The following is a 115,343-nucleotide window of genomic DNA, read 5'->3' on the forward strand; positions in this document are numbered from 1 at the left end:
GCGCTAAAGCAGTGGTAAAATAACGAAGTAGATAGCACAATTATAGGCTATTAAGCGTTCAATGCTACACTAATGACAAAATCGTTATTAAGTTAAGGCGATTATATTCAATAACAACTAAAAGTATAAGAGTATCCTTTATGAGTACTGTAGAAAATAAAATTTCAGCACCCGAACCTGTGCAAGGCACTCCAGAAGCGAGTGGGCAACTTGATGACCTGTTGGCACTGATGGCAAGATTGCGTACTGGCTGTCCGTGGGATAAAAAACAAAGCAATCATAGCCTCATTCCATATGCGATTGAAGAAGCTTATGAGCTGGGTGAAGCGGTACAAAGCGATGATGACGAAGATATCAAAGGTGAGCTTGGTGATGTGCTACTGCAAGTCATCTTTCATTGTCAGATGTACGCTGAACAAGGACGTTTTGACATGGGCGATGTCATTACCACTTTGCAAGAGAAGCTGATTCGCCGTCATCCGCACGTATTTGAGGCTGAAACCCTGAAGGATGAAGGGGCGGTTAAGGAGCGTTGGGATGAAATCAAAGCGGAGGAGCAGCAAGCGCGCGAGGCACGTGGTAAACCAAAGCGGCGTTTAGATAAGACCAAAGCGGGCAGTGCTTTGATGCAAGCGCAGGATGTACAAAAGCAGGCGTCAAAATTAGGCTTTGATTGGGAAGGCATAGCAGGAGCGTTTGAAAAACTTGAGGAAGAAATTAGTGAGTTAAAGGCTGAGCTGACAGAGAAGTCCAACACTGCTGCTAAATATGACATAAGCAAAGCCAATATTAGAGAGATTGAAAAAGAGCTGGGCGATTGTATGTTTGCGCTGGTCAACGTCGCGCGCAAATTGAACCTTGACGCTGAGACAGCGACCCTTACTTGTGTGCATAAATTTAAGTCACGTTTTGGTTATATTGAAGAACAATTAGCTGCTGCTGGCAAGCGTGTCGAGGACAGCGATATAACAGAGATGGATGCACTATGGGAAGCGGCGAAACGACATGAAAGATCGTCATGAGCGCTCATTATAAAGCCTCGTTCATCAACTTAATAACGAACGCTGCGTTCGGCTTCGCTTTGCTTATTATGATGCCAAGTAGTGGGAATGCGGCGCCTTGTTTTGATAATCCGCAAAGTGCGTATGAGTACCTCTTGGCACAAGAGAATGCCAAAACCGAAGCGCGCGATCAATCTACCATCAATATCAATCGCGCCAGCGAAGGTGAGCTGGTTTCACTAAACGGTATTGGTAGTAGTAAAGCCCAAGCGATAATTTTATATCGTGACATGTTTGGCGATTTTAAAACGGTTGATGAGTTAGCAAAGGTCAAAGGTATCGGCGCAAAAACCGTTGAGAAAAATCGAAGTCGTTTAAGGGTGCAACATTAATGGCATTATTTTGCTTTAATTAATCCTAATATTGACAAAATTGCACGTAACTAAATGTCATAACGCACCTACTGCGCGCAAAATTTGTTAAACTAGTGAATACATCCGCCTGATAAACGCTGTGTTGGTCAGGGGTGGTTAAAGAATACCGGCGAGGAGTAGATGCATGGCCGAGCGTGCCGCCAAGCAGTTAGAACTGAATAAATCTGAATTACCCAATTCCATTACTGAAGTGATTGCCACATTAACCCGAGCTGGGTTTGATGCCTATATCGTTGGTGGTGGTGTGCGCGATACCTTATTGGGTCTGCGCCCAAAAGACTTTGACGCTGTGACTGATGCCAAGCCGCATGAAATCAAAGACGTCTTTGGCAAGCGCTGCCGCATTATCGGTCGCCGCTTTCAATTGGCACATGTGTATTCAGGACGAGAGCTAATTGAAGTCGCTACTTTTCGTGGCCCGCCAACGAGTGATGCTAATACCAATCAAGACGGTATGATCTTGCGTGATAATGTTTGGGGCGATATTAAACAAGACTTTTCACGTCGGGATTTCTCTATCAATGCGCTTTATTATCAGCCACTTAAAGGTGTGGTTCATGATTTTTGCGGTGCGCTTGAAGATATTGATAATAAGATCATCCGCCTATTAGGTCATGCACCCGTACGTATCGAAGAAGATCCGGTAAGATTATTGCGGGCGTTACGTTTCAAAGCCAAATTAGGTTTTGAGTTTGATGAAGAGTTGTCTCAGCAGTTCCACGATGATAATTGGGCATTGCTTGAGCAAATATCACCGCATCGTCTTTATGATGAAACGCAAAAGATGTTTACTGGCGGCTATCTAGTGCCACTGTTGCCATTATTGTTTGAGTCGGGTGCGATTGATAGCTTAATCATTTATCCACCTTCTGAGCCAAGTGCCTTAGTGAAACAGGTGGCTATCAATACCGATAAACGTATTGCCGCAGGTAAAAGCATCAACCCAGCGTTTTTCTATGCAGCCCTGTTATGGGAAAACTATCTACATCAGTTAGAAAAAGCTAAAAAGCGCAATATGCCTTTTGCTGAAGCGCAAATGCATGCGGCTGGCAAGGTCATCGACCGTCAACGCATCAAGACTGCTATCCCTAAATTTGCTGAGCAATTTATCCGTGATATCTGGATATTGCAGCCAAAACTTGCAGCCCCGCGTAGCAAGCAAATCGTTCAGCTCTCTGAGCACCCACGCTTTCGTGCAGGCTTTGACTTCTTATTATTACGTGAGCAGTGCGGTGATGCTGAGCACCCGTTATCAGAGTCAACCAACGGTATGGGTGATTGGTGGCAGACTTATCAGACTTTGTCTGAACAAGGGCAGCAGCAAGCGATCGATGAGTTCGATGAAAATATTCGTCGCGGTGCTTATAAAAAAGGGCAGCGCGGACGCAATCGTCAAAAGCCAGATTCAAATACAGCGGATGAGTCGATGTCTAATCAGAACAATACTAAGCGTAGCAAAGCCAATGGCAGTAATGAAAAGCATGTTACCGAAAAGCATAGTACTGAGCAGGCAGTGGTGAACGATTCATCAAACATTCCATCACGCCGTCGCCGCGCCGCAAGTCAGTCAACAGCTGCCAAGCAATCTGATAGCAGTAAAAACAAGGGTTACAACACGCAACAGGTAAAGCAGGACAGTAATGAGCTTGCTCAGTTACAGCAGTTGTCTCTTGCTAGTAGTAGCAATAAAGCATCTAACAAAGGCCATAATGCTAAGCCTGCGCCATTGTTTATAATCGAGCATGAAAAAGTTGTGCCGCCATTACAAAAGCAGCTATCAGGTGCTGATAAGCCTAAGCATAGCCAAAAGCCTGTGCAGAACAAGGCAGCTACTAAGCATGCAACGGCTGAGAAAGAGCGAAATAATCAAGATACAAAATCTGATACTAAAGTTGATCGTTCAAGTGGTGCTCAACAATCTAAGGCAAAGCAGTCAGATTTCAAGCAGTCAGAAGATAAACCTTCTTCTGCTAATACATATCCTGCTCGTTCGGTGGCAAGATCACCGGCGCTAGTCAGTATGAATAACGAGCCGATACCGCATAAGCGTCGCCGCCGTGAGCCTACTGTAGAAAAACAGCCAGCTGATAATAACGACCAAACTGCTGCGAAGTATGCGAAAAAAGCGCCTAAACCAGCAACTCAGTCTAATGGGAAAGCTAATGCTAAAGCTGAGAAAACGGTAGAGCATGTAGAAGCTACGCCAAAAAACAAGGCAAGTACTAATAAAGCGACTACACCTGCGAAAGCGAGAAAATCAGCTAAAACGACAGAAGCAAAGTCTGCTAAAGCCAGCCAAGCTGCTAATAGCAAAGTTGGATCTAGTAATGTGACTGACAATAAAGGACCTGTACCATCGAAACGCCGTCGTCGTCAGCCTAGTACCGATAATGTCTAATATGGATAACCATACGGGTAACGCTCATTGGGTTACTTGCTATATAGGCTTGGGCAGCAACCTAGCTAATGAATTAGGTTCACCTGCAGAGCATTTGCAGCAAGCACTTGCAGTGATGCAAGAGCATGAGAAGATACGTGACGTTCGTGTTTCTTCATTTTATGCCTCAGTGCCTATGGGGCCGCAAGATCAGCCAGACTTTATCAATGCGGTCGCTGGTTTTGAGACGACGTTGTCACCTTTTGAGTTGCTCACATTTTGCCAGCAGCTAGAAGAGCAAGCTAAGCGTGCACGTATACGACGTTGGGGTGAACGCAGCTTGGATGTCGATATTTTGTTGTATGGTGAAACACAAATTGCAGAGCCGCAATTAACCATACCGCATCTTGGACTGCCTGAACGTAATTTTGTCTTAATACCGCTACAAGAGCTAGCACCAGAGCTAGTAATTGCTGGCAAATCGATAGATGATTATCCACAAAGTAAAGATTGGACAGGCTTAAAGCTACTATAGTTAATTTATTATTGAATTGAATCAACTATAAAGTAAATATAGCGCTATTGGGATAAATTTTGCGCAGCCTCTGTCTGCGTAGGCACAGCAAGCAAGGAAAAATTATCCCAATAGCGCATCACAATTTTTGTGCTTCTTTTGTTTAGAATGACTATATATCAAGCAATTGCTAAGTTTTTTGATCACAAACAGAATAACAGTTACTAATAAGTTAAAAGCATTGCAGATTAATTGAGGGTCATATGACGACGTTATCTACTTTAAATAATTTTAAAAAAGACGGCACCAAGTTTACTTGCTTGACGTGCTATGACTCGATGTTTGCACGAATGATGGACAAGGCGCAGATTGATACTATTTTGATCGGTGATAGTTTGGGCATGGTGGTACAAGGTCATGACTCAACTTTGCCTGTAACCGTTGACGATATGGCTTATCATACGGCTAATATTGCCCGTAGTAATAAGCATGCACTAATTTTAGCTGACCTGCCGTTTATGAGTTATGTGACTCTGCCAGAGGCTGTGGCCAATAGTCGTCAATTGATGCAAGCCGGCGCGCATGTCATAAAGATTGAAGGTGGCAGTGAGCTTTGTGATTTAGTCACGACCTTAGCACAAGCGGGTACACCAACTTGTGTCCATCTTGGCTTGACTCCGCAATCTGTCAATGTTTTCGGCGGCTATAAAATCCAAGGTCGCGGTGATGAAGCGGCTGATAAGCTGCTTGCTGATGCTAAAGCAGTCGTTGCTGCAGGGGCTGCATTACTTGTATTAGAATGTGTGCCAGCTGAGCTCGCTAAAGCAGTCACAGAAGCTGTTACAGCGCCAGTGATTGGTATTGGCGCTGGCGCAGATACTGATGGTCAAGTATTAGTGATGCATGACATGCTAGGTATGGTACATGGCCGCGTGCCGCGCTTTGTTCATGACTTTTTGACCGATGAACGCAATAGCGCCCATAGTATTGAAGGCGCCTTTGCGCTTTATCAGCAGTCAGTGCGCGAAGGTAGCTTTCCAACTGAGCAGCACCAATTTAGCTAATCTTATTGAATTTTTGGGTTTTTACGATTATCAGTAGAAGAATATTTAACGATGCCAATTATTTATCAGCAGATTTCAGCACTGCGTACCGCCTTGCAGCCTTATCGTGGTCAAAGAAATGACAATCAAAATAGCCCACAACGTATTGCGCTAGTACCAACGATGGGCAATCTACATGATGGTCATCTTGAGCTAGTAAGCATTGCTAAGCAGCATGCCGATATCGTAGTCGTTAGTATCTTTGTCAATCCGACTCAATTTGGAGTGGGAGAGGACTTCGATAGCTACCCTCGTACTTTAGATGAGGATGTCGCTAAGCTAGCAACGGTTGGTGCAGACTATGTTTTTGCGCCCAGTATTGACGAGATGTACCCAGTATTGCCGCCACCGACTGCCGTCCTCGCTGGTGCAATCACCACTCAATTATGTGGTCAATCTCGTCCTGGGCACTTTGATGGCGTTGGTATTGTGGTCTCGAAATTGTTTAACATTGTACAACCTGATGTGGCCGTATTTGGACAAAAAGATTACCAGCAACTAGCGATTATTAAACAGTTAGTACGCGATCTGAGTTATCCGATTGAAATAATAGGGGCGCCTATTGTCCGTGCTGCTGATGGCTTGGCGCTATCCTCGCGCAATCAATATTTAAATGAGGCTGAGCGACAAATAGCACCTGCACTACATCAAGAGCTGCAATATTTGGCAAAGCAGTTGTTAAATATTGAACACAGTCAGCAAGAGTTTGCAGCGTTATTAGCAGAAACACGTGCACGCATTACTGATGCTGGTTTTACTATTGATTATTTAGAAGTAAAAACTGACCAACTAGACTCTGTCCCTAATAATGCTGCAATCTTCAATGCAGAAAATCAAGACTTGGTTATTTTAGTCGCGGCTTGGTTGGGACGTGCGCGTTTATTGGATAATCAACTTGTTACCTTCAAATAGCAATTTTAATAATTGATTAATAAAGAGTCGTTATAATAAAAACATAAATTCTTTAGCATGCTCGTAGATAAGTTAAGTAGTAAGATAGATATTATGCATCAGTGATTTAATAAACTAGGATGGTGGATCATGGAAGCAGCAGACCCGAATCAAGGAAATAAAGTAGCGACAGAGCAGTCACTAACGAAGGAAGCTAAAGGCAGTAGTGTCAGTATCCTAGTGATTTCTGGGCGTTCGGGGTCGGGTAAGACCTCAGTATTAAATATTTTAGAGGACTTGGGTTATTATTCTATTGATAATTTACCACTCTCCTTGATACCGAACGCAGTTGATAAATTAGTCGGTGAAAGTGGTATTCGCCGTATTGCCCTTGGCGTTGATATTCGTACCCCACGCGCAGATTTGAGCAATTTTGCCTCTATTTATAAGACGCTCAGACAGACCTATGGTAAGCAGACAATTAAAGTTATCTATGTGACGGCGCAAGATACTATCTTGGTTGCACGCTTTAACGCCACTCGCCGCGTCCATCCGTTAATGGCTCAAGAAACTGAAAGCTCTACTTATCCTACGTACAATTTGCCAGCTGCTATTAAAAAAGAAGAAGAGTTACTAGAACCTATTGCCAGTTATGCTGATATAAAAATTGATACTAGCAAGTTGAATATTCACCAGTTAAAAGATCGTTTACGCGATCATATTGGTGTGGACAATAAGATTGTGATTAATCTACTGTCTTTCGGTTTTAAATATGGCAGTCCTATCGATGCCGACTTTGTATTCGATGTTAGGATTCTACCAAACCCACATTGGAACCCTGAGTTACGTACCGCGACGGGTCTTGATGCAAAGGTTGGTGAATTCTTTGCTGACTATCCAGAAGTGGCTGAGATGACCAACGATATCGCTAAATTTTTGGATCGTTGGTTGCCAGACTTTTTGCACAATAATCGTCATACAGTGACGGTGGCAATTGGTTGTACTGGTGGTAAACATCGCTCAGTTTTTATTACTGACAAGTTGCAAAGTTATCTTGCTAAGAGCTTGCCTAAAGGCCTAACAGTGGCGGCCAAGCACCGTGAAAAAAGCCGTTGGTAGCGCTGTTAGTAGTTAGTAGATAAGCAATATTGATAACGTATTACTGAAGATCTATGCTGATGCAAATGGTTGTCAGCACCCCCTAATTTTTACTTATTATTTTGGAAAGCTTGTATGATTGACTGGTCAGAACATGACATGCGCGTATCGCGCACTGAACTTAAAAAATCTCATGAGCGCTTACAAGAGTTATCGATACCGCTTGCCGGTTTATCGAAAAAGCAGCTCAAAAATCTACCTGCCAGTGACTATTTTATGGCAGAACTGATGGCGCTTGCTGATATCACCAGCGCTAATGCTCGCAATCGCCAAACTAAGCGGGTTGGTAAACTAATCAGTGAAGAAAACCGCCATGAGTTGGTAAAAGCATTGTTCGATGCTTTTTTTCCAAAAGAGCAAGTTGCTAAAATTGAAAGCTGGCGGGGCAGGCTTAATATCAATGACGAGGGTACGCTAAAGCAATTTGTAAAGCAGTACAAAGCCTCAGAACGCAACAGCTTATATCAGCTATTACTTTGGATTGAGTATGCTAAGCATACAAACGATGATGAGCTGATGATGGAGTCTGAAGAAGACTTGGCCAGTTATATTCGAGAAGTCGCAATTTTGACTCAGATAAAGTATTAAAGATATTTTATACCTATGCTATGAACAGCTGTTTTATAAAATGGCTGTCAAATGTCAAAATGAGTACAATAAAAAAGCCAATCATTGACGATTGGCTTTTTTATTGAAAACTTATACAGTGTCAGTTATTTTTTCTCGGCGCGAACTTTATCGACTAAATAATCAACGACTTTAGGAACGTTAGCACCTTCACCTGTTACGACATATTTGCCTTGTACTACCACTGCTGGTACACCAGAGAGTTGATAGCGCTTAGCACCAGCTTGTGAGCGACCAATTTTGGTACCTACGGCAAAAGAGTTATATAAGCTGTTAAACTTCTTCTGATCAACGCCCTTTGTAGCATACCATTTACTTAGTGATGCTTGGTCAAATAACTGTTTGCCATCTTTGTGAATAGCATCAAACAAGGCGTCATGGGTTTTATTTTCATAACCTAACAGCTGAGCGGCATAAAAACCGCGCGCGCTGGCTTCCCAAACTGGATTTAGCGCTGCTGGTGTTTTAAAGAAAGCCACGTCTTTATCTTTGGTCTTAGCCCATTTTTCCATATGTGGGTTAAGGACGTTACAATGCGGACAGCCGTACCAAAAGAACTCACGTACAATAATAGCATCACCGCTGATATTCTCTGGATTATCCAGCACGCGGTAGTCCTTTCCTGCAACATAATCGGCGGCTTGTGCGCCCATATTGGCAAGTCCAATGGCAACAGCCAGACCAGTCAGTGTGATGATACGTTTCATACTTCTTCCTTTGGGGATAAATGTTTGAAGTTTTAATGACGATATTTAATGATAATAAATAGTAAAGCGCAAGCCGCTTATAATAACGTAAAATGGCGCTGCTTGTGAACCAGATTCTTAACTAACCGTTGTAAAGCTGTTAGACATTATTTACGCCACCTTGCCCATGGCCAAGACAATCGATTATTTGTAGCCTATCAGTTGGTAATTTAAAGGCACTTATACAATCTATCCACTATAAAATAAATACAGCGCTACTGAGATAAATTTTGCGCAGCCTTTGTCTGCGTAGGCACAGCAAGCAAGGAAAAATTATCTCAATAGCACATTATAATTCTTGGATTTCTTTTATTTAGGACTGACTATAGCTTGTTATCAGTTAACAATACCACTCATAATCGGTCACGATGTCCTTACGACAAAGCGATGACTCTCATGCTAACATTAAGTCCATGTCAGCGCATAATAGATATAGATAATGACAATAAAGGAAAAATGCTATGAGCTCAGCTATACCTTCTTCATCTACTAACACTCATTCCGATACTATTGCAGATACTACTATCGTAAAAACTAACGATGCAAATATGAACACAGCCACCAACGTCGATCCAAGTGAAGTTGATAAGTTTAATAAGCTTGCCAGCGAATGGTGGGATAATACGGGTGCGTTTGCAACCTTGCACCATATCAATCCACTACGTCTTAATTGGATAGAAGAAAACGTCAAACGTGGCTATCAAGGTGGTGATGCTAACAAAACGGCTGAGATGGGTCTTACTGGTAAAAGGATATTAGATGTTGGTTGTGGTGGCGGCATATTAGCCGAATCGATGGCGCGTCGTGGTGCTGATGTCACTGGTATTGATTTGGGTACTGAAAATTTAAAAGCGGCCAGCTTACATGCAGAGCAGAGTAATCTAAATGACTCTTTACGCTATCAGCATATACCGGTCGAAAAATTAGCAGAAACTCATGCCGGTCAGTTCGATGTGGTGACTTGCATGGAAATGCTCGAACATGTGCCGGATCCAAGCTCTATCGTACAAGCTTGTTTCGATTTGCTTGCCCCAGGCGGAGTCTGTGTGCTCTCTACTATCAATCGTAGCCCAAAATCTTACTTGTTTGCGATTGTCGGAGCGGAGTATGTATTGCGTCTATTAGATCGTGGTACGCATGATTATGCAAAATTTATTACCCCAGCTGAGCTTGATGAAATGGCATTAAACTCAGGCTTTAGCCGCCAAGATATTATCGGCCTGCATTATAACCCGTTGACCAAACGCTACTGGCTGGCACAGAATGTCGATGTCAACTATATGCTAGCCGTCCAAAAACCACTGGTTTAATACAATTTTTAATAATAAGAGCATGCAATATGACGCAATTTGTAAAAGCTGTTTTGTTTGATCTAGATGGTACGCTAATTGATACCGCCGCTGATTTTGTACGCATCATTGGCAAAATGAGTGCGCAAAATAATTGGCAAGCCCCGCCCGAAGCGCATATTCGCGAGCAGGTCTCTGCTGGTGCGTCAGCGATGGTGCAGTTAATGCTGCGTCACAACGACCAGATCGACCTCAGTGATGAGGAGTTGTCACAGTATCGCCAGCAGTTTTTAGATGACTATGAAGCAGATATCTGTGTCGATAGCTGTGTATTTGGTGAGCTTGAAGCAGTGCTAACTGCTCTTGAAAATAAAGGCGTGCCATGGGGTATCGTAACCAATAAGCCGCGTTATTTATCTGAGCAACTGCTTAAAGTTATGCAACTAGATGGGCGCTGTTCGGTCTTGGTTTGTCCTGATGATGTCTCACGTACTAAGCCTGATCCAGAACCGATGTATATGGCGTTAGAGAAGCTTGCAATACCGCGTGGCGCTGCAGGTTGCGTACTTTACGTGGGCGATCATGTACGTGATATAGAAGCTGGAAAGGCTGCTGGTATGCCAACGATTTTGGCCGCTTATGGTTATATTCCACCCGAAGATCAGCAAAATCTAAAAAGCTGGGGCGCAGACTATATTATCGATACCCCTGAACAGTTAAGTAAATTGCTATTATCTCCGGGCAAGTTTGAATACTTATAGTTCAAATACTAATAGTTTGAACATATTTAATTTGAGTGCATCATACTTCTAGCTAGTACTAGATGACCTAAAAAATAAATTTTTATAGTAATCTTTATCATAAATCGATGAATAGCGGGTAAACCTATGAGCGACAACGTTAATCAACCTTCTAATAAAACTGCCACTCCAGAAGCTAATCAAAAAGCCAGTCAAAACTCTACGCAACCTTTAAGTCATGATGAGATTCGTCATTTTGTGCCGCAAGTTAACTGCTTAGAGGGCAAGACAATCTTAGTCACAGGTGCGGGAGACGGTATTGGGCGTATTGCTGCATTGACCTATGCTCGCTATGGTGCGACGGTATTATTATTAGGTCGTACTAGCAGCAAGCTCGAAGCTGTCTATGATGAGATTGAAAGCTTGGGTGGTAAGCAGCCAGCGATGCTACCGATGGATTTAGAAAAAGCCACTTATGCCGAAATGCAGCAGTTAGAAGGATTGATCGTCAAAGAAATCGGTCAACTTGATGGCGTCCTACACAATGCAGGATTATTAGGTGAGCTGACACCGCTTGAGATGTACGATGTCGATATCTTTGCCAAAGTGATGCAGGTCAACTTTACAGCGACCTTTATGCTGACCCAAGCATTATTACCGTTACTTAAAGACGCTGCTAATGGCTCTATTGTCTTTACTTCTAGTACCGTTGGAACCCATCCTCGTGCGTTTTGGGGTGCATATGCGCTCTCAAAACAAGCCGTGGAGGGCATGAGTGATATCTTCACTCAGGAGACGCAGAACACGACTAATCTGCGCTTTAATTGTATCAATCCAGGCGGTACGCGTACCAACATGCGCGCCCATGCTTTTCCGGGTGAAAACCCGATGAGCTTAAAAACACCTGAAGATATTATGGCAGGCTATGTCTGTCTAATGAGCGATGATAGTATCGGTGTACGCGGGCAGGTCGTGGCTTTGCAACCAAAAGACTAGAGCGTCTAAAGCGGCCAGCTATAGTTGTTTTTTGTACATTGAAAACAGTTTAATTTAGCCCCATCTATATGTTCTTAAAGCATTTTATATTAATAATAATGACTAAATATATCAAAAAGGATAGATTATGGCAGGTGGCTGGTCGAGAGATGGCGCAGAACATGAGCAAATGGATGCGACCGTCAATGATGCGTTAGATCGTGTACGAAGTGCTATACCTAAAGGTGATAGCGCTGAGTTTTGTGATGAGTGTGGCAATCCAATTCCAGAAGCACGGCGTAGTGCTTTACCTGGGGTACAGCACTGTGTAGGCTGCCAAACTGAGCTTGAGCAAGAAGCAAAAGCCGCTGAGCTGTTTAATCGCCGTGGTAGTAAAGACAGTCAATTGCGCTGATAGATTACGAAAATAAAAAAGCCAATGCTAAATCATAGCGTTGGCTTTTTTTATTTGGCGAGTAGTGCCATAAGCTCATGGTCGTAGACATCCCAATCTATAAGCGGTTGGCGCTCATTTTTGGACACTTTACTATTAATGTGACTATTATCCGTATTAGCAAGTAAGATAACTTCTATTCGGCTATCGATTTGCGCGCTCGTAGTTGTGATGGTTAAGCTATCAGGCGTAAAATTCAGTTGTTGCCAGCCATCAGAGGTATGTACCACACCTTTAATGCGTTGCCAGTTAGGGAGTTGCAATAGCCATTGCTGCAGTTCGTCAGCTGCAAACATCCAATGTGAAGGTAGTCGCCAGCCAGCTAATAACATACCTTGCTGCTCGTCATGATAGCGATAGGGCGGCTCATCATCCATCGTCATTGCTGCTGAATTACCTGCATTCGGCATGTTAGTCAGTAAGTGATTAGGTAGGGTCAAGCTAATGCGTGACTGACTGGACTGTGTTGCGCGTTGCTTAGAAATACTCGCACTGGGCTGATTAAGTTGCATGCTAAGCTGAGCGACTGTCAATTCTGAGGACGCATCATTAGGGGCCGCCCAAATGATGCTTGCTTGCGCATTGAGCGTTCCAATCCACGTGAGCAGATCCTGCTGGCAAGTAGCGTCTAATTGCTCATAGCGATTGATGATCACTACGTCAGCCGCCTGAACATGCGCTTGAAAGCCTTCATGTGAGCGATACTTTTCTTGTTGCCATTGCAAGCCACTTAGTACCGTAATGACGGATTGCATACTTAGAGATGTCTGCCAATGCGGTGCGCTTAACTGTTTGACTAGCTCGTGCGGATGAGCCAGACCTGTCGGCTCAATAATAAGACGCTGTGGACGATGCTCACTTAAGAGGCGAGTAAGTGCAATTTGTAGTGGCAATTGGCTGGTGCAACAAATACAGCCACCGCTGACCTCTCGAATAGCAATAGTGTTTGGCTTTTCGACGTCGTTTTGTCTACCTTTTAAGAGGGCGCCATCAATACCAATACGTCCAAACTCATTAATCAATAATGCCCAGCGCACATCAGCTGGTTTAGTAGCGAGCAGTTGATTAATAATGGTAGTTTTACCAGCACCCAAAAACCCTGTCACCAGTGTGCAGGGTATATTTTGAATAATTGCCGAAGAAGTCATATATAAGAATTTACTAAGTAGTTGTGCTTTAAAGTGAATACTCTAAAGCACAAAACGATGGGTTAAAACTAATCTGTCGTGGCAGTCGTTTGTTCTGGTTCTGCTTCGTCAGGAACGAAAACATAACCTACGCCCCAGACCGTTTGAATATAGCGAGCTTGTGAAGGGTTATCCTCAATCAGACGACGTAGGCGTGACACCTGTACATCGATTGAGCGCTCCATAGCACCCCACTCACGGCCACGCGCAAGATTCATAAGCTTATCACGAGTTAAAGGTTCGCGTGGATGCTGTACAAGTGCTTTTAGTACAGAAAATTCACCGGTAGTCAAAGTAACTACATTGCCATCGCGTTTAAGCGTACGCGTAGACAAATCAAGCGTCCATGGCCCAAATTCAACCACTTCTAACTGATAGCTTGGCGCACCAGGTAACTCACGGTTTTGACGACGTAGTACCGCTTTGATACGTGCTAGTAGCTCTTTTGGATTAAAGGGCTTGGGCAAATAATCATCTGCACCAGCTTCAAGTCCAGCAATGCGATCGGCATCACCACCTTTGGCCGTAAGCATGATGATCGGAATATCTCCATTGTCTTCACGCAGACGTCTACAAATACTGATACCGTCTTCTCCTGGTAGCATTAAGTCTAGCACTACTAAAGAAAACAGTTCACGCTGCATCAATTTGTCCATCTGACTGGCATCATGAGCAGTACGTACTACGAAGCCGTCATCTTCCAGAAAACGCTGCAACAAAGAACGTAAGCGAGCATCGTCATCAACGACCAAAATTCGCTGAGTCATAGTATCGGTGCTTTTATTATCAGTCATGCAGAGATCCTTTAATAAACATTATTATTGTCAAAGATTATGTAGTTATTAATAACCTACTAGTCAGGTAGCTACACTGTCAGAAGGCTATGAGTTGTAATCAGGGGTTATAAATCCACTCAACAGGTAATTTATTTTATATGCTATCCATTGCACAAAAATATATAAAGTATTTATAACATAAAACGTTAAATTTACGGTCAGAAGTTCTAGGCCTAGCTATAATTATTTAAATCAACCCTCGGTGCAAATTAGCCAATCTATCTTAATGAAAAAAGAAATCCTAAGCCAAATATAACCATTCATACCTCTATTGAAGGGTTTGAGGAAGATTAGCGTTTTTAAACCTATGCCTTTAGTGTATAAGATTGAACAGGTAATTGCATCACCCGTGGACATAAATGCTGTATGCGTTTGTTTAACGTAGTGATTAGCGCTAGATTATATGAAAATTCAAACCATAAAGACTATTATTTGAGCGATAAAGACTATGATAAGTAACGAAGATATAAAAAGGATTTTTATTCATGCAGCTTTTGCTATAATGCCAAACTACATTTCTCAACGATTGATACGGATATGAGTAGCACTGATACCTTAACGGCGTCTCAACCCTCGACAAATACACAGGGCCTGGATGCAACCACACACGCGAATATTCACGACAAACTTGCTCGCGCGCTTGGCATTAAGACTGCTCAAGTCAATGCGTTTGTCAAACTCTACGATGAAGGGGCGACTGTCCCTTTTATTGCGCGTTATCGCAAAGAGAAGACTCAAAATCTTGACGATGCGCAGCTGCGTGCTTTAGAGAAGTCGCTCAATTATGAGCGCGATATGGCAACACGTCGCCTCAAAATTACTGAGCTGCTTAGCACACAAGGCAATTTGACCGACGAGTTACAGACCCGTATTGATAATGCGACGTCTAAGCTTGAGCTTGAAGACATCTACTTGCCGTACCGTCCGCGTCGCCGTTCACCGGCTGCCAAAGCACGCGCCGCTGGTCTCGATGTTGCAGCGCAAGCGGTCTTGACGCAAGAAATTACCCCAACAGATGCACTGGCTGACTATCAAGCACCGTCTAGTATCTCTGATGATAGCGGTAATGAGATTGAAGTTGATTTCAGTGATATTGAAAAACAACTGGCTGGCGTACAAGCCATCATCGTCGATGAATGGACACAAGCATTAGATTTGCTTGATGGTCTGCGGAATGGCTTTGCTAAAACGGCTAGTATCGTATCGAGCGTGGCCAGTGACGAGAAGCGAGAAGTGGGCGAGAAATTCAAAGACTACTTTGAGCATAGCGAAAGCCTTGCGCGTCTGCCCAATCATCGCCTATTAGCGATGCTACGTGGTCGCCAAGAAAACGTCTTAGGTCTCAAAATTGAAGGCGAAGATGCACCATTTATCGAAAAAATTATTAGCCATTTCGATATCGATTCTAAAGCTCCAGCTGAGCGCCGTGAGTTTTTAGCAGAAGCTGCTAGCAGCTTATGGAAAGACAAATGGCGTCCGCATATCGAACATCGCTTATTGACTGAGAAGCGTCTGACTGCTGAGGCCGATGCGATTGATGTATTTGCTAATAATTTACAGCATCTACTGATGTCAGCACCTGCTGGTCGTAAAGTGATTTTAGGTGTCGATCCTGGTATTCGTCATGGCGTCAAAATGGCGATTGTTGATGCCCAAGGCCATGTCATGCTAGATAGCGAAGATAAGCCTGTAGTAGCGACCGTCTATCCATTTGCGCCTGATAACAAGATGATTGAGGCCAAAAAAGTCATTGATGAGCTGTTAAGTACTTATAACGTTGATCTAGTGGCTATCGGTAATGGTACTGCTAGCCGCGAAACAGATGCGATGGTTAAAGAGATTTTGGCTGCTAATGATGCTTTAAAAGCGAAAGCCGTTATCGTTAACGAGTCTGGCGCATCAGTCTATTCTGCGAGTGAGCTTGCTAGTGATGAGCTTGCCAACCTAGATGTGTCTGTACGCGGCGCGGTATCTATCGCTCGTCGCTTACAAGATCCACTCTCAGAATTGGTGAAGGTTGATCCAAAAGCGATTGGTGTTGGTCAATATCAGCATGATGTGAACCAAAGCCAGTTAGCAGATAGCCTTGATAAAGTTACGCAAGACAGCGTGAATGCGGTTGGTGTTGATGTAAATACAGCAAGCCCTGCCATCTTGGCTCATATCGCTGGTTTGAACCGCAATGTCGCTCAGCAAATCGTCACTTATCGTAAAGAGCATGGCGCATTTGATAGCCGTGAGGCGCTCAAAAACGTACCGCGCTTAGGTGCTAAGACCTTTGAGCAAGCAGCAGGCTTCTTACGTATCCATGACGGCAGCAATCCACTTGACGCCACTGGCGTGCATCCAGAAAGCTATGCGCTAGTCGATAGCTTACTTGCGCAGACGGGTAAAGCATTGCCAGAAGTGCTCGGTAACGATGGTGTATTAAATACTATCGATACTACTGCGCTTGCAGCAAATGATGACAATATCAGTGTCAAAGCTATCATCGAAGAGCTGGCCAAGCCGGCACGTGACCCACGTCCTGAGTTCAAAACCGCTAATTTCCGTGAAGATGTAAATAGTATCAAGGACTTAGAAGAAGGTATGCAGCTTGAAGGCGTCGTTACCAATGTCACAGCCTTTGGTTGTTTCGTTGACGTTGGTGTACATCAAGACGGTTTGGTACATATCTCTCAGATGGCAAATGACTTCGTCGCTGATCCGATGAATCGCGTCAAGCCAGGTGATATTATTTCGGTACGTGTCATCTCTATCGATGAAAAACGTGGCCGCATTGGTTTTAGTATGAAGCCTGAGTCTGAAAAACCTGCGCGTCCAGCCGCGAAGCCTACTGCAGCAAGTACTGGTAATGATGACAAAGCCAGTCGTCCACGCAGCCATGCAAATAGCAACCGTGCAAGCAGCAACCGCCCAGCCGCTGATAAGCGTCCAGCAAAACCGCGTAGCAACCGTCAGGACAAGGACAACGCTAATAACCGTAGCAAAGCCCCTAGAGCTGATAAAGCTGAGACACCTAGCAAGATGGGTACCCTCGGTGCGCTGCTGCAAGAAGCTGGCGTGACCAAAACTAAGAAGTAATTTATTTTGAGATAGATAGTAAAGAGAGAAAAGGCAGCCTAATGGCTGCCTTTTTTATTACACATAATATAGTTTGCTGAAAACAGCTAATTACTATCTATTAATAGTAATTAGTAGATATAAGCGCTTAGCGAGACACAGCAACACGGCGATTTTCGCTAAATTCAACTTCAGCTGGCTGAGTAGCTAGGAATTCACCACGTTTGTCTTTTTTCTTTTCTTGCAACGTAACTGGAGCGTTTGTGCTGCTCGGGTCACCGTTAAGCACTTCGCCTGCAATCAATGGCTGATATTCAGTATTGCTATGCTGCTGATTTAAAGTTTGTGGTGCAGCTTGTTCAGATCCACGGCTGTTCATTGCTTCAGGGTTGTTCATTGCTTCAGAATTACCCATCATTTCAGGATCATTCATTTCTTCAGAATTGCTCATCATTTCAGGATCATTCATTTCTTCGGAATTGCTCATCATTTCAGGATGATTCATTTCTTCAGGATTGCCCATCATTTCAGAATGATTCATTTCTTCAGGATTGCCCATCATTTCAGGATCGTTCATTTCTTCAGGATTGCTCATCATTCCAGGATCGTTCATCTCTTCAGAGTTTGTTTCGACGACAGTTGCATCGCTCTCGACTTCACCTGGTTGAGTGGCAAGTAGCTCGCCATTTGGACCATCGATTTCAGCTTGTAAAGTACTAGCAGCAGGAGCGTTGCGCATATCCGCTGGTGTAATACTGCTGTTATCAATAGGAGCGGCCATTGCTAGGCTCGGCATAACTAAAGCTGTGCCTATAATTAGTGATAAAGTACGATTTTGCATCAGTTGATTCCTTGAGTCACAAGTTTTATTAATCAGTCTAAAGCGTTCTTAAACTTGATCGTTACTTAGCGTTGTTCCGTAGGGTATCTATTTAACGTTTTAAATATATATGTTTACTATATTTAAAATGTCAATTGTAGACAAAATAAAATCATGACAACTATTTTAAAGGCTGTCATGATTGCTATAGGTAAAGAGCATTATAAAGTCGCTATATAAAGCTGATATCTTATCTATAATCTCTACACGCAAAGTACCAGCTCTATGGCTGGTATTTCAGTAGTAAACTCATTAAAGGTCTAACAGCTTGATGTATTCGTGTGACGTTATGCAAGTGCTGTGTCTGTGAAATTGTACAAAATTCAACCAACTTCTTGATGTTTTAAAACATCAATAAACTAAGACACAGTACAGCACAATGACCACATTTTTGCAGTTATCCACTTATTCTACAATGACATATTTACCAATGTTTGGGTTCACAAGGCGTTACTGCGTATCGTTATTAGGGACACGAGTAACTGGAAATGTTTGATTGATTTCTATGTTATCAATGATTTCAGCATCTGCTTCTTGGCCAACAATGACGGCACGCTCCCTACCATCTTCGATGGCTATAGCAGTCCCTGTTGCCGTATTGACACGTTTAATCTGATCTTCTGGCGCATAAATGACTTGTTTTACGCTATAAATAGTTGGGCGAATAACACGCTTGGTCTCAATAACAACCAGCTCTACGGTACGTTCTTCTGCAATAGCAACTTGCGCTTCCGGAGCTGTAACTTCACTTACCACAGGCGTTGGGAACTTATCACTGAAATGATTGTCACACTGCTGCATACTTAGGCGCACAGGATTGCCTTCTTTGTCCATATAGACATTGACTGGCATGTCAGGAGCGATAGGCACATATTTACCGACCAATGCGCCTGATACCCCATAACGACCATCTGATTGACCGACACCTAAATCACAAGCCCCCGCTGCATAGTTTGCTGTATTTAGGTTATTGCTGCTAACCACAGCCTGAGGAATCATGACTTCAGAAAGCCGCATTTTTTTGACTGATGCTTCACCAGCGTGGCGTTTTGGTTTTTGATAAGTGTAAGGAGTGTAGAACTTAGCAGAGCCGTCTTTTACCGCTGTGACGCATTCATCATAGCTGTCATAGCCACCGTTACCATGCTTATCCGTTACTACAGCTGCGTTAGCAGAACTGGCAAACATAGCAAAACCTGAGGTTAGTATAGCCGTAGTCAATACATTCAATTTCATAATAGCTTCCTTTTAATTAGGGATGTTTTATCGTTATTCTCTAAGAGTAGTTCTTTAGAAATTCAGATGTCTGCCTGAATCTAAGTGTCTGTTATTTAAGTGATAATTAATTAAAGCATAATGCTTTTTGTAAAAATAAACGAATACAGATTTCTAAAATTAAAGACAAAGATTCATCATGCTTATTTTTACTATATAAATTAGTATTATGACTTGCATATAAGTCATTTTTATAGACACAATCTTCACAGGCCAATAACTTTATTAAGGGTAAGGGATATAATTGACTGTCACTGTGTCATTAAATTAACGAAGTGTATCTTTGTGTGCTAAATAACTAAAAATTGGCAATAATATTTACCCAATCGCGACGTTATTATTATTTATTAACATTGGATGTTTTATGGCATATGCTAAATAGTATTAATAAAGTCAGGCTTATTACTTGGGAAGCTATGCAGGTTTAGAAACTATTTAAAAAAGGTTATTTGAAAAATTTAGATAATAAAAAGCCGCATCTTGTAATTAAGATGCGGCTATCGTTTTTTAATTATAGTTAGTACGAAATAAAATCGATACGTTAATAGCCACGTGCTACTGGTATAAATTTTCCTTGCTTGCTGCTAACACAGAGGCTGCGAAAAATTCATCCCAGTAGCACTGTCTCGGTTTTAAAGTGATTTGAATATAGTATATTTTTATAATTATTTAACTGTTTGCTTTAACTGTTGCTATCCACAACATCAAAGCTGAGACCGGCGTGAGTTTCTAAACGAGTTAATAGTTTATCACCCATCGCAGAGGCTGGCGTCCAAAACCCGCCTTCGACATCATTTTTATCAATATCTTGAGCAAGGCATAAAGCGGACTGTGCTAGCATCCGTGAAGTACTGCCATAGCCAGGGTCTTTATCACCAGTAACTTTGGTGTTGATAGTATCGTTTTTTGCATTCTTGCCAAAGAAACGAATATCAAAATAGCCGTTTTCTTGCTCTTCTTTAGATGGGCCAGAGCCTGATTTGGGTAGCACATGCTTTGAGAGTAGCTCACGGCTTGGTTTAATCATCATCGCTGTAGCAAAACCTAACAGGCCGATACTCATGCCATAGCTCATTAGCTTTCCTTTGACGCCATCTTTCATCCACATTGCTTCATCATACTTAAAATCGCGACCATATTCATAATCAAGAAGTTGGTTACTACGATGGACAATGCGAGTATTGATACTTGCCATCACAAATGGTGCTAACCAACGAGCGTGTTCGTCATCGTATTCAGGCTTGCTCACATTATCTTGGCGCACGTTAGGCGCATCTTCATCATCATTTAACAGATAAGGGTTTGCCACTTGTTTACGGCGTGATTTATTCTGTCCAACTTCCTCAAATATAGTCGCCATTGAAGCAATAGTACCGCCTGACAAACCACCTTTTGCAGCTTTCACCCTCATATTGATGACAGTACAAGACTCATCAAACTTCTCTTCGGCTTGTCGCTGAGTAAAATACACACCTAAATCTGAAGGGATAGAATCAAAGCCACAGGAGTTGACAATACGTGCACCGCTTTTTTTAGCATCGTCTTGATATTTGTCCATCATGTCTTTGATAAAGATGGCTTCACCAGTAAGGTCTACATAATCGGTACCATTTTTGGTGCAAGATTTAATCAATGGCTCACCATACTTCAGGTAAGGGCCAACGGTCGAGATAATAACTTGCGTCTGTTTGGTCATCTCATCAAGACTGGCGTCGTCATTACTATTAGCGACAATGATATCGACCTTTGCTTCCGCTTTGCCACCTTTCTGCGCAGCACATAACTCAGTCTGCAATTTTTCTAACTTATCTTGATCACGTCCAGCAATTGCCCATGTCACAGGTTCTGAGTCTGGACCATTTTGATTGTCTTTATCTGCTAAAAACTGCGCTAGATAATGAGCAGTAATCTGACCGACAAAGCTGGTTGCACCGTATAAAACAACAGCGTATGCACGTTTTTGAGTATCCGTATTATTCATATTTTTTCCTTTATATGTGTTTACATAAATGAGGGTAGGGTAATGCCTAAGATTTCTATGTTAGCAATGACCCTTAGAGTAATAGCATTTGGATTATGCGCTTCTAAGACAATTATAAATAACACTATCTCAGCACCATATCATCTGAATACTAGCTTAATAAACATCTGATAACCTGAACTTGCTAAAAACGGGGCAATACTACTACACAGGTTACACAACCTACCGTGATTATTACCAAACTGAACGTTTATCTGCTTAAAATGTTGCTAATCTACTATCACAACTTGGAAGTAACTTGTTGGAAGTGAATTATTAGAAATGAAGTAGAATTAATAATATTAACAACAATAAGCATTGATAGTAATTGGATTTAGCGAACCTTGCAGTACCAATTATTAAAAGATTGACTATCAACAGTGTTACGCTTTATCCGTATATTGAATGCTTTTTATTTTAGGAGAATAATTATGTTTCGTTGGGCTATTATATTTGCAGTTATCGCACTGTTAGCAAGTTTGTTAGGATTTGGCGGTGTTGCTGGATTATCTGCTAACCTAGCATATATCTTCTTAGCAGTAGCTGTTATCTTATTCATCGTGGCGTTTGTTAGCCGTAAGATGTAATTGTTAGAATGCATTTTGAATTTACGCTAAATGTATCCTAAGCAGCACAAAAAACGTCCTCAAATGAGGACGTTTTTTTGCTTTAAAAATTAGCGAGTTTATGCTAAGGAGAGCTGTTAAGGCTTATAGATTTATAAGCGTTTGGGCTGAATAATATATTCCATGCGTTTCGCTAAACGAATATCATGGCTGGTAATACCACCAGTATCACTAGTCGTCAAACGTACTTCGACGATGTTATAGATGTTTTTCCATTCAGGATGATGTTCAAGTGCCTCAGCATAAAAAGCCGCTTGGTTCATAAAGCTCATCGCTTCAATAAAATCACTAAAGTGGTAAGTTTTAACGATGCTGTTGCCGTCACGTTGCCAGCCTGCAAGGTCTTCTAGCTGCATATCAACTTGTTTGTCAGATAAACTACTCATATCGATATCCTTTATTATTATGTGATGGTTAAGAGGGTAGGGCGTTTCTGTTATTAGCTGGATCATTGTCTATAATGTTATCTATAACAAGGCGTTCAATTTTATACGTGCATGATAATCTATTTTGATAGTTACTATTGCGTGACTGCTCTCAGCTAATTGGTATTCAGCTATCCTATATTTAATATAGGATAAAAAACCCACCTATCTCTTACATCCTGCCATATATCAATTAATAAATATATAGTTAGGTATGTCAAGTTGATAGGTAGGTAAGTCGTCTGCTTAACTGTTTTCTATGTTCCTAGACTAGATCTTTATATTCAGGGTGCTTACTAATATATGACGATACAAACGAACATTGGGGTACGACTTTTTTATCATGCTCACGTGCATAATCTAAGGCATGTTTGACTAGCTTTGAGCCAATTCCGCGACCACCAAGTTCCTGCGGTACGATCGTATGATCATAAACTAAAGTATCACCACGCTCTTGGTAACTAATGTAGCCAGTTTGGCCTTCAATAGTAGTCTCAAAGCGATCTGCTTGTTCGTTGTGGGTAATGTCTAGATCTTGATTAGATGTTGTACTCATCGAATTCTCCCTTTTTATTATTAAAATAAATCAACATAGATATCATTTACTACTGATAAAACTGAATCCATAGCTGATTATTATCATCGATAATAAAATTGTTGACCAGTAGCTTACGGTAAAAGTGGATAGAGCAAATGTTACTATCTTTCTTTTAAACTGTCTCTTGAACTGTCTTTTAAAACATCAGGTATAAGAAAAGCATCAAGCGTAAGCTTTAAACTACTTGGCATAAAATAAAGCTTGGCGTACTACTTGTGGAATGTATTTTTTGAATCCACGCACGGGTATGCTATGTCTCTGTTCTTTTTTAACATTAACATTATCAGCTGTTGATTTTTCTTGTGTATAAGCGCGCAACTCATCTTTATTAGGCTTACTAAAATGATAGATACGCCCAAGCACTTGTCGAAATTGGCTACCAAAACGCCCAGTGTTATAAGCTAGGCCATACTTGCTACATATGGCTTGCACTTGGGGCGAGATGCTAGCGTAGCGATGTGCTGGCATGTCAGGAAAGATATGATGCTCAATCTGATGTGATAAGTTGCCAGTTAAAATATGAAATAACTTGCTACCTTGAATATTGCTGGAGCCAAGGATTTGACGTACATACCAATCGCCTTTGCTTTCATTATCATCGAGATGGGTATAAATATGTACTTGCTCGGTGAGATGTCCACAAAATATCACTGCCCACGTCCATAGGTTACGTGCGATATTGGCTGTGATATTACCACTCAACGTTGATAAAGCACTATCACGGCCTAAGGCGAGTCCTGCAACTGCAGGGAGGGCGACATAGTCTTTACCGACTTGGCGTACGATTTTGGCAAATACAGCACGTGATTTTTGTTGCAGTATCGCGTGCTTCTCTGTTGAATCCGCATATTCATCTACGCTTATCTGGATATCATGAAACGCGATTGCCCACTCAAATCCTATTGCCAATATCATAGTCTTAAGAGGATTGTAGCGATCACTTGGTGTCCATGATTGCTCGTCAGTGACGCGTATTAAATGATAGCCAACATCATGATCACGATCGACAATATTGGTAAAGGTATGGTGTAGATAGTTATGTGAGTGTTGCCATAACGGCGCAGGGCACATAATATCCCAATCAAACGTTTGGCTGTTTAAATGCGGATGCTGCATCCAATCATATTGACCATGCATGACATTATGCCCAAGCTCCATATTGTTTAATATTTTGCTAAAGCTTAATAGGCCAGTACCCAGTAGCCAGACACTACCTTTACTACGTTTTGATGACATGCGTCCAGCAGTAGACAGTAGACCACGAGCCACAATCTCGCTATACACTACCGTGGCATAAATACGCTGGATATAACGTGCATCCTTACCGTTCAATGAGTCCATTACACTTTGATAGACTGCATTTAACTCATCAGCAAGGGCTTCGGTCTGCACCTTTGGTAATGGCGCAGCGCTTAACGTTGGGTAGCGTATAGGTAGAGCTGATATATCCTTATTATCTTTTGTACTCTCACTATTAATGTTACAGTCAGTTGAATAGGCGTTTTTTTCTGGCAGTAATCTACGACCATGGACGTCCAGTTGATCGTCGGTTAAAGCATTTAAGATAGGTACAGCAGATCGTGAAGGGAATAGAGGTGGTAATAAGCGCATGCGTTATCCTTTACCGAAGCTGCAGTTGGTTTGAAGCAAAATGCTTTTAACGGAATAAGTTACTCTTAAGATAATGTACTAGAATTCACAGGGTCGGTTTGATGGGTTTTATAGCTTCTAGCATACAAGACAGACTATCTACCGTCTATTTGCTTATAGTAGCAGCTGCTGTTTTTTAGTTAGTTATTCTAATTTTATAGTAACACTGTTAAATAACGGCTAATGAGTGATTTGTATTCATATTATGCGGGTACATTACTCTAATCGCTATTTAATTTTTCATATACGCGTGTTTTATTCAGTTTGCACTTTATTAAATATCGAGTACTACGTCTGTCATCGCTACATTGATACAGGTTTGGATAGTCTCAAAACCGTCGCCACTTATCTTTCCTGTCTGAATGTTTTTGACTACACCACTGACTTTATTACAGCGGCACATCTGACAGATACCTTGACGGCAGCCGTAATTCATCCGAAGACCAGCTTGTTCAGCATCAACTAATAATGTGCCACTACTATCAAACTGTCGTTGGCGTGCTCGCAGATAAACAGTATGTTTTTCTAAGTTATCTATTTTTTCAGCTGCATCACTTAAGTTCAGCTCAGGTACAGCATAGCCAAAATTTTCTATGATAATGTTGTCACGTAATGAGTGCTCATTTGGTAGGTTTATTTCACTGGCTGCGTGATATAGTCCTTTTAACAAGGCTTGCGAACCACAGGCAAAAATTTGCGTATCTGCTAACGGTAGATTCAATGCTAATAAACTTGCTGCCCTTAAATGCCGCGTGCCAGCCAAATAAGTGCTGGCGTCTTCAGTATTGATAAAATAATAAGTAAAGCTTGGATACGTAGTGGCGAGTTGCTGCCAATATTCTTGTAGAGGGCTGCTTGACAGCGATGTACGATTATAATGTAGTAACGTCACTTTATGACCGTGTTGCAGCGCCTGCTTCACTAGCCCGAGCATTGGGGTGATACCACTGCCGCCAGCGATACAAAGTATGGGCGCTAGCTCTTTAATGACAGAGTTTTTAATCTCTGTATTTTTAATAATTGATTTTATCTGCTGGTTTGCTGATATCTGCTCTAGAGTAAAATCCCCACTCGGTATACTGCTATCAAAGATAGTACCAAGAGCTGCCTGATTAATTAAATAATTAGATACTAAACCTTGTGGCTTGATAGCGATGGTAAGCGTTTGGCGTTGCAGTTTTTTGTCACGGCTATTTCCATTAGTCCACCATAGCGTCTGATGCGGTAGACCTACCAGCGAATAACTACGCTGATGAAGAATACCATCAATAGTAATGCTTAGATTAATATGCGCGCCGCCTTGCCATCCATCTGATTGCTGTTTAAAGGCGTTATTAATTTCGAATCGCAGGGCAACCAAATCATCGCTAAGCGTATGCTTGGCAACTAGACGTAGCTTGGGTATTGTCAACGACCAAAACGGATGCAGTCGCGTACTGATAAAATCAATAAATGCACTTTGAATAAACTCAGGGCGGTAGCCAGTCGGCATAGGTACAGTACCTTTTCTCATGTTTGTCGTATTTTTCATGTTTTTATATCTTTATAAAAGGATTTAAAATCCTTTTATGGACAACTTTATAGTGTTATTTATAAATGTTAATTGAACATTAAAGCATGGTTAAGAAAACTAATTTCAGTAAATTATTCTAATATATTAACCCTTACTGATTGATTTTGTGAAGTTTCTAGCTATTATCATTTTGTGGTTTTTATGAGCTACATCAGTATAAAGCTGATTAAATAGGTCAAATGATGACTTTAACAGAAGCTTTTAGGTAAAAGGTGTCAAGCTTTGTTGCAGAAGACACAAAACCAGCCGGAAAACCCTCTGTTAGCTTGCAGGGTATGCGCCACAATGCGATAATAGCAGACAATTTGTAACCCTGATTTTGAGGCGCCGTCCACTGAGCACGATTGCTGAGTGCGATTTGCAGACCTCGTCTATGCAGTCTATCGGAGTGTTAATGGCTCAATATATTTACACGATGAACAACGTGTCAAAACTTGTTCCACCTAAGCGTGAAATCCTAAAGAACATCAACCTATCGTTTTTCCCTGGCGCTAAAATCGGTGTACTCGGTATCAACGGTTCGGGTAAATCAACCTTGCTACGCATTATGGCGGGCGTGGATACTGAATTCAGTGGTGAAGCACGCGCGCAAACGGGCACCAAAATTGGCTATTTGCCGCAGGAACCACAGCTTGATGACAGTAAAGACGTCCGTGGTAACGTTGAAGACGGTATGCGCGAAGCGTTAGATGCGCTCGCTCGTCTAGATGCGATCTATGCCGAATACGCTGAACCTGATGCAGATTTTGATAAGCTTGCCGAAGAACAGGGCAAGATGGAAGACATCATTCAAGCATGGGATGCGCATAACTTAAATACTCAGCTAGAAAAAGCCGCCGATGCGCTACGTCTGCCGCCATGGGATGCTGACGTCAGTAAACTATCTGGTGGTGAAAAACGCCGTGTCGCCCTATGCCGTCTGCTATTGTCACGTCCTGATATGCTATTACTTGACGAACCAACCAACCATTTGGACGCCGAATCTGTCGCATGGCTAGAGCAGTTCTTGCAGAACTACAGCGGTACGATCGTTGCTATTACCCATGATCGTTATTTCTTGGATAATGTCGCTCAATGGATTTTGGAGCTGGATCGTGGCCATGGCTATCCGTACGAAGGCAACTATACTGAGTGGCTAGAGCAGAAGAACACCCGTCTAGAGCAGCAGAATAAACAAGAAGAATCCTTTGCTAAAGCGCTGAAAAAAGAGCTTGAGTGGATTCGTAAAAATCAAAAAGGTCAACAGGCTAAGTCTAAATCTCGTGTACAGCGTTTTGAAGAATTAAACTCACAAGAGTTCCAAAAGCGTAACGAGACCTCTGAGATTTATATTCCACCAGGTCCACGTCTAGGTAATAAAGTCATCGAAGTAAACAACATCTCCAAGTCATTCGGTGATCGTTTGCTTTATGAAAACCTAAGCTTTAACGTGCCAGCGGGCGCTATCGTCGGTATCATCGGTCCAAATGGTGCGGGTAAAACCACGCTATTTAACATGATTACTGAACGTGATACGCCAGATACTGGTTCCGTCGATTTGGGTGAGAGTGTCAGCGTTGCCTATGTTGGTCAGGTACGTGACAACTTAGACGATAGCAAAACTGTTTGGGAGGAGATCTCCGACGGTCTAGATATTATTACTGTTGGCGATTATACGACGCCAAGTCGCGCTTATATTGGTCGCTTTAACTTTAAAGGTTCAGACCAACAAAAACACGTTGGTCAATTGTCTGGTGGTGAGCGTAACCGCTTGCAACTTGCTAAGACCCTAAAGCAGGGTGCGAACGTATTGCTTCTTGATGAACCATCAAACGATTTGGATATCGAAACCTTACGTGCGCTAGAAGATGCGATTCAAGTATTCCCAGGTACGGTAATGGTCGTCTCGCATGATCGCTGGTTCCTTGACCGTATTGCGACTCATATCTTGGCATTCGAAGATGAAGGTCCTGTTTGGTTCGATGGTAACTACTCTGAGTTTGAAACGTATCGCAAAAAGACCATGGGCGATGATGCCAGTCCTAAGCGTATGAAGTACAAGAAAATTTCTACCTAGAATAGCTGCTTGTTAGATTGAGCTAATATGTAATAAAAAAGACCTCTAATAATTAGAGGTCTTTTTTTGCGCTAAACTATAAAGAAGTTAGTATTACTTAACGCTTACGGCCAAATTTACGCTGCTTTTTATTACTAATCTCAGTAATAGCATGAGCAATTTCATCATCATCAAGACTGGCCACTTGTTGCAAAATTTGCATCATATCAGGACTCAGCACATATTTGGCATGGTGAGCGATATCATCAATACGCTGATCAAAGTTTAATGCACCCGTTTCGTCATCTATCTGTAGATAATCAAGTCGAGTAAGTGCGGTGACAAAACTTAAAAACAAGGAGCGATCAAAGAAGTCCGGAATATCATCAGCATATAACACTGATAAGCGCTGACCTAACAGATGGCACAAGTCGACCACCTCTTCTGTTGTCAAGTTACCTGAGCCTTGTTGAGATAATAAAGCTAAGGTCATAAAGTAACGCTCAAGGCTTTGTTCAACAGGAGCTGCGAGCACTTCAAGCTGTTGATAGCAGCTGCTATTAGCATCTGGCACACTAAGCATACCATCACCTAAATCGATAATTAGACCATGGGCGATGAGGTTGTCGATTTTTTGATTAAGCGTATCCATTAGACCGTGCGCTGGATAGTATAAAAACAGCTCACTTTGTAAGAAGGGATACATCTGGATAACGATGTCATCAAGGCGATTGCGATTAACGCGGCCATTACGTGCAACTAGTGCTGCTAAGAATGACAGTAAAATAAACACGTGCAAAATGTTATTACGGAAGTAGCTTAATAGCGCTGCTTGCTTACCAGCGACTTGAATAATATCACCTAAGATATGCGGTATACGTTCGATAAGCTTGAGTTTGATACCATAATCGATAATTTTCTGCGGGCTCATATCTGTAACGACCGTATCATCAGAGTAGGGCATATGACGTGCGATACCTTGATACAAAGCGATTTGTTCGCGGCAGATATCTTCATCAAGCGCAGCTTTTGGTGCTGATAAGAGTACCAATGATAATAGCGATACCGGATTGACGACAGCAGCCTTGTTGATATGCTGCATGATTTTCACGCCGATATTGTCAACCATGGCGCTGGCTTTTTCATCGAGTGGCGTATCGGTACGATCAACAGGTAGGCTATCAGCAGCGACATCGAATTTTTGTAGGAAGTCGCTTAAGTGCAATGGCGTGCCAAAGCTTAAATGGACATTACCAAAGATACGCTCAATTTTGCGACCAACTTTTAGTAATCCAATTAAAGATTCTGACTCTTTTGGCTTACCTTTAAGCTCGCCAATATAAGTACCACCTTCCATAATGCGCTCATAACCAATATAGGTTGGAATAAAGACTACAGGCTTATTGGTTTTGCGGAGCTGACTATGTATGGTCATCGCCAGCATACCCATCTTCGGCGGTAGCAAGCGTCCTGAGCGTGAGCGGCCGCCTTCGATAAAGTATTCAATGGGCGTATTGCGGGTAATAAGGGTGTGCATATACTCACGTAATACCGCGGTATAAAGGGCATTACCGCGAAAGCTACGACGAATGAAGAACGCTACCGCACCGCGTAATAATGGCCCTAGTACTGGTACATCTAAATTGTCACCGGCAGCCACATAAGGAATACTCAGACCGCGCTTATAAATGACGTAGGATAATAATAAATAATCAACATGGCTACGATGGCAGGGCACGTAGATAATCTCATGATCGGTCGCAAGCTTACGTACGCGCTCAAAATGATGGACTTCGACGCCATCATATAATTGCGTCCATAACCATGTCAAAAATCTGTCAAAGACCCGAATAATAGGGTGAGAGTAGTCATTAACCATTTCATTGGCGTATTTTCTAGCAAGCCCGCGAGCTTCGCGCACACTAATGCCTTTTTCGTCAGCTTCAATCTGTGCGGCATGCTGGATAGCAGGTGAATAGATGAGCTTATCTACCAAATTGCGCCGATCTGATAGATCCGGACCAAGCATAGTGGCGCGCTGCTTATCCAGATAAGTATTAAGTTGTTGCTGTAAGATGCGTACCAATTCACGGTTAGCGTCTGCTGCTGGAACTAATGCATGGCGCGTATTTCGGCTATCTGCAATACTAGATACTTTCAGCTCATCCGTTTGTCCTTCGTACAAACTATCATGAATAATAGTACGCAAGTCTTGCGGTTCATGAAACTGGACAAAGGTATCACGTCCCATAACGCCAATATTGAACAATTGCTTAGTGATGCTCGGATCTTGCCAGTTATCGGTCATTAACAATTTAAATAACGAATCTTCTTTTTCAGGCGCGCGACCCCAAAGAATAGACACTGGTACCAGTCGTATTTGCAAATCTGGATGTTGCAAGCTAGCAGCAACCAGACGCGATAAGCGCGGGGATAACTGATGGTCTTTAGATTTGGGGTGATGCAAAAATATAATAGCTGCATTTTCATTAACATCATGTGTGCTATCTTTGACACCCATCAATGCAGGCGGTAGCTTGTATTCCTGAGTTTGCAGGTCAATCAAAATACTGTTTGAGCGCGAATAATCTTGCAGTACATAGAAAGTCAGCGTTTGATCATTGGTATCAAATTCCGGCAACTCGCCCAATAGTTTTGCCTTAACGGCGACATCAAGCGCTTGTCCTGACACTTTTCGGTAAAGCTGATTGATAGGCGCATTGGTATAAGACGTCGCAACCGATGACTTAGTCGCATCAGGTGCTGCTGGCGCTTTAGACGTTCGGTTTTTTAGGAGCTTGTTTTTTAAGAAACTGGGTATCATAATCAAAAGTCAGACTTTGTAAAATGTAATGCGCTTATGATGCCATAAAAGCAGTCAAAGCGATATATGGTGTCAGTATCTCTGCCTAATATATTATAAAATTTAACTTGTCCAATGTTTTAATCATCGAATGAACAATGGTGCAAGCAGTAGGGTTTCGGCACAGAGTAAGTGAATTGGGTTTATTGTATTTGTTAGCACTGGTTAATGTGAGTACCTGTTTTTTAACGAGAATACATGTAAAGAGAATACCTATTTTTTAATGTGAGTTTAACGTGAGTACCTTATGACTCCTGCTATTAAAATTGCCAAACAGCGTCGCCTTGATTATCAGCTGCACGAATATACTCATGACAGTAGTGCAGCGTCTTTTGGCTTAGAAGCTGCTGAAAAGCTCGGTGTGAAAGCTGAGCAAGTGTTCAAAACGTTGGTGGTAGAAACGGATGCTGGCACGTTAGCTGTTGCTCTTGTACCAGTTGATAATACATTGAACTTTAAAAAAATGGTCAAAGCGCTATCTGTTGATAAAGTGCTGCCCTGTAAAAAAGTACAAATGGCAGACCCCAAAAAAGTCGCACGTAGTACGGGCTATGTGTTGGGCGGTGTCAGTCCGCTGGGGCAAAAAAAGCGTTTAATAACAATAATAGATATATCGGCTAAAGACCAATCAACCATTTATGTCAGTGCTGGGCGTCGTGGGCTTGAGATTGAGTTGCCACCATCGCAACTAGCCGAAACGCTTAGCGCTCGTTTTGAAGATATAACTGATGGCTGATAATTAGTTAAGTATTAAGTCATTGCCGCGACAAATAATTAAACATGCTAAGACTTTATTCATAGACAAAGCTTTTTAGTCATTAAATTTCACTCATTATAAGGATAGGTTCATGCCACATTTAACCATTCAAGCAACGCCTAATGTCAGTATCCCTCACGAAGAGTCGTTACTCAAATCTCTAAATAAAGTGCTATGGGATAGTGGTCACTTCGGTAAACCGACTGATATTAAAGCGCGGATAATCCCTATCGAAACGTTTTTGGTAGGAGTTGAAGATGATGAGCAGGCACATGGTTTTATTTACGCGCACTTAAAATTGATGCCAGGACGTGACAGTAGTGTCCGTGAGCAGTTGGCACAACTACTAACGACCACGATAGAGGAGGTATTAAGCAAGGAGCAATCGGGACGCGCGGCGCTACAAATCTGCGTCGAGGTAGAAGAGATTAGTCCTATTTATCAAAAGAAAATTCTCGGTAGCTAATATTTTCTACAACTTCTTATTATGACTATAATCAGCGAACCTTTGAGATTTTATTATCAATAGTTAAGTACAAAAGTTAAGCACAAAAAAGCGCCCAGCTATTGATAAGCTGGGCGCTTTTTACTTTTCTTAAGTTTGGTTAAGCTTAGGTTCAATAAAGCCGAGGCTTTACTCAATCTTAGTCTAAGAAAGCAAAGTTCTCAATATCCATCGCTGTCATACTTTCACTTGGCGCAACCATACTTTCGGCATGACCTGAAGTACGTGGCAAGATTTTGTCAAAGTAAAACTCTGCGGTTTGGATTTTGGCTTTATAGAATTCTGGTGACTCAGCGCCGCCGTTTTCTAGCTTGTCATAGGCCACTGCCGCCATACGTGCCCAATGATAGCCCATCATGGCGTAGCCTGAATACATTAAGAAGTCTTCTGACGCTGCTGAGATGATTTCACGGTCTTTACGTGCCATCAGCATCAAGCGTACCGTAAGCGTATTCCACTCTGCACATAACTTAGTTAATGCCCAAACGAATTTACGCATATCTTTATCAAGTGCATACTCACCGCACCATTTCATGATGCTTGAAGTATAGTCACGAATGATTTTACCTTTTGACTGCAAGATAACCTTACGGCCTAATAAATCAAGCGCCTGTACGCCAGTCGTGCCTTCATACAAGGTTGCGATACGTGCATCACGAGCGATTAGCTCCATACCCCATTCTTTAATGTAGCCGTGACCACCGTAGATTTGCTGACCGTGTTTGGCTGCTTCGATACCTAGTTCGGTCAAGAAGCCTTTTAGGATTGGCGTATAAAAGCCTAGTTTATCATCCCATTTTTCGAACTCTTCATCATCACCATTAGCCACGCCTTGTGCCATCTTATCCGCATAACGTGCTGAGTGATAAATCATTGAACGACCGCCTTCAGCAAAGGCTTTTTGGGTCAACAGCATACGACGTACGTCAGCATGATGAATGATAGCATCCGCAACTTTTTCAGGATCTTTGGTACCTGATAGGGCGCGCATAGAGCGACGCTCTTTGGCATAAGGTAGAGCATTTTGGAATGACAGCTCAGTATGTGCCAGACCTTGGATACCAGTACCAATACGAGCGGTATTCATAAAAGTGAACATCGCTTTAAGGCCTTTATTGGGCTCACCAATTAGATAACCAACAGCATTATCAAAGTTCAACACACACGTTGATGAAGAGCTGATACCCATTTTGTGCTCGATAGAGCCACAAGTTACGCCATTACGCTCGCCAATTTCGCCTTCAGCATTAGGCAGGAATTTTGGTACGATAAATAGAGAGATACCGCGCGTGCCTTCAGGAGCATCAGGTAGGCGTGCTAATACAATGTGAACGATGTTTTCGGTTAAATCATGCTCACCGCTTGAGATAAAAATTTTGGTACCGCTAAGCTTATAGCTACCATCTTCTTGCGGGATTGCTTTCGACTTAACTTGTCCCAAATCTGTACCACACTGTGGCTCAGTTAGGCACATAGTACCTGCCCATGAGCCGTCAACCAGCTTATGCAAGTACGTCTGTTTTTGCTCGTCAGTACCGTATTGCATCAATGTATTGATACAACCTGTCGATAGACCAGGGTACATTGCCCAAGGCCAGTTGGCCGTACCAATCATTTCAGATTTGATTAGGTTGATGGACATTGGCAAGTTCATGCCGCCGTACTCTTCAGGATAAGAAATCCCTTGCCAGCCACCTTCTATAAACTGGTTATAAGCTTCTTTAAAGCCTTTTGGCGTCGTTACTTCGCCGTTTTCAAAATGACAACCTTCTTCATCAGCAGGCTGATACAGAGGGGCTAGAACGTTTTCAGAAAAATCAGCCATACCTTGTAAGATCATATCGATCGTTTCAGGGTCAGCATTTGCGCCGTTGTCTAAATCTTTATAGTGAGTTTGAAAGTCAAAAACATCATTAATCAAAAACTTAATGTCACGTAAAGGAGCTTTGTAAGTTAACATAGTCGGTCTCTTTAGTTAGTTTGTTTTAGCATTACTAGTAGCTAATTTTCATAAGTTTTTAGTAGGTCTAAAGGTAAAAGGGGTTAAGCATTGCTTGCTTATTATATTTATGGTCAAAGGTTACTTAGCAAAACGACATGCTATGGGAATATTATTAGTATAAATGTTCTGTTAGGACAAATATACAATACATAATTAATATTCATGACTGAAAGGTATAAGTATTAATTTAATTTATGATTGATGAGTTAATACCTAGTAAGCGTAGAATTGTAAGCGTGGAATTGCTGTCATCAAAATCATCTTGGTAAATTAACCACTAGCAGATTGAAGTAAAGTAATTGATTTAGAATAATAATCTATGACCGTATCAGGTCTTTATATAGCTAAGACAGAGGATTGAGCAAATGCTCGCTTATATCAAACACTTAATCCGTGGGGAGCTTGACCATCTGTTGTCTGTCAATCAGAGTCGTCGCCCGTGGCACATGCCGATTATCGCCGCTATTTCCATTAGCTTTCCAGTCTTTGTGGGCGCTTACTTTGGCGTACTACCTGCAGGAATTAAGGCCTCGTTAGGGGCAATGGTTATATTAAACCTGCCCTTCGCAGGCTCGTTGCCTTATCGTTTGGTGACGGTGATGGCATGGAGCTTTGCAATGACGTTGTGCTTTGCGCTTGGGCTGATTGCGCAGCAAATTCCAGTGATCAAGCTGCCAGTATTTGCGCTCATAGCTTTTGGGGTTGTCGTCTTTGGGCGTTATTATCGTCAGCCACCGCCCGCAGGCTTGTTCGTCATGATGGCAGGTGCTATTGCCTTATTTATCCCTGTATCAGCTGAGCAAATACTGTCAGCGACAGGGCTTGTGATGTTGGGTAGTGGTTTTTCGATGTTTATGGCGCTTTTGTATACGCTATTTTTATTAGCAACGCGTGCCTCTACTTCTGTGCCCGTCTATAGTTATGAGCCAGACACGATTAGCGACAGCATGATCGTTGCAAGCTTTGTCAGCTTGGCATTACTGATAGCAGTAGTGCTGGATATGCCTTATCCCTATTGGGCAGCGGTCAGCTGTTTTATTATTATCCAAGGCATACAGATGCGTACGATATGGATTAAACAGCTCCATCGTTTATTAGGTACGCTAGTAGGAATGGCGGTCGCTGGTTGGATGCTGTCTTGGAACTTATCAAGGTGGGAGGTGGCGCTGGCAATATTTCTTATGATGCTTTGTATTGAGTCGCTGGTCGATCGTCATTATGGGCTAGCAGTGATACTTATCACGCCCTTGACGATATTTATCGCCGAGTATGGCAGTGTTACCTCGCTTGCGCAGGCGAGTGTTGAAGAAGTCATTCGTGCACGGATGTTCGATACTGCGTTGGGCTGCGTGGTTGGTTTGAGTGGAGGTTTGGCAATACATTCAGCAAAGCTACGAGCACCGCTAAGACGTATAGAGAAATGGCTATTAGTACGCTTTGCTTAGGCACAATAATAGCATTCTGCTGGTATAAATTTTCCGCTCTTGCTGTAACCCGGACAGGCAGACAGACGATTAAACAAACACGGATTTCAAAAAATTCATTCCAGCAGTATCAGGTTTTTTTAAAGTGAATCGACTATATTCATCACCAATAACGTTATTATTATTTCTACTTTGATGCTTGCTTCAATATCTCAGTCGCTTTCACTACATCAATAGTATGAGCGGTCCAACGCTCAAAACTTAACGCAGCTTGTCCGATTAGCATTCCGTAGCCATCTGAAGTTTGCGCACCGCGCGCTGCGAAATGCTGCAAAAAGGGCAGTGCGCGTCCATACATCATGTCATAGGCATAATGGCAATTTAAATCATCAGCGATAGGCAAAGTGTCACCTGATAACCCGATAGAAGTCGCATTAATAATTAGGTCAAATTGCCCAGTCAGCTCAGTCGTCGCGCAAGTTTCAATCGCATGCTTGTTAATCGCATCGCTTGCTGCACTAAGCTCTTCCACTAAAACTTCAGCTTTATTCAAGGTACGATTAGCGATAGTCAGCTGTCCGATACCAGCTTGGATAAGTGGCAATATCACGCCGCGTGCCGCACCGCCTGCCCCAATGATAGCGACACGTGCTTGCGCAAGTGGCCAACCCAAGCTGATGATATGATTGACCAAGCCTTGACCATCAGTATTATCACCATATAGCGCATTAATTTTTTGCAAATGATCTTTTTTTGATTCGTCATTTTTTAAAAGTAGCGTATTGACTGCGCCTGCGACACGCGCATGTTCAGATAACCCGCCCTGTGATTCGCATAATGCATAAGCGACCTGTTTAAAGGGTACTGTCACGTTGGCGCCCACACCGCCACCATTAAAAAACGCTTCAACCACCGCGCCAAAGCTAGCATTATCATCAGGACAATATTGGCGCTGGTAGCTGATATCAATACCAGCTTGTGCCGCAAATACTTGATGAATCTCTGGGGATTTACTGTGGGCAATAGGGTTGCCAATAACGATAAAGTGCTGGGTCATAGGTTGTCCACTAGCTATATAGTCAATTCAAAATAATAGAAGTACGTTTACTGCTGGTATAAATTTTCCTCGCTTGCTGTGCGCTTTGCCAGACAGAGGCTGCGTAAAATTCATCCCAGCAGCCCTGTGCTCTTTTTAAATTGAATCAACGATAACAAAGAAATGATAAAGGGCAAGAGATAGAAAAAACAATCAAAACTTACTCATCATAGGGGATAACAATATTTTTAACAAATTTGTACCCTCTAGGATTGTTATCCGTAACGTAAAGGCTAGTCAAGCGCAAGGCAGTTGGGTACACTGTTTACATGACAGCACTAAAATTACGACATTGGATGTCAGGACGATGACCGAAAAGCAAGCCTACAAATGGCGCATTTATTGCATGATTAATGTACGAATTATGGCAGATATATGGTGCTTTGTTATGCAGGTTATTTATCGCCGTCATTCATTATATCGATAGCCTATTATATTAATAATAAGTTTTTTATTAATAACGCACCGTGTTAACAACCATTCTTTATTAGCAGCAGCATTTCTAGCAGCTTGTTAATATAATTTAGACCCAAAAAGTGTGAGTAAATTGCCCATGTGGAATAACAGCCTACAGACCTTTGCGGTCGGTATAATGATGGCAGCTGGCGTATCATTGAGCGCATGTAATGGCTCAACGAAAGACACCAACTCTGAGGTTGCCTCTGACAATACAACCGAGCAAGCCAAGCCTGCACAGGTAAGCTCTACGCCAGAGGACTTAGATGGTGCGACAGCCCAGCAAGGCAGTCCAGTCAAGTATAACGTCTCGTCATGGGGCGGCAAACAAGTCCAGCCTGTAAGCATACAAGAAGTCGATCAAATCAAAGCAACGTTTGGTAAAGTCGTTTCTACCGATGAAAACAGTTTGGACTATGCCAGTAATCCCGCCACCAAATACCGCTTTATGGATACGGATGCGCCTTATCTAGATTTGATTGACTCGGAAAAATACCTCGAGATTGGTTGGTATTACGCCAATCCTACTGACTCAGATAAAGAAAAAGAGCTCAGTAAAGCGCATGCGAAAAAGTCTTATCAACTCGCGCGCCAGCTTATGGGTGATGAGGGCGGCAAGGTTCTATCAGATATGCTCAGCGGGCAAATCATAAAAAATAAAACCACTGGCGGACAAAAAATAGAACTGGGCAAGTGCGAGTTTTATAGCTGTATGTTAGTGCTAAACAAATCAGGTGAGCAAAAAGCAGAAGCCAGCTAAATATGACAGCTGATTCCAATAGCAGTGATTCCAATAGCAATGTATCTAAATGGCAGTGTCTACATCCGCAGTCTGATGCACTGGACGCGACTATAGATAGCACTATGCTAACGCCAGACAATCGCGGATTGGCTTATGGAGATGGGTTTTTTACTACCATAGGTGTCATTGACGGTTTGATATTGTGGCAAGACTATCATTACCAAAGACTTGTCTCTCATGCTCATGCATTACAGTTAGCCGTCGATAGCGACTCGCTACTGGCCACTTTGCAAGCTCATGCTCAGCTGCTACAGCAGGGCGTGATAAAAGTCATCGTCACGCGTACTGTACAAGCTGTGCGCGGTTATGGTTTTGTCGCAAATGTGGCTGCTAGCCCTTGTGAAATCTGGTGTAAAGCAACGGCTATGACTATTAATACGGCTCAGCATACCTATCTACCAGATGGGAACAGTCTATTAATACAACCCATGACATCAGCCATATGTTTAACCGCACAACTTGCTTGCTTGCCGCCACCTTTAGCAGGTCTCAAAAGCCTTAATCGACTGGACAGTGTACTTGCTAGTGGTGAGCTACAACGTCTCAAAGCCAAATCATTAGAATCTAATATAGAATTAGGCTTTGATAAAGGGTTAGACGTTGGTGAAGGATTGGTGCGTGATATGAGCGGTAGTTGGGTGGAAGGCACGATGAGTAATGTCTTTTATCAACTGTCAGCTTCGCAATTGGCAAACAATGCGCAATCGCTAGAAAATTTTGCCACTAGTGAAAATTCTTATTCAAATAATGATGTAAATAATGATGCAAGCTACTCGCTAGACGGACAGTGGTTTACACCGCCGTTGACGCAATCTGGTGTCGCTGGGGTGATGCGCCAAGTCATTATTGACGCTTTCGCTAAGACTGAGACGCCAGTTATCATGCGTGCGTTAAATGATGATGATTTGCCAAATTTACGTGGTTTATTCTTTTGCAATGCCCTGCGTGGTGTCATGCCAGTGACAAGTCTGACTTTGTTGTCGGGAGAAGTTTTAAGCTTTTAGATGAGGGCTTTTATTCCCATTCAAAAATATTAAATTTAGTGTCAATATAGTCTTCTGAATCCAAAATAACTTCTTCATTCCGATACATTTCCTGTGCTCTTAACAGCGCTTCTTGCTCATTTTCAGCCACAACTTCTACTATATTACTTATGGTCTCGACAATTTCTATCTGAAATGTTTTCGTGGCTTTTATCTCTTTTTTTATCATAGCTATTCTCAGTATTATCAAGCGATTTCAATTATTCATGCCAGCTAGACTATCAAAAGGTCTCAAAAGAAGTGATCGTCTTTTGTTACGTGGACTTGTGTAATAAAGTAAATCGATCAATGATCCTTTTTAAATAATGAAGGTTAAAAGGATAAACGTTGATGTGCCCAGTTTATGAAGAAAAGAGAATCCCACTACAAATTCGTCGCTTGATGGTTTTTGATGAAATTTGCCAATTAGCAAGAAGCAGACCTGATGAAATAGTGCATTTATCACCTTATACTCAATTAGCGTTTGGTGTCATGTATTTACAAGACTTCAAAAGGCTTATTGCTTTTGGCGGTGTGTTTGAGTATGCGCACACGCGTGAGGAAGTTATCGAGCAGCGTATCAATGTAATTCCTAACGATGAGCTGGTTATGTGTGCATTAACGGTTAATTTAAAACCATTTACCAAACCAGCGCGCAATGCGATTCAACTGTTATGGCAGTGGAACAGTTACGTCAAAAACAGAATGCATGCTTATATCGATTATCGTGAAGAGCATTTCTTTAAAATTAACGATGAGATTGATTGGGAATATCCAGCGCATAAGTTTCATGAGCGCTTAGTTGCCAGCGCGTGTTTACCACTATGGGATGACAGAGATGAACTGATTGCTGATATTTATCGTGATAAAAAAGGACAGCCTAGACCTGAGCGATATAACGAGACGCGATTAGTATAATTTCCGATAGTGACCGGGGCTTACAAACTCAATAATGCCTTTATCGCGTAGAACTTGTAATTGCTGGCGGATTTTATCGTCAACGTGGTTATTATCAGGATGTTTGAGCCGTAGCTCATTGGCAAAAGCATAAACCTGCTGTAAAGAAAACTTGTTATCAAGTTTATCGATACATTGCCAAACATCTAATGTCCAACCACGTGTCTGCTGTGTTTGTTCACGCAGAAATAAGGTTTTTTGAAATTGTTGGGTGACTTTTTTTCGCAGTATCACTTGTTGGTTTTTGACTAGAAATACTTTTCCTGATTCTGGCACTTGACGCAAGTCGATATTGCAGCCAACCCAACCTGCGCGTTTGGCAGTGATTGATAAAGGTTTACGTTTTATAATCATGTCCGGCTTAAAAAAATGCTTAGGAATGATTAAAAAATTATTAACGGTGCATTCTTTGGAATAAGTCAAAAAGAAAAAGCTTGGATTATCCTCACTATTGATACGCTCAATCATAGTTTTATAAGCGCCATCATTGATAACGTTGCTTAATTTTGCTTTCTTACTTTTTAGCTCATATTGCTCGTTACAGTTTGAACAATAAAAATCAGCGACCGGTCTGCCATTAGCAAATTCAGCTAACGGCTGAGTGCTACAGTTCGGACAGTAACCATTGTTTTTCACCCATGCCTCACTGAGTACACGAATTTTTTGAGCTTGAGAGTTATAATTTTTAGCAAGACTTTGATTGAAATGTAAATTCATAATAAGTTTTCGTTATTAATAAGAAGGCGTAGAAATAGTAATAGAAGGCATGAGTATTAAGCCATATAATTTAACCTAAACATCAAGTTAATTGATAAGCTAAGCAAATAACATTGAAAATCACACGGTTCAGTGCTAAATTCTAGCAAACATCTGCCTCGCGAGTTGCCATGAGCAAGCCTACACCTGAAACGCCTCCTGAACGTCCTAATGATACTCCATCAGATAAGCAAGATGGCGCTATCAACGATCCTGCTAAGACACCTCAAGACTCTGAACCAGATAATAAAGTACCCGCGACAGATATTTCGCTTGTCAATGGTAAAAATTCCCCGCGCAAGTACAAAAAAGACAATCAATCGTTTTTTATGCAGCGTGGCTATCAGATTTTATTAGTCTTAGGCTTGATAGCCGCGTTTTTATTAGTGATGGTTTATCAGACGTTATTTGGTCGAATTGATCAGCCTGAGCAAATGGTTACGATTGAGCAGGGTGACACTTATTACGGCTTGCTACCACAGTGGCAACAGCAAATTCCGCTGTTTTCCGCCAGTATTGCCAAGTTTTATATCAAGTCGCAAATAGATGCGCCACTGCATGCAGGTATCTATCAATTGCCGGAAAACCCGACGATAGCAGAAGCATTGCAAATCTTGCAACAAGGCGCAAAGGTAGCGATGGTAAAGGTGCAAATCATCGAAGGCAAAACAGCGGGCGATTTGTATCAGACCTTACGTGACAACCCTGGTATTACCAAGGAGGTGCTGACGAGTGACAGCGACAATGCCAGTATCGCACAAGCATTGGATTTGGCTGGCATATTGCCTGACGCGGTGACTAATAGTAGTGACCCTATCGTTAGCTACAACCTTGAAGGTTGGTTCACCCCTGATACCTATTATTATGGTGAGGGTGCAACTGATAAGCAGGTGCTGACTGATTTATATAAGCGTCAGCAACAAGCGCTGACTCTAGCTTGGGAAAACCGTGCACCAGATTTGCCATATAAAACGCCTTATGAAGCACTGATTATGGCCTCCATTATCGAAAAAGAGACCAGTGTGCCTGAAGAGCGTGAGCTGGTGGCTGCGGTGTTCACCAATCGGTTGAATCAAGGGATGCGCATGCAGACGGATCCGACCATTATTTATGGTATGGGGAGTCGCTATGAGGGTAATATTCGCCGCAAAGATATCGACGAAAAAACATCGTACAACACTTATCAAATTGATGGCTTGCCACCAACGCCTATCGCTCTGCCATCTGCTGCTTCTATCGAAGCCACATTGCATCCTGCTGATAGCGAAGCCTTATATTTTGTAGCAACGGGTAATGGTGGTCATAAATTCACCAATAGCTTAGCTGATCATAATCAAGCGGTAAGAGACTACTTAAATGTGATGCGTGAAAAGAAATCACAAACGCCGCCGGAGTAGGTTGGTAGCAATCAGCCTTTGATGTAAAATTATAGTCATAGAAGAAATTTCACAGTAAGCAAAGATATTTGAAATACAAGGCAATACCATGTCAGCATCTATAAACGCACAATCGTCTCAACTGACTACTGATAAGGTAGCGTCTGACTTAGAAACTGTAGAGAAATTAGGGCGTTTTGTTAGCTTTGAAGGTACCGAAGGCGTGGGGAAAACGACTGCCATTGAGCAGCTATGTACGCGTCTAGATGCGGCCGGTATTGATTGTCTGCGCACACGTGAGCCTGGCGGTAGTCCGTTCGCTGAGCGCCTGCGTACTATCTTGCTAGACCCGGCAACCAACATAAACGATGACACTGAGCTGTTGCTATTGTTTGCGGCTCGCTGCGATCATATGCAGCAAGTGATTTTACCCGCTTTGCAGCGCGGTACTTGGGTGATATGCGATCGTTTTACGGACTCTACTATTGCTTATCAAGGTTTTGGGCGTGCGCAGGGTGATAGGGCAGTATTAGCAAAGATTAATGTACTCATTGAGCAGTTTATCCCAAGCTTGCCTGAGCTGACACTGTGGCTTGATCTACCAGTGTTGGAGGGCATGGCACGTGCAGGGAAACGTAGTGCGGCTGACCGCTTTGAGCAGCAGGCGATGGAGTTTTTTACCCAAGTATATGCCGGTTTTACCGCGCTCGCTACAGCGCATCCTGAACGTATTCGTCGTATTGATGCCTCGGGTACTGCTGATGAGGTTAGCGCACGTATATGGCAAGAGATTGAATCTCAGTTTAAGATTAATTAACGATGCTGTTATTCGATGCTATGATTTAACGTAACTAGTAATTGTTCAGCGTAACCTATTAGTTGTTCATTTAGTTGTTCATTATTAACTGTTAACAAGCAACTATTAAATTAATAGATATAAAAAACCCCAGCTATTATAAGCTGGGGTTTTTCTATTGCCTTAGAACAAAATACTCTTACTAAGCTAAACGCTTTTACTGCTTATCTGAACTGTCATCAGCTTTTATCTCGACGGTGTCAGTCTTAGCAGCAGTCTCTTTATCAGCAGTAGTATTTTTGTCCGTGTCAGGTAGACGGTTTGGATCCAACGACCCTTTCTTGTTTTTGGGTGCGCTGCCACTACCATTGGCATTGGCTTTTAACGTCGCCACTGAGCTGGATGCTTTATGCTCTGACTTTTTAGCCTCAGGATTTTTAACTTCTGTGCTTTTAGTTTCAGAATTTTTAACTTCAGCGCTTTTAGCCTTTGGACGAGTAGGCTCTAGGTTAGCAGTCTCTAGGCTATTAGATGCAAGGCTAGCAGGATTTTCTTTGGCAGTCACTTTATCCAAATCCGTTAACGACTCTATCGCTGGTGCAACAGTTGGCTGATCCGATTTCTCACTCTGATCTTGATTCTGGTCAGTTAATTCAGCTTTAGTTTGCGTTTCAGCTGCGCCGTCTTGCTCAGCTTCATTATCTATACCCTCAATCAACTCTTTTTCTTTACGCTTTTCAGGCGCTTTTGAGTTGGCTTCAAAATGCGCATCAGCAACGGCACGTGCTTGTACCTGCTTGTGAGTGACATCTACTGGCTTTGGCTGTATATCGTCATCGACGACCAAAGCGACCAGCTTACGATCCCGTGGCACATTACCATCGAACTTGTCCGTAATGACGCTCAGCTTACCTTCTTTATCAAGCGTATATAGCGGGACGTATTGCTTGTTGTCCGCTTTGTATTGCTCAAAAGTATAGCTGTCGGTGATGTTGGTAATCTTAATACGCGCTTTTTTAGATAACATGCTGGCAAGCTTGGTATAAGTGACATCTTTGCCAAATAACCACTGGGAATGAAAGTTTGCCTGTTTAGTATCACGCTCATTTTTGACTTTTTCGTCACTGAATTTAAGACGGAATATCTTTTGCTCACCAAACTCATGACGGTAATGAATCTCTGATAGCGTATTTAGCTCTTTATCCGTACTCATGGCAAATAGATGACCAATACCGATTAAGTCAAGATGATGGTCAGCGTGATCTGAGACTGGATTACCAAAATAAGTACGCAGACCGCTCATACGAGCACCCGCGATATTGGTATAGTTATTATGCGCGACGATTACATCGAAGCCTTGATCTCGCAGAGAAGTCGCAACCAATAACGCTATCGGGTTGGAACCAACGACCAAAATACCATTGGTGGCAGGCTCACGCACACCCAATAAGTTACCGACCATTTTTGCGCCCAAGCCTTGAATCATGACCGTACCGATAATGACCATAAAGACTAGCGGTACTAACAGCTCAACACCTTGAATATCATACTCTTGCAGACGTATAGCAAATAGGGAAGAGATGGCGGCGGCAACGATACCACGTGGGCCAATCCAACTGATCATCAGCTTTTCATTGGTTTTGAGATTAGAGCCAATGGAAGATGCCCAAACGGATAGTGGACGCGCTATGAACATAACGATGGCAAGTAATACAAGTCCTGCAAAACCTACACTCATCAAGCTTGCTAGCTCTACACGAGCAGCAAGAATAATAAATAATACAGAGATTAATAAAACGGTCAGCGACTCGTTAAATTCCAAAATCGTATCGCGTGGGAATTTTGGCCAGTTCGCAAGCGCAACGCCGAGTACCGTAACAGTTAAGAGACCAGATTCGTGCTCTAAGTGATTCGATACCGAAAATAGCACTAAAACAAAGGCAAGGGTGAAGACGTTACGCAGGAACTCAGGCACCATATGACGGCGCATTAAGAAGGCTAATACCCACGCGCCCGCCATACCGAGTGCTGTCGCTAAGACAACAATTTTGGCAAATAGCAAGATACTGCTGGCCTCACCACCTGAGATAATGTACTCGTACACCAATACTACCGCAATCGCGCCGATAGGATCGATGATGATACCTTCCCATTTGAGGATATTAGAGATGGTTTTATTCGGACGCACACTACGCAGTAGCGGCATAATTACCGTCGGACCAGTCACACAGACTAGCGCCCCAAATAGCAGCGCAATGAGAGGATCGACATCGAACAACAGATAAGTCGATAGTGCCACTATAGCAATGGTAATTAGTACGCCGACTGACACCAGCATCTGCACTACGGTACCGTGCTGCTTAATTTCATCGAACTCTAGGGTCAACGAGCCTTCAAACAAAATAATTGCTACACCCAAAGAGATAATAGGGAACATAAGCTCGCCTAAAACCAAATCAGGGTCGAAGTAACCCAATACTGGACCGACAATAATGCCGATGAGTAACAAAAACAAAATGGACGGTTGCTTTAAGTACCAAGCCAACCATTGGGCGGCGATGCCGATCCCAACCACGCCGGATAACAATAGGGCGGTATCCATAAATTAATCCTTTTATAAGCTTGTCATACTGCATATACATTAGGGTGTGCTTACAATCTAACAGCGGCTACTTGTAAACGTCAAATAGACCCTAAGTTTTGCTATAGCAAATGGTTATTGCAAACGGTTATAACGGTTTTATTTACCGCTAATCATCATAAAGGGTATTCAGGCCATAGGGTAATTGGCAAGAACAGTCGTAGAAATCAACATAATAGGAAAAAGCGTTCAGAGACCTATACAAGTCATCTGATAATGCACAAACAGATAGAGCGAAACAATAAAAGTAAAACCTATAACTTGATAAATTTATCAAAGAAATAAGTGGTTTTTATTGTAGACTTTTGTCTGTTATTTAAATTATTTGGCTTGTTATCATACCATGATTTAATTTTGCTTGTGTTAAACGCACTGCGCGTGTGGAGATATTAAGCTATTAATGACAATGTTTATTTACGATAAGCGGCATCACTTCATAAGGTGTTTTTTGTATATACTCATCTGTATACAAGGAAGCAGGTACGTAGCCATGACGAATGTTATCCTGCATAATATAAACACGATAGAACAATCACTAAGTTTTTCTAAGATAAGGATATCTTGAGAATGGGACAGAACTTACGCTGTAAGTGTATTGACTTATAGATAGTAATAAGAGTTAAGTGAATGTATAGCAGTCTTTGTGAGTAGACGTTTATTCAATAATAATGCAGATTGGTGTTTGATAGTTTAGTGAGAATAAGCTGACATCATCATATAAATGACTAAAACATAAAAAAATGAAACTCAAAATAATTGAACTTTAAAAACGGGGAATAATAATATGAAGAGTCAACCAATTGCTCATAGGATACAGCGTAAACTAAAGGCTAGCCTGCTAGCAGCTTCGTTAAGTACGGTTATGATTACAGCTGGTACAGTGGCTATCAGTGCAATGACTATCTCCAGCGCCCAAGCGGCAGTCATTACTGCTGATTTTTCTGATCTTGTCCAGCAAGTAACCCCAGGCGTGGCGCGAGTCAACGTTACCAAGACGGTCAGTGAAGCAGAGCTGGCTAAAGCCCAAACCGCTGACTTATTGCGTCAGTTCTTTGGTGACCGCATACGTATCCCTGAACAGGCAGCAACACCAGCAATTGAACATGCTTATGGCACGGCGTTTTTTGTGACGTCTAACGGTTATATGCTGACCAATCATCATGTAGTGGAAGGCGCAGATAAAATTACCGTTACGCTAAATGATCGTACAGAGCTTGATGCCACATTGATTGGTAGTGATGAGCGCTCAGATGTAGCCGTGCTAAAAGTTTCAGGCAGTCAATTCCCAGCTTTGCCTATTGGCGATTCTAATATCATAAAAGTCGGTGAGCCAGTATTGGCAATCGGTTCTCCATTTGGCTTTGATTATTCAGCCTCTGCTGGAATCGTGAGCGCTAAGTCTCGTAGCTTTTCGCGCGAGACCAGCGTGCCCTTTATTCAAACTGATGTAGCGCTTAATCCTGGTAACTCAGGCGGGCCATTATTTAACCAGCGCGGTGAAGTGATCGGCATTAACTCACGAATTTTTAGTGGTACAGGCGGCTATATGGGCTTATCGTTCTCTATCCCCATAGATGCTGCGATGGATATTTATGAGCAGCTCAAATCTAACGGTGAGGTAACGCGTGCTTACTTAGGTATTTATCCGCAGGATATAGATCGTAATTTGGCAGAGGTTTATAAGTTGGCACGTCCACAAGGCGCACTTTTGACCCGCGTATCGCCAGACTCGCCAGCTCAAAAGGCAGGACTTAAAACAGGCGATATTATCTTACAATATAACGATATCAAAATAATGCGAGCATCTGATCTCCTAAATCTCATTAACCGTGGCAAACCTAATGAGACGTTTCGTGCGCAAGTACAACGTGATGGTAAACAGCTGAACGTATCGGGTAAGCTTAGTCATGCGCCAAGTGATGTCCAAGCGCAAGGTCGCGATCAGCAAGATAATGAGGTGCGTGTAGGCTTGCGCTTACGTAACTTGACCCCTGAAGAGCAAGCGGAGCTAGCTACGGATGGTAAGACTGGCGTGCTAGTCACCGCGGTTGATCCAACAGGATTGGCGGCGCGTTCAGGTATCATGGCAGGGGACGTCATCACCAACTTACATCAAAAGCCTATTGCTAAAGCTTCAGATTTTTCTAGTGCTATCTCATCACTACCAACCAAGGGCGTTGTGACTATTGAAGTTATGCGTCAGGGTATACCAGCGATTATCGGTCTACGTATTGAGTAAGGTCAGTTGTGAAAGGACAGTAACGAATGATAGCTGATGGGGCTTGTTTATCGTGGACATCGCCCCTTATAATGGCTGGTTTTTTATCATAAGTTAGTATTAGGGTTTTTTATTTTTGTACGTCTATATTATAGCTAGGTATTCATGATTGACCACGCCGTTTATACGCTAAGTATGCTTACCGCAACAGCACTGTTAGCGTACGTGATACTGTGGTCAGGGTTACAAACTTTTAATGCCAATCCTAGCAAGCGCTTTATGCGCATATGGCCAAAGTTGGCATTGTATTATGCGGCTTACACCATGCCGATTTGGGCGCTGCTATTGGTGATCGGTCGAGCACAAAACGTGACGCCAATGCTGGCGCAGTTATCACTACCGATAGTAGTGATTGCGATAGTAGCGATGGGGTTATATTTTTATACCGTTATCGTGCAGCCTAATTGTTTGCGCCTGCACCACCAAACGGTTGATATTGGTTTAAAAGCACCCTTGACCGTAGCGGTATTGGCAGATTTACGGATTGGGTTATATAGTGGTAAACCGCGACATATACGTAAACTTGTTGCGACAATTAACGAGTTATCAGCGGATGCGGTATTGATTACTGGTGATTGGCTTTATTATCCGGGTGCCGATTTAGTCGGGCAACTGATGCTCTTTAAAGGAGTCAATAAGCCTATTTATACGGTAATGAGTGTTTCAGACTTGCGCTATCAGTCGATGAATACCACCAAACAGGGGCAGCCATTATTAGAAGATACTTTAGCTTGCGCCTTTGATGTGCTCGACATTACCTATATTGGTCAGCAATGCCGATCCCTGCCGCCGATATCTACCCGTTCCGCTACAAATAATCCTCAAAGTGTGCGATCGCAAGGCTCAGATCTTGCACCTCATATTGCGATGTTGTGCGGTTGGCAGGATATGCCGCCGTATTATCTTAAAGGCGCAAGCTTACAAGTTGACAATGCACAGTCTTGTAAAAATCCAGTAACCAAACCTTCTAAGATAGATAAATCTACTCAAAATATCACCGCCAATAGTGATGTCATTGTGGTAGCCGACAAAGCAGAACTTTGTACTAAAATCGAAAATGCTGTGTTACCAGTTATTATTCTTGCCTCACGCTTTGATAGTATTACAGATTTGCCAAAAGCATTGCAGCCAAGACCACTACTAATTGCAGCTGCTGCAAAATCAGTAAAACCGAGTGACAATTTAAGTCAATCATCGCCGCAGCAACGTTCTAATAGCGAGGCTGGTATTAAATCCACTATTGTCTCTTATACTGGTTTTGATAATAGACGCGGTTTATATCAACATGCTAGCGCACAGGTATTCGTGAGTAGTGGTATTGGTACACGTGGGTCACCATTTCGTCTGCGCCGTCCCACCATCGACGTATTGACGATTCGTTGAGAGTAAGCAAAAGGTTTTACCCATGCTGATAAGTTGCGCTAGACTTAATTGTGAGCCAAGAAGAAAAGTTAAGTTTGAGTTCTCTAAAAATAATAGCCAATTGAAGCTCAATTGTTAGTGAGCGATTAAATCAAAATATGCTACACTATCGGGCATTTATATTAGTAGTTGATGTTAATATTTAATGAAGCAGGGCAGCAGTCCTTGCACACGACCTATCATGTAATAGCTTTAACCAAAGCTAGGACAATACAGTAAGGCACAGTTATGAGTACAGCATACGACGACATCAAGACCCGACTACAAGGCTCAATGGTAGCTTTGGTAACGCCCATGCACCCTGACGGCAAGGTCGATTATAAACGTCTGGCAGACCTCATAGACTGGCAGATCGAGCAAGGCACCCATTGCCTCGTTGCGGTTGGAACCACTGGTGAGTCTGCTACCTTATCTATGCAAGAGCACAGTGATGTCATTCACTATTTTGTAAAGCATGTTAACGGCCGCGTACCAGTCATAGCTGGTACGGGCGCCAATAATACGACTGAAGCTATTAAGCTGACCCAAGACGCTAAAGAGGCTGGCGCAGACTGTGCGCTGTTAGTTGCACCTTATTATAATAAGCCGCCACAAGAAGGCTTGTACCAGCATTACAAGGCTATTGCTGAAGCAGTTGACATACCGCAAATGCTCTACAATGTGCCGGGTCGTACGGTCGTAGACATCGCACAACAAACTGTAGAGCGTTTAGCTGATATCGACAATATTGTAGCTATCAAAGATGCAACTGGTTCTGTTGGTCGCGGTGAGCAATTAATTAAAGCTGTCGGCGATAGAATTGTCATCTTATCTGGTGATGATGGCACTGCGCTTGATTTAATGAGAGTAGGCGCAAAAGGTAATATCTCTGTGACCGCCAATGTCGCTCCCAAATTGATGAGTGAAACCTTCACAGCCGCTCTGCGTGGTGATTTTGATACAGCAAGTGCGGCACATGATATTGTTAAGCACTTGCATCGCGATCTATTTATTGAGTCGAGCCCTATTCCAGCAAAATACGCGTTACATAAAATGGGTATGATAGATACTGGTATCCGTCTGCCGCTAGTATGGTTGGCTGAAGAACACCATGCCACTATTGATACCGCTTTAGTACGGGCCAACTTACTATAAATATCGGCTAGAAGTTGATTATAGATGCGGTGCTAAATATTACCAGCACCGTCTCCATATGAGTGTCGATTGCTAACTCTGAGAGATAATATGATGAAAGCATCATTAACTACCCCAAAACGACTTACCGCTATACTCACTTTGGTTTTAAGCAGCACTTTAGTATTGAGTGGCTGTCAAGCTACTAAAGAGCTACTTGGCAAGCGCGACAATGGCAGCTTAGAATATCAAGACAGCAAAAAACTTGCCCCACTAGAGCTGCCTGTAGCTCAAGAAGCCGCGCCATTTGTACCGTTATACCCAACACCAAATCTTGGTGCCAACACGCTTAAATTACAGAACCAATCAGGCAAACAGTATCAACTACCAAAGCCTGAGCGTGCAGTTCCAGTGACTGCAACACCTACTAATTAAAGATTTAGATCCCCAGTTATACCGCCAGTCTTTTGGCGGTAGTTGCGCGTTTTTATCATATAAGTTTGAATGAACAGGACCCTCCACCATGCAAAAGCAACAATTGCTCTATAAAGGCAAAGCAAAATCTGTCTATGAGACTGACGACAATGATTTTCTAATCTTACACTTTCGTGATGATACCTCTGCCTTTGATGGCAAGCGAGTTGAGCAGTTGGCACGTAAAGGTGAGGTAAATAACCGCTTTAACGCTTTTATTATGCAAAAGTTAGCAGAAGCTGGTATCGAAACTCATTTTGAAAAGCAGCTGTCAGACAATGAAGTATTGGTTAAGCGTCTCGATATGATTCCAGTGGAATGCGTCGTGCGTAACTTCGCTGCAGGTAGTCTGGTACGTCGTCTGGGTTTGGAAGAAGGTCAAGCACTTACGCCACCTACTTTTGAGCTATTCTATAAAGATGATGCACTTGGTGATCCAATGGTTAACGAATCATTGTCGGTGACGTTAGGCTGGGCGAATGAAGAGCAATTGGCGCAAATGCAAAAGCTAACTTACCAAGTTAACGATGTACTTAAAGCCTTGTTTGAAGCTGGCGATTTGATGCTAGTGGACTTTAAATTAGAGTTTGGTGTGTACCATGATCGCATCGTCTTAGGTGATGAATTTTCGCCAGATGGTTGCCGTATTTGGGACAAAAACACTAAGAAGAAACTTGATAAAGACCGCTTCCGTCAGTCATTAGGTGATGTCATTGAAGCTTATGAAGAAGTTGCTAAGCGTATTGGTGTGCCATTAAGCTAAATGCCTTATTAAGCTTATGCTGAATACGGATAAAATAATTATAAAGAACTGAGCCCTGCGCTCAGTTTTTTTATGCAAAAAATAACTGAACCACCAAGAAAGATACACGACTAAGAGGCCTTATTATTCATATAATAAATTTTATTTTTTAAAACAGGCTGATTGATACCTATGTCTAAAGCTATTACAACCACTGTGCTAGAGCCAATATGGTTTACTCGTCCAACGTGTGTGGTTGCCGCTGACTTGGTGGGTAAGGTGCTTTGTAGACAGTTAACTGATAGCGATGGTGAGGTCAAAACATTGCGTCTGCGTATCTCTGAAACTGAGGCTTATATCGGTGAAGATGATCCTGCCTGTCATTCGCATGCAGGCACTCGTACGTCACGGACTGAGATTATGTATGAGCAAGGTGGGGTGTTTTATGTCTATCTTACTTATGGCGTACATCACATGCTTAATTTAATCAGTGGGCCTGCAGAGTCACCTGAATCGGTATTAATACGAGCTGGGTTTTTAACGGACTGTAGTGATCGATTGATAGATGAGCAGCATCTTAGCGCTGACAAACAATTAACGCATTCAAAGCAGTTTGCTGGCCCAGGTAAACTGACTAAACGTCTGCAAATTGACCGCACTTTATATAGTAAAACTATTAGTCCTGCATCAAATGTCTGGATTGAAGATGATGGTTGTCAGCCGCCGTTATCGCTACGTCCACGTATCGGCATTGATTATGCTGGTGATGCGAAAGACTGGCTACTGCGTTACGTATGGACGGATCATCCTTCTTTATCAAAAAAGTAAAGGGTATGATTGTTTTGCATGATTTCTTTTTGGGTGATTTCTTCATCAAACTAAAACTATGAGGCCAATGTATGTATAAATTGACGGTTTTTATTCCAGACAGTGCTTTAGAGCAGGTCAAATCTGCACTATTTAGCGCGGGTGCTGGGACTATCGGTAATTATGAGCAGTGCTGTTGGCAAGTACAGGGAACGGGGCAGTTCAGGCCGTTGGAAGGCAGTACGCCGCATATTGGTATGCATGACAAACTTGAAGAAGTTGATGAGTGGCGAGTTGAGATGGTAATAAATGAGGAGTTTATTCACAAGGTCATTAATGCCTTAAAAAATGCTCATCCTTACGAGACACCTGCATATGATGTCATCAAGGTTTTAGATTTTTGAGGGTAAGTTTTGCAAAGGCAACAGTAATTGCTTAAATATCAGAGACGAAAAAAAGGCCAAACAAAACCAAAGACTGGCTTGTTTGGCCTAGGGCACCAAAACTTTAACGATGCCAAAAGCTTAACTTCGTGCTAATGCTGATTTCATTAATAATCAGTCTTTTTTAACCTTGATTACATCTAGGTTGGGATAGCTAAGCTCAATCTCATAATCTTGTCCGCCACGTGTTGCCTCAATCTCAAAGATGCCGCGTTTTTTCTTCTCATCGAGTTCGATATCTGTGACTCGATAGCCCATCGCACTGACCTTTCTGATCGCACGCTGCCTAATCACTGGATAACGTGATTCGTTTTTGAGCCTATCTTCGACATTGTGACTTTTCTTTTTACCCTTGTCTTTGTACTGACCATTACCATAGTTTTGCTTGTTGTGTTTGTTCTTATCTTTACGATAATCATCGTTATCTTGCCAGTCGTTTGACCAGTCTTTCTTAACTGAACTGATACGCTGAAGGTCAGGATAAGTGTATTTTAATTCGTAAAACTGATTTTTCTTTTTCGCATGGACAACAAGTATTTGACGACCACGATAGTCATCAGACCTGATATTTACTACATCGTAACCGCTGCGACGTAGCTCTTGGCGTAATTGCTGGCTAGCACGACTGAAACTACCATCACGGTAGACTGGTTTATTATCGTAACCTGATGCCACAGTACAGCCGACGGTTGCGCCTAATAGCGTTACTGCCAAACCTGCTGAGACGGCAGTTTTCATGGTTAATCGAGATAGGAATGTCATAATCTATTTACTCCTCTAGTGAATCAAAGCGCAGTATGCAAATATTTTTTTATCATTACCATTTGTTAGATTATTCTAGATTTATAATAGGTATGACATATTAGAGTGATTAAGGAAATAGCTTCTTAAACTCTCGTATTCATTTGTTATTCTGCTCTTTGAAATAATTTCTTACATAAGCATAGTAGTCCACAAAACTTGATAACAAATGTCGGTAGCGTTAATAAAGTGTAAACGATATGTGTGCGCCCGTAAGAATTCAATGACTTTTGAACAATGGTAATCAGTAAGTAGTAGGTTTATTGCTAACTAGCTAGCGATTTTCACTATAATTAAAGGTGTATAAAGAAAATAAGTTAATAAAAATTATATTATTCACAGTGGTTTCGTTGCTAGAAATTTCAGTAGAAGAGAAAGAGTGTAAATAGGGTATAATTTTGACTGAAGTGATATATACCTCTGCAAGTCAATTTGTATGGGCATTCTATCAATTGATTTGCATGTAAATTTGTCGTTTGATCAATGAAATGACTAAAAATTTACTGTATAAAAATTAAGAATATATCATTTTGAAATATTCGTGTAAGCATATGCTTACAAGCAATGACGTTTATGCGACTTAACAGGAAGGTGATAATTTGACACTATAGTCACACGGCATTAGGGAGTGTGACTCAAGGATTGAGTTAACCGCATTAGGGATAATGAGTCATTTACTAGCATCAGGATGATAATAGTAAATGAAGTAAGGATGCACAACCTTTGCTGATAACCGTAGTAAAAAGGGCAGGATGCCCAGTATCACAATATGCTGAATATTATGCAAGGATGTATAAGAAACAGTCGTGATAGGTAACATGGATAGTTAACAATAAAACCGCATAACAATTATTTGCTATGCGGTTTTATCGTGTCTAGATATTGAGAAAGTCTTAATAGATTAAACATCTCATACTTCTTTTATTTTTCAGTCGTTGTTCCAAAAACACCTACCAAAATTTATATAAATATTAGTCAATAAAAAACCGCATGAACTCATGCGGTTTTTTTATTTAAATAAATGGCAATCTAGTATTTATTTTCGCGGCGCCAGTCGTCTACTTCACGTTCAGCATCATCTTTACTGTGACCGTAACGCTCTTGAACCTTGCCTACTAGTTTGTCGCGACTGCCTTCAACATGTAATAAATCATCATCAGTTAGGTCAGCCCATTTTTGCTTAACTGAACCCTTCATTTGGTTCCATTCGCCTTTTAGAGTATGTTCGTTCATTGTTATTTTCCTTCTTTTAATTATTAAATTGGATTTTGAGACGTTTCTTCCATCTGTCTTTCTTTGATTTGTAACTTTATTCAGTAGCTATCGGTAAATATCAATAGGCTAGCTGGTGATATCTAATATAGGCGTTCAAAATTGCCTTGTCTGTATACGCAATGTTTAGAGTGTTGCTCTTTTATAGAAATTAGCATGCCTATGTTATGAGTCCCATATTTGTGTAATAACTAGCGTAGTTTCCAGCAAAATACGTAAAAATAGTAAGCAAATTTAAAAGTAATTAGTAAAGATATAAAGGCTCAGTAAATATTTTTTTAAAAGAATTAAGCTTTGCTGCAGATTTAATTATAGACTTATTGTCTAAATGACTATAGCCTTATAGTTGAAATAATAAATACATTATATGCTTGATCAAGCTACGGTAGATTGACAGTGAGTGCATTTAACATAGTGAGTTCTAACAAATTAGAAACAAAACGTGAGCTGGCAAAAGCGAAAACGCGTCATACCCTGCTAAAAAGTGCCTTGCAGCTGTATAGCTTAGAGGGTACTTATGGCATGAGCATGAATAAAATTGCGAAAGGCGCAGGTATTGCCCAGCCCAGTTTTTACAATCATTTTGATAGCTTAGATGCGTTGCAGCATGAGTTGAGCGAACAGCTTAAAGATAACTATTTATCGCCCATGCGTATGGCTTGGGTGAACATGCTAAGAGACTATGCAACGCTGACCAGAGATCAATTCAATCAGCGTTGCCAGCACTGTTTGACCATGATTTTTGATGTGGCGTTTCAGAATATCGAATTGTTTCAACGCTTAATCGAAGACAGTCTGCGCTATGGTTCAACAGTAGAAGATAGAGGCTTGGGAAGTCTGATTAGCGAGATACAAACAGAGTGGACGGATATATTCATGCAAGGATTACAGTCAGCCGAGTGCTCTTTTGAGAAATCTGAAGTTAACCTCTGTGTCGATATCGCTGCTGCCCAAGTACATGAATTGATATTGGGCTGCCATCAACAACGTTATTCACGACAGCAAGCAATTACGATGTTGAGTAAGAACTTTGATTCACTGTTCAGCAGTTTTTTTACAAAAGAATTGCGAAGAGTAAATGGCTAATTATTTAGTAGCTAGCCATTAAGGTTATTAAAGATATTGAAGTCATAAAAGTCATAAAACGGAATTTATATCGAAACAAGATATTAGAAATAACAAGGAGCGCGACCATGGCTAATGAACAAATCAAGATGAATGAGCAAACCCATTTTAGAACCTGCAATTTATGCGAAGCCATGTGTGGCATCGTCATCCAGCACGATGGTGACAAGGTGTTATCGATTAAAGGCGATAAAGACGATCCATTCTCCCAAGGTTATATTTGTCCAAAAGCGACTGCCTTGCAGGACTTGCATGAAGACAATGATCGCCTGCGTCATCCGGTTGAAAGAACCGCTAACGGTTGGAAAGAGATTAGCTGGCCAGATGCTCTAGATAAAGTGGCGGCTGGTATTCAGTCGGTACAGAAAAAACATGGTAAAAACGCTCTTGGTATTTATTTAGGTAATCCTAACGTCCATAATTTGGGCGGTATGTTAACGATTAAGCATTTACTCACCAGTATAAAGACGCGCAGTCGTTTTTCTGCGACTTCAATCGATCAACTGCCACACCATATCGTGAGTATGCATCTGTTTGGGCATATGCTGCGCATCCCTGTGCCTGACGTCAATCGTACCCAATATATGCTCATCATTGGCGGCAATCCGCTGGCGTCTAACGGCAGTATTATGACCGCCCCGAATATGCGCCAAAAGCTCAAAGACATCAAAGCCCGTGATGGCAAAGTGGTGGTAATAGATCCAAGACGCACCGAGACGGCAGATATTGCTAGCGAGCATCATTTTATTCGCCCAGCGACCGATGTCTTACTATTACTTGCCATGCTTAATGAAATCTATTTACAAGGTTATGCGGACAAAGCGCGCGCTAAAAATAATAGAGCGGCGGCCCTAGCGCCAGAGATTGAGCGACTTGCAGACTTTGCCAAAGACTATAGCGCCGAATCCGTAGCTGATATTACTGGCATTTCTGTAAGTGAGATTAAACGACTGGTCAAAGAGTTTTGTGAAGCCGAAAGCTCCGTCTGTTATGGGCGCATGGGCGTATCAGTGCAAGAGTTTGGCTTATTAAGTCAGTATCTCATTATGGTCATTAATATTGTCACAGGCCGCTTGGATGAAGTTGGTGGCCTGATGTTCCCCAATCCTGCAGTCGATGTGGTCAATAACTCAGGCCCAGGCTATTTAGGTAAGCGCCATAGCCGCGTGAGTAATTTGCCTGATTTTAATGGTGATTATCCAGTGGTTGCGATGGCGGATGAGATGCTGGTAGAAGGCGCGGGACAGTTAAAAGGATTTATGACTGTCGCTGGCAACCCTGTACTCAGCACGCCCAATGGTGAAAAATTAGACGAGGCGTTTACCAACTTGGACTTTATGGTCGCTATTGATTACTTCGTTACTGAAACCAGTCGTCATGCCCATATCATTTTGCCACCCGTATCACCACTAGAGCGCGATCATTATGACGTTACCTTTAATAATTTTGCCGTACATAACGTAGCTAAGTATTCAAAAGCTTTATTCCGTAAGAAAAAAAGTGCCAAACATGACTGGCAAATCTACTTAGAATTGGCAAAACGTTTAGATAAAAAAGCACCACTAGCAACCAGAGTTGAGCGTCTACTAGTAAAAGTTTTGGGACCGAAGTTTGTGCTCAATCAAGGTCTAAAGCGTGGGCCTTATAAAGGTCTAAATTTAAAGAAACTAAAGAAAAATCCGCATGGCATTGATTTAGGGCCTCTCAAAAGAATGCTACCAGAAGCATTAAAACATAAAGACAAGCGAATACATCTCAATGTGGATTTTTATCAAGCAGATTTAGAGCGCGTACAGGAGATGATGCAGGATTATGATGATCAGCAAATATTATTGATTGGTCGTCGCCATGTACGTAGTAATAATTCGTGGTTGCATAATAGCTATCGGTTGGTAAAAGGTAAGCCACGCTGTACGCTTATGTTGCATCCTGAAACGGCTAAAGAATACGGTATTGAAGATGGTCAAAGCGTAAAAGTTACCTCACGCGTTGGCAGTGTGAATATCATCGCAGAAGTCACGGATGAGCTGATGCCAAGAGTGGTGAGCATCCCGCATGGTTGGGGTCACGGCCGTAAAGGTGTGAAACAAAAGATTGCGCAAGCGCATGCCGGTGTCAGTGTCAATGACTTGACGGATGATACGTTAATCGATCAGTTGAGCGGTAATGCGGCGGTCAATGGCGTACCAGTACAATTGGAAGCAATTGAGCCTGAAGCGGTTGATTTGCAGACTACCGATTCAAGCGTTGATTCCGAAACTGAATCTTCCAACATTGAATCTTCCGATATTGAGTCAGGAAATGCTGCATAAAATTAGCATTGCGCTAAATTGAAAGTCCAACATTTGGGGGTCAGTTCATAAGGGCGTCTTTTTTATATCTATTATTCGCTTATGGTTTATACAAGGTGAATACGTATTACGTATGGTTAGTAAAAATTTTCTTGCTTGCTATGCGCTATGCCAGACAGAGGCTGCGAAAATTTCTACCAGCCAAAATATATTGGCTTTAAAGATACTATCTATGAGAACTCACACCAACAAAGTCAAAATCGACTAGCGGTGTTTCGCCCTGTATCAATAAGCTAATAGCTTTTGCCGAGCCACAAGCATGCGTCCAGCCAAGCGTACCATGACCAGTATTGAGCCATAAATTGTCAAAACTAGCGCTTGTATTGTGACTACCGTGACGGACTTGACCCTTATGCGCGCGTCCTATTAACGGTACGTTTGATGGGGTCATCGGTCTCAGTCCTGTCCAATATTGCACAGAGTTAGCAATGATGCCTTTCGGGAATAGCTGCTGTACACGGCGAGTGATAGCTTCACAGCGTGTGCTATTCAAATCCAAATTGTAGCCATTGAATTCTGCCGTGCCAGCAACGCGCAATTTATCGCCAAGGCGTGAGGTCACGAGCTTAAACTCATCATCAATGAGACTGACAAAGGGTGCTAGGTGAGGGGCGCGCGGATTGATTTGATAAGTGGCCGAGTAGCCTTTGGCAGGGAAGATAGGCAGGTGAATATTGAGAGGCTTCATTAATGCAACGCTATAGCTGCCAAGTGCCAGTACATGGCTGTCTGCACTAAAGGTTTGCGCATTTTCGCCCTTGGGACGGATAGTGATGCTATGGATATGCGGACTAGTAGAGTGGGCGTCAGCGTTTAACGTCAAAACCTCCGTATCATATAAGAACTGCACGCCAGCCTTGGCGCAGCGCTCAGCTAAGCGCTGAGTAAATAGATGGGCATTACCTGATTCATCACGGCTGGTATAAGTAGCGCCTTTGAGCTTATGGGCAACAGGGTAGAGCGCTGGCTCCAGACTGACGGCATTATTGATATCAATGATATGGCGTTCGCAGCCTAGCTCTTGCATACGCTGTGTTGGCACAATGGCGGCATCAAACTCAGCCTGGTCGGTATAAAAATGCATGATACCGCGCTTTTGCTGCTCGTAATCAATACCGATATCAGTACGCAGCTGCTGCAAACTATCTCGTGAATATAATCCTAGACGTACCATTTGTACCAGATTGGCATCAGCTCTATCTGCGCGGCACTCTTGCAAGAACTGCATTGCCCACTTAAGCTGCGCCTTGTCAGCGCGTAAGCGATACAGTAGCGGCGCATCCTCTTTAAACAACCATTTAAGCGCTTTCATTGGGGTAGTAGGATTGGCCCAAGGAGTCGCGTGCGAGACGGATATCTGCCCACCATTGGCAAACGAGGTCTGCATTCCCGCTGCCGATTCACGCTCAATGACGGTCACATCATAGCCTGCTTGGCGAAGATACCATGCAGTGCTTACACCCACCACGCCTGCTCCGAGTACCGCAATATGTGTCATGAGGAAAATCTCTTAGTGACTGTTTTAGCTGCTTATTTGACAGTTTGCTACGGTTCAAACAAAAGCTATTGTGGACGCGCAACATCGGCTTGGAGTGCTGGCGGTAATTCTAATAGGGTAAGTTCGCTATCATCAAGGTGTGCTGGGCGTGCAACAACTAATGCTTCAAAGCCTTCGGCAGTAGCAACGGCATTGACCACTTGGATTTTATCAAGCTTGTCACCTGCTGCTGGGACATCACCTGAGCCTTTCACATAATGTAAAAATGCTTTGGGTGCCGCTTTAAAGTAAATGCGAGCAATGACTTCTTGACCCAAATAGCAGCCTTTATCGTAGTCCATACCACCGCGTTGATGGAGGCGCAGCTCTTGCGGCTGAAATTGACTTTGCGTTGCTGCCACGATCCAATAGTTACCGTTTTCGATACTGCACTGCATCCAAGCTTGAGTATCTGCTGGCGTATTATGATCGTCCTTATGACTAAAGGTCGGCTCATCAGCGAGCACACAAGGGTAAATCGCTATCGGTGCGCTAGTCTCAAACTTTGAAAATGCCCCGAACTTTTTTACATGCGCTTGAAAAGACTCAGCGCAATCGGCACTGATCACTACATCAAAGTGCTTTTCCGCTTGTTTTTTAATCCAAATACCGAATTCAATACGACCTTTTAAATTGCTAAGCGCCGCTGCTTGATAGCTAAGTCCGAGCTTGGTGACATCACAAGTCAATTGCCCTTGTAAGAATTTTTCGGCATCCTCGCCTTGGATGGTTAATTGTGCAAACTGCGGCAAAGTCGATACATTTAAAGATTGAGTCATTGTTATTATCCTTCTGATGGAAGTTTGTCCTAAAGATAGAGGTATTAAAACTATATAAGGCTAGGAAGAGTACCACAAAAAACAAGGTCATAAAAAACGCTGTGGTTAAGCTTTAAATTGGGCACAGCGCCCAGTTTTCAACCGTACAAATTGGTTAAAGGGTACGAGTTACGGTACAATGTTATAACTAGGCTAGAGTCTAGGCTGGGTCTAGAATAAACCTAAATGATGATGGCTGCCGAGGAAATTATGAGCTTACCAAATTGCCCAAAATGTGATGCTGAATATACGTACGAAGATGGTGCGTTACTGGTATGTCCGATGTGTGCTCATGAATGGACGGCGGATGAAACGGATGCGGCGCAAGCTGAAGACCAAGACGCGGTCATTCGTGATGCGGTCGGTAACGAGCTGCAAGATGGTGACGCGGTTACTGTCATTAAAGACTTAAAAGTCAAAGGATCGTCTACCATTATTAAAGTAGGTACTAAGGCAAAAAGCATTCGTCTATTGCCAGATGCTACTGACGGCCATGATATTGACTGTAAACTTGATGGCTATGGTCCGATGAAGCTTAAGTCTTCGGTAGTTAAAAAGGCTTAAATTAATACGTTTCGTTTAAAAGACGTTACTAAAATCTGAGAATAATTAAGTAGCAAATTGACCTGTAATAAAATAACAGAAATCATTAAATAGTAGATCGACGAATAAAAAGCCACTAAATAAAAAACCATTAAATAGAGAGTAATTATGAGCACTAAAAACGAACAGCTTTTCGCGCAAGCACGCAAACATATCCCAGGCGGCGTCAACTCGCCAGTCCGCGCCTTTGCAGGGGTAGGTGGTACGCCAATCTTTATGCACCGTGCTAACGGCAGCAAAATCTATGATACTGAAGACAATGCTTATATCGACTATGTCGGCTCTTGGGGTCCAATGATTTTGGGTCATGCGCATCCAAAAGTGATCGATGCGGTCAAAAAAGCCGCTGATGATGGTTTAAGCTTCGGTACACCAACACCGTTTGAAACTACTGTTGCAGATAAAATTTGTGAAATCGTCCCGAGTGTTGAGATGATTCGTATGACCAGCTCAGGCACAGAAGCGACCATGAGTGCGATTCGTCTGGCGCGTGGCTATACCCAACGTGACAAAATTGTCAAATTTGAAGGCTGCTACCATGGTCATTCAGACAGTCTGCTAGTAAAAGCAGGTTCGGGCATGCTTGATATTGGTGAACCAACGTCAAAAGGTGTACCAGCAGACTTCGCTAAGCACACCATTACGATTCCTTATAACAACCCGCAAGCGATTAAAGACTGTTTTGAGAAATGGGGTGAAGAGATTGCCTGCGTTATCTTAGAGCCGATCGCTGGTAACATGAATATGGTTATTCCGACCCAAGAGTTCCACGATACCTTGCGCGCAGAGTGTACAGCGAATGGTGCGGTACTGATCTTTGATGAGGTCATGACGGGCTTTCGCGTTGGCCTTGGCGGTGCACAAGCACACTTCGGTATCGACCCTGACTTGACTTGCTTTGGTAAAATCATCGGTGCAGGCTTACCCGTTGGCGCTTTCGGTGGTAAGAAGGACATCATGTCTTGCATCGCGCCACTTGGCGGTGTCTATCAAGCGGGTACGTTATCAGGTAACCCACTGGCGATGCGTGCTGGTATCGCTATGTTTGAAGACTTAACGGCAGACGGTTTCTATGATGAATTATCAGCGAAAGTAGATAAGCTCGTTGATGGCTTTCAAGCGGCTGCTGATAAGCATGGTATTAACCTGCGTACCAATAAATTGGGCGGTATGTTTGGTATGTTCTTTGTCAGAGACAGTGAGACCACTGTACCGCAGAATTTTGATGACGTGACAGAGTGTGATATGGACGTGTTTAATACGTTCTTTCATGGCATGCTAGATCGCGGTATTTATTTGGCACCGTCTGCTTATGAAGCTGGATTTATGTCTATCAAGCATAGCGATGCAGACATCGAAGCATCGATCAAAGCGGCTGATGAGATATTTGCAGAAATGGCCAATGCTTAACCTATTCTGATTGTTCCAAAGTCATAAGCACCATTAATAAAAGCAATAAAAAACCAGTACCTTAAGAGGTGCTGGTTTTTTTGTGATTATCTACTTTTTATGCTCATCTAATTACTTTTGATGTTTTCAATGTCGGCATCTAACTGCATGCGTCGTTGTTGTGTATAAGTGGTCAAACAACCATTGAGTACCATTTGATAAGCACTACCGCCACGAACCGAATGGGCAGAAAACTGGCAAGCTTTGTCTCGAAAATCAATCCATGCCAGTTGCACCGTTTTTAATTGCTGTTTCTCAGAGCTATCAAGCAAGCGCTGAAAGTTGCGGTAAGACTGGTTCAGTTTTTGGTCTTCTACGGCCAACTCAGCTGCAGTACACTGGTTAATATCGGTCTGAGTATAGGTATTATCGCAGGTGTTTGCTGCGAATGCTTGAGCACTGACAAACAGTCCTGATGACAGTAAAGCAAGGCCGCCGACTTTTTTAATATGGTTCATGATAAACATATAACCTCCTTCCTTGTATGGAATGACATTTAGCATAACATGGTTATATCTCGAATTTATGAGTGGTTTGGTGAGCGTGTATACGCGATTGCACCTACATTTTTAAGCTAATCGATCCAAGTTTTTGCCCTATATACTGGTAATCAAAAGCGATACGTATAGACTAAAAAATACTGCTAATGACGAACCAAATAAAGTGACTCAGTCGCTTAAAAAATTGTTATTAGATTGTGCTATTCTGAGAATAATCATGATAATTAAGCAAGGACGCTAACCGATGAATACTAGCTTTGACAATAATGCGCCTAGCAGTACTATTCCACCGCTGTGGCAAGCCGCGTATGAGAAGTATGGGCTAAGAAATAATCTAAATGTGTTAGAAGATAAGCACAATCTGATAGATTTATTACAACCAAAGATTGATCAGCACAGTGATTCTGTGGCTTTTAGTATGGGGCCTGCAACGCTAACCTTTGCGCAGTTAGATATCGCTAGTCGCCGCTTTGCCGTTTTTTTGCAAACACAAGGAATAAGCAAAGGCGACCGCATTGCTGTACAACTACCAAATATATTGCAGTATGCCGTGGTATTACTTGGTTGTTTGCGGGTGGGTGCGGTACTGGTCAATGTTAATCCAATGTATACCCACTATGAGTTGGCGCATCAGCTGACGGATGCTCAAGCCAGTGGTCTTATCGTCCTTGATGGTATGAGCACAGCTTATGAGCAGTTAGAGAATGACGTTAAGGCGCAACTAAAATGGGTCGTTAGATGTTCTATAGATTCTAACGCTGCACCTTCTGATAATGATATTGCCTTATTAAGTCAGATTGGCTCAAATCAAACCCATTCAGCCAATGATTCACATAGCGTACCAGTATCAGCAACTGCTACTGAATCATCGCAAGAAAACATAGCACCTGATAACATAAAGTTTGCACACATTATGCAATCGCAGCGCGCAGAAGACTTGAAAGACGTCACTATTGAGCGCGAAGATTTGGCATTGTTGCAGTATACCGGTGGTACGACAGGTAAGCCTAAAGGTGCGATGCTCACGCATTACAATGTCATGGCAAATGTCTGTCAGTGTTATGCGATGTTTGGCAGTGCGATTGAAGCGGGACGTAGCGAGCAGATTAAAATACTCAATCCGCTGCCGCTCTATCACATCTTCTCATTTACTGTTTGTGGTTTGCTTGGTATCTATGGCGGTTGGGAAGATATATTGGTTACCAACCCACGTGATATCGACGGATTAGTCAAGATCATCGAGCAGCATCGTCCGCATGTTATTCCTTCAGTCAATACTTTATTCATTGGTATGCTCCATCATCCAAAATTTGCCAGCCTTGATTTTAGTCGCTTGGCGTTATCTATCGGTGGTGGCACCGCGATCATCAAAGCAGTATCTGATCAGTGGCAACAAGTCACCGGTATGATTATCAATGAAGGTTATGGCATGTCTGAAACCTCTCCAGTTATCTCTTTTAATCCACCTGGGATTAGCAGTTTTAATGGTAGTGTTGGTTTGCCGTTAGCAATGATGGATATCAAAATCATTGACGAAAATGGGTCAGCTTGTGCTATTGGAACGCCTGGAGAAGTGGGCATCAAAGGCCCACAAGTAATGCGGGGCTATTGGCGCCAAGACAACACTGACACCTTTACCGAAGGTGGCTATTTTAAATCAGGTGATATCGGGATAATGGATGACGATGGCTTTTTGACGCTTGTGGATCGTAAGAAGGATATGATACTGGTCTCGGGGTTTAATGTTTATCCAAACGAAGTGGAAGCTGCGTTGACTGAGCATCCAAAAGTGCTAGAAGTGGCGGTAATTGGTATTGAAGATGAGCACAGCGGTGAAGTGCCTAAAGCTTTTGTAGTCAAAAAGGATTCGAGCTTGACCGTAGAAGAGTTACAAGACTTTGCAAGCGAGCGTTTAACAGGTTATAAACGCCCGCAGTCATATGAGTTTATCGATGAATTACCTAAGACGGCAGTAGGCAAAATACTGCGTAAATCTTTGCGCTAAATGAGCATCTTACTAAGCCAGTCTAAGCTCTCAAAATATAAAAACACTGGGCTGCAATTTTTAGCAGCCCAGTGTTTTTTATTTATATCCAATATAGCAACTTAAAGGCTTAACTTTATCGTGCCTTATCAAATTTACGATCTTTTAAGCTTAAGTTACCACGCAGTACATCGGTATACATACGAAAGTCGCTAGCAAAGCTCTTTAGTGGAAACTTAAAAGAGGCAGGTTTGTTTTTTTCAAAGAAAAAATGTCCGACCCAAGCGCAAGCATATCCTGCAGCAACGCCTTTTAGTAAGGGTTTTGGCGAACGGGTTTTGACCGACTTTGCCAATCCCAACAAGCCAAAGCTACTACCTGCGAAGTGCAAACGACGGCAAGCCATGTTTTGATGCTCATCCAAATAGAAGTCATAAAACTTCTGCTTTGTTGGGCTCACTGTCTTTATCAAGTCTCTATTGGCATTACCGATACTTTGAGCGTCGGTATTTTTAGTAGTGTTTTGTGTGGTAGTTTGATTCATTTGTTTAGCTTCCTTGCTGATTGTCTATCGAAGACAGGTGTTAGTTCTGATAATTAAAAGGCTTTCTACTTCAATAAAATTTATAGACTGTCATTAAGTGACTGTTATTTATTACAATCTTGATGACTTTCAATGTAGCAAACCGATATCAGTAACACAAGTAATAAGTCTTGATGGAGTGTCTGTTATTTTATTAATTATGTGCTTGACGTTTTACCATAATTTGCGTCACTTGCCACTTTTTGGCATAAATGCTTTAATGGCAAAAATTGCGTCAAATACGTGAGCAGTTTGGTGTAATAAGCACGCGTTTATGTGCTTGTGGCTTTCACACATCTTAGTCGTCTCATTTTGACCAATATCTTCTTTCATTTATCTGACAGGGTAACTATTTTTCCTATGCTCAATAATGACATTATAGATTCGCCGCTTGCTGATGATGAACTGATGGCTGCCATCGATATTGGTTCGAACAGTTTTCATTTAGCTATTGCCCGTCTTGATCACGGTGAAGTTCGAAAAGTGGTTTCCATGTCCGAAAAGGTGCAGCTAGCGGCAGGACTAGATGAGCATAATATTTTAGGCGCTGCTGCTGAGAAGCGTGGTCTTGAATGTCTTAGCCGTTTTGTCGCTCGTCTTGATGCCGTATCACCTGAGCGTATTCGTATCGTAGCAACGAACGCGTTACGCCAAGCCAAAAATGCCAATGATTTTATAAAACGAGCTAACGAAATACTACCGAAGCCCATTGAGATTATTTCTGGACGCGAAGAAGCGCGACTGATTTATCTTGGTGTCTCACATACTAATGCTAGTAGTGATAAGCGCTTGGTTATTGATATTGGTGGTGGTTCTACTGAATTTATTATCGGACAAGGATTTGATCCGCTACTGACTGAAAGCTTGCAGATGGGCTGTGTGGCCTTTACTAAGAAGTTTTTTGCAGATGGGCAGATTACCAAAGAAGCCTTTAATAATGCCATCGTTGCCGCACGTAAAGAAGTGCTAGCTATTAATGGTCAGTATCAAAGGGCGGGCTGGAGTAGTGTCGTGGGCTCTAGTGGTACGATTAAGGCGGTGCGTAATGTACTGGTATCGAAGGGCTGGGCAGATGAGCAAGAGCGTGTCACTTATCAAGGCGTCAAAAAGTTAGAGAAATTGCTGATTAAGATTGGTGATGTAAATGACATTGAGCTGGAGGGTGTGAAAGAACACCGTAAGGCAGTATTCCCAGCAGGCGTAGCCGTACTACGTGCCACTATGAAAGTGCTTGGCATTGAGACTATCGCTTACTCTGATGGGGCGCTACGCGAAGGTGTGATGTATGACATGCTTGGGCGCTTGGCTAGCGAAGATGTACGTGATCGCAGTGTGTTGGCACTAATCAAGCGCTATTCGGTGGATAAAAAACAAGCCAGACAAGTGGTCAGAACCAGCAAACACCTTTTTAAACAAGTTAAAGAAGATTTGCAATTGACCAATGATGATGCTGACGTATTGAGACGTGCGGCATATTTGCACGAGATTGGGCTGGCAATCAGTCATAGTAGCTATCATAAGCATAGCGCCTACTTACTTGAATACTCAGACATTCCAGGATTCTCACAAGTAGATCAAAAGCGTATGGCGCAGTTGATGCTCAACCACAGACGTAAGCTAAAAAGCGATGTGCTTGAGCAGACCTGTAACATTGGCGGTGATAATCTGGTCTATTTATGTCTATTTTTGAGGCTCGCAGTCTTGGCACACCATAGCCGTAGTGAATATGAGCTGCCGGATATACGGCTAGCAATAACTGCTCCCAACTGCTGGCAAATTACTGTCAGCACCGATAAAACACATTATGCTTTTTTGTTTTCAGACCTTTGCGTTGAAATTGAACAATTTGCAAGATGGGGTATTAAGCTTAGCGTTGTTGAAGCCACGTTACCAGCGTAGCCTGTATGTCTCAGGTAGCTAAATAAATACATTACAAAAGCGTTGTTAGCAGTAATGCCGCAGTATATAAATTGTGCTACTATAAGTTTTATTGAGTTTACAACTGTACCTTATTTCTAATTGCCAGTGACAGTTACTTATTGATAGCTTGTTAGGGTCATTTTAGTGAGTCATCAATTTAGCCTCAAATCAATTATTACATGTGATATTGCATCTTATAAATCAGATAAAACGACAAAAGGGAAACGTCTATGAGTACCGTCTGGGATAGCGTTCAGCTTGCACGGCATGCCAAACGTCCATTATTTATGGACTATGTTAATCAGCTGTTTACAGAGTTTGATGCATTGCACGGTGATCGTGCTTATGCTGATGACAAAGCAATTATTGGTGGCTTGGCACGCTTTGATGGTATGCCAGTAATGGTCATCGGACAACATCGCGGTCGTAGTACGCGCGAGCGCATTGCTCATAACTTTGGTATGGCCAATCCTGAAGGCTATCGTAAAGTGATACGTCTGGTGAAAATGGCAGAGCGTTTTAACATTCCGGTAATGACTTTTGTAGATACGCAAGGTGCTTATCCAGGTATTGGTGCTGAAGAGCGCGGACAGGCGCAAGCAATTGCTGAGAGCATTGCGGTATTTTCAAGTCTAAAGGCGCCTATTATCGTCACCATTATCGGTGAAGGCGGTTCAGGTGGTGCATTGGCGATTGGGGTTGGTGATAAAGTAAACATGCTACAAAACAGTATTTACTCGGTCATTTCTCCTGAAGGCTGTGCCTCTATCCTGTGGAAGACCGCTGAGAAAGCACAAGATGCCAGTGAAGCATTGAAGCTAAACGCCATCAATCTTTATCAAATGGGTTTGATAGATGCGGTCATCGAAGAAGGTGAAGGCGCACACCTTCATCCGCAGCCAGTGATGAATTCGCTAAAAGCGCTTCTTCTTGAGCAGCTAGATGAAATCAAAGATATGGACGCAGACGTTCGTTGTGAGCAGCGTTATGAAAAGCTAAAAACCTTTAACTCAGAAGTCATGCTGCCTTGCTGATTTGATATAAAGCTTTTCATATAAGATGCTGAACCTTAATGCTAAAATAAAAACGTGTCATTTTATGGCGCGTTTTTTTGTTTATAAATGTGAATAAATAAGACTGATTATGACTAGTAGTGCCATCTTGCAATATCCTATTGAGCCAGTAGCAGCGTTGCCAATTGATGATGATTTGGCCAAGGCCTTATTGGCCAGTATGGCTGAGTATAGAAGTCAGCTACACGGTCGGCGCATCTGGCTGGCATGTAGTGGTGGCCGTGATTCTTTGGCATTAGCAGCGCTATGTGTGCAGTTATATCGACAAGGTAAACTGCCGTTTTTGCCGCAACTATTGCATGTCAATCATGGGCTACAAGCAGATAGCCATTATTGGGCAGAGCATGTTGCTAAGTGGGCGCACATTCAGCAAGTACCTTGTCAGGTATTAGTCGCCAAGGTAGACGGTCATGATGAGCAAGCGGCGCGGCAAGCACGTTATCAAGTTATGCGTGCCCATATCAATCAAGAGGATGTTCTGCTCTTAGCCCATCATGCTGATGACCAATCTGAGACGGTTTTAATGCGCTTGATTCAAGGGGCAGGGGTCAATGGCTTGTCGGGTATGCAGGCGTGGCGAGTACAATCGCAAGGCGCGCATCGCAATGTATTATGGCGACCTTGGTTGTCGGTACGTCGTGCCACCATCAGTCACTATGCTCAGCAGTTAAAGCTGCCTTATATCGATGATCCTACCAATGAGGCTGGCGATAATGTGCGTAGTGGTTTGCGCCGCGACATCATGCCAGTATTGACCAAGTATAATCCAAACGTCATTGACAATATTGCTCGTAGCGCGCAGTTACTCGCGGACGCTCAGGCTATCGTGAGCGATCAAGCAAAGCAAGACTTGCAGCAAACGGCTATTGTTCCGCCCGCTACTGTTTCGAGTTATCCACCGTTTCAGCGTGTACTGAATATTGATGAGCTACATACATTGCCTGTTTATCGGCAACGGCAATTACTGCACACTTGGCTAACGCAAGATGAACCACTGCCACCGCCTAAACAACTTGTAGATGATGTCTTAAGCTTAACTGAGCGTAATGATCACGACCATCAAACCCAATTAGATTGGCAAGGACGTACCCAACCATACAGCATCCGCCGTTATCGTCAGCAATTATATCGTCTTAGTAGCACTTGGCTCGAATGGCTAGCGTTACCACTTACTGGACAAACGCAAACTTTACCTCATTCAAGTTTGGCTCAAAACGTTTTTGCCAGAAATAGCTTGTCTCAAGATAAGTCAGCAACAGTTACATTGCGTACAGGGAAAGGTGTTGATTGGCAATTAGAGATTGCGCTCAATACCTTGATACAGTCTATAAGCGATAAGTTTATAAGCAATAAAGATGAGATTGATCTGAAGTTTGCGCCATTAGGTCGGCAACAGCGCGTTCAAACTGCTCTCGCCACGCGTCCGCAAGCAGGAAAAAAACTCTATCAAACGCTTGGAGTGCCTGTATGGCTGCGGGATAGCTTAGTGGTCGTTAGTGCTGCATCTGCTCAGAAAGATGAAGAGTTGCCGTTATTGCTAGTATCGCCATTTGAAAGTTGGGTATTAGGAGCTGATAAATCATTAGCAAACGCTAGAAACGATAGTAATACTTTAGAAAGTGCTATCAGAAATGTTCTAAGCGTAAATGAATGAATTTGACTCAGAATGGTTTAAGAAGTTAATTCATCATTTTTTCTTATCATTTTGATATCTATTATTTGAGTACCTTCGTAGCATTCTTGATTATCTTCTCCACTATACTTAAAGCCTAATTTTTTATAGAAATTAATAGCAGTCACATTAGCGTCCAATACCCATAAACAAAAATGGGCATTGCTATTAGATTCTAATATGTCCTGCAACGACGTTTTCATTAATTTGGTGCCTATACCTAGTCCATGAAAGTCGGGTAAAACATATAACGTAGTGATTTCATAATTGTTATTATCAGCAAAGTATCCAATAAATCCCAAACTATTATGACTAGCATCATATGCTATCCAAACGATGACATCGGGATGAGATATCAATTGCTGCCACATTTTCGTCTTTTCAAATAAGCTGTTTTTATCTTTAATAAAAGACTCAGGTAGCAGACCTAAGTAAGCGGCTTGCCAACTTTTGAAGTGGATGCTAGCTATATCGGCAAAATCTTCAAGATTAGCTTTACGAATAAAAAATATCACTTACTCCAGAAGTAGTCCGAAAATTATTTAAATAATAGGCTCCTTAATCTACCAATCAAGCTATGCAAGAGTCTGTAACAATTAAGTGTTTGAACTGGTCCTAACATCACTGCTAGCGTCACCAATTTATCAAACAGCTCCCGTGGCAGTATGGTAGACTAAGTGTCATTTTAGATGTCACGATATACTTTAGAAAACTATACCTTTGAATAACTTGAGTTTTGTTAGTAGGGAATAATATGTCAGTACTAGATAATAAAAAGATCAGCTTTATTGGTGGCGGAAACATGGCGCAAGCTTTAATCAGTGGGCTTATTGCCTGCGGTGTTAAGCCCGAACTAATAACCGTATCAGCACCTAGTGCCGAGACGCGTGAGCAGTACGCTGATCAAAAAATGAACACGGTTGACGCCAGTGCAGATCCAAAGGCTGCGGTCATTGATGCTGACGTCATCGTCCTAGCGGTAAAGCCCCAAGTTATGAAAAAAGTCGTCAGTGAATTTGCTGATGCCCTAGACAACCAGCTAGTGATATCAGTGGCAGCAGGGCTATCGACTGATATCCTCTCTACCATGCTTGGTGGCTACCGTAATATTGTACGCGCGATGCCAAATACGCCTTCTAAAATACAAATGGGTGCAACTGGGTTATGCGCGACTGATGATATCAACGAAGCACAGAAGCAGCTGGCAACAGCAGTTATGGAAGCCTCAGGTCTAGCCATGTGGGTAAATGATGAAGAGCATATGCATGCGGTGACCGCTGTTTCTGGTTCAGCACCGGCCTATGTGTTTTATTTTATCGAATCGATGATTGACGGAGCAGTTGCGTTAGGTCTGGATAAAGAGCAAGCATCCGCGTTAGCTATGCAGACTGTATTAGGCGCAGCCCAGATGACTATTGATAGTGATGACAGTCCAGCCGAGCTACGTCGTAAAGTCATGTCGCCGAATGGCACTACGCAAGCGGCTATCGAATCCATGCAGAGTAATGAGATTGGTCGCCTAATTGCTGAAGCAATGCAGGCCTGCTATGACCGTAGCCAAGCACTAAGTAAAGAAAATGAATAGTCTAATAAGAATTTAATTTAATAAAAAAATCCTTTAATATAAATAAGCCACGGCTGTAATGGCATTTAATAGTGGCACATTGAGTAGCGTTTCATGAACAACATGTTGTTGCAAATTTTTGATTTAGTCACCACTTTCGCCATGATGCTGGTGTTTATCCGCTTTATGCTGCAGTTTGCAGGGATGGATGCAAGCAATCCTATGATTGCCCCTGCTTATAAAGCCACGCGTATCGTAGACACGTTTGGACGCATTTTTCCGACGGTTGCTCAAGGTCGTATAAGCATTGCGGCGATTGTGCTGATGTTTTTAATCCGATTGATTGATATCTCTGGTAAAGCCGCGTTAACGCATAAAGGTATTGCGCCTGCACCGTTGTTTTTCGCTGGTACCACCAGTTTGATTTTAGACTTTTTACGCATGTGCCGCTATTTAGTTATTGGTTCTATTATTGTGAGCTGGATTGTGGTGTTTACCAAATCTGAGCATCCTATCATTGGTATCATCATTAATTTGGCTGAACCTATCTTAGCGCCGTTTCGCCGCATCACGCCAAACTTAGGCATGCTTGATTTATCGCCAATGGTTGCCTTTGTTGCTTTTCTTCTGCTCGAGATGTTTATCGGCGGCTTGGCAGCGAGCTTTATGCCAATGTTGGGCTAAGCAATATTTCGTATCCAATATTATTCTTAAAAATATTTACTATAAAAAAGACGCTCTCTTAATAGGGCGTCTTTTTTTATGCCTGTTCTCATTTAAGTTTACTTTTGAAAAGTGATAAAGCGGTTCGGTATCAATTGTGCGCTGCTATCTTCAGGATGTGGACTATCTGCTGCAATCAGCGTTTGCGTAATCCAGCGATCAGCAGCTTTGACCGCAGCAATCAGCTCGTCACCCATCGCTAAACGTCCAGCGATGAAGCTGGCTAATGAACAGCCAGAGCCATGAAATTCGCCTTCTAAGCGTGGCAAAGTACTTTGATGTACCATTTCACCGTGCACATACAAGTATTGCTCTATATCGCCACTATCAAAGTCGTGAGAGGTTTTAACCAATACAGCATGACTCCCTTGCGCACATAATTTTTGCGCAGCAATATGTAGATCTTGTTCACCGCTTAATGCGCGTAGTTCATGAGTATTTGGCGTGATTAGCGTAGCGTAGGGGAGCAGCTCTTTGAATGCTGTGACCAACGTTTGCTCATCGCCCAAGCTACCACCACTATTGGCAACTAACACAGGATCAAGGACAAAAGGCGTATCTTCATTGATAGTCTGCTGCGCAAATAAGCGCGTCAACATAGCAATGTTGTCTGTGGTGCCAAGCATGCCCGATTTAATAGCGCGAACTGGTAAATCATTAAGTACCGTTATTGCCTGATCCTTTACCAGTGTTGCAGCACAAGCGTCAAAGCCAAATACCTGTTGCGAGTTTTGCACAGTAATAGCAGTACAGGCGACTGCGGCATGTCCACCTGTTGCTCCGATTGCTTCAATATCTGCTTGTAGCCCTGCACCACCTGAAGGGTCTAATCCAGAAAAACATAACACCACTGGTCGCATAACGTTCCTTTTCGTATTTTATTATGATCATCAAATAAGACAGTCATTTGACTACTCTCAAACGACTACTAAATAGTTAATGTGTATTTACCAATTATTATTAGTTATTAATCACTATAGCTAGCCTAATCCTAAAAAGCCATAGTAGTAGGCTACATCTTCAATTACGGGTTCTTCGATTACGAATCCTTCAATTGCAGATACTTTAGTTATAAGTGAGGTAGTTATAGATAAGCTACTTCAAAACCATTCAAAACGCAGTTAAAGTTCTAAAATAAAGGCTTATAGACCCCTTAAAATGCCTATTATCTAAAATTAATCAGAAAGTGTCATGAAAATGACGGGTAACGCTTGCAATTCGTTTCGGCTTTGTTATAATACTCGCCCACGACATAAGACGTATCATTAGCATCGATACTATGTTTAGAAAGGATATTTGTTTAAAAGTATTTTTACAAATATCTTGATAAGTGTCTTAAATCGTTCGGTGAAGTGGGTGAGTGGCTGAAACCAGTTCCCTGCTAAGGAACCATACGTGTAAGCGTATCGAGGGTTCGAATCCCTCCTTCACCGCCATTTATTCGGTTTATTGTTAGATTATAATGCAGTATATCGATGTGAAATAGTTTTAAAAAACTGTAATAGAAAATATCCTATTTTAAGTAATAAAACATATTGACATCAGCTGGATTATCTATATAATAGCCAACCTAATTTACTGTAAATGTTATTTAAAAAGCAGTGAATGATGTGCAAAATACGCGCCTGTAGCTCAGTTGGATAGAGCACTTGGCTACGAACTAAGGGGTCGGGAGTTCGAATCTCTCCAGGCGCACCATTTGCATACTAGCTTACTTGTTAATATAACTGCTAAGCTTAAAGAACATCTAAATCAATCGCCTGTCTTATGACAATTTGGCGATTTTTTTATGTCTGCTATTTTTATAAAAATACTATCTTTGTTTTCAACTCAAATTCTCTTTCTTTGTCTGTCTTCTCTTATCATAATGTACGATAAGTACCTGAATTACGGTACAATGGCAGCACTATTCATTGCTTGCTATGAGCTTGTATCATGTCAAAAAGTACGTCGAAAGCTGCCATTAAGTCAAAGTCTCAAAAAAATACTCCTCAACAACAGGTGCCTCATATTGAAGAGCCTACGATTGCCAAACCAATGGCACGTATCGTCGCTATTCTCTATGATGGGATGTTGATTTTGGCGTTATTGTTCTTAGTAGGGACAGTGCTAACGGTTATTGGGACGCTGCTCACCATGGAGACAGGGACGCAGTCTGAACAAGCACAATCGCTGCCGACATGGTATCAGAACTTTATTATGACCCCATCCTTTATACTGACGCTAGTGGCCTTTTACGGTTTATTTTGGCGTCGAGGGGGTCAGACACTAGGTATGCAGACATGGCGACTGAAAACCGTCAATAACGCCGGACATCTGTTAACGTGGGGTCAGTCATTTAAACGTATTCTAGCGGCTGCTTTGATGCCGTTGATTTTTGGCATTATTGGTAGTCTGATAGGTGGCTCACGCGCTATTTTACTAACCAGCGCATTTCTGGGCTTGGTTTTTAACTACGTATTTTGCTTATTTAATCGCCGAGGCTTAGCGGTACAAGATATGTTGTCAAATACCATTACTTTAAAAATGCCAAAAGTAGCGCATGAAGGTTTGTGGCGCGGCTTTAGAAACCGTAAGCAAAATAAGTAGCTGAAAAATGTCATTGTTTGAGTAATAATTAATAAGTATACGATTGATTATATATTTGCTGTTTGGATTAGCCATACAGTATAGCCAACAAAGAATAGTATCATTGTGATGCCAGATGTACGGCCAAATTTGCGGTTGGAGATAAAGGCAAAGACACACATTACAAAGAGCAGCGAAGTAATCAGCCCCATTACCAGTACATCACGAGATAAGATCATTGGATTTGTTGTAATCGGTGCAATAATTGCTGCCAGTCCTACTACCCCTAGCGTATTAAAAATATTAGAGCCGATAATATTACCAAGTGCCATATCGTGCTCACCATGACGAGCTGCGGCAAGACTTGCGACCAGCTCTGGCAAGGATGTGCCAATAGCAACAATAGTCAGCCCAATAATCAACTCACTCAATCCCCAAAATGTCGCTACCTCAACTGCGCCCCATACAATCGCACGTGAGCTCAAGACTAACATCAGCATACCTACGAACAAGCTCCCTAACCCGCGTGCTAAGCTTGGCTCTATATAGCCTGAGTCTGTAATTTTTGCTGTCGCGCCTTGTATTTCTGTTTCCGTACTTCTTATATCCTTGCTTTCTACTGCGACGTTGCCTTTGGCGAGATTGTTTTCTTCAGGGTTATCATTATATTCTAAGCTGCCCGTACGTAAGCTAAGCACGATTTGAACGCCTAAGACGATTACTAATAAGACTAATAACAATATGCCATCAGCTAGGCTTAGTACGCCGTCACGCAACTGCCATGCTGCTAGAGCAGTAATCAGCAGCAGCATGGGCATGTCGCGCGCTATGATGCTCTTATGGATGATGATAGGGCTTATGAGGACTGTCGCGCCTAATACCAGCGCAATATTAATAATATTTGAGCCATAAGCATTACCCAAGGCAAGCTCAGGACTACCGTCTAGTGCTGCCAATACCGATACCACCATTTCAGGTGCTGATGTCCCTAAACCTAAAATCAGAACCCCAATCAGAAAACTTGGTAGCCCCAGCTTTTTTGCTAATGCAGTTGCGCCATCAATAAAGACATCAGCGCTCCAAACGAGAATCGCTAAACCAACCAGTATTGCAATAACTGCCAACCACATGAGTACTTTCCTTTACGAATAATGAATGAGTAATTTGCTTTTAGTTGATATAAAAAAAGCCGAACCACAATTTGGATTCAGCTTTTGGATAGGAATAAATATTTTGACAGATCCAATACTAGGACATGCCCTAGCTATTTATAAAGATAAGTACTTTTGAGTACCAACTTTAACGACTATTAAGTATTAAGCCACTTGTACGGGGATAATATTGGCTGTGTCTTTGACCGTATTATCTTCATTGCAATAGACCAGTTTTGGCTGATAAGTCTCGGCTTCTACTTCATCAAAGTGAGCATAGGCGCAGATAATGACGATATCGCCTAGGTCAGCCATATGAGCTGCGGCACCATTTAATGAGATGATACCAGAACCAGCTTCAGCGCGAATAGCATAGGTGCGAAAGCGCTTGCCATTGGTCACATTGTAGATGTCGATAGATTCATTTTCACGTAGACCAGCAAGATCTAGCAAATCACCATCGATACCGCACGAGCCTTCGTAATGAAGCTCAGCATGCGTGACGCGGGCACGGTGCAATTTGCATTTAAGCATATTAAGTAGCATGAATTGCTTCCTTAGCGTAACAAAAGTAATCAGTTAATGGGGACAGATAGCTTTAAATAAAAGGTTAAGTAAAAATCTTGTTAGTTCAGTTTGCGTTATATGCCCACTTATAAAACACGAAATAGCGCTATTAACTATTTAATAAAAGCAGATATTTACAATAAAACGTCTGCTGTTTCTTGATAGTAAGCATCAAATTCCGAGTAAAAAAGTGACAAGTTTTGAACAGAAGGTATCATACCGCTCAGTCGGGCAGTTTAAAACCATTAATCTGCGAACGCGCGCGTTCAATATCGCCATCTAATAATAAAGGCAGCGCCTCAAAAGCCGCAGTTAGCGCACTATCAATCGCGATTTGCTCATCGGGAGAAGCTTTTGAGAGCACATGTCCGCTTACTTTAGACTTATGACCCGGATGACCAATGCCGACACGCAAGCGATGAAAATCATTGCCAATATGCGGGGTGATATCACGCAAGCCATTATGTCCGCCATGGCCGCCATCTGTTTTGAGCTTAATGCTGCCAGCAGGAATATCTAGCTCGTCATGGGCAATCAGTAACTCGTCATTATCAATGCCATAAAACTTGACCATTGGTATCACAGACTGTCCAGATTTATTCATAAAGGTCGATGGCATCAATAGGCGCACATCATGACCATGAATCTGCCCACGTCCTGTTACCCCGTGAAATTTTTTGTCAGGGGAAAGCGTAATATTGAACTGCTGCGCTAAATGATAGACGAACCAAAATCCTGCATTATGACGCGTAAACATATACTGCTGCCCAGGATTTCCAAGACCGACGATAAGCTTTATGGACATGAGAATACTCTGCTTCAATTCAATAAATAATCATGCACAAATAAGTGAGACTTGTATCATTCATTTGTTACATTCTGAAAAAATATAGTTTGCAATCCTAATATTCGCAAACCGCACTTACAAAAACAGCAGGAGACATCAATCCCCTGCTGTTTTTTAATTAAACGAACCTTGTATTACATAGCAGACGTTAGGTCGCTATATAAAGGTTGTTTATTATTCGCCGTCTTTGTCTTGATTAGTAGCTTCTGCGCCTTGCTCAGTGGCAGGTACGTCAGCTGCATCAACGTCTTCAGCGTCTTCGTCAACTTCTTCAACCGTTGGTGGCTGCATGTTAACGATAGTACGATCATGCGCGTCTTCCATATCAAGATCGAAGATAATAACGCCTTCAGGTAGTTTGATGTCTGATAGACGGAACAAATCACCGATTTCCATACCAGATACGTCAACTTCTAGGTATTCAGGAAGCTGTGATGGTAGGCAAACGATTTCGATATCAGAAACTAGCGTAGATAAGACACCACCAGCTTTAGTGCCTGGCGCTTCTTCACGACCAGCGAAATGCACAGGAACGTTCATGTTAATTTTCTGACCTTTTACAACGCGCTGGAAATCAGCATGCATTGGGAAGCCTTTAGCTGGATGGCGTTGTAGGTCTTTGATAACAACTTGATGCGTTTCGCCGTCAACATTTAGAGTCAAAATGTGTGAGAAGAAAGCTTCGAATTCAAGTGATTTTACTAACTCGTTAATTTTGATAGAGATAGCTGTTGGCTCTTCACCACCACCATAAATGATAGCAGGAACAAGATTCTGCTTACGTAGGCGGCGGCTCGCACCTTTACCTTGTAGCTCAGCAGAACGATCAATTGCGTTTAGTTCAAAATGATTAATACTCATGGATATAATCCTATAAAAAGAATGAGGAAGTGTCTGGTCATAAAAAAGTGGATTTGCGACCAATCCACTAATAGGTGGTGATGGTTAAGATTTACAGTTAACAATAAAATTCGTAACCAGTAAATTTAGCCATTTGCTTATTGTAATGATTTTTATGACATTAATTATCAATTTAATCGTTACTCTTAAGCATGATCAGCACTTTTGAGAATGCCAACCAGATTAAAAGACAAACGGTCGGCACAGGCGCGCATTATACGTGGTTTTGTAGCAATAATAAAGACCTACGCAAAATGACTGTGCAATCCTAATAGGTAAAAAAAGCGCCAAGTGCTGACACTTGACGCTTTTTTTTAAACTTAAGCAGTGTTTTATAACGAGCATTGCCAAAAGAAAGTAGGGCAAGTACTCAGTAAAAACCTAAGCATCAAACATAGCGCTGATAGATTCTTCGTTATTAATACGACGTAAGCTCTCAGCTAGCATTGGTGCGATAGAGATCTGACGGATTTTGCTACAAGCTTTGGCCGCATCAGATAAAGGAATAGTATCGGTAACCACGACTTCATCTAATGCTGATTCAGAAATATTTTTGAGCGCATTACCTGATAGTACAGGATGGGTAATATAGGCTAAGACACGACGTGCGCCACTTTCTTTTAGCGCTTCTGCTGCCTTGCATAGAGTACCTGCAGTATCAACCATATCATCGACGATGACACAATCACGGTCACGTACATCACCGATAATGTGCATCACTTGTGATTCATTGGCACGCGCACGGCGTTTATCAATAATCGCCATGTCGGTATCGCCTAATTGCTTGGCCATCGCACGTGCACGAACAACACCACCAACGTCAGGTGAAACCACCATGATGTTGTCGTAATCTTGTTTTTTGAGATCATTCAATAGAACAGGGGTGGCATAGATGTTATCAACAGGAATATCAAAGAAACCCTGGATTTGATCTGAATGCAAATCGACAGTCATAACACGGTCAATGCTAACGATGTTAAGCATATCAGCGACGACTTTAGCCGAAATAGGTACACGAGCTGAACGTGGACGACGATCTTGACGAGCATAACCAAAGTAAGGCATCACGGCGGTAATACGACCCGCACTTGAACGACGCAAAGCATCGGCCATCATCATGATTTCCATCAAATTATCATTGGTAGGTGCACAGGTAGGTTGCATGATAAACACGTCTTTACCGCGTACGTGTTCTTTGATTTCTACAGCGATTTCGCCATCAGAAAAGCGAGTAACGTCAGCTTTACCAAGAGGAATGTGTAGGTGGTCGGCTACGGTTTTCGCTAATTCAGGGTGGGCATTACCCGTAAAAATCGCCAAATAAGGCATGACTGAAGTCCTATTGATTGACTCAAGCAGCGACCGCTAAGCAGTGTCTAACTGCTCAAATAAAGAAAAGTGTGATGAACGTTACAGCAGAAAATGGCAGGGGTAGCTGGACTCGAACCAACGGATGTCAGGATCAAAACCTGATGCCTTACCAACTTGGCTATACCCCTGTAATGTTTAGGTTTATCGAACGTTAGCTACTAATATAAAACATTAGCATAACGCTATTACCTAGGAGACCGTCTAAAAAAACGGCATTCCCTAACGGTGTTCGTTGCGAACTATACCGAAATTGGGAGGGTGTTGTCAATTACTATAAGCTAAGTAATTACTAATAACAGTACTTATTACCAATATAGATTGAGCAATACACTTAAAATATGGCAGGGGTAGCTGGACTCGAACCAACGGATGTCAGGATCAAAACCTGATGCCTTACCAACTTGGCTATACCCCTATTGTGGCGACCTATTATAAGTAATTTTTCAGATTTTGCAAGTCATTTGCGGCTTTTTCTGGCTTTTATTCGTAAAGAGCAAACTATGAAGTGAGTTCAGCAACTTAGTAGTGAAAATTGATAACAATTATCGGACGTAATTATTTCTAATTGTTTAATGAATTAAGTGCAGCCTACTTTGTAGTTAGAAAGGATGAGAAAATCGCGCCTCTCGCTTGTATCTATACATCCGAGCAGGGCGGTCGCTATTGATTGAGCGCAACCTACATTCCTACACACGTTTAGCGCACTAGTGTGAAGAAATTCAAGTAGTATGGATATGAATAGCGTCATCAACACGCATTAAACGAGGAGAATGACATGACTTATATTCTAACTCAGCCTAGTAAGCATCATATTGAATTGACCATCAATGGCAAAATTAGCAGTGATGATATGAAGCATCTACTTGATGAATGGATGCAAGCAACGGCTTCTATGACTGAGGCTGACCCAAATACCGAACTACAAAATGCTACCTTGCTTTATCGCATTAATAGCTTTGCAATGCCATCATTTTCGGCGGTAATGGTTGAGATGAAACGTATGCCTGAGTTGTGGGCAACAATGAAGTATTTTGGCAAAATGGCAGTGATTAGCGAACAGCAATGGCTACAAAAGGTGGCTGAAATTGAAGGCTGGATGATACCAAATTTGGATATCAAAGGGTTTAATCCTGAAGACGAATCAGCTGCTAGGATTTGGTTAGGGATTCAAGATTAGCCTGTAGATTGAGCTTGAGTAAGTGTGCCCAGCGCACTATTTTTAAAAAATGCGCATATTTCAGGTGTGCTGGACGCACCCTACATCTATACAAGTTAGCGTTTAAGATGGTAAATTGTTTACCATATAGGCTGGACAAGGCGCATCTGCAACCCAATTCGCCAAAAGCTTTTTATCAGTAATCACACTTGCATCCAGTGGCAGGAATACCGCGCTACCAGAGCCAGTCATGCGTGCTGTACCCAATGCTACTTCTTCTAAGCCTTGCAAATAACGTAACGCTTCATTAACGGCAGGGGCGAGGCTTTTCACTACGGAAGTAAAGACATTGTTGTAGGGTGCAAGTAGATTTTGCGTATAATTCCTAGACTGATTTTGGATAGTCTGTATTGATAGTGGTGCGATATCACGCTGTAATTTAGGATGAGCGAATAGCTTAGCAGTATTGACGTGGGCATCAGGAGTCAATATTAAATAATGCTGATCTGGCAAATCAATGGCTGTCAGCTCCTCACCAATACCCATCGCAATAGCATCTTGCCCAAAAATAAAGATTGGCACGTCTGCGCCAATCCTAGCACCAATTTTTATCAGCTCATTTTGAGTAAAGTTAAGCTGCCAAATCTCATTTAATGTCAATAAAGTAGTCGCGGCATTAGAAGAGCCGCCGCCCAAGCCTGCACCCATCGGCAAATGCTTGTCTAAGGTTATTTTTACTTGGGGTAGCTGCTTAGGTAGCTTGTTTGACTGTATGGCAGTCGCTAGTAACGCACGTGTGGCTTTAAAGATTAGATTGTCTTCTATACTAGTAGTTATCGTTTCTGCGCCAGTTAACGCCAATAACTGACCACATAGCTCATTAATGTCTAACGAATCCTCAGCGCTAATAGCCATCGCGTTATCTGCGACCAAAAAATGCAAATAATCGCCCCAATCGAGCAGTCGAAATACCGTTTGCAGGTTGTGATAGCCATCAGCGCGCTTACCAGTGATATGCAAAAATAAATTAATCTTTGCAGGTGACAAACGGCTGATCACTTTATTGGCAGTGGTAGCATTCTTAATCATAAATAGCAGTCATTATTCTTTATATTTACTAACTACTTTGGTGGTTAATAGTCATGATAACTTTGTGGCCTTCAGGCTGCACAGCGCTAATCTTAGCAGGTAATTTATCTGTACCCTTGTAAGTGAAGCTTGCCGTCCATTGACCATTGACCGAGCTGATTAACCTACCTTGCGCGTCTAGCTGTGGCGCAGTATCTGAAGGTGCTGAACGCCCAGATATCCAGTAGGGCATCTGCGAGATAGGCGCTTGCCAGCCAGTTGCTTTTTGTAGCAAGGTTTCAGGATTGTCAGCGGTTAACGTGCCTGTCTTTTCACTAACCAATGTTGCCGTTTGGCCGTTATATTCGATATTGGTTTTGCCAATGCCTAAGGCCCCAATTAACTCGATAGCAAAACGCTCGTTTTGCTGACCCCACGCATAAAAGGCGCTACCACCTTGCGCTTCGGCTGTCCCATTGGCAGGAGTCGTTACCCCAATTTTGCCGGTGATATTAAAATTATCGAGCTTTTGTACTTGTACGATAGGAGAGGTGGGTTTATTCGTCGCACTTGTACCCTGCAAAGACTGACAACCAGAAGTAATTAATAACGCAGCGGTAACTGCACCAAACACCGCTAACTTTTTAGGTTTATGGCTTATTGCTGTTGAGAAGGCTGACATAGGTGTTCCTCAAAAATTTACAAAATTAAAATCAAAATAAAGCGATGAAAAAATACTACGCTCAATTTGTTACCCAGTTATGCCCTGTTGTTAAAGACTTATTGGCGGCATGAGTAACGATTGTATATAACACAAGCAGATGAATACCGTTAAATCGACGAAACATTAATAGAGCTGTACGCGATCATTGACGTTATGTTGTCCGAATGAAAAGCGCTGTTGCAAGTCCTCTAATAATGCATTGACCTTATCGCTTTCGCCTAATCCTTGATAAGCGCGCAGCAAGAGTACGCCTGAACGCAACGTTGGCAGCACATCATAAGGGGTTTGTAAGTAACTAATTACTTGCCCATAGTTTTCATTAGCCAAAGCACTGCTAGCCAATACGTTTAGAGCTTGCAGATGCAGCTCATTATCGTAACGTGGATCATCGAAACGAACTTGGACAATCGCTTGTGCAAGCTCTAACCCTTGTTCAGAGTTTTGATCATTAGATAACAGCAATTGTGCGTAGCTGAGCTGGTAAGATAGGTTGCTAGGATCTAGTGCTTGCAAATGATTGAGCAAAGTACGTTTAACGATATATTCATTGCGATCGTCAAGCAATTGGACCCGGGCGAATACTATCGTTTGGTTATTAGGGTACTTGCGACTGACGCGAGTCAATAGCTGTAAGGCTTCATCAGCCTTATCATGCTGCCATAGGATATTCGCTTGTAAAACATAAGTTTCAGGCGCGAAGACTGCAAATTGTTCACGGAGCTTGTCTAAGATTTTTATTGCAGCATCAATATTGCCATCTAGGAGCTCAAAGTCGACGACTTTTTTACGTGCAGCCAGTACCAAGTCTTCTTGCATGACGCTATTTAAGTAGGACTTGGCCTGCTCGAAGCGCTGTTGACGCTCCGCACTAATACCTAAATAATAGTAAGCTTGATCAAGATAGGTAGGAGTTTTTGCCAACATGTTAAGCAGTTGATCAGCGCTACGATATTCTTCAATATCTAAGCTGACTAAAGCAGCCAATAAAGTAATCTCTGCATCATCATTAAAGCGTTGATGGGCATCAAGTAGTAATTGCCACGCTTCTTGGCTTTGCTTTAAATCAAGCAAATAGCGAATTTCATATAGGTATAAACTCTTACTATCAGGATTACGCAGGCGTGCTTGGCTGACATAATTGATTACCGTCTCTGCCGGTTCGATCTTGCGCAAGATATCGGCTTTTAAGGTAATAAAGGGAACATAATCAGGCTGACCTAATAAGGCTCGATTGATATGGACAATTGCTATCTCAGGCTCATTAAACTGATAGAGTAAACCTGCTTTTAATACTGAGAGCGAGGCATTTTGTTCACTATTAATTGGCTGTAAGGCTTCTAGAAGCTCACGTTGATCTTTGTCTGTCGTTGGATAAATACCAATCAATATATCACTCAAATCGGTACGTGGATCATAGCGTAAAATACGGTTTAAGGACTCACCCGCCAAAGTGTAATCATGAGCTTTAAGCGCTAAATGCGCCACATAGAACCAAGCAGGAACATGGTCAGGGTTCTGATCTTGCCACATTTTGGCAAATTGTAATGAATCACCCACATTATCATGACGCAACGATAAACTAAGCGCGCGCTCAAATACCGCTGTCGCATCTTCTTTAAAAGACTGCTGTTTATAAAGCGTTAATGCACGCTCAATATTACCGCGATCAGCAGCAAATTCAGCGTCTAGTAGCGCATATAGGCTAGGCTCGCTAAGCTTTGGTTGTAATACAGTCGCTGGCGGTAAGCTAGCAATGTTGACTGTGCTATTTGGGTATTGCTCCTCTGACTTATCTTCTAACTCATCACTATCATCAAAACTATTATCAAAGCTATCAATATCGTCAGTATCTTCAATTATTGAGCTAGGCATCAATGGAGATGTTGTCACCTCGGCACTGTTTCTATGAAACACAGCATGTTGAGTGCTGTTGTTTTTGATAGAGCTATCATCAGCATCATTAGCAATATCTACTATTACTGTCTCAGGTGTACATAACAATGACGGCGTATCGACGAAATTTGCATGAGCAGAAGTTCCCAGGCACAGCCAAGCGGCTAATAATAAGGTTAGCTTGCGGCGCTGACGTAGACGAGACAAAATGCTGTCTAACAAATCCTGAATACTAAGCTGACTGTCATATGCAAGTTGCAGCGCGAGTTTTGATTGAAATAACAACCCAAAAAAAATCATAGAATAATGGTATTCACCAGTAAAAAAAGACACTTTATTATAAAAGCGGATGACTACAGTAAACAATAGTACTCATGTTAACTGAAAGCCAAAATAACCGCTATTAGCATCATGATAAGATGTTCAACTGCTCTGAAAAAGCAAACGTATTAAAAAGTCTGCCTTAATAATAGCATACTGATTGTTGTTATCAGTTTGAGATTGGCTACCCTCAATTTTTACTTCAGACTAGTCTACTAGGTTCGTCTATATAGAATAATAAGTCTCTATATTGGGTATCAATATAGTAGATATTAATGATAATAATTAAAAGCAGATATTGCGGTTGATTTGTTGTTCATGTGCCCAGATACAAGCAAACAGCTATCGCAGATAGGTGAGTGTTAAATAAAACCAGTAACAATGATATAATAAGCGGTTTTATATTCATAGCATCTGCTATATAACCTATTTAAATCAATAACGTCACGTCATTTATGCATCGGCTAACGTCCGACTGTGGTGTGTCTGAGCATGTTTTTGTCAGCTGCTTTTTGACACCTTGTGACAGTTGATGATATCAGTGAGCGTTATGTTTATGGTCTATCGATAATGAGATTAGTGGTCATTGGGGTTAATCACAAAACTGCACCAGTCGCTCTACGAGAGCGTTTGGCGCTTGTGGGTGAAGATGTGAACATCGCTCTTGAGCAGTTAGAGGTCTTTACTGATGGTAGCGTGATTGTTTCAACTTGCAACCGTACTGAAATCTACGCTCTAGTGCCTCAAACAACATTGCCTCACTCATCAGCCTCGCAAATTCCAGAGTTACCAGTTATCGATAATGATTTTGCATCAGATGATAACACGCTTAGTAGCGACACTATTGCCAGCTCCAGTGTTTCCTCAGCTGCCATTAGCGCTCACGTTATGCAGATTAAAACATGGCTTGCCAACTTTAAGCAGTTGTCGTTAACTGAGATTGATCCTTATCTATATGTGCATCGTGATACGCATGCGCTTACCCATTGGCTACGAGTCGCCGCTGGCCTTGACTCAATGATATTGGGCGAACCGCAAATTCTCGGTCAGATAAAACGGGCCGTGCATCTTGCGCAAGATGAAAATGCATTGAGCAATCAATTGGGCTGGGTTGTCGATCAGGTGTTTGCAGCGGCTAAACGCGTCCGCAATGAAACCCAAGTTGGCGCTCAAGCTGTATCGCTCGGCTTTGCAGCGGCCAAACTGGTCACCCAAATCTTTGATGATTTGCCTAGTCGCACCTTGTTGGTGGTGGCAGCAGGTGAGATGAACCGCTTAGTGGCGACCCATATTGCAGGGCTTGGGGTAGGGCGCATTATCATTTGCAACCGTAATCCTGAGCGTGCCGAGGCCTTGGCGGCTGAGCTACGTAATCCCAACCGCAGGGTGGAGGTCAGATCCTTACAAGAGCTGCCACAAGTATTGGCAGAGGCTGATATTGTGAGTAGCTGTAGTGGTAGTATGGATTTATTGATTGATAAAACGATGGCCATACAAGCGCTAAAACGTCGTCGTTATCGGTCGATGCTGATGATAGACTTGGCAGTACCGCGTGATATCGATTCAACCATCAGTCGGATAGATGATGTTTACCTCTATTCTGTCGATGACCTGCAACATGTAATCGCAGGCAATCTTGAACAGCGTAGGCAAGCGGCTGTCGATGCTGAGCTGCTAGTCAGCCAACTGGTCGTTGAGATGGAGCGAAGCTTCCAAGTACGGCAAGTAGGGAAAGATATTCAGCATTATCGGATGTCCACTCATACCCAAGTTGATAAGCTGCTGCATGAGTCTATTGCCAAGCTTGAGCAAGGTGATGCGAGTGCTGAAGATATCATTACTGAACTATCACGGCGTCTCAGCCAAACGTTAACCCACGCGCCATCGAAGCTTATGCGTAAGGCCGCCCGCGAAGGCGATAGTGAATTGCTAGACTTTGTGGTATCGGGTCTGCATGATGCCTATCGTAAACGCTAATAAGCGGCTATTAGTTGCGAGAAAATCGTAAATTGCGCAGGCTATATCGTTACATGAACAAACCGTTGTCAACCGTCATTATCAGTGCTAATATCAAGCTGTCATGTTGGTATTAAATGATAATAAGGCGGTCTTAGCTATCAGTATTACCGCGCTTATTTTAGTTTAATATGTTTTGCTTTGACAAGTTGTCAGTGACCATTATTACCCGCCTACCGCCGCGTAGCACCTATAATGGCGCAAACGTCATGTATGATTTCGTTTTTCATAAAACCTAAGATGTACAAGACACAATCACCAACGGCAATAGCGCTAGGACAAAGTGCTATATCGTCAATCCTATGTCATACCCTCTATCATTATTTGGTATTCATTAGTTGATATCTGTTATTCAGCGATTACTCAACCATGATTCAACATTGTTACCTAGTTAGTTATATCTATATTAGCGCCTAAACTTAGTAGCTAAGTTATGCTGTAACCAAGCTTTGTCACAACCAAAGCTTAATAACATCTAAATAATCTAACAACAAACAAGGAATGTCCCATGACTGCATTACGTCAAGATATCGACCCAGAAGGTTTATTAGAGTATTCAGTGGTCTATACTGACCGCGCCCTTAATCATATGTCCAAAGTCTTTCAGCAAGTAATGAATGACTTATCTAGCGAGCTCAAATCAGTTTATAATGCTGACGCAGTCGCCATCGTTCCAGGCTCTGGTACTTATGGCATGGAAGCAGTTGCCGCGCAGTTAGCAAAAGATCAAGACTGTCTAATCATCCGTAACGGTTGGTTCAGCTATCGCTGGACGCAAATTTTAGAAAAAGGCAATATTGCCAAGTCGTCTACGGTTTTAACCGCTGATCGTACTGAAGATACCGATGCGCCAAAACCGTTTGCACCCGTCGATATCGAAACCGCCGTTGCTAAGATTAAAGAACAAAAACCAGCGATCGTTTTTGCTCCGCATGTCGAGACATCAGCCGGTATTATTTTGCCAGAAGACTATCTCAAAGCGTTAGCAGATGCGACTCACAGCGTTGGCGGCTTATTAGTGATTGACTGTATTGCTTCAGGTTGCGTCTGGCTCGATATGAAAGCGTTGGGTATTGATGTGCTTATCAGCGCCCCGCAAAAAGGCTGGAGCAGCACTCCTTGTGCCGGTCTCGTTATGCTAAGCGATGCTGCTGTTAAAAAAGTAGACAGTACCGAATCAAATAGCTTTAGCCTTGATTTAAAGCAGTGGTTAAATATCATGCGCGCCTATGAGAATGGCGGTCATGCTTATCATGCCACGATGCCAACTGATAGCTTGCGTCAGTTCCGCGATACGATTAATGAAGCGAAAAAAATCGGCCTTGATAAATTGTGTGACGCGCAGTGGGAATTGGGCAAACGTGTCCGTAAAGTACTAGAAGATAAAGGCATTGAGAGCGTCGCTGCCGATGGCTTTAAAGCTCCTGGGGTGGTCGTTTCTTATACTGAACGTGACGATATGCATAAAGGTAGCGCCTTCGCTGAAGCTGGCATGCAGATTGCCTCTGGCGTACCATTGAAAGTGGGTGAGCCTGAGAGCTTCAAAACCTTCCGTTTAGGATTATTCGGCTTAGATAAGCTGACGGATATTGACGGTGCGGTACAGCGTTTTGAGTCAGTGCTTGACGAAGTATTGGCTAAATAATACCTCTATCTAATAAGATACTTCTAGCTAAAAAATACTGAGCCTTTGTAATACTGGGTTCAGTATTTTTTTACCTTTTTATTATGTTTTATAATATAATATATTTTAATAAATCATAAACCAAGTAAATACTTAATAAAAACTGATAGGTAATGCGTTATGAGTATACAAGTAGACTGGCAAGCATTTACTCCAATCTCCCTAGTAGGTGGTTTAATGCTAGGGGCAGCGACCGTCATCCTGCTACTGGGTATTGGACGTATTGCAGGTATAAGTGGTATTTTTTCAAGCCTGCTCAAACCCAAGCGCGTCGAGATGTGGCAGGTATTATTCATACTTGGTCTCGTTGCCTCGCCATTGCTGTATAAGCTGGCAAGACCGCTCCCTGATGTGGAAGTCAGTACTTCTTTACCATTATTAATCGGCGCAGGTTTGCTGGTTGGCTTCGGTACGCGTCTAGGCTCAGGTTGTACGAGTGGCCATGGTATTTGCGGTAATGCGCGCATGTCACCACGTTCTATGGCGGCAACGGCAACTTTTATGTTCTTTGGTATCGTGACCGTCTATATTGGTCGACATGTACTAGGGCTACTGTAAATGTTAAGCGGTATAGGTAGCATATTGCACAGACGGCGCTCAACACTGTTAATAAAAGATAATAGCGAGATACAACAATGCTAAAAAATATAATTGGATTACTGGCAGGGTTATTGTTCGGGTTTGGATTACTGGTATCAGGTATGACCGATCCTGTGAAAGTACAAGGGTTCTTAGATGTCTTTGGTGCGTGGGATATTTCTCTAGCACTGGTGATGGGTGGTGGTCTTGCGGTGGCGATTGTCGGCGTACGCTTAGCCAAGCGTCAACAGACCAGCTGGATTGGCACCTCAATTGATATGCCCAGCAAGACGGTTATCAATAAAAAGCTATTAATCGGGGCGATGTTATTTGGTATCGGTTGGGGTTTGGTGGGTATTTGCCCAGGGCCAGGTATTGTACTGCTTGGTACCGGACAGTGGCAGGCTTATGTATTTATTCCAGCGATGATAATAGGGATGCTGGTTTATCAATGGCTTGAGCCAAAGCTTAATTAGCATGGGCTTGGTTGATAGCTCTCAAAAATATTATAAGAAATAATAGCCTTACTTATTATAGAGTCAATGCAGTGTTAACAACAAAAGGTCAGCCTAAATTCAATTAGGCTGACCTTTTTTATGACTTCAATTTAATAGCCAATAACTTAGAATGTTACTGGCTATTAAGTTATTGGCTATGTTGCACTTGGAGTTACTTTTGGGGTTTCATGAGCCAATGACTTAGCCGCTTGACGCAGCTCAAATTTTTGTACTTTACCCGTACTGGTTTTTGGAATTTCAGCAAAGATGATGTATTTAGGTACTTTGAAACCCGCTAAATGCTGTTTACAATGCTCCATCACGGTATCGCGCTGCAAGGTGCTGCCTTCATGAATCTCGATAAAGGCCACTGGTACTTCGCCCCATTTATCATGCGGGGCAGCAACGACAGCACAGCTTTGAATCGCAGGCAACTTATACAAGACGTTTTCGACTTCGATACTAGAGATATTTTCGCCACCTGAGATGATAATATCTTTGAGCCTATCCATAATTTTGATATAGCCGTCAGGGTATTTGACACCCAAATCACCGGTGCGGAACCAGCCATCAGCAAACGCTTCTTCGGTCGCCTTACGGCTCTTTAGGTAGCCTTTCATCACCATATTGCCGCGTAATGCCAGCTCGCCCATTTCCTCACCATCAGCCGCAACTGGTTCAGTCGTGCCTTGTTTAAACACCTCAAAGCCAGTCATTAGATGCGAAGTCACGCCTTGACGCGATTTTTTCTGCGCACGTGCAGCAACATCAAGCTCATCCCACTCTTCTTGTTCAGCGCAGACAGTGACTGGTCCATATACTTCAGTGAGACCATAAACATGAGAGATATGAAAACCCATGGCTTCCATCTCTGCCAGCATGGTTTCAGACGGTGGCGCCCCAGCGACCCAACCATTAACTTGATGGTTAATCGCTTCTTTATACTCAGGCTTGCCACTTGCGATCATATTATGTACGACAGGCGCTGAGCAATAATGAGTCACTTTATGCTTAGCAATCAGCTGCAAAATCAAATTGCCGTCAATTTTACGCAAGCAGACGTTGACGCCAGCACGCTCAGCGATAGTCCACGGAAAGCACCATCCATTGCAATGAAATAGTGGGAGCGTCCATAAGTACATTGGATGTTTGGGCATATCCCAATCTAAAATGTTGGATACAGCATTGAGAGTGGCACCGCGATGATGGTAGACCACACCTTTAGGCTTGCCTGTGGTACCAGAAGTATAATTGAGCGCGATAGCTTCCCATTCGTCTGCTGGCTTTTCCCAATTATCTAAGCTGTCTGAGCTGGCAACCAACTCTTCATAGCTCATCTGTCCAAAACGCTCGACATCGACAGCAGCATCTGTCGCATGAATAACAATTAAGTTTGGAAAAGCTTCGTCGATAATCTCAGCATGCTCAGAAAATTCGCTATCTAAAATTAACACTTTTGCTTCTGAATGCTGTAAACAAAAGGTAAGAGCATTGATATCGAGACGCGTATTTAGGGTACAAAGTACGCCGCCTGACATCGGTACACCAAAGGCACACTCGACCATCGCTGGGGTATTCGGCATCATGACCGCGACCGTATCATTCTTATCAATACCAAGCTTACGCAGGCCATCAGCCAATTGTCTGCAACGATCATAAGTTTGTTGCCACGTTTGGGTGAGATCATTTTGCTCTAAATCGTCATAGATGATAGCGGTCTTGTCAGGATAGACTTGCGCACTACGGATAATAAAATCAATTGGGGTAAGCGGTTGGTAGTTGGCTGCATTTTTGCCGAGACCCGTGTGAAAGTCGGTCATAGGGATAGTCCTTTATCTTTATCGTATTATGGATTTAGCGGTTTTTTATATTGGATTTTGCATGTTAATAGCTATCTTTACTAACATTTAACCCGTTTATTATAGACAACTGTACTTAGAAAGCGAGCTTGTTTTGTGGCCTTTACTTAACTATGCGGCATAAACAAAAGGCATGGCAAATAATGTTATGAACATGGTGTTGTAAACATACTGTTCACTCGTCAGTCGCTTGTCTGCGTAGCTGATAATAATAGCGGTGTGTTACGATAGAATTAACACTGAATCATTAAATATTTAACATTCTTAAGCCTAATATACCTCATACTCAATGACATGAATACAAGAAAGCCGAAAGTAGACTGTACTACCGTATGGGAAATTAGGTTGCCGATGACATCAGATTATTGTGAGCAAGTTATAACAGTACAACCCACTAATTCATAAGGACAATGATATGAGCGCCAGCTCCAATATTGCAAGCCCAGAAGATTCAAACACTAAGACCTCTGATCGTATTGCTAGCACTGACACAACTATGGATGCTACCAATGCGGCTAAGCATTACCCCCATCTATTTGAGCCATTAGATTTGGGCTTTACTACCCTCAAAAACCGTGTGGTTATGGGCTCTATGCATACGGGACTTGAAGATCGTTTTTATAACTACGGTAAATTGGCGGCGTATTTCGCGGAGCGTGCCAAAGGTGGCGTGGCAATGATGATTACTGGTGGTATCTCGCCCAATCGTGAAGGTTGGTTGTTGCCTGCTGGCGGCACCATGAATACGAGAGCCGACGTCATCAACCATCAGCGTGTCACTCGTGCGGCGCATAAATATGATAGCAAAATCATCATGCAAATATTGCACAGTGGTCGCTATGGTTATCATCCTTTTGCCGTATCAGCCAGTCCAATTAAATCACCAATTTCGCCATTTAAACCGCGTAAGATGAGTATTAAAAACATCGAGCAGACGGTGAAAGACTTTGCACGTTCAGCTCGTCTTGCCAAGCAAGCGGGATATGATGGTGTCGAAATCATGGGCTCTGAAGGCTATCTGCTTAATCAATTCTTATCGCGTCATGTGAATAAACGTACTGATGAATACGGCGGCAATATTCAAAATCGTATGAAGTTTGCGGTTGATGTGGTTAAGGCTGTCCGCGCGGCAGCTGGTGAAGATTTTATTATCCTATTCCGTTTGTCAGTTATTGACTTAGTCAAAGACGGCAATGTCATGGATGAAGTCATCACCGTGGCTAAAGCGCTAGAAGAAGCGGGCGTGACTATCATGAATACCGGTATTGGCTGGCATGAGGCGCGTGTACCAACGATTGTGACGAGTGTTCCGCGTGCAGCCTTTGTCGACTTCACTGCTGAGATTAAAAAGCATATCAGTATCCCAATGATGGCGGCCAACCGTATCAATATGCCAGACACCGCTGAAGAAATCGTCGCTAGTGGTCAGGCCGACTTGATTCAAATGGCACGTCCGTTTCTCGCTGATGCCAACTGGGTTAATAAAGCTAAAAATGGCGAAGCTGACCGTATTAATACTTGTATCGCGTGTAACCAAGCTTGCCTCGATCATACCTTTGAGAATAAACGCTCAACTTGTCTGGTCAACCCGCAAGCGTGTCATGAGACCGAGCTGGTCTATAAGAAAACTAAAAAGCGGCAAAAAGTCGCGGTCATCGGTGGCGGTGTCGCTGGCATGTCAGCGGCTCACGTTGCCGCGCTACGTGGTCATGAAGTGACACTGTTTGAAGCCAAAGATATCTTGGGCGGGCAGTTTAACTATGCCAAAGTTATCCCCGGTAAAGAAGAATTCTTTGAGACCATCCGCTACTATATCAACGAGCTTGAGCATTTAGGCGTCGAGATTAAACTTAATACCAAAGTCGATAAAGCAATGCTTGAGAAAGCCAAATTCCATCATGTCATCGTCGCTACTGGCGTGGTGCCAAGAAGCTTAGCAGGTAAGCTTGAAGGTGCTGATTTGCCACAAGTAATGAGCTATGCAGAATTGCTATCTGGTGAGAAGTCAGTCGGTGATACGGTCGCTGTCATTGGCGCTGGTGGTATTGGCTTTGATGTCAGCGAATATCTCACTGCGCGTCATGGTCAGCCACTTGATGAGCTAGATCCTGAAACGCTGAAAGATCCAAGCTATCGTCCAAAGGCGCAGTCGATTAGTGAATGGCGCGAAGAGTGGGGTGTCACGGCTAACCCTAGCTATCAAACTGATGGTGGCTTGATTAAGCCTGAAGGCATCACGCCTATTCGCCAAGTGTACCTCATGCAGCGTACTAAAGGCCGCTTAGGTCGCGGCCTCAATAAAACCACAGGCTGGGTACACCGCGCTCATGTCAAATCGCATGGCGTCATCCAAGTATCGGGTGCACAGTACGAAAAAATTACTAATGAAGGTATCTGGATAATCAATAACCAAGGTCAAAGCCAGCTATTACGTGTCGATAGCGTGGTGGTCTGTGCCGGTCAGGAGTCAGTGGTAGAGCTGATGCCAAATGTCGGCGATGCACCAGATGCGCAATACCATCTCATCGGTGGTGCAAAGCTCGCTGCTGAGCTGGATGCCAAACGTGCAATTCGTGATGGAGCTGAGGTTGCAGTGCAGATTTAGAGTCTGGTTTTTTAAAACAATAGTCAGAATAATGAGACGGTAGGGTAGCGATCTCCTACCGTTTTTTGCTTCGTAAATTGTGGCTATATTTAATTCTACAAAGGTTCTTCAATATCACCCAATGTGAGACCAGTTTCTTGAGTACTATAGATAGTGATGCCAGTATCGTCAATTTTATCATTCATGACCAATCTACCAATGCGATTACTGGCTTCTTGATTGCCTTGATCAGCCGCTTTTTTATACCATTCAAAAGCGGTGTCATAGTCTTGTGGCACACCATAACCATTTTCATAGAGACCACCGATATTAAGTTGTGCCACATCTAACTCTTGATCAGCAGCTTTGGTATACCACTCTAAAGCCATGTCATAGTCTTGCGGTACGCCGTAACCATTCTCGTAAAGACCACCAATATTGAATTGTGCTATGCCTACATCTTTGTCAGCGGCTTTGGTATACCAGTCCAAAGCTTTAGCATAGTTCTGATCTACGCTCTTACCAAAATAGTAGAGTGAGCCTATATTATTTTGAGCATCAAAATCTCCATTATCAGCTGCTGATAAATACGACTGCATTGCTTTTTTGTAGTCTTGATTAACACCTACTCCATTTTCGTACATCACACCGAGATTGAATTGAGCTTCAACGTACTCTTGATCAGCGGATTTTTTGAATAAGCTAAAGGCTTTTTCATAATCCTGAGGAACTGAGTCGCCCTCGTAGTAGGCTAGCCCGAGTTCATATATTTCAGCAGCAGTGTTTTTATTGGATAAAATCGTTGTGTTTGATGATTCTGCTGAACAAGCAGAAACGATTAATACATTTGATAGTAGAGTAGCTAATAGCAAAGATTGAATGAGATTAGTAGTTTTTCTTTGATACATTAAACTTCCTTTTGATAACTCATTGTGTTATCTATTTTCGTGCTTAATTTTTAATATAGCAGCTTTAAATTTTAATTTTTCATCACTCAAAATACTATTCTTTTACTCATTTAAATCGTAGCAAGGAAGATTATAATCGTACTTAAGCTCCACCAAAGTACGTGCTTTGAATAAATCAATAATATAGTCATTTTGCATGTCAGTCATATACATAAAGATAGTAGATTTTCTATTACACAAAATATGAACATACTTAGAAGTTTCTTCTGATTGACTTGCAGTTTTCGCTATATACTCTTCTTTGTCGACTCTACTAGTAATATCTACCCAGCCCTTTTTTATAAGATAGCTATATAATCTTGATAGTTTATATTCATCATACTCAGGACTTACATATCTAGATGTATACCACACGTCCCTATTAAAGTATCTATGATCGCTTTCTCTAAAATTCATGAATCTAGCGATATCGTCAAGCTCTGATATAAGCCAGTCTTCCTTTTTAATCAACTTTTGTTGTTATATTTCAAGATCTTTATTTGGTTCTAGGTCTACAGTCCATATAAATAAAATAATAACGAAAGCAATAAGTGAAATATCAGATAATTTATATTTTTTACCTCTTATTTTCACTGATTATTTTCCTACATACTCAATAATATTTTTCAAAACTAGGTTATTTAATCTGTTTTAAATATTCCAAGTAGTTAACTAATTGCTCTCTATATTTCTCATTCGATTTAAATTTTGGAGATTCAATCCACTTATTACGATTATGAATAATGGATTCTAAGGTAAAGTCCTCATAACCAGACTCCGCTTCACAACAAGGACATATTTCATATAATGGGAATTCACCGTCAAGACCCCATGGCAAGAAATCCTCATCATAGTAACCGCATATTTTACAACTGTGTAACTCTCTATTGAGCATGAAAATATTCCAAATTAGTTGAGTAGGGATGTGTGGAAGCATCAGGCTTAAAAATTGTTCGAGGTGCACCATCTTTCGTTTTGACAGCAAATGTGTTTGTTTTCGGATTATATAGAACCGTATCACCATTCTTTCTGGTTTTATTTAAAGTTCCACGCGGAGGGTCACTGACAAATTCTTGAGCATGACGATAGTAGTCATTTTGAGATTTTAGCTCAGGAAATTCTTTGCTATGTTTACTCCAATGCTCTGCTAGGTTTGTATTAGGAGCTCTTTTCTTAGTAGAAGTCCAGTCGAAACCTTTTTCAGAGTCTCTGTAGATATTGTTATTACTTACCGCTCGTTTTCGAATCACGTACTGTCCAGCTTTAACGCTAGTCTTAGCAGATAGAGCACCCCAACCTAGCGGAAATGACATAATGTCAAAAACCAATCCCGCTTCATCTCCAATTTTTTGCACACCTTCATGGTATTTCGCACGATCACCATTGACATCTATCCATAGAGAATTAAGACGTTCTTGATAAATTAGCTCTTCAGGAGTACCTGCTCCTGCCCAAAGCCCACTGTCTTTCAATGCTTGTTCAGTAGATACGTCAACCCAAATCCCTAACTCCTCATCAGACATTTCATCTTCAGAATCTTTATTGTCAGAAGCTGCAAAGCTAGCAAACATACTATCTGGATCCGACTTCGGAAACACCAGCGCCGCCTGCTCAACCCCAAACACCTCAAAGTCCGACTCAGCAAACGACTGTTGATTAGCAATCAGCTTTGCGCCGCAGCTGGTCACATCGCCGCCACGTGCGATGGGTGCACCATCGACAATAAACGACGGGTCACCACTAAGAATAGTAGTGACCTTTTTGCATTTCTTACAGATGACTTTATCGCCTTTACGCGAGACTGGGATGCCGTTATGAGTGGTATGCGGTGAGCCGGAGATTACCGTCCCACCATGAGAGGTCTTTGCGCCAACGGTGATATAGGCTGCCATAGTGCTACCTTGCTTAAATGCCCGAAGTTTAGATTTTAAAAAAATCTATTATTTGCGTGACATTATAGATGGCAAAAGCACTAAATATCAAACTTAAGTCTGTTTAAATATATAGTATAGATGGTGAGCTTAGTCCATGTTGAGCATAAAAGCGTTTGAGCGCTTGACTGTACCAAAAACCCGACTATTTTTTTAGTATCAATAACGAGCAAAAATCTAACCTTCCATCTCGCTAGTCAACCACTCAGACACATCGTCAATATGCGTTGCCAAATCAGAATGCGCTTTGCCGAGCTCAGCAAGCTTGGCTTTTACTTCATGTCTATCATATTTAATATCAGTCAACGTCTCTTTTAATAGATCGATCAATTCAACATTTAGCGCATCAGAGAAGATGACTACCTCGCTAATGACTGCGTGCTTCACATCAAGATGCAAATCAATAATACCCCAATCAAAGCGCGTCTTAATGTGATGAGTAAATTCAGGGGTCTTGCCAAAGCGCCAATCCCAATCTGCCATTTGCTGATAGTATTTATTCAGGTTAGGTTGCTTGGCGAGACTGGCTTCATCCAATTCTTCTACGGGCGCGGTGTCGCCATAATCAGTGTCACGATAGTATTCACAAAATGCCTCGATAATCGCACCGGATAAAGTCTCGTGATTGATGTCTGCATTAAACTCAACTAAGTTAGCGACGCGCGCACGCACGGACTTAATACCTTTGGCTTTGAGTTTAAGCGGATGCGGATTGAGATAATCGCCCAGCTTTTGCATGTTGGCATTCACCAGTAAAGTCCCGTGATGAAAGCTACGATCAGCCGCATGTTTAAAGGCGCTGCCTGATATCTTCTTATCACCGACTTGCATATCATTACGACCAGATAACTCAGCGTCGATGCCTAATTTTCTTAACGCGTTAACGATAATGGTAAAGTTCGCTTCTTGGTCGTAGTCGTCTTTGGGCGATAAAAAGGTAAAGTTGGTATTACCCAAATCATGAAACACCGCGCCGCCGCCACTCTGACGCCGTGCCAAAAATACATCGTCTTCTTCCATCTTATCGATTTTGCATTCTACCCACGGGTTTTGCGAGCGCCCAATGACCACAGTCTCGCTATTGAGCCATAGAAATAGCGTGTGCGAGTCGGGATTGAGGGTATTAAATATCCAATCCTCGGTCGCGAGGTTAAACCAAGGGTTGGTCACGGCAGACTTTAAGATGCGCAGTTTCATTATTTATCCTTTTTATTATTAAGATTATTAATAGAAGCTATTGTTGCTGATGCGAGGTTGGAATTCAATGGGGGTGTGGTAGGGAGGATGGTTTTGGGGATTTAAATATTGTGATATAGCGGGGAGTTTTGGTTAGATTTTGAGAATACGATTTATAGGTTTTTGAGGAATAATTAGTAGCTGTAGCTAATCCTGCTATCCGCTTATATCTAACTTATCGATGGCGTGCGTACTGGTTTGTCTGGTGGCGTTCCAACATTCGAGCGACCACCCCCAACCATAGTCCGCATCGCCATCGTCGGCGTCAGGATACCGCTACTATCAGGGCTAAAACACTCCTCAAGTTGACTATCGATAATTAAAATTCAGGTATAAAAAAAGGCTACTATTTTCAATAGGAGCCTTTTCTGATATAAAATGGATTCTGTAGCAATGACTTTCTAAGCATCACCCTTTGGTAACATAGTCATAGTAATTCTCCGTAGTAGTGGTTTTAGCCTCCACGCTTATAATTTGTTTGGATGAAGACTAGGTTATAGTTTAGACTAATTTACATCCCTGTCAACTACTCCTTAGTCACTAAATCGTTTACTTTATCGACCAGCTCCAACATGTCTAGAGCTTCACTATCATCAAAATCGTAGCTCTTTTTAAAAATTTTAGTTTTAAGTAACTGAGAATATATTCTACATTTATCAATGTCTTCAAGCATATAATATGAGCTAAGAAGAGTATCTAAAATTGTAGCATCTATGTCCTCTGGACTTTTGTAACTATCTTCGATTGCAATTAATTTCTCTCTAATTAATTCACGATTCTCTTCTGTATCTTGAATCTTGTTAATCTCTGTAAGATAGAAAACTAAATTATTTTGATAGTCAATATACTCTTCAGCATGATTATCTTCATTTAAAGCCTTAAAGCCTTCAAGTGTAAATTCGTAAGCTTCTTGATACAAATTTTTAATATACTCATTTTCCAATGATTTGTCTGAATTATATATTTTTAACCAGATATAGTAGCCAACTGTTTTTGGAACTTTAGACAAAATGTATTTAATATCTGTCTCTTTGACTTTAAACTTTGATTTTCGATTAATTGCTTTAGTATAAGACTCTTTGATTAAAGATATAGAGTCGTCAAACTCTCCTATTCTACCCATAGTCTGACCGAGTCTCATCAATATTAAACTATTGTCTGGATCTACTTCTTTTAAAGTTAAGTACATATCTTTAGCGTTTTTCACACCCTTCTCAGTGTTGTTAACAAGATTACAGAAGGCATAATTGAGACTACAATAGAATGAAAAAGTATCGTTTTCTAAGTCAGCTTTCTGCTTTAAATAATCATTTTTGATACTCAGAAAGTGATCGGCACATCTTATAAGTTCTTTACCATTACTTTCTTTTATCGCTTTATTTTTTGCTTGTATGGCATCGCCATATTCGTACAGGTATTTTTCTTCAATATTTAAGTCACTAAATAATTCAGATAAACTTTCGGAGCCTTCGGGTATATTCAAAACTTTAGAAAAATCAGTCGGATTTAATTCAATTTCAGATTCTTCAACTATCAAATCTGCATAGTCAACACAAGCATCTACAAACTGTTTTAAGGTTTGTAGATGCTTGTCTAGTGTTGGATGGAACGAGTTACTATCTCTCCTAGCTTTATAGCCATATTTGTGATCAATTTCGCCCCAAGCATCTTCAAAAATTGTTCTAACCTGAATCTCCACTGGGATTTTATAGTTTTCAGGTAATACGTCACTATATTCAGTACTAAGGTTGCAAACTATATGGATACTAGAATAGCCTTCTCGAGAGTTTCTCTCTTTGATATCCATTCCTATTGAGGAGAAACTATCGCGCACCTTATGAGAAATATTAGAAAGTGAAACATTACCTTTGTAATATATTAGCTCTTCAATACTGCAATTATGGAAAGGATTCTTACTATCATTATCTTTAGTTAAAAGACTTATTATTGAATTTATAACAGGAATAACGTCCTGTTTGAATAGTACAATGAATCTCAAACCTATTACATCTGAAATATCTTCGATTTTATAACCTTTCTTATCAGGATCAGTTTTTTTCCTATTGTACTTACCAAGAATATCCTTCTTACTTTTTACTCTAGATTTCCTCGCATAACATAAATTCTGAAGCTCATGATCGTTTAAGTAGCTAACAATATTATGATGATAGGATGTTGCCTTATAGCTAATAGACTCAGCTGTACCTCTGTCAATCTTTTCCATGAATTTAATACCAAAATTTAAATTGCTTAAAGAGTAACTGAAGAATACAAACTTTAAAAGATTTGATTTAACTAAAGTTCAGTGGATAACTAAGATAGGAGCAAAAAACAAGAGTAGCTCCCGCAAACCCAAACCAAAAAAACGCTCCTCAAGAGCGTTTTTCATCTAACCAACTTCCAACCACCTAACCAAAATCTTCCTTCAAAATATTCGCCATATTACGCTCAGCAAGTCCGGTGATAAACACATACGGATTGACGCCAGCACTGCCGGGGATTAACGCGCCATCTTGCACATAGATATTTTTGTGCCCTTTGACGCGCCCAACTTCGTCGGTCGCCAAGCCCAACACGCAGCCACCAAGCGGGTGATAGCAAAAGTCATAACCGAAGCCTTTAGTGAACAGCAAGCTTGAGGTCGAGCCACCATTTACTTTGGCGAGTTTTTCAATCAGCTCTTTAGCAGCATTTACTGAGTATTCGTTTTGCTCACGTTTCCAGTTTAGTTTGACGGTTTTGGTGGCTTTGTCATAGTAGTAATTACCACGTTCTGGATTGTCCGTGATGGCAAGATATAGTGTCGTCCACGTCTCAAGCCCTAGCGGCAATGGCGCGAGTTCGGCAAAGATTTTGTACTTTGAACCGTCTCTATCGCCGTCCCACATGTTGATGCCTTTGACCGGGATAGTGGATTGAGTCGTGCCCGCCGCATGAACGAAATTGCGACCCGTCATGATATTACCATTGGGTCCCCAATGTTGTCCGATATGCTCGTTTAGATTATTTAGTTTACTTTCAGCTTGGCTTTTGAGTAGCAGCTCTGAGGTACCTGTACTTCCTGCATTTAGAAATAACTTATCGCATGTGTAATGCTCAATTTTATCAATGCCGCCTGTGGTATTGAGCACATGAACTTCTAATCTGAGTTGATCATTATCGAGGGCTTGAATGCTATTGACTTTGCGTAGGGTTTTCACCGTGACATTACCCGTCGCTTCAGCGTCTTTTAGGTAGGTTAAGTCGAGTGAGAACTTGCCAGCGTTATTACCGTAGATGACTTCGCCGCCGAGTCCCGATTTATAGACTTCACCTTTGGCTTCACGTTGCATATAGTCAAAGTCGTAGCTATTACCGAAGAATTCAGTTTTCATGCCGGCTTTTTCTGCTTGGCGTTCCGCAGCGCGGGTAAATTCGTAATGCTCGGATTGATTAAAAAAAGATTCAGGAATTTGACTGACTTTTAATTCCTTCATGGCACGGGGAAAATAAGTGTCGTACATCTCGTCGCTATCTATCCAAGGAAACACTGCTTCAAAGTGCGCGCGCCTCGGCTGAATGGCAATCGCGCCATTGACGATAGAGCCGCCACCGTAGGCGCGTCCTGCGAAGACTTTCATGTCATCATATTCGATTAAATCCAAAACGCCGGGGTATTTTTTGATAGGGATTGGAATCGGGATAGGGGCGTTTGGCATATTGCTAAACCAGCTCGAGCGTTTATCCGCAGTAATCATTTTGCAAAAAGTATCGTGCTTGGGCGTTCTATCCCAGCGCATACCCATCTCAAGTATCAGCACTTTATGCCCTTTTTCGCTTAATCGCAGGGCCGATACTGCGCCTCCGTAACCACTACCGACGATAATATTAGGAAAATGTCCAACTTGGGTGACGGTCGTAGGCAGTTTTGGCTGCTTGGCAAGCGTTTGGCAACCACTCATCGCCGCGGATGTACTGACTGCCGCTACACCTAAGCCCATTGATTTAATAAACTGTCGTCGTTGCATATGTTTTCCGATTTTGTAGCTGATTTTGGAATGAGTTTTCTATAAGCAACACTTTAACGAACATAAGTTTCTTTATTATTACGCTGACGGAATTTGTTTAACACTTGTTAGTCACTTATCAAGGTTTTATAGATCAATCCCTTCACTAATATCAGGTAGCAATTCATTAACTTGATGTTGCCCAAATACCTTAGCACCGCGGGACACGGTTGCAATACCGACACCTAGCTTTGCACTAATCTCTCTTTGCGTGACGCCTTGCTGTAGTAGGCCAAAGATGGTTAAGCGATTGGCCAGCTCTGTTTGCTCTTTTTCTGTCATGAGCGCATCAAATATCGCTGATAGACGTTCTGTATTATCAGTTTCGACCAGTAACTTAAGTAGATAATCATAAGCGTCGCTTGCCTGATTTTTTGCCTGATGGTCATCTTGTAGCATTTCAACATCCTCTTAAATGAATCAAACCCGCTAATAAATACTTTCGGATCAATTCTAGTTATTGACCTTAAACAGGACTTAACTTAAAATATGTTTCAGTGTACTAGAACATAGATACAATGGACTTATTATAACGCCACAAAAATAATTTGCTTGGATAATTTTTCAAATACCAAAACTTCACATACTAGAATTTCAAATATCATAATTTCAAATACTAAGGTTTAACGATGACAACAGAAAATATGACAGACAGCTATGGCCTACATCAATCTATTTTGCCAAGTAGCGAGGGCTTATATGGCGAGTTCGGTGGCAAAATAGGCCATCCAGAGCTTGCCAAAGCTATGGAAGAAATCGAAGTAGGGTTTCGCGAGATTATCAAAGACGAAGATTTTATCGCTGAGATGAAGCGTTTGCGCGAGACTTACGTTGGCAGACCAAGCCCGATATTCCATGCCAGACGCTTAACAGAACATTGCGGCGGCGCGCAGATTTATTTTAAACGTGAAGACCTAAACCATACTGGCGCGCATAAGATTAATCACTGTTTGGGTGAAGTGTTATTGGCGAAAAAGCTCGGCAAAACCAAAGTCATCGCGGAGACAGGTGCAGGGCAACATGGTGTGGCATTAGCAACCGCAGCGGCATTGATGGGTCTTGAGTGTGAGATTCATATGGGCGTGGTCGATATTAAAAAAGAGCATCCTAATGTCAGTCGTATGAAAGTATTGGGCGCTAACATCGTCCCTGTATCACGCGGGGCAGGGACGCTAAAAGAAGCAGTCGACAGCGCCTTTGAGACCTATCTTAATGAGCTTGATAGCAGTATGTTCGCCATTGGCTCAGCTTTGGGCCCTGCACCATATCCTGAGATTGTCAGCTATTTCCAATCAGTCGTTGGACGTGAAGCCCGCGTACAATTTTTAGATACCACTGGTAAATTGCCTAATAAAGTGGTCGCCTGCGTCGGTGGTGGCTCTAATGCTATCGGTATATTCAGTGGCTTTTTGGGCGATGAGAGCGTTGAAAAAGTAGGAGTGGAGCCAGCTGGAGAGGGTTTAGATACGCCCAATCATGCTGCAACGATGACATTGGGTGTGAAAGGTGAGATTCATGGCTTTAAGTGCTATGTCTTGCTGGATAAGGATGGCGAGCCAGCCCCCGTACACTCGATTGCCTCTGGTTTGGACTATCCTGGCGTTGGGCCACAGCATTCACTGTTACGTGATATGAAATTGGCCACTTATGAATCGGCGACAGATGCAGAGTGTCTAGAGGCCTTTATGGCGCTATCACGATTAGAAGGTATCATTCCCGCTTTGGAAACCGCCCATGCCATTGCCTATGCGATGAGAGTGGCCAAAGATATGTCACCTGATGACACTATTTTGGTTAATTTATCAGGGCGCGGCGATAAAGATATTGATTTTATTTTGGATAAAGTAAAGTTATAAATAATTAATTACCGACAAATACATAAAACAGCCCCTATCAAGCGATTAAAAAGTTATCATCGTGACGTTTTTAACGACATAATGTTTTTCACAAATTAGCATTCTTCACGACACAACTTTTTACGACTTAGCAAATGCAGTCTAAACGCTTAATAGGATTGACCAGTGACTAAACGCGACCTCATCATCTTTTTCACCCTCTCTTTTATGTGGTCGCTGTCTTTTATATTTTATCGCGTTGGTGTGCCTGAGTTTGGCTCGATAGCATTTGCGAGCCTACGGGTGTTATTTGCAGGGTTGACCATGCTAGTTTTCGTTTTGCTCAGCTCAGAAAATCGACGCGGCATTCGCGAAAACTGGAAGCTACTGACCGTTGTTGGTCTATTCTCTACTGCCATTCCATTTGTGCTGTTTTCATTCTCAGCACAGACAGTGAACGCCGGTGTATTAGCGGTGCTGAATGCCTCCGTGCCGATGATGAGTGGCTTTATCGCCAGTACGTTTTTTAATGATAAGCTTTCAAAAAAACAAATCCTTGGCTTGTTTATTGGCCTTGTAGGTGTCGTCATTTTGATGAGTGAAAGCTTGTTTGCTGGTAGTGATCAAGATTCAAGTCTGATGGCGGGATTATTGCCGATGGGCTACGCGCTATTGGGCTGCGTCGGTTATGCGACAGGGGCGAATATTACCAAAAACTATTTGCAAGGCTTATCACCGATTGCTATCACTGCAGGCTCGACCATTATTGCGAGCATAGTCATGTTACCCATTGGCCTGTATGCGTTTCCGTATGGCAAGAGCATTAGTCTACAAGCTTGGGTATCTGTCATCTGCATCGGGGTATTTTCGACGGCAATCGCACTAATCTTTATGAACCAGCTTATTAAAAATATTGGTCCAATGCGAGCTACGAGTATTACCTTAGTCATTCCAATTTTTGCGATATTCTTTGGTTATGTATTGCTGGGTGAAGCGTTAGATTTGGGCGCAATTATTGGCTCAGTAGTGATATTGGTTGGTACGTATTTGTCTTTAAACTTGTCATTAACTATATTTAAGAAAAAGACGGTTTAGTTATGGAGCGTTAGACTGCTTTTACTTAGCGTTAAGTTGTCCATTTAGGTTTAGGTGGCGTATAAGCTGCCATTTTATCAAAGAGTTCTATGATATCGTCTGATATTATCAGCATATCCAGATACTCTTGCTTCATAAAACCACCAGTAACCATGGTCTCAAAAAAGGTAAATAGGCCATCAAAATAACCGTTCACATTTAGGAAGCCACAAGGTTTATTGTGCAGTCCTAACTGGCCCCAAGTCCAGACTTCCGAAATTTCCTCTAATGTTCCAGGACCTCCAGGTAAAGCGATAAAACCATCGGCAAGATTTGCCATAATGGTTTTGCGATCATGCATGCTTTTTACCAAAATAAGTTCGTTGACCCCAGTATGAGCCAGCTCCTTATCTGCCAAATGATCTGGAATAACGCCGATGATATGCACACCAGCAGCGATGGCTGTATCGGCCAGTGTACCCATCAGGCCGATCTTACCGCCTCCGTAGACGATATTCAGCTTCTTGATTGCCATTACTTGAGCCAACTCAATTGTTTTTTCTACATGCTTTGGATCAGCTCCTTGTCTTGAGCCACAAAAAACGGCAATACGCATTAGGTTCCTTAAGTGTTTTTTTGCATAAGTTTTTTTACATCAATGTTCTGTTTATCGATATTTGAGCATTGTAATTATTGCCCAGTCTCGTCTACACAAATGACCCCGTTAAAACAGTTTCTATCTTTAACTGTATCACGCAGCGAAGGTATGTCTAACGCTTTATTTAATTGATAATGCGCCACTTCCCATTCGTTTATTTTATGACCGTTTTCATCTTTATCAGGTACAGGGTATAACTGATGACGTTCGCTATCTGACTGCTCCATAAATACTAAGAGTTTTTGTACATCTTCAGCTAGTTGACTGTCAGTACGCTCAGCCAGCTGCATCATCAAGCGTTCATCTTTTAAGAGATAGAATTTACGTATATCGTCATCGATCCATTGAACGTTCTCTGAACCAAAAAAGAGTAGATAGCGACAGGTATCTAACAAAGCGTTGGCATCATCATAGAATCTACTATCTGGATAACGGCTTATAAAATCTTCCCAAAATACAGCACGTTCAACCAATTCTTCAAGAGATATAGCAATCGCAGCATCAAACCAAAATATCTCTTGATTGTCTTGCGCCATGCGCTGGATAAATTCACTTTGGTCATCTGGTAGATAGGGGGTGAACATATTAGCCATGGCCGTTAGGTCGTGATGAAATTCAAAATGACCTTCGCCCATGTACCGTACACTAACGTCAGCTCTGCTCCTTACTAAGCTAATAAGGTATCGCACACGAGGATTGACCTGCCTTAATTGTGCCACAGTCAATTTTCCGTCTTGGTCAATATTATTCATTACGGTGAAAAATGCTTCATCATACATAGAGCTATCAGCACTCAAAAAACGTCCATACATCGCTTGGTAGTATTCTAGCCATCGCAGTATCTCAGCGTTGTCAGCCACTGGCAAGCAAGCATCTATTTGGCGCTGAACTGTATGAATATCTTCGATTTCACTCTTATTATCAATAGCATTTATCGTGTCATCGAGCTTGGTACAAATGAGCTGCTCTTTTAATGTTTTTTCAGATAACTTTACCAATGCTTTAGTGAGTGCTTTTGGCGTTTTTGCTTCCACGAGAGGTTGGGTACTTGGTGACTCTACAGATTGTGCTGACGTTGAAGTCGTATCTGATGAATCGTTTTTATCTGAAGGGGGCTGACAAGCAGTGATGCCAAGCAATAAGTTTGCACCTATGATAAGTGTCGTTTTGTTCATTTGCACAGACTGCATCCTCTTAGTACTCAATAGAGTACTAATCTTAGTTTTTTGAAAAAATTATTTTGCCTATCAAATATACAAAAAATTGGCTTAAGTATGCAAAGAATAGATAACCCCTAATGAGTTAATGTAGAACTATTGTTTGTTTATATTTATTCTACTATTTTATAGTCTTTTGAGATAGCCAATGTAGCCCTCTTTAAGCATTAAATAGATGTGGAAAGGTGTTTCTGTTTGTAAAGCTTGCTTGAATAATAGTAGATATCCCCTATAAAGAGAACGGTCGTTCAATATAGGTTCTTATTCAATAGGCACTTACTTATTGACTAAGCAAACATACATTTTGTTGACCTAATGACTCATAAAGATTTCATAGTTGTCAGTAAATTACTTTATAGTTATGAATACCACTTTTACCCATATTTTTTATAACAACAAACAAGGCATATCATGGCTTACGATAATTTATTTGAACCAGTAAAAATGGGCACTCAAACCCTAAAAAACCGTATTATTATGGCACCACTAACTCGTCTGCGCGCTGTTGAGCCCGGCGATGTACCGACTGCATTGGCAGGCGAATACTATTCGCAGCGTGCGGCAGGAGCAGGCTTGGTCATCGCAGAGGCGACGCAAGTCTCTTTTCAAGCAAAAGGCTATGCAGGTGCGCCTGGTATCCATACTAAAGATCAAATGACCGCATGGAAAGCCATCGTAGATAATGTCCATGCTAAAGGCGGAAAAATCGTCGTACAGCTATGGCATACGGGTCTTGTGGCGCATGAAAGCGTACAGCCTGATGGCAAAGCACCTATATCAGCATCAGACGTCGAAGTCGGTGCTCGCACCTCTTTACGTGATAGTGACAACCAAGCGATTCGCGTTGAAACGACGCCACCACGCCCAGCCACCGCTGATGAAATAAAGCAAGTCATCAAAGATTTCGCTCATGCAACCAAGACGGCACGTGAAGCAGGCTTTGATGGCGTAGAGGTTCATGGGGCACATGGCTATCTATTGCATCAATTCTGGGTTGAGCAAACCAACAAGCGTGATGACGAATACGGCGGAAGTCGTGAGAACCGCGCACGCTTAACCCTTGATGTCGTTGACGCTTGTGTTGAGGCTTGGGATAACGATCACGTCGGTATACGTATTTCGCCACAAGGCACGTTTAACGCTGTAGAAGCAGGCTACGATGAAGATGATAACATCTGGCTGGTTGAACAGATTAACAAACGCGGTTTGATGTATCTCCATCTATCTGAGCCTGATTGGGCAGGTGGTACGCCATATAACGATGGTTTCCGTCAGCGTATTCGTGATGCCTTTGACAATACGATTATCGCCGCAGGTGGCTATACTGCCGAAAAAGCAGAAAGAAACGTACGCGAAGGGTATATCGATGCAGCCGCCTTTGGTCGTGATTTTATCGCCAATCCTGATTTGGCAGAACGTATCCGTCAAGATGCTCCGCTCAATGAGCAGCATCCAGAGAGTTTCTACGGTGGCGGCGCTGAAGGCTATACCGATTATCCGTATTTGGATCAAAAACAAGCTTAAGTGTACGCTTAGTTTTAAATGTTAAGACAATAAAAAGCCGCCTTACTGTCATAGTAAGGCGGCTTTTATTGAGCTTGTATTAACGGTTAAACGTTTTAGTTATTAGCCAAAGTTACCCGTTTGATAATCACGGAAGGTTTGTTGAATCTCATCTTGGGTGTTCATGACGAATGGACCATAACCTGCTACTGGCTCGCCAATAGGTTCACCGCTCATAAGTAAAAGTTTGGTAGGTACCGAATCGCTACCGCCTGCTTGATAAGTTAACGTAATGGTATCGGTAGTACTTGTATTGATGCTACTTGTATTAATAGTATTCTGCTCATCTTTAGCGTCTATTCCAGTAGGCTCAGCAAACTGAACCAGCTTGCCCGCGTCAACCAGAGTATCGTTGATGAGTAGCTCACCTTGTTGCACCAATATCATAACATTATGGGTGTTCGGCACTTGTAACATCGTTGATCCTTCGCTATCAAGCTCAATATCCCATAAGTTGATTGGCGTAAAGGTAGAGGCAATACCGGCTTCCCCTTGCAACTCACCTGCGATAATAGCCGCTTTACCAATCGCCTTATCATTACTATCGGTTAGATTAACCACAGACATCTCATCGCGTTTAAGCGTTTGATATTTAGCATCAGTTAGCTTGTCTTTTTTGGGTAGATTGACCCACAGTTGCACCATGCTAAAGACGCCGCCATGCTGTCCAAAATTTGGCGAGTGAAATTCTTCATGAATGATACCACTGCCAGCGGTCATCCATTGCACATCACCTTTTAGGATATCACCGCGACCACCGGTTGAGTCCGCATGGCTAATCTCGCCTTCATAAGCGATGGTTACCGTTTCAAACCCTTTGTGCGGATGCTGACCGACACCATGTGGCTGGGTCTCATAGTTTGGATTGGGGGCAAAGTTCATTGGTTCGCTATAATCCAGCATTAAAAACGGATCGCTATGAGCGTAATTAAACTCAGGGTTGGATTCAGAGTAGTTAATAAAGGGCTTCACATAAAAACCGTCACCGACCCAGTGAGAAGGTTTGTCGCCGTGAATGTGTTTAATTTGACGCATATTTCACCTCGTAATCTTATTTATTTGAAGTATTATTAAAATAACTACTATTAATAATATCTACATATATAAAGTGTTATATAGTGCATAACTACACAATTATCAAGAGGCTATTATCGAAAATCTATTATCAAAATCAATTTAATATTAAGCGCTACTTCTGCTTAAATCACTTCTTATAGTGGGTTTACCTTAAAACCGATACAGTGCGACTGGGATGAATTTTTCGTAGCCTCTGTGATAGCAGCAAGCAAGGAAAATTTATACCAGTCGCACGTGGCGATTAACGTATCGATTTTATTTCGAACCGACTATACTAATTAAACCACTTCACCGCAGACAAAGCCGCTCGCCCAAGCCCATTGGAAGTTATAGCCGCCAAGCCAGCCTGTGACATCGAGCACCTCACCAATAAAGTATAGCCCGTCTTGAAAGTTGCTTTGCATCGTTTTTGAAGACACCTCATCGGTTTTTATGCCGCCGCGCGTGACCTCAGCCGTACGATAGCCTTCCGTACCAGAGGGCTTGAGTTGCCAACCATTGATAGTAGCCCCAAGCTCAATTAAACGCTCATCTTTAATATTGGCAAGCTCTTTATCTTTAATATCGTCCCATAGTGTCGTTTGTAGAGCCACAAGTAGCTTTTTAGGTAAAGCGTTATCCGTATAATCAGCCAAGACGGTACGGATGAGCTGTTTGGGGTGTGACTTTTTATGAGAGAGTAGGAGGGTGGTGATATCGGTATCAGGCAGCAAATTAATACTGATGTATTCGCCCGTCTGCCAATAATTGGACAGCTGGAGCATGGCAGGACCAGATAGACCGCGATGGGTAAATAGGAGCGGCAGCTTAAACGAGATGCGCTCGTTACTGGCAATCACCGGCAGGCTAATGCCAGACAAAGCACGGATGAGCTCACCCGTCTTATCAGTGAAAGTAAAGGGAACAAGGCTGGCATCGGTGGACATAAGCTGATGCCCAAACTGCTGCGCTAGCTCGTAGCCAAGACCACTCGCACCCATTGTTGGAATAGATAAGCCACCAGTCGCAACGACTAACGATTCACAGCTGTATTTGGTTTGCGAGGGTTTAACGTCATTGGCAATATCTTTTTTACTGAGTTTTTTGGTGGTCAATAACTCAAAGCGCGCGCTATTCTTGTTCGCATTAGCATCGTTAACATTGACTTTATCAATCTGCGTATTAATGCGTATCTGCACACCTACTGCGGCGCATTCATCAAGTAGCATGGTTAAGATATCTTGTGCTGAATCATCGCAAAACAGCTGACCGTGCTCACGCTCATGATAAGCAATTTTGTGTTTCTCAACCATGCCAATGAACTCCCAGCTGGGATAACGGCTCAGAGCTGACTTACAAAAATGCGGATTGGCACTGATAAAGTGTTCAGGCTCGACGAAGTAATTGGTAAAGTTACAGCGTCCACCACCCGACATCAGGATTTTCTTGCCGACTTTATTTGCATGATCGAGCACCAATACGCGACGGCCTCGACGACCAGCGGTGAGCGCGCAGTATAGCCCTGAGGCCCCTGCGCCAATAATGATGACATCGTAATGGGTGTTATTGTCCATGGCGGTTTTGGTCCATAAAGCGCTGCTTTTAAACAAACGTAAAGATAAGGTAGAAGCAATGATATAGTCAGATCAATATAAAAAAGATACAGTGGTATTGGGACAAGTTTTTCTTGCTTGCTGTGCCTACACCGACAGAGGCTACAAAAAATTTGTCCCAATACCACGTCATACTATCGTGTATCCATTTTATTTAGTATCGACTATAGGAATATGCTGATATAAATATCATTTAAAAAAATGTATTTGGTGTGGCTATTGTCCATATTTAACCTATGGTTACAAGGGTTAAATGCTTATCAAATTTTTGCTCTGCAAAAGTAATAGAGCGTATAAATACATAAGTAAACAGCTGTACATTGGAATTGTTGTAATTAGTAGTTGGTGTCTTGCATCACTTGCCCTTATTTGTCAAACTAGAATCAAGGCGTCACTCATTATGGAAGATGATAGCCTGTTGTCTGCAACCACCGTCGTTACTGATTAGCTGCCGATTATCACTGTCTGATAGTAATGTTATCGCTTCAGTTTCAGTCAGTCTATTAGATAGTTTTTTCTTTTATTCTCGGTATTTTTTATTCTCAATATCTTTTATTTTCGATATTTTATGCAGACAATAATAATTAAAAAAGGAATATTTTATGACTCAGAAATCTTTTCCTATTACGGCTGAATTTATCGCCGCTGCCAATACCACCGCCGAGCAGTACGCTCACGACTACAAACGATCTGTTGAATCACCTGAGGCCACTGATGCATTTTGGGCCGAGCGTGCCGAGCTGATTGATTGGATAAAAAAGCCGACTATCATTAGCAACGTCAGTTATGATTTGGACGACTTTCGTATTAAATGGTACGAGGATGGTGAGCTAAATATCTCAGTAAACTGCCTCGATCGACATCTTAAAACTAACCCCTATAAGCCTGCCATTATTTGGGAAGGGGACCATCCTTCTTTACACAAGATTATCTCCTTTAAAGAGTTGCACGCTGATGTTTGTCGCTTAGGTAATGCTATGCGCAAGCTTGGGGTCAAAAAAGGCGATCGCGTTACCTTATATATGCCAATGATACCTGAAGCGATGATAGCGATGCTGGCATGTACGCGTATCGGTGCGGTGCATTCGGTCGTGTTTGGTGGTTTTTCTGCTGAGAGCTTAGGTAACCGTATCGTTGATAGTCAATCCAAAATCGTGATTACGGCTGATGAAGGTCTGCGCGGTAATAAGCATACGCCCCTTAAAGTCAATGTCGATCGTGCGCTAGATATGGATGGCACTGATAGCGTTGAAAAAGTCATTGTCGTACATCGTACAGGTAGTTCGATCCCAATGAGTGGTCGCCGTGATGTTTGGTATCACTCTTTAATCGCTGGCGAGCAAGAGCAGTGCGAGCCTGAAGTCATGAATGCCGAAGATCCATTATTTTTGTTATATACCTCTGGTTCGACCGGAAAGCCAAAAGGCGTACTGCATACAACTGGCGGTTATATCACTTATGCGCTATCAACCTTTCGCGATGTCTTCGATATCAAAGACGATGATGTCTATTGGTGTACAGCGGATGTTGGCTGGGTGACCGGTCATACTTATTCCACTTATGGGCCGCTTGCCAGTGGCACGACGACGGTAATGTTTGAGGGCGTGCCTGAATATCCAACATGGGCGCGGATTGGTCATATTATCGATAAGCATAAAATTACGGTTTTATATACGGCACCGACTGCTATCCGCTCGATGATGAAAGAAGGCGATACCTTTGTCCGTGAGTCTAATCGCTCAAGTCTACGCTTGCTCGGTACCGTTGGAGAACCCATTAACCCTGAGGCGTGGGATTGGTATTATGATGTCGTTGGCGGTGGTCGTTGCCCAATCGTAGATACATGGTGGCAGACTGAAACGGGTGGTATCTTGCTCGCCCCAATACCAGGTACGGTAGCGCTTAAACCGGGTGCCGCGATGAACCCTCTATATGGCATCATACCGCAAGTTATCGATACCGATGGCACCGCACTCGAAGGTCCCGCTGAGGGCAATCTCGCTATTAGTAATAGCTGGCCGGGACAGATGCGTACTATTTATAATGACCATGAGCGCTTTTTGGAGACCTACTTTACTGAGTATCCGGGCTATTACTTTACTGGTGATGGGGTACAACGCGATGAAGATGGGCACTATTGGATTACTGGTCGTGTCGATGATGTCCTCAATGTTTCAGGGCACCGTTTAGGTACTGCAGAAGTTGAAAGTGCAGTAGATGCGCATCCTTCTACTGTCGAAGCAGCCGTCGTTGGTATGCCCCACGAGATTCGCGGTGTGGGCATTGCAGCCTTTATTATTCTCAGTATGGGCGAGGTCGCCAGCGATCAGCTAAAAGCCGAGCTAAATCGTCATGTGCGCACTGAGATTGGCCCAATTGCTAACTTAGATGCTATCTATATCGTTGAGGCGTTACCAAAAACGCGTTCTGGTAAGATTATGCGTCGAATATTGCGTAACCTTGCTGCAGGGCAGTATGTCGGACTAGGCGATCTATCCACCCTTGCTGATAGTTCGGTTATTAATAAGATTATCGAAGTGGTCAAAGCTGAACGTGAGGCCAAGCGTTGCTAGCAAATAACCACTAGCGCCACTGTCTGCAATGGCTAACTATTAATCGTCACAGAAGCCATGCTATTTAGAACAGCATGGCTTTTTAATATAAGTGCTACTCATTAATATAAGTGCTGCTAAACAAAATAGAAATCATGCTTTTTGCTTAATGTTTTGCTCAACATTTTCGTTTAATAAGATTTTTAATTATTGCTCAATTTTTAATAAGGCCTACTGTTCTCATGACTGACCATATTTTGCCAGCTACTGATAAGTTTACTGATAATAGCTCAAAGCAAACTAACCATGACAATCAGGCTACCTTGAATAATGGCCTGAACACCGATCTGAACACTGCGCCGAAAGTAGCCATCATTGGTGGTGGTTTGACAGGTCTATTTACGGCGACATTGTTAGAACGCGCCTTTCTTAAGCAACAAACTAAACCTTCTGTTAATTCTTCAGCACTGCAAATTACTATCTTTGAAAAATCACGTAGCGTTGGTCGCCTAGCTACGCGCTATCTCACCGATAGCAATACCAATAAAAACTGGCAATGGGCATTCGGGGCGCAGTTTTTTACGGCAAAAACTTCCAGCTTTAAGCAATTTATCGCGCCTTGGCTAGATTCAGAATTACTGCAACC

95 protein-coding genes and 4 tRNA genes (1 of these 99 running past the window's edge) are annotated in these 115,343 nt (G+C 42.3%); 54 read left to right on the forward strand and 45 right to left on the reverse strand.

Features of this window, described 5'->3' with window-relative positions:
• Positions 1-140: 140 nt before the first annotated feature.
• The 8 genes from mazG to yjgA all read left to right on the forward strand — a co-directional run bounded on the left by mazG (position 141) and on the right by yjgA (position 8,066).
• Positions 141-1,022 (forward strand): nucleoside triphosphate pyrophosphohydrolase, encoded by an 882-nt coding sequence (gene mazG / locus AK823_RS00730; RefSeq protein WP_068325464.1) that lies wholly within the window; start codon positions 141-143, stop codon positions 1,020-1,022.
• A complete protein-coding gene (locus AK823_RS00735; RefSeq protein ID WP_068325466.1) occupies positions 1,019-1,393 on the forward strand; it encodes a ComEA family DNA-binding protein in 375 nt (124 codons plus the stop codon). The genes mazG and AK823_RS00735 overlap by 4 nt, the downstream gene beginning before the upstream one ends.
• Positions 1,394-1,559: 166 nt before the next feature.
• Positions 1,560-3,833 carry a polynucleotide adenylyltransferase PcnB gene (gene pcnB / locus AK823_RS00740; RefSeq protein WP_068325468.1) on the forward strand — a complete coding sequence of 758 codons (2,274 nt, stop codon included), beginning with the start codon at positions 1,560-1,562 and terminating at the stop codon, positions 3,831-3,833.
• Complete coding sequence (folK, locus tag AK823_RS00745; protein ID WP_068325470.1) at positions 3,826-4,347, forward strand: 2-amino-4-hydroxy-6-hydroxymethyldihydropteridine diphosphokinase; 522 nt, start codon at positions 3,826-3,828, stop codon at positions 4,345-4,347. Before pcnB ends, folK begins: the two co-directional genes overlap by 8 nt.
• Positions 4,348-4,589: 242 nt before the next feature.
• Positions 4,590-5,390 carry a 3-methyl-2-oxobutanoate hydroxymethyltransferase gene (gene panB, locus AK823_RS00750; protein WP_068325472.1) on the forward strand — a complete coding sequence of 267 codons (801 nt, stop codon included), beginning with the start codon at positions 4,590-4,592 and terminating at the stop codon, positions 5,388-5,390.
• 51 nt (positions 5,391-5,441) lie between these two features.
• Positions 5,442-6,341 carry a pantoate--beta-alanine ligase gene (gene panC, locus AK823_RS00755; protein WP_068325473.1) on the forward strand — a complete coding sequence of 300 codons (900 nt, stop codon included), beginning with the start codon at positions 5,442-5,444 and terminating at the stop codon, positions 6,339-6,341.
• Between the two features lie 129 nt (positions 6,342-6,470).
• Complete coding sequence (gene rapZ, locus AK823_RS00760; RefSeq protein ID WP_082785586.1) at positions 6,471-7,439, forward strand: RNase adapter RapZ; 969 nt, start codon at positions 6,471-6,473, stop codon at positions 7,437-7,439.
• 114 nt (positions 7,440-7,553) lie between these two features.
• Complete coding sequence (gene yjgA, locus AK823_RS00765; protein WP_068033809.1) at positions 7,554-8,066, forward strand: ribosome biogenesis factor YjgA; 513 nt, start codon at positions 7,554-7,556, stop codon at positions 8,064-8,066.
• Between the two features lie 125 nt (positions 8,067-8,191).
• Here yjgA and AK823_RS00770 read toward each other — a convergent pair whose 3' ends face one another.
• Positions 8,192-8,812, reverse strand: a complete 621-nt coding sequence (locus tag AK823_RS00770) for a thiol:disulfide interchange protein DsbA/DsbL (RefSeq protein ID WP_068033811.1) — start codon at positions 8,810-8,812, stop codon at positions 8,192-8,194.
• A gap of 587 nt (positions 8,813-9,399) precedes the next feature.
• Between AK823_RS00770 and ubiG the strand changes: the two genes are divergently transcribed.
• The 4 genes from ubiG to AK823_RS00790 all read left to right on the forward strand — a co-directional run bounded on the left by ubiG (position 9,400) and on the right by AK823_RS00790 (position 12,270).
• Positions 9,400-10,161 (forward strand): bifunctional 2-polyprenyl-6-hydroxyphenol methylase/3-demethylubiquinol 3-O-methyltransferase UbiG, encoded by a 762-nt coding sequence (gene ubiG / locus AK823_RS00775; protein ID WP_149031870.1) that lies wholly within the window; start codon positions 9,400-9,402, stop codon positions 10,159-10,161.
• Positions 10,162-10,190: 29 nt separating this feature from the next.
• Positions 10,191-10,901: an HAD-IA family hydrolase gene (locus AK823_RS00780; RefSeq protein ID WP_068033813.1), complete on the forward strand. Its 711-nt coding sequence runs from the start codon at positions 10,191-10,193 to the stop codon at positions 10,899-10,901.
• Positions 10,902-11,027: 126 nt separating this feature from the next.
• Positions 11,028-11,876: a YciK family oxidoreductase gene (locus AK823_RS00785; protein WP_082785588.1), complete on the forward strand. Its 849-nt coding sequence runs from the start codon at positions 11,028-11,030 to the stop codon at positions 11,874-11,876.
• Between the two features lie 127 nt (positions 11,877-12,003).
• Positions 12,004-12,270, forward strand: coding sequence for a DksA/TraR family C4-type zinc finger protein (locus tag AK823_RS00790; RefSeq protein ID WP_068033816.1), 267 nt, complete (start codon positions 12,004-12,006; stop codon positions 12,268-12,270).
• 50 nt (positions 12,271-12,320) lie between these two features.
• Here the strand turns inward: AK823_RS00790 and AK823_RS00795 are convergent, their stop codons facing one another.
• On the reverse strand, positions 12,321-13,457 hold the full coding sequence (locus AK823_RS00795; RefSeq protein WP_068325475.1) for a GTP-binding protein: 1,137 nt from the start codon (positions 13,455-13,457) through the stop codon (positions 12,321-12,323).
• Between the two features lie 68 nt (positions 13,458-13,525).
• Positions 13,526-14,290 carry a two-component system response regulator OmpR gene (ompR, locus tag AK823_RS00800; protein WP_068033820.1) on the reverse strand — a complete coding sequence of 255 codons (765 nt, stop codon included), beginning with the start codon at positions 14,288-14,290 and terminating at the stop codon, positions 13,526-13,528.
• Between the two features lie 579 nt (positions 14,291-14,869).
• On the opposite strand from ompR, the gene AK823_RS00805 reads away from it, so the two are divergent.
• Entirely contained in the window at positions 14,870-17,416 is a 2,547-nt protein-coding gene (locus tag AK823_RS00805) for a Tex family protein (protein WP_068325477.1), read from the forward strand.
• Between the two features lie 127 nt (positions 17,417-17,543).
• Here the strand turns inward: AK823_RS00805 and AK823_RS00810 are convergent, their stop codons facing one another.
• From AK823_RS00810 to AK823_RS00820, 3 genes are all read right to left on the reverse strand, one after another.
• The gene (locus tag AK823_RS00810) at positions 17,544-18,236 is read right to left on the reverse strand and encodes a hypothetical protein (protein ID WP_068325479.1); all 693 of its coding nucleotides are present in this window, start codon (positions 18,234-18,236) and stop codon (positions 17,544-17,546) included.
• 489 nt (positions 18,237-18,725) lie between these two features.
• Entirely contained in the window at positions 18,726-19,511 is a 786-nt protein-coding gene (locus tag AK823_RS00815; protein WP_068325481.1) for a hypothetical protein, read from the reverse strand.
• 721 nt (positions 19,512-20,232) lie between these two features.
• The gene (locus AK823_RS00820; RefSeq protein ID WP_068325482.1) at positions 20,233-21,531 is read right to left on the reverse strand and encodes a saccharopine dehydrogenase NADP-binding domain-containing protein; all 1,299 of its coding nucleotides are present in this window, start codon (positions 21,529-21,531) and stop codon (positions 20,233-20,235) included.
• Between the two features lie 470 nt (positions 21,532-22,001).
• Here AK823_RS00820 and AK823_RS13885 point away from each other — a divergent pair, with 470 nt between their 5' ends.
• Positions 22,002-22,157, forward strand: coding sequence for a DUF1328 domain-containing protein (locus tag AK823_RS13885; RefSeq protein WP_021814049.1), 156 nt, complete (start codon positions 22,002-22,004; stop codon positions 22,155-22,157).
• A gap of 131 nt (positions 22,158-22,288) precedes the next feature.
• On the opposite strand, the gene AK823_RS00825 is transcribed toward AK823_RS13885, so the two are convergent.
• The 4 genes from AK823_RS00825 to AK823_RS00840 all read right to left on the reverse strand — a co-directional run bounded on the left by AK823_RS00825 (position 22,289) and on the right by AK823_RS00840 (position 26,400).
• Positions 22,289-22,582, reverse strand: coding sequence for a 4a-hydroxytetrahydrobiopterin dehydratase (locus tag AK823_RS00825; protein WP_068325484.1), 294 nt, complete (start codon positions 22,580-22,582; stop codon positions 22,289-22,291).
• Positions 22,583-22,886: 304 nt separating this feature from the next.
• A complete protein-coding gene (locus tag AK823_RS00830) occupies positions 22,887-23,177 on the reverse strand; it encodes a GNAT family N-acetyltransferase (protein WP_068325486.1) in 291 nt (96 codons plus the stop codon).
• Between the two features lie 222 nt (positions 23,178-23,399).
• Complete coding sequence (locus tag AK823_RS00835) at positions 23,400-24,830, reverse strand: acyl-CoA desaturase (protein ID WP_068325488.1); 1,431 nt, start codon at positions 24,828-24,830, stop codon at positions 23,400-23,402.
• A 313-nt stretch (positions 24,831-25,143) separates the two neighbouring features.
• Positions 25,144-26,400 (reverse strand): FAD-binding oxidoreductase, encoded by a 1,257-nt coding sequence (locus AK823_RS00840; RefSeq protein ID WP_228138885.1) that lies wholly within the window; start codon positions 26,398-26,400, stop codon positions 25,144-25,146.
• 436 nt (positions 26,401-26,836) lie between these two features.
• Here AK823_RS00840 and ettA point away from each other — a divergent pair, with 436 nt between their 5' ends.
• Positions 26,837-28,498, forward strand: a complete 1,662-nt coding sequence (gene ettA, locus AK823_RS00845) for an energy-dependent translational throttle protein EttA (RefSeq protein WP_068325490.1) — start codon at positions 26,837-26,839, stop codon at positions 28,496-28,498.
• 97 nt (positions 28,499-28,595) lie between these two features.
• Here ettA and plsB read toward each other — a convergent pair whose 3' ends face one another.
• On the reverse strand, positions 28,596-31,301 hold the full coding sequence (plsB, locus tag AK823_RS00850; protein ID WP_068325492.1) for a glycerol-3-phosphate 1-O-acyltransferase PlsB: 2,706 nt from the start codon (positions 31,299-31,301) through the stop codon (positions 28,596-28,598).
• Between the two features lie 286 nt (positions 31,302-31,587).
• On the opposite strand from plsB, the gene ybaK reads away from it, so the two are divergent.
• Together ybaK and AK823_RS00860 are read left to right on the forward strand one after the other, a co-directional pair.
• Complete coding sequence (ybaK, locus tag AK823_RS00855; protein ID WP_068033849.1) at positions 31,588-32,076, forward strand: Cys-tRNA(Pro) deacylase; 489 nt, start codon at positions 31,588-31,590, stop codon at positions 32,074-32,076.
• A 112-nt stretch (positions 32,077-32,188) separates the two neighbouring features.
• Positions 32,189-32,563 carry a 5-carboxymethyl-2-hydroxymuconate Delta-isomerase gene (locus AK823_RS00860; protein ID WP_068033853.1) on the forward strand — a complete coding sequence of 125 codons (375 nt, stop codon included), beginning with the start codon at positions 32,189-32,191 and terminating at the stop codon, positions 32,561-32,563.
• Positions 32,564-32,741: 178 nt separating this feature from the next.
• Here AK823_RS00860 and AK823_RS00865 read toward each other — a convergent pair whose 3' ends face one another.
• Positions 32,742-34,562 (reverse strand): acyl-CoA dehydrogenase C-terminal domain-containing protein, encoded by a 1,821-nt coding sequence (locus AK823_RS00865; RefSeq protein WP_068325494.1) that lies wholly within the window; start codon positions 34,560-34,562, stop codon positions 32,742-32,744.
• Between the two features lie 407 nt (positions 34,563-34,969).
• On the opposite strand from AK823_RS00865, the gene AK823_RS00870 reads away from it, so the two are divergent.
• A complete protein-coding gene (locus AK823_RS00870) occupies positions 34,970-36,049 on the forward strand; it encodes an FUSC family protein (RefSeq protein WP_068033857.1) in 1,080 nt (359 codons plus the stop codon).
• A 166-nt stretch (positions 36,050-36,215) separates the two neighbouring features.
• On the opposite strand, the gene aroE is transcribed toward AK823_RS00870, so the two are convergent.
• Positions 36,216-37,085 (reverse strand): shikimate dehydrogenase, encoded by an 870-nt coding sequence (aroE, locus tag AK823_RS00875; RefSeq protein ID WP_068325496.1) that lies wholly within the window; start codon positions 37,083-37,085, stop codon positions 36,216-36,218.
• 592 nt (positions 37,086-37,677) lie between these two features.
• Here aroE and AK823_RS00880 point away from each other — a divergent pair.
• Both AK823_RS00880 and AK823_RS00885 read left to right on the forward strand, forming a co-directional pair.
• Entirely contained in the window at positions 37,678-38,340 is a 663-nt protein-coding gene (locus tag AK823_RS00880) for a hypothetical protein (RefSeq protein WP_068325498.1), read from the forward strand.
• 2 nt (positions 38,341-38,342) lie between these two features.
• Positions 38,343-39,386 (forward strand): aminotransferase class IV, encoded by a 1,044-nt coding sequence (locus AK823_RS00885; protein ID WP_082785589.1) that lies wholly within the window; start codon positions 38,343-38,345, stop codon positions 39,384-39,386.
• Positions 39,387-39,396: 10 nt separating this feature from the next.
• Here the strand turns inward: AK823_RS00885 and AK823_RS00890 are convergent, their stop codons facing one another.
• Complete coding sequence (locus AK823_RS00890; RefSeq protein ID WP_068325500.1) at positions 39,397-39,594, reverse strand: DpnD/PcfM family protein; 198 nt, start codon at positions 39,592-39,594, stop codon at positions 39,397-39,399.
• A gap of 161 nt (positions 39,595-39,755) precedes the next feature.
• Here AK823_RS00890 and AK823_RS00895 point away from each other — a divergent pair, with 161 nt between their 5' ends.
• Positions 39,756-40,322, forward strand: coding sequence for a hypothetical protein (locus tag AK823_RS00895; protein ID WP_068325502.1), 567 nt, complete (start codon positions 39,756-39,758; stop codon positions 40,320-40,322).
• Here AK823_RS00895 and AK823_RS00900 read toward each other — a convergent pair.
• Complete coding sequence (locus AK823_RS00900; RefSeq protein WP_068325504.1) at positions 40,314-41,078, reverse strand: DpnI domain-containing protein; 765 nt, start codon at positions 41,076-41,078, stop codon at positions 40,314-40,316. The genes AK823_RS00895 and AK823_RS00900 overlap by 9 nt on opposite strands.
• 170 nt (positions 41,079-41,248) lie before the next feature.
• Between AK823_RS00900 and mltG the strand changes: the two genes are divergently transcribed.
• Together mltG and tmk are read left to right on the forward strand one after the other, a co-directional pair.
• Positions 41,249-42,514: an endolytic transglycosylase MltG gene (gene mltG, locus AK823_RS00905; RefSeq protein ID WP_068325507.1), complete on the forward strand. Its 1,266-nt coding sequence runs from the start codon at positions 41,249-41,251 to the stop codon at positions 42,512-42,514.
• A gap of 88 nt (positions 42,515-42,602) precedes the next feature.
• Positions 42,603-43,310, forward strand: coding sequence for a dTMP kinase (gene tmk / locus AK823_RS00910; RefSeq protein WP_068325509.1), 708 nt, complete (start codon positions 42,603-42,605; stop codon positions 43,308-43,310).
• 196 nt (positions 43,311-43,506) lie between these two features.
• Here the strand turns inward: tmk and AK823_RS00915 are convergent, their stop codons facing one another.
• Positions 43,507-45,891, reverse strand: a complete 2,385-nt coding sequence (locus AK823_RS00915; RefSeq protein WP_068325511.1) for a sodium:proton antiporter — start codon at positions 45,889-45,891, stop codon at positions 43,507-43,509.
• Positions 45,892-46,714: 823 nt separating this feature from the next.
• Between AK823_RS00915 and AK823_RS00920 the strand changes: the two genes are divergently transcribed.
• The 7 genes from AK823_RS00920 (at position 46,715) to AK823_RS00950 (ending at position 53,170) form a co-directional block, all read left to right on the forward strand.
• Positions 46,715-48,169, forward strand: a complete 1,455-nt coding sequence (locus AK823_RS00920) for a Do family serine endopeptidase (RefSeq protein ID WP_082785590.1) — start codon at positions 46,715-46,717, stop codon at positions 48,167-48,169.
• A gap of 144 nt (positions 48,170-48,313) precedes the next feature.
• Positions 48,314-49,591 (forward strand): hypothetical protein, encoded by a 1,278-nt coding sequence (locus AK823_RS00925; protein WP_068325512.1) that lies wholly within the window; start codon positions 48,314-48,316, stop codon positions 49,589-49,591.
• Positions 49,592-49,858: 267 nt separating this feature from the next.
• A complete protein-coding gene (gene dapA / locus AK823_RS00930; RefSeq protein WP_068325514.1) occupies positions 49,859-50,764 on the forward strand; it encodes a 4-hydroxy-tetrahydrodipicolinate synthase in 906 nt (301 codons plus the stop codon).
• A gap of 90 nt (positions 50,765-50,854) precedes the next feature.
• Positions 50,855-51,178, forward strand: coding sequence for a hypothetical protein (locus AK823_RS00935; RefSeq protein WP_227514092.1), 324 nt, complete (start codon positions 50,855-50,857; stop codon positions 51,176-51,178).
• Positions 51,179-51,266: 88 nt separating this feature from the next.
• A complete protein-coding gene (gene purC, locus AK823_RS00940) occupies positions 51,267-51,980 on the forward strand; it encodes a phosphoribosylaminoimidazolesuccinocarboxamide synthase (protein ID WP_068033906.1) in 714 nt (237 codons plus the stop codon).
• A 171-nt stretch (positions 51,981-52,151) separates the two neighbouring features.
• Positions 52,152-52,787, forward strand: a complete 636-nt coding sequence (locus AK823_RS00945) for a DNA-3-methyladenine glycosylase (RefSeq protein WP_068325516.1) — start codon at positions 52,152-52,154, stop codon at positions 52,785-52,787.
• Positions 52,788-52,858: 71 nt separating this feature from the next.
• Positions 52,859-53,170: a YqfO family protein gene (locus AK823_RS00950; protein ID WP_068325518.1), complete on the forward strand. Its 312-nt coding sequence runs from the start codon at positions 52,859-52,861 to the stop codon at positions 53,168-53,170.
• A 153-nt stretch (positions 53,171-53,323) separates the two neighbouring features.
• On the opposite strand, the gene AK823_RS00955 is transcribed toward AK823_RS00950, so the two are convergent.
• Positions 53,324-53,971, reverse strand: a complete 648-nt coding sequence (locus AK823_RS00955; RefSeq protein WP_068325520.1) for a PepSY domain-containing protein — start codon at positions 53,969-53,971, stop codon at positions 53,324-53,326.
• 1,068 nt (positions 53,972-55,039) lie between these two features.
• On the reverse strand, positions 55,040-55,243 hold the full coding sequence (locus AK823_RS00960; protein ID WP_068325522.1) for a CsbD family protein: 204 nt from the start codon (positions 55,241-55,243) through the stop codon (positions 55,040-55,042).
• A 453-nt stretch (positions 55,244-55,696) separates the two neighbouring features.
• On the opposite strand from AK823_RS00960, the gene AK823_RS00965 reads away from it, so the two are divergent.
• Entirely contained in the window at positions 55,697-56,368 is a 672-nt protein-coding gene (locus tag AK823_RS00965; protein WP_158510465.1) for a TetR/AcrR family transcriptional regulator, read from the forward strand.
• A 107-nt stretch (positions 56,369-56,475) separates the two neighbouring features.
• Positions 56,476-58,719 carry a molybdopterin oxidoreductase family protein gene (locus AK823_RS00970; RefSeq protein WP_068325525.1) on the forward strand — a complete coding sequence of 748 codons (2,244 nt, stop codon included), beginning with the start codon at positions 56,476-56,478 and terminating at the stop codon, positions 58,717-58,719.
• Positions 58,720-58,924: 205 nt separating this feature from the next.
• Here the strand turns inward: AK823_RS00970 and AK823_RS00975 are convergent, their stop codons facing one another.
• A complete protein-coding gene (locus AK823_RS00975) occupies positions 58,925-60,256 on the reverse strand; it encodes a D-amino acid dehydrogenase (RefSeq protein ID WP_068325527.1) in 1,332 nt (443 codons plus the stop codon).
• A 65-nt stretch (positions 60,257-60,321) separates the two neighbouring features.
• The gene (locus tag AK823_RS00980) at positions 60,322-61,074 is read right to left on the reverse strand and encodes an aminomethyltransferase (protein ID WP_068325529.1); all 753 of its coding nucleotides are present in this window, start codon (positions 61,072-61,074) and stop codon (positions 60,322-60,324) included.
• A gap of 249 nt (positions 61,075-61,323) precedes the next feature.
• Here AK823_RS00980 and AK823_RS00985 point away from each other — a divergent pair, with 249 nt between their 5' ends.
• Positions 61,324-61,677, forward strand: a complete 354-nt coding sequence (locus AK823_RS00985) for a zinc ribbon domain-containing protein YjdM (RefSeq protein ID WP_068038859.1) — start codon at positions 61,324-61,326, stop codon at positions 61,675-61,677.
• Positions 61,678-61,824: 147 nt separating this feature from the next.
• The gene (gene hemL / locus AK823_RS00990; RefSeq protein WP_068325531.1) at positions 61,825-63,126 is read left to right on the forward strand and encodes a glutamate-1-semialdehyde 2,1-aminomutase; all 1,302 of its coding nucleotides are present in this window, start codon (positions 61,825-61,827) and stop codon (positions 63,124-63,126) included.
• A 107-nt stretch (positions 63,127-63,233) separates the two neighbouring features.
• Here hemL and AK823_RS00995 read toward each other — a convergent pair whose 3' ends face one another.
• On the reverse strand, positions 63,234-63,632 hold the full coding sequence (locus AK823_RS00995) for a lysozyme inhibitor LprI family protein (protein ID WP_158510466.1): 399 nt from the start codon (positions 63,630-63,632) through the stop codon (positions 63,234-63,236).
• Between the two features lie 277 nt (positions 63,633-63,909).
• On the opposite strand from AK823_RS00995, the gene AK823_RS01000 reads away from it, so the two are divergent.
• Positions 63,910-65,670: an AMP-binding protein gene (locus AK823_RS01000; RefSeq protein ID WP_068325533.1), complete on the forward strand. Its 1,761-nt coding sequence runs from the start codon at positions 63,910-63,912 to the stop codon at positions 65,668-65,670.
• A gap of 115 nt (positions 65,671-65,785) precedes the next feature.
• Here the strand turns inward: AK823_RS01000 and AK823_RS01005 are convergent, their stop codons facing one another.
• Positions 65,786-66,193 (reverse strand): DUF962 domain-containing protein, encoded by a 408-nt coding sequence (locus AK823_RS01005; RefSeq protein ID WP_068033933.1) that lies wholly within the window; start codon positions 66,191-66,193, stop codon positions 65,786-65,788.
• A gap of 399 nt (positions 66,194-66,592) precedes the next feature.
• On the opposite strand from AK823_RS01005, the gene ppx reads away from it, so the two are divergent.
• The 3 genes from ppx (at position 66,593) to tilS (ending at position 70,879) form a co-directional block, all read left to right on the forward strand.
• On the forward strand, positions 66,593-68,131 hold the full coding sequence (gene ppx / locus AK823_RS01010; RefSeq protein ID WP_068325536.1) for an exopolyphosphatase: 1,539 nt from the start codon (positions 66,593-66,595) through the stop codon (positions 68,129-68,131).
• Between the two features lie 251 nt (positions 68,132-68,382).
• Entirely contained in the window at positions 68,383-69,186 is an 804-nt protein-coding gene (locus AK823_RS01015; RefSeq protein WP_068033939.1) for an acetyl-CoA carboxylase carboxyltransferase subunit alpha, read from the forward strand.
• 109 nt (positions 69,187-69,295) lie between these two features.
• Positions 69,296-70,879, forward strand: a complete 1,584-nt coding sequence (tilS, locus tag AK823_RS01020) for a tRNA lysidine(34) synthetase TilS (protein WP_068325538.1) — start codon at positions 69,296-69,298, stop codon at positions 70,877-70,879.
• Positions 70,880-70,896: 17 nt separating this feature from the next.
• Here the strand turns inward: tilS and AK823_RS01025 are convergent, their stop codons facing one another.
• Positions 70,897-71,412 (reverse strand): GNAT family N-acetyltransferase, encoded by a 516-nt coding sequence (locus AK823_RS01025; RefSeq protein ID WP_228138886.1) that lies wholly within the window; start codon positions 71,410-71,412, stop codon positions 70,897-70,899.
• Between the two features lie 239 nt (positions 71,413-71,651).
• Here AK823_RS01025 and proC point away from each other — a divergent pair, with 239 nt between their 5' ends.
• The gene (proC, locus tag AK823_RS01030; protein ID WP_068325540.1) at positions 71,652-72,482 is read left to right on the forward strand and encodes a pyrroline-5-carboxylate reductase; all 831 of its coding nucleotides are present in this window, start codon (positions 71,652-71,654) and stop codon (positions 72,480-72,482) included.
• Positions 72,483-72,575: 93 nt separating this feature from the next.
• The gene (locus AK823_RS01035) at positions 72,576-73,145 is read left to right on the forward strand and encodes a YggT family protein (protein ID WP_068033945.1); all 570 of its coding nucleotides are present in this window, start codon (positions 72,576-72,578) and stop codon (positions 73,143-73,145) included.
• A gap of 98 nt (positions 73,146-73,243) precedes the next feature.
• Here AK823_RS01035 and AK823_RS01040 read toward each other — a convergent pair whose 3' ends face one another.
• The gene (locus AK823_RS01040) at positions 73,244-74,044 is read right to left on the reverse strand and encodes a hydroxymethylpyrimidine/phosphomethylpyrimidine kinase (RefSeq protein ID WP_068325542.1); all 801 of its coding nucleotides are present in this window, start codon (positions 74,042-74,044) and stop codon (positions 73,244-73,246) included.
• Between the two features lie 486 nt (positions 74,045-74,530).
• Between AK823_RS01040 and AK823_RS01045 the strand changes: the two genes are divergently transcribed.
• The 3 genes from AK823_RS01045 to AK823_RS01055 all read left to right on the forward strand — a co-directional run bounded on the left by AK823_RS01045 (position 74,531) and on the right by AK823_RS01055 (position 75,773).
• Positions 74,531-74,620, forward strand: a tRNA-Ser gene (locus AK823_RS01045).
• Between the two features lie 185 nt (positions 74,621-74,805).
• Positions 74,806-74,882, forward strand: a tRNA-Arg gene (locus AK823_RS01050).
• Between the two features lie 237 nt (positions 74,883-75,119).
• The gene (locus tag AK823_RS01055; RefSeq protein WP_068325543.1) at positions 75,120-75,773 is read left to right on the forward strand and encodes an RDD family protein; all 654 of its coding nucleotides are present in this window, start codon (positions 75,120-75,122) and stop codon (positions 75,771-75,773) included.
• Positions 75,774-75,820: 47 nt separating this feature from the next.
• Here AK823_RS01055 and AK823_RS01060 read toward each other — a convergent pair whose 3' ends face one another.
• The 7 genes from AK823_RS01060 to AK823_RS01090 all read right to left on the reverse strand — a co-directional run bounded on the left by AK823_RS01060 (position 75,821) and on the right by AK823_RS01090 (position 81,003).
• Positions 75,821-76,882 (reverse strand): calcium/sodium antiporter, encoded by a 1,062-nt coding sequence (locus AK823_RS01060; RefSeq protein WP_068033951.1) that lies wholly within the window; start codon positions 76,880-76,882, stop codon positions 75,821-75,823.
• Between the two features lie 186 nt (positions 76,883-77,068).
• On the reverse strand, positions 77,069-77,449 hold the full coding sequence (gene panD, locus AK823_RS01065; protein WP_025651868.1) for an aspartate 1-decarboxylase: 381 nt from the start codon (positions 77,447-77,449) through the stop codon (positions 77,069-77,071).
• Positions 77,450-77,693: 244 nt separating this feature from the next.
• A complete protein-coding gene (pth, locus tag AK823_RS01070; protein WP_068033953.1) occupies positions 77,694-78,275 on the reverse strand; it encodes an aminoacyl-tRNA hydrolase in 582 nt (193 codons plus the stop codon).
• Between the two features lie 216 nt (positions 78,276-78,491).
• Positions 78,492-79,178: a 50S ribosomal protein L25/general stress protein Ctc gene (locus tag AK823_RS01075; protein ID WP_068033955.1), complete on the reverse strand. Its 687-nt coding sequence runs from the start codon at positions 79,176-79,178 to the stop codon at positions 78,492-78,494.
• Positions 79,179-79,598: 420 nt separating this feature from the next.
• Positions 79,599-80,546, reverse strand: a complete 948-nt coding sequence (locus AK823_RS01080) for a ribose-phosphate pyrophosphokinase (RefSeq protein WP_068033957.1) — start codon at positions 80,544-80,546, stop codon at positions 79,599-79,601.
• Positions 80,547-80,640: 94 nt separating this feature from the next.
• Positions 80,641-80,716, reverse strand: a tRNA-Gln gene (locus AK823_RS01085).
• Between the two features lie 211 nt (positions 80,717-80,927).
• A tRNA-Gln gene (locus AK823_RS01090) sits at positions 80,928-81,003 on the reverse strand.
• A gap of 360 nt (positions 81,004-81,363) precedes the next feature.
• Between AK823_RS01090 and AK823_RS01095 the strand changes: the two genes are divergently transcribed.
• Complete coding sequence (locus AK823_RS01095) at positions 81,364-81,765, forward strand: STAS/SEC14 domain-containing protein (RefSeq protein ID WP_068325544.1); 402 nt, start codon at positions 81,364-81,366, stop codon at positions 81,763-81,765.
• A 102-nt stretch (positions 81,766-81,867) separates the two neighbouring features.
• Here AK823_RS01095 and ispE read toward each other — a convergent pair whose 3' ends face one another.
• The 3 genes from ispE to AK823_RS01110 form a co-directional block, all read right to left on the reverse strand.
• Positions 81,868-82,833: a 4-(cytidine 5'-diphospho)-2-C-methyl-D-erythritol kinase gene (gene ispE, locus AK823_RS01100; protein ID WP_068325546.1), complete on the reverse strand. Its 966-nt coding sequence runs from the start codon at positions 82,831-82,833 to the stop codon at positions 81,868-81,870.
• Between the two features lie 28 nt (positions 82,834-82,861).
• Positions 82,862-83,494 carry a lipoprotein insertase outer membrane protein LolB gene (gene lolB, locus AK823_RS01105; RefSeq protein WP_068325548.1) on the reverse strand — a complete coding sequence of 211 codons (633 nt, stop codon included), beginning with the start codon at positions 83,492-83,494 and terminating at the stop codon, positions 82,862-82,864.
• Positions 83,495-83,659: 165 nt separating this feature from the next.
• A complete protein-coding gene (locus tag AK823_RS01110) occupies positions 83,660-85,714 on the reverse strand; it encodes a tetratricopeptide repeat protein (protein ID WP_228138887.1) in 2,055 nt (684 codons plus the stop codon).
• Between the two features lie 606 nt (positions 85,715-86,320).
• On the opposite strand from AK823_RS01110, the gene hemA reads away from it, so the two are divergent.
• From hemA to AK823_RS01130, 4 genes are all read left to right on the forward strand, one after another.
• Positions 86,321-87,727, forward strand: a complete 1,407-nt coding sequence (hemA, locus tag AK823_RS01115) for a glutamyl-tRNA reductase (protein WP_068325552.1) — start codon at positions 86,321-86,323, stop codon at positions 87,725-87,727.
• A gap of 547 nt (positions 87,728-88,274) precedes the next feature.
• Positions 88,275-89,411, forward strand: a complete 1,137-nt coding sequence (locus AK823_RS01120; RefSeq protein ID WP_068325554.1) for an aminotransferase class V-fold PLP-dependent enzyme — start codon at positions 88,275-88,277, stop codon at positions 89,409-89,411.
• Positions 89,412-89,570: 159 nt separating this feature from the next.
• The gene (locus AK823_RS01125; RefSeq protein WP_068325556.1) at positions 89,571-90,008 is read left to right on the forward strand and encodes a YeeE/YedE family protein; all 438 of its coding nucleotides are present in this window, start codon (positions 89,571-89,573) and stop codon (positions 90,006-90,008) included.
• Between the two features lie 77 nt (positions 90,009-90,085).
• A complete protein-coding gene (locus AK823_RS01130) occupies positions 90,086-90,505 on the forward strand; it encodes a DUF6691 family protein (RefSeq protein ID WP_068325558.1) in 420 nt (139 codons plus the stop codon).
• A 176-nt stretch (positions 90,506-90,681) separates the two neighbouring features.
• On the opposite strand, the gene AK823_RS01135 is transcribed toward AK823_RS01130, so the two are convergent.
• Positions 90,682-92,346, reverse strand: coding sequence for an AMP-binding protein (locus tag AK823_RS01135; RefSeq protein ID WP_068325560.1), 1,665 nt, complete (start codon positions 92,344-92,346; stop codon positions 90,682-90,684).
• A gap of 535 nt (positions 92,347-92,881) precedes the next feature.
• On the opposite strand from AK823_RS01135, the gene AK823_RS01140 reads away from it, so the two are divergent.
• Positions 92,882-94,990 carry an NADPH-dependent 2,4-dienoyl-CoA reductase gene (locus AK823_RS01140; protein ID WP_068330029.1) on the forward strand — a complete coding sequence of 703 codons (2,109 nt, stop codon included), beginning with the start codon at positions 92,882-92,884 and terminating at the stop codon, positions 94,988-94,990.
• Positions 94,991-95,085: 95 nt separating this feature from the next.
• Here the strand turns inward: AK823_RS01140 and AK823_RS01145 are convergent, their stop codons facing one another.
• The 6 genes from AK823_RS01145 to AK823_RS01180 form a co-directional block, all read right to left on the reverse strand.
• Positions 95,086-95,877 carry a tetratricopeptide repeat protein gene (locus tag AK823_RS01145; protein WP_068325562.1) on the reverse strand — a complete coding sequence of 264 codons (792 nt, stop codon included), beginning with the start codon at positions 95,875-95,877 and terminating at the stop codon, positions 95,086-95,088.
• A gap of 923 nt (positions 95,878-96,800) precedes the next feature.
• Positions 96,801-97,808 (reverse strand): PAAR domain-containing protein, encoded by a 1,008-nt coding sequence (locus AK823_RS01160; RefSeq protein ID WP_068325566.1) that lies wholly within the window; start codon positions 97,806-97,808, stop codon positions 96,801-96,803.
• A gap of 216 nt (positions 97,809-98,024) precedes the next feature.
• The gene (locus AK823_RS01165; RefSeq protein WP_082785593.1) at positions 98,025-99,044 is read right to left on the reverse strand and encodes a lipoate--protein ligase; all 1,020 of its coding nucleotides are present in this window, start codon (positions 99,042-99,044) and stop codon (positions 98,025-98,027) included.
• A gap of 565 nt (positions 99,045-99,609) precedes the next feature.
• Positions 99,610-101,307 carry a RelA/SpoT domain-containing protein gene (locus AK823_RS01170; RefSeq protein ID WP_068325570.1) on the reverse strand — a complete coding sequence of 566 codons (1,698 nt, stop codon included), beginning with the start codon at positions 101,305-101,307 and terminating at the stop codon, positions 99,610-99,612.
• A gap of 184 nt (positions 101,308-101,491) precedes the next feature.
• Complete coding sequence (locus AK823_RS01175) at positions 101,492-103,090, reverse strand: GMC oxidoreductase (RefSeq protein ID WP_068325572.1); 1,599 nt, start codon at positions 103,088-103,090, stop codon at positions 101,492-101,494.
• A gap of 126 nt (positions 103,091-103,216) precedes the next feature.
• Positions 103,217-103,528, reverse strand: coding sequence for a Trp family transcriptional regulator (locus AK823_RS01180; RefSeq protein ID WP_068325574.1), 312 nt, complete (start codon positions 103,526-103,528; stop codon positions 103,217-103,219).
• Positions 103,529-103,758: 230 nt separating this feature from the next.
• Between AK823_RS01180 and trpB the strand changes: the two genes are divergently transcribed.
• Entirely contained in the window at positions 103,759-104,985 is a 1,227-nt protein-coding gene (gene trpB / locus AK823_RS01185) for a tryptophan synthase subunit beta (RefSeq protein WP_068325577.1), read from the forward strand.
• 165 nt (positions 104,986-105,150) lie between these two features.
• Complete coding sequence (locus tag AK823_RS01190; RefSeq protein ID WP_068325579.1) at positions 105,151-106,059, forward strand: DMT family transporter; 909 nt, start codon at positions 105,151-105,153, stop codon at positions 106,057-106,059.
• A gap of 31 nt (positions 106,060-106,090) precedes the next feature.
• Here AK823_RS01190 and AK823_RS01195 read toward each other — a convergent pair whose 3' ends face one another.
• Both AK823_RS01195 and AK823_RS01200 read right to left on the reverse strand, forming a co-directional pair.
• Positions 106,091-106,654: a TIGR00730 family Rossman fold protein gene (locus AK823_RS01195; RefSeq protein ID WP_068325581.1), complete on the reverse strand. Its 564-nt coding sequence runs from the start codon at positions 106,652-106,654 to the stop codon at positions 106,091-106,093.
• Between the two features lie 74 nt (positions 106,655-106,728).
• The gene (locus AK823_RS01200; protein ID WP_149031830.1) at positions 106,729-107,877 is read right to left on the reverse strand and encodes a hypothetical protein; all 1,149 of its coding nucleotides are present in this window, start codon (positions 107,875-107,877) and stop codon (positions 106,729-106,731) included.
• Between the two features lie 447 nt (positions 107,878-108,324).
• On the opposite strand from AK823_RS01200, the gene AK823_RS01205 reads away from it, so the two are divergent.
• Positions 108,325-109,437 (forward strand): alkene reductase, encoded by a 1,113-nt coding sequence (locus AK823_RS01205; protein ID WP_068325585.1) that lies wholly within the window; start codon positions 108,325-108,327, stop codon positions 109,435-109,437.
• Positions 109,438-109,539: 102 nt separating this feature from the next.
• Here the strand turns inward: AK823_RS01205 and AK823_RS01210 are convergent, their stop codons facing one another.
• Positions 109,540-110,511 (reverse strand): pirin family protein, encoded by a 972-nt coding sequence (locus AK823_RS01210; protein WP_068325587.1) that lies wholly within the window; start codon positions 110,509-110,511, stop codon positions 109,540-109,542.
• Positions 110,512-110,831: 320 nt separating this feature from the next.
• Positions 110,832-112,106: an NAD(P)/FAD-dependent oxidoreductase gene (locus tag AK823_RS01215; protein ID WP_068325589.1), complete on the reverse strand. Its 1,275-nt coding sequence runs from the start codon at positions 112,104-112,106 to the stop codon at positions 110,832-110,834.
• A 641-nt stretch (positions 112,107-112,747) separates the two neighbouring features.
• On the opposite strand from AK823_RS01215, the gene acs reads away from it, so the two are divergent.
• Both acs and AK823_RS01225 read left to right on the forward strand, forming a co-directional pair.
• Positions 112,748-114,718, forward strand: coding sequence for an acetate--CoA ligase (gene acs / locus AK823_RS01220; RefSeq protein WP_068325591.1), 1,971 nt, complete (start codon positions 112,748-112,750; stop codon positions 114,716-114,718).
• A 221-nt stretch (positions 114,719-114,939) separates the two neighbouring features.
• A protein-coding gene (locus tag AK823_RS01225) for an NADP transhydrogenase subunit alpha (RefSeq protein WP_228138888.1) crosses the window boundary here: on the forward strand, positions 114,940-115,343 show its start. 874 nt of this gene lie beyond the right edge of the window; the window shows 404 of its 1,278 coding nt (coding positions 1-404); its start codon is at positions 114,940-114,942; its stop codon lies beyond the right edge, outside the window.

It is taken from the genome of Psychrobacter sp. P2G3, from assembly GCF_001593285.1.
In the GTDB taxonomy this organism is placed as follows: domain Bacteria; phylum Pseudomonadota; class Gammaproteobacteria; order Pseudomonadales; family Moraxellaceae; genus Psychrobacter.

Excerpts from the sequence above, each read along its gene's own strand:
- mazG (WP_068325464.1), top strand. The coding sequence starts at position 141 with ATGAGTACTGTAGAAAATAAAATTTCAGCACCCGAACCTGTGCAAGGC.
- AK823_RS00735 (WP_068325466.1), top strand. The coding sequence starts at position 1,019 with ATGAGCGCTCATTATAAAGCCTCGTTCATCAACTTAATAACGAACGCT.
- pcnB (WP_068325468.1), top strand. The coding sequence starts at position 1,560 with ATGGCCGAGCGTGCCGCCAAGCAGTTAGAACTGAATAAATCTGAATTA.
- folK (WP_068325470.1), top strand. The coding sequence starts at position 3,826 with ATGTCTAATATGGATAACCATACGGGTAACGCTCATTGGGTTACTTGC.
- panB (WP_068325472.1), top strand. The coding sequence starts at position 4,590 with ATGACGACGTTATCTACTTTAAATAATTTTAAAAAAGACGGCACCAAG.
- panC (WP_068325473.1), top strand. The coding sequence starts at position 5,442 with ATGCCAATTATTTATCAGCAGATTTCAGCACTGCGTACCGCCTTGCAG.
- rapZ (WP_082785586.1), top strand. The coding sequence starts at position 6,471 with ATGGAAGCAGCAGACCCGAATCAAGGAAATAAAGTAGCGACAGAGCAG.
- yjgA (WP_068033809.1), top strand. The coding sequence starts at position 7,554 with ATGATTGACTGGTCAGAACATGACATGCGCGTATCGCGCACTGAACTT.
- AK823_RS00770 (WP_068033811.1), bottom strand. The coding sequence starts at position 8,812 with ATGAAACGTATCATCACACTGACTGGTCTGGCTGTTGCCATTGGACTT.
- ubiG (WP_149031870.1), top strand. The coding sequence starts at position 9,400 with ATGAACACAGCCACCAACGTCGATCCAAGTGAAGTTGATAAGTTTAAT.
- AK823_RS00780 (WP_068033813.1), top strand. The coding sequence starts at position 10,191 with ATGACGCAATTTGTAAAAGCTGTTTTGTTTGATCTAGATGGTACGCTA.
- AK823_RS00785 (WP_082785588.1), top strand. The coding sequence starts at position 11,028 with ATGAGCGACAACGTTAATCAACCTTCTAATAAAACTGCCACTCCAGAA.
- AK823_RS00790 (WP_068033816.1), top strand. The coding sequence starts at position 12,004 with ATGGCAGGTGGCTGGTCGAGAGATGGCGCAGAACATGAGCAAATGGAT.
- AK823_RS00795 (WP_068325475.1), bottom strand. The coding sequence starts at position 13,457 with ATGACTTCTTCGGCAATTATTCAAAATATACCCTGCACACTGGTGACA.
- ompR (WP_068033820.1), bottom strand. The coding sequence starts at position 14,290 with ATGACTGATAATAAAAGCACCGATACTATGACTCAGCGAATTTTGGTC.
- AK823_RS00805 (WP_068325477.1), top strand. The coding sequence starts at position 14,870 with ATGAGTAGCACTGATACCTTAACGGCGTCTCAACCCTCGACAAATACA.
- AK823_RS00810 (WP_068325479.1), bottom strand. The coding sequence starts at position 18,236 with ATGCAAAATCGTACTTTATCACTAATTATAGGCACAGCTTTAGTTATG.
- AK823_RS00815 (WP_068325481.1), bottom strand. The coding sequence starts at position 19,511 with ATGAAATTGAATGTATTGACTACGGCTATACTAACCTCAGGTTTTGCT.
- AK823_RS00820 (WP_068325482.1), bottom strand. The coding sequence starts at position 21,531 with ATGAATAATACGGATACTCAAAAACGTGCATACGCTGTTGTTTTATAC.
- AK823_RS13885 (WP_021814049.1), top strand. The coding sequence starts at position 22,002 with ATGTTTCGTTGGGCTATTATATTTGCAGTTATCGCACTGTTAGCAAGT.
- AK823_RS00825 (WP_068325484.1), bottom strand. The coding sequence starts at position 22,582 with ATGAGTAGTTTATCTGACAAACAAGTTGATATGCAGCTAGAAGACCTT.
- AK823_RS00830 (WP_068325486.1), bottom strand. The coding sequence starts at position 23,177 with ATGAGTACAACATCTAATCAAGATCTAGACATTACCCACAACGAACAA.
- AK823_RS00835 (WP_068325488.1), bottom strand. The coding sequence starts at position 24,830 with ATGCGCTTATTACCACCTCTATTCCCTTCACGATCTGCTGTACCTATC.
- AK823_RS00840 (WP_228138885.1), bottom strand. The coding sequence starts at position 26,400 with ATGAAAAATACGACAAACATGAGAAAAGGTACTGTACCTATGCCGACT.
- ettA (WP_068325490.1), top strand. The coding sequence starts at position 26,837 with ATGGCTCAATATATTTACACGATGAACAACGTGTCAAAACTTGTTCCA.
- plsB (WP_068325492.1), bottom strand. The coding sequence starts at position 31,301 with ATGATACCCAGTTTCTTAAAAAACAAGCTCCTAAAAAACCGAACGTCT.
- ybaK (WP_068033849.1), top strand. The coding sequence starts at position 31,588 with ATGACTCCTGCTATTAAAATTGCCAAACAGCGTCGCCTTGATTATCAG.
- AK823_RS00860 (WP_068033853.1), top strand. The coding sequence starts at position 32,189 with ATGCCACATTTAACCATTCAAGCAACGCCTAATGTCAGTATCCCTCAC.
- AK823_RS00865 (WP_068325494.1), bottom strand. The coding sequence starts at position 34,562 with ATGTTAACTTACAAAGCTCCTTTACGTGACATTAAGTTTTTGATTAAT.
- AK823_RS00870 (WP_068033857.1), top strand. The coding sequence starts at position 34,970 with ATGCTCGCTTATATCAAACACTTAATCCGTGGGGAGCTTGACCATCTG.
- aroE (WP_068325496.1), bottom strand. The coding sequence starts at position 37,085 with ATGACCCAGCACTTTATCGTTATTGGCAACCCTATTGCCCACAGTAAA.
- AK823_RS00880 (WP_068325498.1), top strand. The coding sequence starts at position 37,678 with ATGTGGAATAACAGCCTACAGACCTTTGCGGTCGGTATAATGATGGCA.
- AK823_RS00885 (WP_082785589.1), top strand. The coding sequence starts at position 38,343 with ATGACAGCTGATTCCAATAGCAGTGATTCCAATAGCAATGTATCTAAA.
- AK823_RS00890 (WP_068325500.1), bottom strand. The coding sequence starts at position 39,594 with ATGATAAAAAAAGAGATAAAAGCCACGAAAACATTTCAGATAGAAATT.
- AK823_RS00895 (WP_068325502.1), top strand. The coding sequence starts at position 39,756 with ATGTGCCCAGTTTATGAAGAAAAGAGAATCCCACTACAAATTCGTCGC.
- AK823_RS00900 (WP_068325504.1), bottom strand. The coding sequence starts at position 41,078 with ATGAATTTACATTTCAATCAAAGTCTTGCTAAAAATTATAACTCTCAA.
- mltG (WP_068325507.1), top strand. The coding sequence starts at position 41,249 with ATGAGCAAGCCTACACCTGAAACGCCTCCTGAACGTCCTAATGATACT.
- tmk (WP_068325509.1), top strand. The coding sequence starts at position 42,603 with ATGTCAGCATCTATAAACGCACAATCGTCTCAACTGACTACTGATAAG.
- AK823_RS00915 (WP_068325511.1), bottom strand. The coding sequence starts at position 45,891 with ATGGATACCGCCCTATTGTTATCCGGCGTGGTTGGGATCGGCATCGCC.
- AK823_RS00920 (WP_082785590.1), top strand. The coding sequence starts at position 46,715 with ATGAAGAGTCAACCAATTGCTCATAGGATACAGCGTAAACTAAAGGCT.
- AK823_RS00925 (WP_068325512.1), top strand. The coding sequence starts at position 48,314 with ATGATTGACCACGCCGTTTATACGCTAAGTATGCTTACCGCAACAGCA.
- dapA (WP_068325514.1), top strand. The coding sequence starts at position 49,859 with ATGAGTACAGCATACGACGACATCAAGACCCGACTACAAGGCTCAATG.
- AK823_RS00935 (WP_227514092.1), top strand. The coding sequence starts at position 50,855 with ATGATGAAAGCATCATTAACTACCCCAAAACGACTTACCGCTATACTC.
- purC (WP_068033906.1), top strand. The coding sequence starts at position 51,267 with ATGCAAAAGCAACAATTGCTCTATAAAGGCAAAGCAAAATCTGTCTAT.
- AK823_RS00945 (WP_068325516.1), top strand. The coding sequence starts at position 52,152 with ATGTCTAAAGCTATTACAACCACTGTGCTAGAGCCAATATGGTTTACT.
- AK823_RS00950 (WP_068325518.1), top strand. The coding sequence starts at position 52,859 with ATGTATAAATTGACGGTTTTTATTCCAGACAGTGCTTTAGAGCAGGTC.
- AK823_RS00955 (WP_068325520.1), bottom strand. The coding sequence starts at position 53,971 with ATGACATTCCTATCTCGATTAACCATGAAAACTGCCGTCTCAGCAGGT.
- AK823_RS00960 (WP_068325522.1), bottom strand. The coding sequence starts at position 55,243 with ATGAACGAACATACTCTAAAAGGCGAATGGAACCAAATGAAGGGTTCA.
- AK823_RS00970 (WP_068325525.1), top strand. The coding sequence starts at position 56,476 with ATGGCTAATGAACAAATCAAGATGAATGAGCAAACCCATTTTAGAACC.
- AK823_RS00975 (WP_068325527.1), bottom strand. The coding sequence starts at position 60,256 with ATGACACATATTGCGGTACTCGGAGCAGGCGTGGTGGGTGTAAGCACT.
- AK823_RS00980 (WP_068325529.1), bottom strand. The coding sequence starts at position 61,074 with ATGACTCAATCTTTAAATGTATCGACTTTGCCGCAGTTTGCACAATTA.
- AK823_RS00985 (WP_068038859.1), top strand. The coding sequence starts at position 61,324 with ATGAGCTTACCAAATTGCCCAAAATGTGATGCTGAATATACGTACGAA.
- hemL (WP_068325531.1), top strand. The coding sequence starts at position 61,825 with ATGAGCACTAAAAACGAACAGCTTTTCGCGCAAGCACGCAAACATATC.
- AK823_RS00995 (WP_158510466.1), bottom strand. The coding sequence starts at position 63,632 with ATGTTTATCATGAACCATATTAAAAAAGTCGGCGGCCTTGCTTTACTG.
- AK823_RS01000 (WP_068325533.1), top strand. The coding sequence starts at position 63,910 with ATGAATACTAGCTTTGACAATAATGCGCCTAGCAGTACTATTCCACCG.
- AK823_RS01005 (WP_068033933.1), bottom strand. The coding sequence starts at position 66,193 with ATGAATCAAACTACCACACAAAACACTACTAAAAATACCGACGCTCAA.
- ppx (WP_068325536.1), top strand. The coding sequence starts at position 66,593 with ATGCTCAATAATGACATTATAGATTCGCCGCTTGCTGATGATGAACTG.
- AK823_RS01015 (WP_068033939.1), top strand. The coding sequence starts at position 68,383 with ATGAGTACCGTCTGGGATAGCGTTCAGCTTGCACGGCATGCCAAACGT.
- tilS (WP_068325538.1), top strand. The coding sequence starts at position 69,296 with ATGACTAGTAGTGCCATCTTGCAATATCCTATTGAGCCAGTAGCAGCG.
- proC (WP_068325540.1), top strand. The coding sequence starts at position 71,652 with ATGTCAGTACTAGATAATAAAAAGATCAGCTTTATTGGTGGCGGAAAC.
- AK823_RS01035 (WP_068033945.1), top strand. The coding sequence starts at position 72,576 with ATGAACAACATGTTGTTGCAAATTTTTGATTTAGTCACCACTTTCGCC.
- AK823_RS01040 (WP_068325542.1), bottom strand. The coding sequence starts at position 74,044 with ATGCGACCAGTGGTGTTATGTTTTTCTGGATTAGACCCTTCAGGTGGT.
- AK823_RS01055 (WP_068325543.1), top strand. The coding sequence starts at position 75,120 with ATGTCAAAAAGTACGTCGAAAGCTGCCATTAAGTCAAAGTCTCAAAAA.
- AK823_RS01060 (WP_068033951.1), bottom strand. The coding sequence starts at position 76,882 with ATGTGGTTGGCAGTTATTGCAATACTGGTTGGTTTAGCGATTCTCGTT.
- panD (WP_025651868.1), bottom strand. The coding sequence starts at position 77,449 with ATGCTACTTAATATGCTTAAATGCAAATTGCACCGTGCCCGCGTCACG.
- pth (WP_068033953.1), bottom strand. The coding sequence starts at position 78,275 with ATGTCCATAAAGCTTATCGTCGGTCTTGGAAATCCTGGGCAGCAGTAT.
- AK823_RS01075 (WP_068033955.1), bottom strand. The coding sequence starts at position 79,178 with ATGAGTATTAATCATTTTGAACTAAACGCAATTGATCGTTCTGCTGAG.
- AK823_RS01080 (WP_068033957.1), bottom strand. The coding sequence starts at position 80,546 with ATGCCTTATTTGGCGATTTTTACGGGTAATGCCCACCCTGAATTAGCG.
- AK823_RS01095 (WP_068325544.1), top strand. The coding sequence starts at position 81,364 with ATGACTTATATTCTAACTCAGCCTAGTAAGCATCATATTGAATTGACC.
- ispE (WP_068325546.1), bottom strand. The coding sequence starts at position 82,833 with ATGATTAAGAATGCTACCACTGCCAATAAAGTGATCAGCCGTTTGTCA.
- lolB (WP_068325548.1), bottom strand. The coding sequence starts at position 83,494 with ATGTCAGCCTTCTCAACAGCAATAAGCCATAAACCTAAAAAGTTAGCG.
- hemA (WP_068325552.1), top strand. The coding sequence starts at position 86,321 with ATGAGATTAGTGGTCATTGGGGTTAATCACAAAACTGCACCAGTCGCT.
- AK823_RS01120 (WP_068325554.1), top strand. The coding sequence starts at position 88,275 with ATGACTGCATTACGTCAAGATATCGACCCAGAAGGTTTATTAGAGTAT.
- AK823_RS01125 (WP_068325556.1), top strand. The coding sequence starts at position 89,571 with ATGAGTATACAAGTAGACTGGCAAGCATTTACTCCAATCTCCCTAGTA.
- AK823_RS01130 (WP_068325558.1), top strand. The coding sequence starts at position 90,086 with ATGCTAAAAAATATAATTGGATTACTGGCAGGGTTATTGTTCGGGTTT.
- AK823_RS01135 (WP_068325560.1), bottom strand. The coding sequence starts at position 92,346 with ATGACCGACTTTCACACGGGTCTCGGCAAAAATGCAGCCAACTACCAA.
- AK823_RS01140 (WP_068330029.1), top strand. The coding sequence starts at position 92,882 with ATGGATGCTACCAATGCGGCTAAGCATTACCCCCATCTATTTGAGCCA.
- AK823_RS01145 (WP_068325562.1), bottom strand. The coding sequence starts at position 95,877 with ATGTATCAAAGAAAAACTACTAATCTCATTCAATCTTTGCTATTAGCT.
- AK823_RS01160 (WP_068325566.1), bottom strand. The coding sequence starts at position 97,808 with ATGGCAGCCTATATCACCGTTGGCGCAAAGACCTCTCATGGTGGGACG.
- AK823_RS01165 (WP_082785593.1), bottom strand. The coding sequence starts at position 99,044 with ATGAAACTGCGCATCTTAAAGTCTGCCGTGACCAACCCTTGGTTTAAC.
- AK823_RS01170 (WP_068325570.1), bottom strand. The coding sequence starts at position 101,307 with ATGGAAAAGATTGACAGAGGTACAGCTGAGTCTATTAGCTATAAGGCA.
- AK823_RS01175 (WP_068325572.1), bottom strand. The coding sequence starts at position 103,090 with ATGCAACGACGACAGTTTATTAAATCAATGGGCTTAGGTGTAGCGGCA.
- AK823_RS01180 (WP_068325574.1), bottom strand. The coding sequence starts at position 103,528 with ATGCTACAAGATGACCATCAGGCAAAAAATCAGGCAAGCGACGCTTAT.
- trpB (WP_068325577.1), top strand. The coding sequence starts at position 103,759 with ATGACAACAGAAAATATGACAGACAGCTATGGCCTACATCAATCTATT.
- AK823_RS01195 (WP_068325581.1), bottom strand. The coding sequence starts at position 106,654 with ATGCGTATTGCCGTTTTTTGTGGCTCAAGACAAGGAGCTGATCCAAAG.
- AK823_RS01205 (WP_068325585.1), top strand. The coding sequence starts at position 108,325 with ATGGCTTACGATAATTTATTTGAACCAGTAAAAATGGGCACTCAAACC.
- AK823_RS01210 (WP_068325587.1), bottom strand. The coding sequence starts at position 110,511 with ATGCGTCAAATTAAACACATTCACGGCGACAAACCTTCTCACTGGGTC.
- AK823_RS01215 (WP_068325589.1), bottom strand. The coding sequence starts at position 112,106 with ATGGACAATAACACCCATTACGATGTCATCATTATTGGCGCAGGGGCC.
- acs (WP_068325591.1), top strand. The coding sequence starts at position 112,748 with ATGACTCAGAAATCTTTTCCTATTACGGCTGAATTTATCGCCGCTGCC.